This window comes from Amycolatopsis albispora, assembly GCF_003312875.1.
In the GTDB taxonomy this organism is placed as follows: Bacteria; Actinomycetota; Actinomycetes; order Mycobacteriales; family Pseudonocardiaceae; genus Amycolatopsis; species Amycolatopsis albispora.
Genome location: NZ_CP015163.1, coordinates 729,153 through 841,554, shown reverse-complemented (window position 1 = coordinate 841,554; position 112,402 = coordinate 729,153). Strand labels below are relative to the sequence as shown.

The 112,402-nt window shown below is 71.3% G+C and carries 104 protein-coding genes and 2 pseudogenes (2 of these 106 only partly in view); 52 read left to right on the top strand and 54 right to left on the bottom strand.

The window, feature by feature from the left end; all coding sequences use genetic code 11:
* The 12 genes in view from A4R43_RS04140 to A4R43_RS04085 are tightly spaced (at most 23 nt apart) and all read left to right on the top strand, a layout consistent with a single transcriptional unit that may run on beyond the window.
* A protein-coding gene (locus A4R43_RS04140; protein ID WP_113691065.1) for an ABC transporter substrate-binding protein crosses the window boundary here: on the top strand, positions 1-1,511 show its 3' portion. Its footprint begins 46 nt before the window's first position; only the last 1,511 of its 1,557 coding nucleotides appear in the window; the start codon falls outside the window, past its left edge; the stop codon is at positions 1,509-1,511.
* Between the two features lies 1 nt (position 1,512).
* Positions 1,513-2,448 carry an ABC transporter permease gene (locus tag A4R43_RS04135; RefSeq protein WP_113691064.1) on the top strand — a complete coding sequence of 312 codons (936 nt, stop codon included), beginning with the start codon at positions 1,513-1,515 and terminating at the stop codon, positions 2,446-2,448.
* Positions 2,445-3,356: an ABC transporter permease gene (locus A4R43_RS04130; protein ID WP_113691063.1), complete on the top strand. Its 912-nt coding sequence runs from the start codon at positions 2,445-2,447 to the stop codon at positions 3,354-3,356. Before A4R43_RS04135 ends, A4R43_RS04130 begins: the two co-directional genes overlap by 4 nt.
* A complete protein-coding gene (locus A4R43_RS43795; protein WP_113691062.1) occupies positions 3,353-4,156 on the top strand; it encodes an ABC transporter ATP-binding protein in 804 nt (267 codons plus the stop codon). Before A4R43_RS04130 ends, A4R43_RS43795 begins: the two co-directional genes overlap by 4 nt.
* Positions 4,153-4,977 (top strand): ABC transporter ATP-binding protein, encoded by an 825-nt coding sequence (locus tag A4R43_RS43790; RefSeq protein WP_236808762.1) that lies wholly within the window; start codon positions 4,153-4,155, stop codon positions 4,975-4,977. Before A4R43_RS43795 ends, A4R43_RS43790 begins: the two co-directional genes overlap by 4 nt.
* The gene (locus A4R43_RS04115) at positions 4,974-5,918 is read left to right on the top strand and encodes an aldo/keto reductase (protein ID WP_113691061.1); all 945 of its coding nucleotides are present in this window, start codon (positions 4,974-4,976) and stop codon (positions 5,916-5,918) included. The genes A4R43_RS43790 and A4R43_RS04115 overlap by 4 nt, the downstream gene beginning before the upstream one ends.
* Before the next feature lie 19 nt (positions 5,919-5,937).
* The gene (locus A4R43_RS04110; protein WP_113691060.1) at positions 5,938-6,705 is read left to right on the top strand and encodes an HpcH/HpaI aldolase family protein; all 768 of its coding nucleotides are present in this window, start codon (positions 5,938-5,940) and stop codon (positions 6,703-6,705) included.
* Complete coding sequence (locus tag A4R43_RS04105) at positions 6,702-7,871, top strand: sialidase family protein (protein ID WP_113691059.1); 1,170 nt, start codon at positions 6,702-6,704, stop codon at positions 7,869-7,871. Before A4R43_RS04110 ends, A4R43_RS04105 begins: the two co-directional genes overlap by 4 nt.
* Entirely contained in the window at positions 7,868-8,809 is a 942-nt protein-coding gene (locus A4R43_RS04100; RefSeq protein WP_113691058.1) for a phosphoglycerate dehydrogenase, read from the top strand. The genes A4R43_RS04105 and A4R43_RS04100 overlap by 4 nt, the downstream gene beginning before the upstream one ends.
* Positions 8,810-8,832: 23 nt before the next feature.
* A complete protein-coding gene (locus tag A4R43_RS04095; protein ID WP_113691057.1) occupies positions 8,833-9,993 on the top strand; it encodes an enolase C-terminal domain-like protein in 1,161 nt (386 codons plus the stop codon).
* The gene (locus tag A4R43_RS04090) at positions 9,990-11,384 is read left to right on the top strand and encodes an Nramp family divalent metal transporter (RefSeq protein ID WP_236808760.1); all 1,395 of its coding nucleotides are present in this window, start codon (positions 9,990-9,992) and stop codon (positions 11,382-11,384) included. Before A4R43_RS04095 ends, A4R43_RS04090 begins: the two co-directional genes overlap by 4 nt.
* A gap of 12 nt (positions 11,385-11,396) precedes the next feature.
* The gene (locus tag A4R43_RS04085) at positions 11,397-12,140 is read left to right on the top strand and encodes a class I SAM-dependent methyltransferase (protein ID WP_113691056.1); all 744 of its coding nucleotides are present in this window, start codon (positions 11,397-11,399) and stop codon (positions 12,138-12,140) included.
* On the opposite strand, the gene A4R43_RS04080 is transcribed toward A4R43_RS04085, so the two are convergent.
* Positions 12,129-13,022, bottom strand: a complete 894-nt coding sequence (locus A4R43_RS04080) for an alpha/beta hydrolase (protein WP_162788308.1) — start codon at positions 13,020-13,022, stop codon at positions 12,129-12,131. The genes A4R43_RS04085 and A4R43_RS04080 overlap by 12 nt on opposite strands.
* 168 nt (positions 13,023-13,190) lie before the next feature.
* Here A4R43_RS04080 and A4R43_RS04075 point away from each other — a divergent pair, with 168 nt between their 5' ends.
* Positions 13,191-13,580: a RidA family protein gene (locus tag A4R43_RS04075; RefSeq protein WP_113691054.1), complete on the top strand. Its 390-nt coding sequence runs from the start codon at positions 13,191-13,193 to the stop codon at positions 13,578-13,580.
* Here the strand turns inward: A4R43_RS04075 and A4R43_RS04070 are convergent.
* Entirely contained in the window at positions 13,577-13,942 is a 366-nt protein-coding gene (locus A4R43_RS04070) for a DUF4345 domain-containing protein (protein WP_113691053.1), read from the bottom strand. The genes A4R43_RS04075 and A4R43_RS04070 overlap by 4 nt on opposite strands.
* A gap of 45 nt (positions 13,943-13,987) precedes the next feature.
* Here A4R43_RS04070 and A4R43_RS04065 point away from each other — a divergent pair, with 45 nt between their 5' ends.
* The 3 genes from A4R43_RS04065 to A4R43_RS04055 are packed head-to-tail and all read left to right on the top strand — an operon-like array spanning position 13,988 to position 19,796.
* A complete protein-coding gene (locus A4R43_RS04065) occupies positions 13,988-14,746 on the top strand; it encodes a helix-turn-helix transcriptional regulator (RefSeq protein ID WP_236808758.1) in 759 nt (252 codons plus the stop codon).
* A 49-nt stretch (positions 14,747-14,795) separates the two neighbouring features.
* Positions 14,796-19,238: an RHS repeat-associated core domain-containing protein gene (locus A4R43_RS04060; RefSeq protein WP_113691052.1), complete on the top strand. Its 4,443-nt coding sequence runs from the start codon at positions 14,796-14,798 to the stop codon at positions 19,236-19,238.
* A gap of 27 nt (positions 19,239-19,265) precedes the next feature.
* Positions 19,266-19,796 carry an Imm15 family immunity protein gene (locus tag A4R43_RS04055; protein ID WP_113691051.1) on the top strand — a complete coding sequence of 177 codons (531 nt, stop codon included), beginning with the start codon at positions 19,266-19,268 and terminating at the stop codon, positions 19,794-19,796.
* A gap of 4 nt (positions 19,797-19,800) precedes the next feature.
* On the opposite strand, the gene A4R43_RS43155 is transcribed toward A4R43_RS04055, so the two are convergent.
* Positions 19,801-21,294 (bottom strand): serine/threonine-protein kinase, encoded by a 1,494-nt coding sequence (locus A4R43_RS43155; protein WP_205215238.1) that lies wholly within the window; start codon positions 21,292-21,294, stop codon positions 19,801-19,803.
* 626 nt (positions 21,295-21,920) lie between these two features.
* Between A4R43_RS43155 and A4R43_RS04045 the strand changes: the two genes are divergently transcribed.
* The gene (locus A4R43_RS04045; RefSeq protein WP_113691050.1) at positions 21,921-22,646 is read left to right on the top strand and encodes a S1 family peptidase; all 726 of its coding nucleotides are present in this window, start codon (positions 21,921-21,923) and stop codon (positions 22,644-22,646) included.
* On the opposite strand, the gene A4R43_RS04040 is transcribed toward A4R43_RS04045, so the two are convergent.
* Entirely contained in the window at positions 22,647-24,242 is a 1,596-nt protein-coding gene (locus A4R43_RS04040; RefSeq protein WP_113691049.1) for an SDR family oxidoreductase, read from the bottom strand.
* A gap of 5 nt (positions 24,243-24,247) precedes the next feature.
* Positions 24,248-24,814: a TetR/AcrR family transcriptional regulator gene (locus tag A4R43_RS04035; RefSeq protein WP_113691048.1), complete on the bottom strand. Its 567-nt coding sequence runs from the start codon at positions 24,812-24,814 to the stop codon at positions 24,248-24,250.
* 331 nt (positions 24,815-25,145) lie between these two features.
* On the opposite strand from A4R43_RS04035, the gene A4R43_RS04030 reads away from it, so the two are divergent.
* The 3 genes from A4R43_RS04030 (at position 25,146) to A4R43_RS04020 (ending at position 27,863) form a co-directional block, all read left to right on the top strand.
* Positions 25,146-25,997: a geranyl diphosphate 2-C-methyltransferase gene (locus A4R43_RS04030; protein ID WP_113691047.1), complete on the top strand. Its 852-nt coding sequence runs from the start codon at positions 25,146-25,148 to the stop codon at positions 25,995-25,997.
* 9 nt (positions 25,998-26,006) lie between these two features.
* On the top strand, positions 26,007-27,107 hold the full coding sequence (locus A4R43_RS04025; RefSeq protein ID WP_113691046.1) for a family 2 encapsulin nanocompartment cargo protein terpene cyclase: 1,101 nt from the start codon (positions 26,007-26,009) through the stop codon (positions 27,105-27,107).
* Between the two features lie 81 nt (positions 27,108-27,188).
* Entirely contained in the window at positions 27,189-27,863 is a 675-nt protein-coding gene (locus tag A4R43_RS04020) for an NAD(P)-binding protein (protein WP_113691045.1), read from the top strand.
* On the opposite strand, the gene aztD is transcribed toward A4R43_RS04020, so the two are convergent.
* From aztD to aztB, 3 genes and pseudogenes are all read right to left on the bottom strand, one after another.
* A complete protein-coding gene (gene aztD, locus A4R43_RS04015; protein WP_113697332.1) occupies positions 27,844-29,022 on the bottom strand; it encodes a zinc metallochaperone AztD in 1,179 nt (392 codons plus the stop codon). The genes A4R43_RS04020 and aztD overlap by 20 nt on opposite strands.
* Positions 29,023-29,042: 20 nt before the next feature.
* Positions 29,043-29,942 carry a zinc ABC transporter substrate-binding protein AztC gene (aztC, locus tag A4R43_RS04010; RefSeq protein ID WP_113691044.1) on the bottom strand — a complete coding sequence of 300 codons (900 nt, stop codon included), beginning with the start codon at positions 29,940-29,942 and terminating at the stop codon, positions 29,043-29,045.
* Positions 29,943-31,105: 1,163 nt separating this feature from the next.
* Positions 31,106-31,924 (bottom strand): annotated as a pseudogene (aztB, locus tag A4R43_RS43780) (zinc ABC transporter permease AztB); the annotation flags it as partial.
* Positions 31,925-31,972: 48 nt separating this feature from the next.
* Between aztB and aztA the strand changes: the two are divergent.
* Positions 31,973-32,683: a zinc ABC transporter ATP-binding protein AztA gene (gene aztA, locus A4R43_RS04000; RefSeq protein ID WP_113691042.1), complete on the top strand. Its 711-nt coding sequence runs from the start codon at positions 31,973-31,975 to the stop codon at positions 32,681-32,683.
* 1 nt (position 32,684) lies between these two features.
* Here the strand turns inward: aztA and A4R43_RS03995 are convergent, their stop codons facing one another.
* On the bottom strand, positions 32,685-33,290 hold the full coding sequence (locus A4R43_RS03995) for a maleylpyruvate isomerase family mycothiol-dependent enzyme (protein WP_113691041.1): 606 nt from the start codon (positions 33,288-33,290) through the stop codon (positions 32,685-32,687).
* Between the two features lie 94 nt (positions 33,291-33,384).
* Positions 33,385-33,972: a GTP cyclohydrolase I FolE gene (gene folE / locus A4R43_RS03990; RefSeq protein ID WP_113691040.1), complete on the bottom strand. Its 588-nt coding sequence runs from the start codon at positions 33,970-33,972 to the stop codon at positions 33,385-33,387.
* A gap of 79 nt (positions 33,973-34,051) precedes the next feature.
* On the opposite strand from folE, the gene A4R43_RS03985 reads away from it, so the two are divergent.
* Together A4R43_RS03985 and A4R43_RS03980 are read left to right on the top strand one after the other, a co-directional pair.
* On the top strand, positions 34,052-34,729 hold the full coding sequence (locus A4R43_RS03985; RefSeq protein ID WP_113691039.1) for a helix-turn-helix transcriptional regulator: 678 nt from the start codon (positions 34,052-34,054) through the stop codon (positions 34,727-34,729).
* A gap of 59 nt (positions 34,730-34,788) precedes the next feature.
* Entirely contained in the window at positions 34,789-35,415 is a 627-nt protein-coding gene (locus A4R43_RS03980) for a dihydrofolate reductase family protein (RefSeq protein ID WP_205215237.1), read from the top strand.
* 1,347 nt (positions 35,416-36,762) lie between these two features.
* Here A4R43_RS03980 and A4R43_RS03975 read toward each other — a convergent pair.
* Positions 36,763-39,216 (bottom strand): ABC transporter permease, encoded by a 2,454-nt coding sequence (locus A4R43_RS03975; RefSeq protein WP_113691038.1) that lies wholly within the window; start codon positions 39,214-39,216, stop codon positions 36,763-36,765.
* Positions 39,213-39,908 carry an ABC transporter ATP-binding protein gene (locus A4R43_RS03970; RefSeq protein ID WP_113691037.1) on the bottom strand — a complete coding sequence of 232 codons (696 nt, stop codon included), beginning with the start codon at positions 39,906-39,908 and terminating at the stop codon, positions 39,213-39,215. The genes A4R43_RS03975 and A4R43_RS03970 overlap by 4 nt, the downstream gene beginning before the upstream one ends.
* A 130-nt stretch (positions 39,909-40,038) precedes the next feature.
* Here A4R43_RS03970 and A4R43_RS03965 point away from each other — a divergent pair, with 130 nt between their 5' ends.
* The 3 genes from A4R43_RS03965 (at position 40,039) to A4R43_RS03955 (ending at position 42,382) form a co-directional block, all read left to right on the top strand.
* Entirely contained in the window at positions 40,039-41,238 is a 1,200-nt protein-coding gene (locus A4R43_RS03965) for a sensor histidine kinase (RefSeq protein WP_162788307.1), read from the top strand.
* Complete coding sequence (locus A4R43_RS03960) at positions 41,235-41,882, top strand: response regulator (RefSeq protein ID WP_113691035.1); 648 nt, start codon at positions 41,235-41,237, stop codon at positions 41,880-41,882. The genes A4R43_RS03965 and A4R43_RS03960 overlap by 4 nt, the downstream gene beginning before the upstream one ends.
* A 119-nt stretch (positions 41,883-42,001) precedes the next feature.
* A complete protein-coding gene (locus tag A4R43_RS03955) occupies positions 42,002-42,382 on the top strand; it encodes a hypothetical protein (RefSeq protein WP_113691034.1) in 381 nt (126 codons plus the stop codon).
* 24 nt (positions 42,383-42,406) lie between these two features.
* Here the strand turns inward: A4R43_RS03955 and A4R43_RS03950 are convergent, their stop codons facing one another.
* From A4R43_RS03950 to A4R43_RS03925, 6 genes are read right to left on the bottom strand one after another with little or no spacing between them, the layout of a single operon-like run.
* The gene (locus A4R43_RS03950) at positions 42,407-43,561 is read right to left on the bottom strand and encodes an SGNH/GDSL hydrolase family protein (protein ID WP_113697330.1); all 1,155 of its coding nucleotides are present in this window, start codon (positions 43,559-43,561) and stop codon (positions 42,407-42,409) included.
* 31 nt (positions 43,562-43,592) lie between these two features.
* Positions 43,593-44,096, bottom strand: coding sequence for a hypothetical protein (locus A4R43_RS42555; protein WP_162788306.1), 504 nt, complete (start codon positions 44,094-44,096; stop codon positions 43,593-43,595).
* Positions 44,097-44,146: 50 nt separating this feature from the next.
* Positions 44,147-44,743: a TetR/AcrR family transcriptional regulator gene (locus A4R43_RS03940; protein ID WP_113691033.1), complete on the bottom strand. Its 597-nt coding sequence runs from the start codon at positions 44,741-44,743 to the stop codon at positions 44,147-44,149.
* Positions 44,740-45,279, bottom strand: a complete 540-nt coding sequence (locus A4R43_RS03935; RefSeq protein WP_113691032.1) for a carboxymuconolactone decarboxylase family protein — start codon at positions 45,277-45,279, stop codon at positions 44,740-44,742. Before A4R43_RS03935 ends, A4R43_RS03940 begins: the two co-directional genes overlap by 4 nt.
* A complete protein-coding gene (locus A4R43_RS03930) occupies positions 45,276-46,145 on the bottom strand; it encodes an SDR family oxidoreductase (protein ID WP_113691031.1) in 870 nt (289 codons plus the stop codon). The genes A4R43_RS03935 and A4R43_RS03930 overlap by 4 nt, the downstream gene beginning before the upstream one ends.
* A gap of 9 nt (positions 46,146-46,154) precedes the next feature.
* Positions 46,155-47,084, bottom strand: coding sequence for a zinc-binding dehydrogenase (locus tag A4R43_RS03925; protein WP_113691030.1), 930 nt, complete (start codon positions 47,082-47,084; stop codon positions 46,155-46,157).
* Between the two features lie 77 nt (positions 47,085-47,161).
* Between A4R43_RS03925 and A4R43_RS03920 the strand changes: the two genes are divergently transcribed.
* Positions 47,162-47,782, top strand: a complete 621-nt coding sequence (locus A4R43_RS03920) for a TetR/AcrR family transcriptional regulator (RefSeq protein ID WP_113697329.1) — start codon at positions 47,162-47,164, stop codon at positions 47,780-47,782.
* On the opposite strand, the gene A4R43_RS03915 is transcribed toward A4R43_RS03920, so the two are convergent.
* The 6 genes from A4R43_RS03915 to A4R43_RS03890 form a co-directional block, all read right to left on the bottom strand.
* On the bottom strand, positions 47,757-48,101 hold the full coding sequence (locus A4R43_RS03915; protein WP_113691029.1) for a hypothetical protein: 345 nt from the start codon (positions 48,099-48,101) through the stop codon (positions 47,757-47,759). The genes A4R43_RS03920 and A4R43_RS03915 overlap by 26 nt on opposite strands.
* A 78-nt stretch (positions 48,102-48,179) precedes the next feature.
* Positions 48,180-49,760, bottom strand: a complete 1,581-nt coding sequence (locus tag A4R43_RS03910) for an alkaline phosphatase D family protein (protein ID WP_113691028.1) — start codon at positions 49,758-49,760, stop codon at positions 48,180-48,182.
* A 125-nt stretch (positions 49,761-49,885) separates the two neighbouring features.
* Complete coding sequence (locus tag A4R43_RS03905) at positions 49,886-52,624, bottom strand: glycoside hydrolase family 78 protein (RefSeq protein ID WP_113691027.1); 2,739 nt, start codon at positions 52,622-52,624, stop codon at positions 49,886-49,888.
* Complete coding sequence (locus A4R43_RS03900) at positions 52,621-54,027, bottom strand: L-fucose/L-arabinose isomerase family protein (protein WP_113691026.1); 1,407 nt, start codon at positions 54,025-54,027, stop codon at positions 52,621-52,623. The genes A4R43_RS03905 and A4R43_RS03900 overlap by 4 nt, the downstream gene beginning before the upstream one ends.
* Positions 54,024-57,584 (bottom strand): hypothetical protein, encoded by a 3,561-nt coding sequence (locus tag A4R43_RS03895; protein ID WP_113691025.1) that lies wholly within the window; start codon positions 57,582-57,584, stop codon positions 54,024-54,026. Before A4R43_RS03895 ends, A4R43_RS03900 begins: the two co-directional genes overlap by 4 nt.
* Positions 57,581-58,870: an MFS transporter gene (locus A4R43_RS03890; RefSeq protein ID WP_236808756.1), complete on the bottom strand. Its 1,290-nt coding sequence runs from the start codon at positions 58,868-58,870 to the stop codon at positions 57,581-57,583. The genes A4R43_RS03895 and A4R43_RS03890 overlap by 4 nt, the downstream gene beginning before the upstream one ends.
* Before the next feature lie 112 nt (positions 58,871-58,982).
* Here A4R43_RS03890 and A4R43_RS44715 point away from each other — a divergent pair.
* Positions 58,983-59,114 (top strand): annotated as a pseudogene (locus A4R43_RS44715) (hypothetical protein); the annotation flags it as partial.
* Between the two features lie 294 nt (positions 59,115-59,408).
* Here the strand turns inward: A4R43_RS44715 and A4R43_RS03880 are convergent.
* From A4R43_RS03880 to A4R43_RS03870, 3 genes are all read right to left on the bottom strand, one after another.
* Positions 59,409-59,615 (bottom strand): hypothetical protein, encoded by a 207-nt coding sequence (locus tag A4R43_RS03880; RefSeq protein ID WP_113691024.1) that lies wholly within the window; start codon positions 59,613-59,615, stop codon positions 59,409-59,411.
* Between the two features lie 60 nt (positions 59,616-59,675).
* A complete protein-coding gene (locus A4R43_RS03875) occupies positions 59,676-60,755 on the bottom strand; it encodes a C45 family autoproteolytic acyltransferase/hydolase (RefSeq protein WP_113691023.1) in 1,080 nt (359 codons plus the stop codon).
* Positions 60,756-60,953: 198 nt separating this feature from the next.
* A complete protein-coding gene (locus tag A4R43_RS03870) occupies positions 60,954-61,541 on the bottom strand; it encodes a TetR/AcrR family transcriptional regulator (protein WP_113691022.1) in 588 nt (195 codons plus the stop codon).
* 186 nt (positions 61,542-61,727) lie between these two features.
* On the opposite strand from A4R43_RS03870, the gene A4R43_RS03865 reads away from it, so the two are divergent.
* From A4R43_RS03865 to A4R43_RS03855, 3 genes are read left to right on the top strand one after another with little or no spacing between them, the layout of a single operon-like run.
* Positions 61,728-62,189, top strand: coding sequence for a (2Fe-2S)-binding protein (locus tag A4R43_RS03865; RefSeq protein ID WP_113691021.1), 462 nt, complete (start codon positions 61,728-61,730; stop codon positions 62,187-62,189).
* The gene (locus tag A4R43_RS03860) at positions 62,176-63,141 is read left to right on the top strand and encodes an FAD binding domain-containing protein (RefSeq protein ID WP_113691020.1); all 966 of its coding nucleotides are present in this window, start codon (positions 62,176-62,178) and stop codon (positions 63,139-63,141) included. The genes A4R43_RS03865 and A4R43_RS03860 overlap by 14 nt, the downstream gene beginning before the upstream one ends.
* On the top strand, positions 63,141-65,309 hold the full coding sequence (locus A4R43_RS03855) for a xanthine dehydrogenase family protein molybdopterin-binding subunit (RefSeq protein ID WP_113691019.1): 2,169 nt from the start codon (positions 63,141-63,143) through the stop codon (positions 65,307-65,309). The genes A4R43_RS03860 and A4R43_RS03855 overlap by 1 nt, the downstream gene beginning before the upstream one ends.
* On the opposite strand, the gene A4R43_RS03850 is transcribed toward A4R43_RS03855, so the two are convergent.
* From A4R43_RS03850 to A4R43_RS03835, 4 genes are read right to left on the bottom strand one after another with little or no spacing between them, the layout of a single operon-like run.
* Positions 65,292-65,948, bottom strand: coding sequence for a phosphonatase-like hydrolase (locus tag A4R43_RS03850; RefSeq protein WP_113691018.1), 657 nt, complete (start codon positions 65,946-65,948; stop codon positions 65,292-65,294). The two genes, A4R43_RS03855 and A4R43_RS03850, sit on opposite strands and share 18 nt — an antisense overlap.
* Positions 65,945-66,772 (bottom strand): phosphonate ABC transporter, permease protein PhnE, encoded by an 828-nt coding sequence (gene phnE, locus A4R43_RS03845; RefSeq protein ID WP_113691017.1) that lies wholly within the window; start codon positions 66,770-66,772, stop codon positions 65,945-65,947. Before phnE ends, A4R43_RS03850 begins: the two co-directional genes overlap by 4 nt.
* Complete coding sequence (locus A4R43_RS03840; protein WP_113691016.1) at positions 66,769-67,479, bottom strand: phosphonate ABC transporter ATP-binding protein; 711 nt, start codon at positions 67,477-67,479, stop codon at positions 66,769-66,771. The genes phnE and A4R43_RS03840 overlap by 4 nt, the downstream gene beginning before the upstream one ends.
* A complete protein-coding gene (locus A4R43_RS03835) occupies positions 67,479-68,381 on the bottom strand; it encodes a phosphate/phosphite/phosphonate ABC transporter substrate-binding protein (RefSeq protein WP_236808755.1) in 903 nt (300 codons plus the stop codon). The genes A4R43_RS03840 and A4R43_RS03835 overlap by 1 nt, the downstream gene beginning before the upstream one ends.
* Positions 68,382-68,553: 172 nt before the next feature.
* On the opposite strand from A4R43_RS03835, the gene A4R43_RS03830 reads away from it, so the two are divergent.
* Positions 68,554-69,285 carry a GntR family transcriptional regulator gene (locus A4R43_RS03830; RefSeq protein WP_205215236.1) on the top strand — a complete coding sequence of 244 codons (732 nt, stop codon included), beginning with the start codon at positions 68,554-68,556 and terminating at the stop codon, positions 69,283-69,285.
* Here A4R43_RS03830 and A4R43_RS03825 read toward each other — a convergent pair.
* The 7 genes from A4R43_RS03825 to A4R43_RS03795 all read right to left on the bottom strand — a co-directional run bounded on the left by A4R43_RS03825 (position 69,259) and on the right by A4R43_RS03795 (position 77,575).
* A complete protein-coding gene (locus A4R43_RS03825; RefSeq protein WP_113691015.1) occupies positions 69,259-70,359 on the bottom strand; it encodes an alcohol dehydrogenase catalytic domain-containing protein in 1,101 nt (366 codons plus the stop codon). The genes A4R43_RS03830 and A4R43_RS03825 overlap by 27 nt on opposite strands.
* A gap of 257 nt (positions 70,360-70,616) precedes the next feature.
* Positions 70,617-71,666 carry an LLM class flavin-dependent oxidoreductase gene (locus tag A4R43_RS03820; protein ID WP_113691014.1) on the bottom strand — a complete coding sequence of 350 codons (1,050 nt, stop codon included), beginning with the start codon at positions 71,664-71,666 and terminating at the stop codon, positions 70,617-70,619.
* Positions 71,667-71,681: 15 nt separating this feature from the next.
* Positions 71,682-73,106 (bottom strand): gamma-aminobutyraldehyde dehydrogenase, encoded by a 1,425-nt coding sequence (locus A4R43_RS03815; protein ID WP_113691013.1) that lies wholly within the window; start codon positions 73,104-73,106, stop codon positions 71,682-71,684.
* A complete protein-coding gene (locus tag A4R43_RS03810; RefSeq protein ID WP_113691012.1) occupies positions 73,103-74,572 on the bottom strand; it encodes an APC family permease in 1,470 nt (489 codons plus the stop codon). The genes A4R43_RS03815 and A4R43_RS03810 overlap by 4 nt, the downstream gene beginning before the upstream one ends.
* A complete protein-coding gene (locus A4R43_RS03805; protein ID WP_113691011.1) occupies positions 74,569-74,832 on the bottom strand; it encodes a hypothetical protein in 264 nt (87 codons plus the stop codon). Before A4R43_RS03805 ends, A4R43_RS03810 begins: the two co-directional genes overlap by 4 nt.
* On the bottom strand, positions 74,829-76,346 hold the full coding sequence (locus A4R43_RS03800) for an FAD-binding oxidoreductase (RefSeq protein WP_113691010.1): 1,518 nt from the start codon (positions 76,344-76,346) through the stop codon (positions 74,829-74,831). The genes A4R43_RS03805 and A4R43_RS03800 overlap by 4 nt, the downstream gene beginning before the upstream one ends.
* Positions 76,343-77,575 (bottom strand): (Fe-S)-binding protein, encoded by a 1,233-nt coding sequence (locus A4R43_RS03795; protein WP_113691009.1) that lies wholly within the window; start codon positions 77,573-77,575, stop codon positions 76,343-76,345. Before A4R43_RS03795 ends, A4R43_RS03800 begins: the two co-directional genes overlap by 4 nt.
* Positions 77,576-77,894: 319 nt before the next feature.
* Between A4R43_RS03795 and A4R43_RS03790 the strand changes: the two genes are divergently transcribed.
* The 3 genes from A4R43_RS03790 (at position 77,895) to A4R43_RS03780 (ending at position 81,217) form a co-directional block, all read left to right on the top strand.
* The gene (locus A4R43_RS03790; protein ID WP_113691008.1) at positions 77,895-78,644 is read left to right on the top strand and encodes a FadR/GntR family transcriptional regulator; all 750 of its coding nucleotides are present in this window, start codon (positions 77,895-77,897) and stop codon (positions 78,642-78,644) included.
* A 49-nt stretch (positions 78,645-78,693) separates the two neighbouring features.
* Complete coding sequence (locus tag A4R43_RS03785) at positions 78,694-79,422, top strand: cache domain-containing protein (RefSeq protein ID WP_113691007.1); 729 nt, start codon at positions 78,694-78,696, stop codon at positions 79,420-79,422.
* Between the two features lie 187 nt (positions 79,423-79,609).
* Positions 79,610-81,217, top strand: coding sequence for an ABC-F family ATP-binding cassette domain-containing protein (locus A4R43_RS03780; RefSeq protein WP_113691006.1), 1,608 nt, complete (start codon positions 79,610-79,612; stop codon positions 81,215-81,217).
* A gap of 4 nt (positions 81,218-81,221) precedes the next feature.
* On the opposite strand, the gene A4R43_RS03775 is transcribed toward A4R43_RS03780, so the two are convergent.
* Positions 81,222-82,220 carry a BTAD domain-containing putative transcriptional regulator gene (locus A4R43_RS03775; RefSeq protein WP_236808754.1) on the bottom strand — a complete coding sequence of 333 codons (999 nt, stop codon included), beginning with the start codon at positions 82,218-82,220 and terminating at the stop codon, positions 81,222-81,224.
* Between the two features lie 34 nt (positions 82,221-82,254).
* Complete coding sequence (locus A4R43_RS03770; RefSeq protein WP_162788305.1) at positions 82,255-82,947, bottom strand: chymotrypsin family serine protease; 693 nt, start codon at positions 82,945-82,947, stop codon at positions 82,255-82,257.
* Between the two features lie 143 nt (positions 82,948-83,090).
* Between A4R43_RS03770 and A4R43_RS03760 the strand changes: the two genes are divergently transcribed.
* From A4R43_RS03760 to A4R43_RS03745, 4 genes are all read left to right on the top strand, one after another.
* On the top strand, positions 83,091-83,597 hold the full coding sequence (locus A4R43_RS03760; protein ID WP_113691004.1) for an SRPBCC family protein: 507 nt from the start codon (positions 83,091-83,093) through the stop codon (positions 83,595-83,597).
* Between the two features lie 85 nt (positions 83,598-83,682).
* Complete coding sequence (locus A4R43_RS03755) at positions 83,683-84,792, top strand: sensor histidine kinase (protein ID WP_113691003.1); 1,110 nt, start codon at positions 83,683-83,685, stop codon at positions 84,790-84,792.
* Positions 84,785-85,879, top strand: coding sequence for a hypothetical protein (locus A4R43_RS03750; RefSeq protein ID WP_113691002.1), 1,095 nt, complete (start codon positions 84,785-84,787; stop codon positions 85,877-85,879). Before A4R43_RS03755 ends, A4R43_RS03750 begins: the two co-directional genes overlap by 8 nt.
* Positions 85,864-86,532 carry a response regulator gene (locus tag A4R43_RS03745; RefSeq protein WP_113691001.1) on the top strand — a complete coding sequence of 223 codons (669 nt, stop codon included), beginning with the start codon at positions 85,864-85,866 and terminating at the stop codon, positions 86,530-86,532. Before A4R43_RS03750 ends, A4R43_RS03745 begins: the two co-directional genes overlap by 16 nt.
* Here A4R43_RS03745 and A4R43_RS03740 read toward each other — a convergent pair.
* The 3 genes from A4R43_RS03740 to A4R43_RS03730 form a co-directional block, all read right to left on the bottom strand.
* Complete coding sequence (locus tag A4R43_RS03740; RefSeq protein WP_162788304.1) at positions 86,498-87,958, bottom strand: AfsR/SARP family transcriptional regulator; 1,461 nt, start codon at positions 87,956-87,958, stop codon at positions 86,498-86,500. The genes A4R43_RS03745 and A4R43_RS03740 overlap by 35 nt on opposite strands.
* Positions 87,959-88,056: 98 nt before the next feature.
* On the bottom strand, positions 88,057-88,941 hold the full coding sequence (locus A4R43_RS03735) for a crotonase/enoyl-CoA hydratase family protein (RefSeq protein WP_113690999.1): 885 nt from the start codon (positions 88,939-88,941) through the stop codon (positions 88,057-88,059).
* Positions 88,942-89,091: 150 nt separating this feature from the next.
* Positions 89,092-90,489 (bottom strand): APC family permease, encoded by a 1,398-nt coding sequence (locus A4R43_RS03730; RefSeq protein ID WP_113690998.1) that lies wholly within the window; start codon positions 90,487-90,489, stop codon positions 89,092-89,094.
* A 124-nt stretch (positions 90,490-90,613) separates the two neighbouring features.
* Between A4R43_RS03730 and A4R43_RS03725 the strand changes: the two genes are divergently transcribed.
* The 5 genes from A4R43_RS03725 (at position 90,614) to A4R43_RS03705 (ending at position 95,630) form a co-directional block, all read left to right on the top strand.
* Positions 90,614-91,219, top strand: coding sequence for a TetR/AcrR family transcriptional regulator (locus A4R43_RS03725; RefSeq protein WP_113697324.1), 606 nt, complete (start codon positions 90,614-90,616; stop codon positions 91,217-91,219).
* On the top strand, positions 91,216-92,283 hold the full coding sequence (locus A4R43_RS03720) for a DmpA family aminopeptidase (RefSeq protein ID WP_113690997.1): 1,068 nt from the start codon (positions 91,216-91,218) through the stop codon (positions 92,281-92,283). Before A4R43_RS03725 ends, A4R43_RS03720 begins: the two co-directional genes overlap by 4 nt.
* Positions 92,284-92,465: 182 nt before the next feature.
* Positions 92,466-93,263, top strand: a complete 798-nt coding sequence (locus tag A4R43_RS03715) for an IclR family transcriptional regulator (protein ID WP_113690996.1) — start codon at positions 92,466-92,468, stop codon at positions 93,261-93,263.
* A 92-nt stretch (positions 93,264-93,355) separates the two neighbouring features.
* Positions 93,356-94,633, top strand: a complete 1,278-nt coding sequence (locus tag A4R43_RS03710; protein ID WP_113690995.1) for a glucarate dehydratase family protein — start codon at positions 93,356-93,358, stop codon at positions 94,631-94,633.
* Between the two features lie 4 nt (positions 94,634-94,637).
* Positions 94,638-95,630 carry a 2-hydroxyacid dehydrogenase gene (locus A4R43_RS03705; RefSeq protein WP_113690994.1) on the top strand — a complete coding sequence of 331 codons (993 nt, stop codon included), beginning with the start codon at positions 94,638-94,640 and terminating at the stop codon, positions 95,628-95,630.
* On the opposite strand, the gene A4R43_RS03700 is transcribed toward A4R43_RS03705, so the two are convergent.
* Genes A4R43_RS03700 through A4R43_RS03675 form a run of 6 tightly spaced genes read right to left on the bottom strand, consistent with a single transcriptional unit; the run spans position 95,608 to position 101,738 of the window.
* Positions 95,608-96,324 (bottom strand): sulfite exporter TauE/SafE family protein, encoded by a 717-nt coding sequence (locus A4R43_RS03700; RefSeq protein WP_113690993.1) that lies wholly within the window; start codon positions 96,322-96,324, stop codon positions 95,608-95,610. The two genes, A4R43_RS03705 and A4R43_RS03700, sit on opposite strands and share 23 nt — an antisense overlap.
* Positions 96,321-97,295, bottom strand: coding sequence for an ABC transporter ATP-binding protein (locus A4R43_RS03695; protein ID WP_113690992.1), 975 nt, complete (start codon positions 97,293-97,295; stop codon positions 96,321-96,323). Before A4R43_RS03695 ends, A4R43_RS03700 begins: the two co-directional genes overlap by 4 nt.
* The gene (locus A4R43_RS03690; RefSeq protein ID WP_113690991.1) at positions 97,288-98,283 is read right to left on the bottom strand and encodes an ABC transporter ATP-binding protein; all 996 of its coding nucleotides are present in this window, start codon (positions 98,281-98,283) and stop codon (positions 97,288-97,290) included. Before A4R43_RS03690 ends, A4R43_RS03695 begins: the two co-directional genes overlap by 8 nt.
* On the bottom strand, positions 98,280-99,227 hold the full coding sequence (locus A4R43_RS03685; protein WP_113690990.1) for an ABC transporter permease: 948 nt from the start codon (positions 99,225-99,227) through the stop codon (positions 98,280-98,282). Before A4R43_RS03685 ends, A4R43_RS03690 begins: the two co-directional genes overlap by 4 nt.
* A 25-nt stretch (positions 99,228-99,252) precedes the next feature.
* Positions 99,253-100,182 carry an ABC transporter permease gene (locus A4R43_RS03680; RefSeq protein ID WP_113690989.1) on the bottom strand — a complete coding sequence of 310 codons (930 nt, stop codon included), beginning with the start codon at positions 100,180-100,182 and terminating at the stop codon, positions 99,253-99,255.
* A complete protein-coding gene (locus tag A4R43_RS03675; RefSeq protein WP_113690988.1) occupies positions 100,182-101,738 on the bottom strand; it encodes an ABC transporter substrate-binding protein in 1,557 nt (518 codons plus the stop codon). Before A4R43_RS03675 ends, A4R43_RS03680 begins: the two co-directional genes overlap by 1 nt.
* 203 nt (positions 101,739-101,941) lie before the next feature.
* Between A4R43_RS03675 and A4R43_RS03670 the strand changes: the two genes are divergently transcribed.
* A complete protein-coding gene (locus A4R43_RS03670; protein WP_113690987.1) occupies positions 101,942-102,868 on the top strand; it encodes a 2-hydroxyacid dehydrogenase in 927 nt (308 codons plus the stop codon).
* Here A4R43_RS03670 and A4R43_RS03665 read toward each other — a convergent pair.
* Together A4R43_RS03665 and A4R43_RS03660 are read right to left on the bottom strand one after the other, a co-directional pair.
* Positions 102,865-103,728 (bottom strand): SDR family oxidoreductase, encoded by an 864-nt coding sequence (locus A4R43_RS03665; RefSeq protein ID WP_113690986.1) that lies wholly within the window; start codon positions 103,726-103,728, stop codon positions 102,865-102,867. The genes A4R43_RS03670 and A4R43_RS03665 overlap by 4 nt on opposite strands.
* Before the next feature lie 2 nt (positions 103,729-103,730).
* On the bottom strand, positions 103,731-104,648 hold the full coding sequence (locus tag A4R43_RS03660; RefSeq protein ID WP_113690985.1) for an EamA family transporter: 918 nt from the start codon (positions 104,646-104,648) through the stop codon (positions 103,731-103,733).
* A gap of 109 nt (positions 104,649-104,757) precedes the next feature.
* Between A4R43_RS03660 and A4R43_RS03655 the strand changes: the two genes are divergently transcribed.
* Positions 104,758-105,252 carry a MarR family winged helix-turn-helix transcriptional regulator gene (locus A4R43_RS03655; RefSeq protein WP_113697323.1) on the top strand — a complete coding sequence of 165 codons (495 nt, stop codon included), beginning with the start codon at positions 104,758-104,760 and terminating at the stop codon, positions 105,250-105,252.
* 81 nt (positions 105,253-105,333) lie between these two features.
* Positions 105,334-107,997 (top strand): AfsR/SARP family transcriptional regulator, encoded by a 2,664-nt coding sequence (locus tag A4R43_RS03650; RefSeq protein ID WP_113690984.1) that lies wholly within the window; start codon positions 105,334-105,336, stop codon positions 107,995-107,997.
* A gap of 45 nt (positions 107,998-108,042) precedes the next feature.
* On the opposite strand, the gene A4R43_RS03645 is transcribed toward A4R43_RS03650, so the two are convergent.
* Positions 108,043-108,351: a hypothetical protein gene (locus A4R43_RS03645; RefSeq protein WP_162788303.1), complete on the bottom strand. Its 309-nt coding sequence runs from the start codon at positions 108,349-108,351 to the stop codon at positions 108,043-108,045.
* Between the two features lie 78 nt (positions 108,352-108,429).
* Between A4R43_RS03645 and A4R43_RS03640 the strand changes: the two genes are divergently transcribed.
* Complete coding sequence (locus A4R43_RS03640) at positions 108,430-108,768, top strand: nitroreductase/quinone reductase family protein (RefSeq protein WP_162788302.1); 339 nt, start codon at positions 108,430-108,432, stop codon at positions 108,766-108,768.
* A gap of 116 nt (positions 108,769-108,884) precedes the next feature.
* Positions 108,885-109,088, top strand: coding sequence for a hypothetical protein (locus tag A4R43_RS03635; RefSeq protein ID WP_113690981.1), 204 nt, complete (start codon positions 108,885-108,887; stop codon positions 109,086-109,088).
* 9 nt (positions 109,089-109,097) lie between these two features.
* On the opposite strand, the gene A4R43_RS03630 is transcribed toward A4R43_RS03635, so the two are convergent.
* The gene (locus A4R43_RS03630; protein ID WP_113690980.1) at positions 109,098-109,622 is read right to left on the bottom strand and encodes a GNAT family N-acetyltransferase; all 525 of its coding nucleotides are present in this window, start codon (positions 109,620-109,622) and stop codon (positions 109,098-109,100) included.
* Between the two features lie 116 nt (positions 109,623-109,738).
* On the opposite strand from A4R43_RS03630, the gene A4R43_RS03625 reads away from it, so the two are divergent.
* Together A4R43_RS03625 and rox are read left to right on the top strand one after the other, a co-directional pair.
* Positions 109,739-110,197: a VOC family protein gene (locus A4R43_RS03625; RefSeq protein ID WP_113690979.1), complete on the top strand. Its 459-nt coding sequence runs from the start codon at positions 109,739-109,741 to the stop codon at positions 110,195-110,197.
* Positions 110,198-110,335: 138 nt separating this feature from the next.
* On the top strand, positions 110,336-111,799 hold the full coding sequence (gene rox / locus A4R43_RS03620) for a rifampin monooxygenase (RefSeq protein WP_113690978.1): 1,464 nt from the start codon (positions 110,336-110,338) through the stop codon (positions 111,797-111,799).
* Here the strand turns inward: rox and msrA are convergent.
* On the bottom strand, positions 111,757-112,266 hold the full coding sequence (gene msrA / locus A4R43_RS03615) for a peptide-methionine (S)-S-oxide reductase MsrA (protein ID WP_113690977.1): 510 nt from the start codon (positions 112,264-112,266) through the stop codon (positions 111,757-111,759). The two genes, rox and msrA, sit on opposite strands and share 43 nt — an antisense overlap.
* Before the next feature lie 97 nt (positions 112,267-112,363).
* Here msrA and A4R43_RS03610 point away from each other — a divergent pair, with 97 nt between their 5' ends.
* On the top strand, positions 112,364-112,402 hold the 5' portion of the coding sequence (locus A4R43_RS03610) for an aminotransferase class IV family protein (RefSeq protein WP_113697322.1). It continues 759 nt past the right edge of the window; only the first 39 of its 798 coding nucleotides appear in the window; its start codon is at positions 112,364-112,366; the stop codon falls past the right edge of the window.

Sequence of the window (112,402 nt, the reverse complement as noted above, 5' to 3'; positions counted from 1 at the left end):
GCGCCGTCGCGGCGGGTGCGCTCGGCGGGTGCGCCGGCCCCACCGGCGGGCCGCCGCCGGGCGCGGTCACCCTCGGGCTGAACCGCTCGCTCGTCTCGCTCGACAACAAGCTCAACCAGTTCGACGCCGCCATCACCGTGCAGCGCGCGGTGCGCCAGGCGCTGACCAGGATCGGCCCCGACCTCACACCGGTCCCGGTGCTGGCCGACCGCTTCGAGCTGACCGCCCCGACGCAGTGGACGGTCCGGCTGCGCGAGGGCATCCGCTACTCCGACGGCTCCGCTGTGCAAGTGGCCGATGTGGACACCGCGCTGAAGATGTACCGCCAGGTCAACGGTTCCTACCTGGCCGCGTTCTTTCCCGAGTGGCCCGAAGTGGTCCAGCTCGACGAGCGCACCTTCACCCTGGAGACCAGCCGCCCGCTGCCGGTGCTCGACTACCTGATGGCGAACATCCTCCTCACCCCCGCCGCGGCGAACGTGCCCGAGGAACTGCAGAGCGGCGTCGGCAGCGGACCGTACGTGGTCACCGCGTCGAACCGCGGCACCGGCGAGTACACCTTGCACCGCAACGAGAACTACTGGGGCCCACGACCACGCGTCGAACAGGTGCGGGTCCGGTTCGTGCCCGAGGAATCCAGCCGCGTGGTGTCGCTGCGCTCCGGTGAACTCGACCTGATCGACACCATCACCCCCGATTCGGCCGAGCAGCTGCGCGGGCTCAACGGCATCCGCATCGACCAGGTCCGCGGCACGCGGATCAACCAGCTCTTCTACAACTTCCGCAAACCACCGGACCACCCGCTGGCCAAACCCGCCGTGCGCCAGGCGCTTTCCCTCGCGGTCAACGGCGAACGGCTGGCCGATGACATCCTGGCCGGTTCCGTCCAGGCGGCCACCGGACCGGTCGCGAGCACGCTCAACGGCGCCGTGCCGTGCGGCACCTACGCCTACGATCCCCAGCGCGCCAAGCAGATGCTCGAAGCCGAAGGCGTGCACCACGGCGACCTCCGGCTCACGCTGATCTGGGAGACCGGGGAGTTCGCCGGCGACACCAGCGTGATGGAGGCGGTGGTGCAGATGCTCGGCGAGATCGGCGTGCCGGTCGCGCTGCGGCAGTTCGAACCGGGCGGCGACATCTCCAGCTGGCGGCAGGGACGCGCTGGCGACTGGGACATCCTCGGCAACGGGTACGCCTCCCCGGTCGGCGCGGCCCTGCCGATCCTGCAAGGCATGTACGGCGGCACGCCGGAACGCGAGCAGACCCGCGACACCTACCAGGGTTACGTCAATCCCGAGGTGCTCACCCTGCTGGACCAGGCCTACGCCGAGGTCGACGCGCCCAAGCGGCAGGAGGTCACCGCGCGCCTGCAGCAGGTGATCTGGGATTCGTGGCCGAGCATGTGGGCGTTCGTGCCGAACTCGCTGCTGGCCTACCGCACGCGGGTGGCCGGCGTGGCGTTGGAGGCCACCAACTCCTACGACCTCTCGCGCATCGGGCTGGAGGCGTGAGGTGACCACCTACCTGATCAAACGCCTCGGCCAGAGCGCACTGGTCATCCTGCTCACCGTGTCCACGGTTTTTGTGCTGATCCGGATGGCGCCCGGTGATCCGGCCGCCGCCTTCGCCCCGCCGAACGCCACCACCGAGGACCTCGCGCTGATCCGGACCCAGCTCGGGCTCGACGGCTCGATCACTTCGCAGTACTTCACCTTCCTCGGGCAGTTGTTCACCGGCGACCTCGGCACCTCGTACTCGTTCCGGGCGCCCGCGTTCGACGTGGTGCTCGACCGCGTGCCGTACACCATCACGCTGGCGCTGGCGGCGATCGCGCTGACCGCCGTGGTCGCGCTGCCGCTGGGCATCTGGATGGCGCGGCGCGCGGACACCGCCCGCGAGACCGGCGCGAACATCGCCGGGGTCGCCGCGCAGTCCATGCCGGAGTTCTGGAGCGGCGTCATGCTGCTCACCGTTTTCTCCGTGCTGCTGCCGGTCCTGCCGTCGTCCGGGTTCACCACCTGGGGCGGGCTGGTGCTGCCCGCGGTCACCGTGGCGCTGCTCCAGGTCGCGCTGATCTCCCGGCTGGTCCGCCGCGAGATGGTGGCCAACCTGACCGCGCCCTACCTGACCGTGGCCCGCGCGCACGGCATCCCCGAACGACGGCTGGTGTGGGGGTACGCGCTGGGCAACTCCGCGATCCCGGTGCTCACCGCGCTGGGCACCCGCTTCGCCGCGATGCTCAACGGCGTCGTGGTGGTGGAGGTGGTCTTCTCCTGGCCGGGCGTCGGCTCGCTGGTGGTGCGCGCGCTGGAAACCAGGGACTACCCGCTGATCCAGGCGACGGTGCTGGTCACCGCCGCGCTGGCGATCCTCGCCCAGCTCCTGATCGACCTGCTGTACCCGCTGCTGGATCCGCGGGTCCGCCTCGGAAAGGCCACGGCGCGATGACCGCATTGGACACCGTAGAAGAACGCCCCAGCCGGGTGACCCCGAAGCAGCTGCGCGACGCCGGGGTCACCCGCCGCGCCCGCACGGCCCGCGCGAAGATCCGGATCGGCGCCGCGCTCACCGCGCTGGTGGTGTTGCCGGTGGCACTGGCCGACCTGCTGCCCATTCCCGACGCCAACGAGCAGAACCTCGGTGAACGGCGGCTGCCGCCGCTGACCGGCGGGCACCTGTTCGGCACCGACCAGCTCGGCCGCGACATGCTCGCCAGGGTGCTCGACGGCGGCCAGGTCTCGGTGCTGATCGGGGTGCTGGCGGTGGTGGTGTCCGGGCTGATCGGGCTGGCCGCCGGTGCCGCCGCCGGCTACTTCGGCGGCTGGGTGGACGCGCTGGTCTCGCGGCTGCTCGAAGCCCAGATGTCCTTGCCGCTGCTGATGATGCTGTTGCTGGTGGTGGCGTTGTTCGGCCCGTCGGTGCCGGTGATCACCGCGGTGATCGCGATCGCGCAGTGGCCGGAGGTGGCGCGGCTGACCCGGTCGATGGTGCTGGTGGAACGCGAGAAGCCCTATGTGGACGCGGCCCGCACGCTCGGCCTGACCCATCCCGGTGTGCTGTTCCGCCACGTGGTGCCGAACGTGGTGCGCCAGACCAGCCTGGTGGTGCTCCTGCTGCTGGCGCAGGCGGTGCTGCTGGAAAGCGCGCTGAGCTACCTGGGTGCCGGGCCGGAACGCCCGTTCGCCACCTGGGGGCGGCTGATCTCCGACGGCCAGGACTACGTGACCACGTCGTGGTGGCTGGTCACCCTGCCCGGCCTGGTGATCGTGCTGCTGGTGGTCGGCGTGAACCTGCTCGGCGACGGGCTGCGTGACCGGCAGAGCCGCCCCCGCGGGCGGAAGGGAGCGAGCGCATGAGCCGCCTGGTGGAACTCGACGACTTCCAGATCGAGCTGGTCACCGAACGCGGTGTGGTCCGCGCGGTGGACGGGATCTCGCTGCACGTCGATCCCGGGGAGACGGTGACGCTGATCGGCGAGTCCGGCTCGGGCAAGTCGACCACGGCTATGGGCCTGCTGCGGCTGCTGCCGCCGGACCTGGCCGTGCTGTCCGGGCGGGCGCTGCTGGCGGGGCACGACGTGGTGGCCGATCCGGGCGCGGTGACCGGCCTGCGCGGCCGGGTCGCCGCGTTGATCCCGCAGGATCCGATGACCGCGCTGAGCCCGGTGCACACCATCGGGCGCAGGCTGTCCGAGCTGGTCCGGTTGTGGAACGGGGTCAGCCGCCGCGAGGCGCGTACGCGGGCGCGGGAACTGCTGGAACGGGTGCACGTGCCCGACCCGGAACGGCTGCTCGACCGCTACCCGCACCAGCTCTCCGGCGGGCTGCAGCAACGCGTGCTGATCGCCTGCGCACTGGCCGGTGAGCCGTCGCTGCTGGTCGCCGACGAACCGACCAGCGCGCTCGACGTGACCGTGCAGGCCGGGGTGCTCGACCTGCTGATGGAACTGCAGGAGCGCACCGGCGTGGCGATCCTGATGATCACGCACGACCTGGGCGTCGCGCGCCTGGTGTCCGACCGGGTGCACGTGATGCGTGCCGGGCGGTTCGTGGAGAGCGGGGAGGTCGAGCAGGTGGTGCACGCGCCGGTCCACCCGTACCCGAAGCAGTTGCTGGACGCCGTGCCGCGGCTGTCCGCGAAGGAGGTGCGGGCGTGATCCTGTCCGTCGAAGACCTCGTGGTCGAATTCCCCGGCCGGGGCGGCCGGAAGTTCCGCGCGGTGTCCGGCGTCGGCTTCGGGCTGGAGCGTGGCCGGACGGTCGGCATCGTCGGTGAATCCGGCTGCGGGAAGAGCACCATCGCCCGCAGCATCGTCCGGCTGCAACGGCCCACCTCCGGGCGCATCGTGCTGGACGGCACCGACATCACGCACCTGTCCGAACGGCGGCTGCGACCGCTGCGGGCCCGCGTGCAGATGATCTTCCAGGACCCGTACGCCTCGCTCGACCCGCACCTGACCGCGGGTGAGATCGTCGCGGAACCGCTGAAGCTGCGCGGAATGCGTGCTCCGGCCGAGCGCCGGCGGGCCGCGCTCGAACTGCTGGAGCGGGTCGAACTGCCGCAGAGCGCGCTGGACCGGCGGCCGGCCGAGTTCTCCGGCGGCCAGCGGCAGCGGATCGGCATCGCGCGTGCCCTGGCCTGCCGCCCGGACGTGCTGGTCTGCGACGAGGCGACCAGCGCGCTCGACGTTTCGGTGCAGGCGCAGGTGCTCGCGCTGCTCAAGGACATCCAGGCCGAGACCGGCGTGGCGTACCTGGTGATCTCGCACAACCTCGGGGTGGTGCGGGAACTGGCTGACGAGGTGCTGGTGATGCGCCGCGGTGAGGTCGTCGAGCACGGCCCCGCCGACCGCGTGCTCACCGCACCGGAGGCCGCCTACACCCGGGCGCTGCGGGACGCGGCACTGGATCCGGCCGCCATCACCGGCCGCAAGCCCCGGCACCTGCTGGCCACCATCAGTACGGAAAGGAACCCATGACCCCCAGGCTGGTCCTCGGCACGATGACCTTCGGCGACACCGTCTCCGCGGCCGACGCCGAGAAGATGCTGGACGCCGCGCTCGACGCCGGTGTCTCCGATGTGGACACCGCGAACGGCTACGCGAAGGGCACCACGGAAGAACTGCTGGCCCCGCTGATCGCGCCCCGGCGGGACCGGATCCGGCTGGCCACCAAGGCGGGCATGCCGCACCCGGACGCCGGCTCGCACTCACCGCTCTCACCGGCCGGGCTGCGGTCCAGTGTGGACGGCAGCCTGCGACGGCTCGGCGTGGACCACATCGACCTGTTCTACCTGCACCAGCCGGACCGCGAAGCCAGCTTCACCGACACCATGGCCACCGTCGCCGAACTGGTCCAGGCCGGCAAGATCCGGGAACTCGGCGTGTCGAACTTCGCGGCGTGGCAGATCGCCGAGCTGAACCGGGTCGCCGAAGAGGTCGGCGCACCTCGCCCGGTGGTCGCGCAGCAGCTGTACAACCTGCTGGCCCGCCGGATAGACGAGGAGTACGCGGCGATGGCCGCCGCGACCGGGCTCGAGACCATGGTCTACAACCCGCTCGGCGGTGGCCTGCTCACCGGCAGGCACCGGTTCGACGCCGACCCGCCGGCCGGGCGGTTCGGCGACTCCGTGCTGGCCGAGATGTACCGCAAGCGCTACTGGGACGCGCAGCTGTTCGAGGCGGTCGAAGCGCTGACCGGGATCGCCGAGGGCGCCGGGGTACCGCTCACCGAGCTGGCGCTGCGCTGGCTGCTGTCCCGTCCGGTGGTGGACGCCGTGCTGTTCGGTGCCTCCAAAGTGGACCACCTCACCTCGAACCTCGAGTCACTGGGCCGCGGACCGCTGCCCGAAGACGTCGTCGCCGCCTGCGACGAGGTCGGTACCCGGCTGCGTGGCCCGATGCCCGCCTACAACCGCTGAGAACAGGAGCCGTTTTTCCATGAGCGCACTGGAATTCGCCCGCCGCGTCCGGAGCAGGCAGCAAGCCGTCGGGTACTGGGTGGTGCTCGACGACCCGATCGCCACCGAACGCCTCGCCCGGCTCGGCTACGACTACGTGGCCGTGGACGCCCAGCACGGGCTGCTCGGTTACGAGGGCATCCGCAACGCGATGCTGGCGATCGACGCCGGCGCCACGTCGGCGGCCATGGTGCGGGTCGAGCAGAACGACCCGTTCGCCATCGGCCGGGTGCTCGACGCCGGAGCGACCGGGGTGATCGTGCCGTTGATCGACAACGCGGCCGACGCCGAGGCGGCGGTGCGTGCCGCGCGGTACCCACCCGAGGGCCGCCGGTCGTACGGGCCGATGCGCTCGCAGTTGCGGGTCGGGCCGAAACCCGCCGAGGCGAACGAATCCGTGCTGGTGCTGGCGATGATCGAGACGCCGGAAGGGCTGGACAACGTCGCGGAGATCTGCGCGACGCCGGGCCTGGACGGGGTGTACGTCGGCCCGTCCGACCTGCGCCTGGCCGTGGGCGGGGCGACCTCGACCGATCCGGCGGTGGACGGCGTGTTCGAGGAGGCCGTGGCGAAGATCGCCGAGGCCGCCGCGGCGGCGGGCATCGCCGCGGGCATCCACACCCCGGCCGGTGAGGTGGCCAGGAAGCGGCTCGCGCAGGGGTACACCTTCGCCACCGTGGCCTGCGACCTGGTGCACCTGGAGCAGGCCGCCCGGTCCCACCTGGACGCCGCGCGAGGTGACCGGTGAAGCTGACCCCGGCCGGACCCGGCCGCGTCGAAGCGAAGCTGTCCGCCGGAACCGCGCAGTCCCACGCGGCGAACCTCGCCGTGTTGCCGGGCGGGGATCTCGGCTGCGTGTGGTTCGGCGGCACGCAGGAGGGCGTGCACGACATCCGGATCTGGTTCTCGCGCCTGGCCCCGGACGTGGACGCCTGGACCGATCCCGTGCCGCTGACCGGCGATCCCGGACGGTCCGAGCAGAATCCCGTGTTGTTCACCGCTCCGGACGGGCAGTTGTGGCTGTTCTGGACCGCGCAGCACGCGGGCCGCCAGGACACCGCCGAGGTGCGGGCACGTATCTCCGCCGACGGCGGCCGGACCTGGGGTGAACCCCGGACCTTGCTGCCCGCGAGCCCCACCGGCGGTGTCTTCGTGCGTCAGCCGCCGCGGGTGACCGCGTCCGGCACCTGGCTGCTGCCCGCGTTCTCCTGCAACACGCCCGCCACCGGCGCCTGGTCCGGCGGTGACGACACCAGCGCGGTGTTCGCCAGCGAGGACGACGGCGCCACCTGGACGCGGTACGACGTGCCGGGCAGCCGCGGTTCGGTGCACATGAACGTGCTGCCCGCCGAGCACGGTTACCTGGCCTTCTACCGCAGCCGCTTCGCCGACGTGATCAGGATGAGCAGCTCGCCGGACGGTCTCAAGTGGACGGAACCGGAGCCGACCCCGTTGCCGAACAACAACTCCTCGGTGCAGGCGACGCGCTTGGCCGACGGCAGGCTGGCGCTGGTGTACAACGCGAGCAGCGCCGCCGACGCCACGCACCGGCGTGCCGGGCTGTACGACGAGGTGGACGACACCGGCTCGCTCGGCGGCGAAGAACGCCCGGCGGTGCCGGTGGACGGCGGGATCGACGACCGCGAAGCCTTCTGGGGCGCCCCACGGGCGCCGCTCGCACTGGCCACCTCCGCCGACGACGGCCGCACCTGGCACCGGCATCCGGACCTCGCGCAGGGCGACGGCTACTGCCTGACCAACAACTCCCGCGACGGCGTCAACCGGGAGCTTTCCTACCCGTCGATCGTGCAGGACAACCACGGCCGGGTGCACGTGGCCTTCACCTACCACCGCTCGGCGATCCAGTACGTCCGACTGGACTCGGACTGGGCCGGCTGGCAGGAGAAGGCATGAGCCGGACCCTGATCACCACGCCGACCTTCGGGCGGTATTCGGCCGAGCCGTGGGAGATGCTGCGCCGGGCCGGGGTGCAAGCGGAACGGCCGCGCGAGGACGGCCCTCTGCCACGCGACGAGCTGTTCGCCCGGTTGTCCGAAGTGGACGCGCTGATCGTCGGGCTGGACCCAATCGACCGCGAGGTGTTCGAAGCGGCACCGCGGTTGAAGGTGGTGGCGAAGCACGGCGTCGGTTACGACAACATCGATCTCGACGCCGCCCGCGACCACGGCGTCCGCGTGGTCTACGCGCCCGGCAGCAACTCGCGGGCGGTCGCCGAGCTGACCTTCGGTCTGCTGCTCGACGTGGCGCGTGGCATCTCCGAGAACGACCGGGCAGTGCGCGAAGGCCGGTGGCCGAAGACCTTCGGCGGGGAACTCGCCGGGCGCAGCATCGGCATCGTCGGGTTCGGCCGGATCGGGCGGCTGCTCGCCGGATACGCGGCCGCGTTCGGCATGACCGTGGTGGCACACGACCCGTTCCTGGGCGAAGAAGCCTTCGGTGACGTGGCTTCCGCCGATCTGGAGACCACTTTGGACAGTTATGTGGTCAGCCTGCACCTGCCCGCGGTGCCCGGCGCGCCACCGCTGCTGGACCGCGCGCGGCTGTCGGCCATGCGGCCAGGAGCGATCCTGCTCAACGCCGCCCGCGGTGGGCTGGTGGACGAGGTGGCCGCCGCCGAACTGCTGCACAGCGGGCACCTCGCCGGAGCGGGCTTCGACGCGTTCGCCGTCGAGCCGCTGGCTGAGAGCCCGCTGCGCACCGCGCCGAACGTGGTGCTGACCGCGCACATCGGCGCGTGCACCCGGGAAGCCAACGCCGCGATGGGCACCGCCGTCGCCGAAGGCGTGCTGAGCGTGCTCGGCGGCACCGAGCCGCGGCACGCCGCCGTCTGATCTCCCCTACCCCAGAGGAAAGCATGAAGATCGAACGCGTCCGCATCGACAAGGCCAAGTTCGACATGGTCGACTTCGCCAAGCACCCCACCGGGTTCTCGCTGGTGTACACGCCGGGCAGCCGCAAGCCGACCAGTGCCTACGCGATCCGGATCTACACCGACGACGGGGTGGTGGGCCAGTACGTCGGCGGCAACTCGATCGCCGCCGCGCAGGTCGGCATGTTCGGCGACTACCTGGTCGGCAAGGACCCGCTGCAGCGCGAGCTGATCTACAACGACGTCAAGCGGCAGCTGCGCAAGTTCGACAAGATGGGCATGGGCCTGGTCGACATCGCGTTGTGGGACCTGGCGGGCCGCGCGCACGGCGCGTCCGTCCGGACCCTGCTCGGCGGCTGGAAGACCCGGCTGCCCGCGTACGCCTCCACCGCCGCCGGTGACCGCAACGGCGGCCTGGACAGTCCCGAGGCGTACGCCGACTTCGCCGTGGCGTGCAAGGAACTCGGCTACCGCGCGTACAAGCTGCACGTCTGGGACGAGTACGACGTGCCGGAGGTGGTCCGGACCATCACCAAGGTACGCGAGGCGGTCGGCCCGGACATGGACCTGATGCTCGACCCCGGCTGCAAGCTGGAAACCTTCGCGCACGCGGTGCGGATCGGCCGTGCCTGCGACGAGGCGGGCTTCCTGTGGCTGGAGGATCCCTACAAGGACACCGGCATCTCGATCTTCGGGCACAAGCGGCTGCGCGAGCTGATCCGCACTCCCCTGCTGCAGACCGAGCACGTGCGCGGCCTGGAACAGCACGTGGACTTCGCGATCGGCGGTGGCACCGACTTCGTGCGCGCGGACGCCGAGTACGACGGCGGCATCACCGGCGCGGTGAAGATCGCGCACGCCACCGAGGGCCTCGGCCTGGACGTCGAACTGCACACGCCCGGTCCGGCGCAACGGCAGCTGATGGCCTCGCTGCGCAACACGAACTACTACGAAATGTCCTTTGTGCACCCGAAATCCAGCGAGATCGGCCGCAGCCAGCTGATCTACGCCGACGACTACCGCGACGGCCTCACCGCGATCGCCGCCGACGGCTGCGTGCCGGTGCCCGAGGGCCACGGGCTGGGCGTCACCTACGACTGGGAAGTCATCGAAGCGCACACCGTCGACACGGTGGAGTTCTCGTGACCACGGCACGGGAAGCGGACCCGTACGCGCTCAGCGCCGACGACGTGCGGGAGCCGCCCGCCACGCTGCGCGGGCGGCTGCGGTACCTCGGTCCCGGCATGATCCTGTCCGCCGCCGTGGTCGGTTCCGGGGAGCTGATCCTGACCACCTCGCTCGGCGCCCGCGCCGGGTTCGCCCTGCTGTGGCTGATCATCGTGGCCACCACGGTCAAGGTGTGGGTGCAGATGGAGCTGGGCAGGCTCACCGTGCTGTCCGGGCGGCCCGCGCTGGAGGCGTTCAGCGACGTGCCACCCCGCACCCGGCGCGGCAGCTGGATCAACTACCTGTGGATCGGCATGGACTTCGCCAAGATGTTCCAGCGCGGCGGCATCATCGGCGGCACCGCGGCGGCCTGCTCGGTGCTGTGGCCGATCGCCGGCGAGCCGCTGAGCTGGACCTCCACCGCGGTGTGGACGGTGGTCATCGTGGTGGTGACCATCGCGCTGCTGCAGAGCAGCCGGTATTCGGTGGTGGAGACCGCTTCGGTGGTCGCGGTGGCGTTGTTCACCATGGTCACCGTCGCGCTAGCGCTGGCGCTGCCGTTCACCCAGTTCGGCTGGGACCTCGGCGACCTCGCGGGCGGGCTGGAGCTGGCCGTGCCCGCCGGCGCGCTCGGGCTGGCGGTCGCCATGTTCGGCTCGACCGGCGTCGGCGCGGACGAGATGACCACCTACACCTACTGGTGCCTGGAAAAGGGGTACGCGCGCTGGACCGGTCCCGCCGACGGGTCCGCCGACCGCGACCGCCGCGCCGAGGGCTGGCTGAAGGTGATGCGGCTGGACGTGGCGGTGTCGTGGCTGGTGTGCACCGTGTGCACGCTGTCGTTCTACGTCATCGGCGCGGCCGTGCTGAACCCGCAGCAGCTGGTGCCGCAGGGCAACGCGATGATCACCACGCTGTCCAGGATGTACACCGACACGCTCGGCCCGTGGGCGGAGGTGGTGTTCCTGGTGGGCGCGATCGCGGTGCTGTTCTCCACCAACGTCGGCTCGACGGCGAGCGTGCCGCGCCTGTGGACGAACACGCTGGGCGTGCTGGGCGTGCTGAACTGGCGCGACCCGGCGGTCCGGCGGCGGACCATCCGGTTGCTCACCTTCTTCCTGCCGCCGCTGTGGGCGTCGTTCTTCCTGTTCATCCAGTCGCCGGTGCTGATGGTGCAGATCGGCGGCATCGGCTCGGGCGTGTTCCTGATCGCCGTGGTGATCGGGGTCTGGTACCTGCGCTCACGTGAACCGGACAAGCGGTTCCGGCCGAATCCGCTGATCACCGCCGCGCTGGTGGTGAGCAGCCTGGCGATCATGGCGCTCGGGGCGTATTCGGCGCTGGAGGTCTTCGGGGTGGAAATCGGCTGACATGCTGGCGGAATGGCACTCTACGACCGGATCGGCGAGGGTTACGCGCTCGGGCGGCGCACCGACCCGAGGTGGCTGACGCCGATCCTCGACGCACTCGGGCCCGCGCGCACGGTGGCGGACATCGGCGCCGGGACCGGGTCCTACGAACCGGCCGACCGGCCGGTGTTCGCGGTGGAGCCGTCGCCGTCGATGATCCGGCAACGGCCACCACACGCGAGCCCGGCCGTGCGCGCGGTCGCCGAGGCGCTGCCGTTCCGCGACCGGGCCATCGACGCGGCCATGGCGGTGCTCACCGTGCACCACTGGACCGGCTGGCGGGCCGGGCTCGCCGAACTGCGGCGGATCGCGCCACGCCAGGTGGTGCTCGCCTACGACACCCGGCGCCATGCCGGATTCTGGTTCGTCCGCGAGTACGTGCCGGAGATCGCCGCGCTCGAACTCGGCAGGCCGTCGGCGGACGACATCGCGGGCGAACTGGGCGCGGACCGCGTCCTGCCGCTGCCGGTGCCGTGGGACTTCACCGACGGTGTGTTCCCGGCGTACTGGCGCCGCCCGGCCGCCTATCTCGATCCCGGCGTCCGCCGCTCGTGTTCCGCGCTCGCGCAGACCGATCCGGCCGCCGTCGAACGCGGCATCCGGCGCCTGCGCGCGGATCTCGACAGCGGCCGGTGGCACGAGCGACACCGGGACCTGCTGGCACTGGACGAATGGGACGCCGGGTTCCGCCTCATCGTCGCCGGTTCAGCGCGGTAACCCGGCCAGCCAGGCGAAGGTCAGTGCGTAGAACCGGGACGCGCCGTGGCTGAAGTTGATCGAGTGACCGGCGTCCGGGATGACCAGTTCGCCGCCGGGCTCGGGGTAGAACTGGTCGTGACTGCCCAGCACGGACAGCGTCGGCAGGTCGGCCGGGACGGGCGGCGTGCCGAGGGCGAGCAGTTCCGGCTCCGGCACGGTGTCCTTGAGCCTGCCTTCCTCGAGCCGCGGCACGAGCGGGCCGTAGGTGCCCGGGTAGTGGAACGTCTCGACGCGGGTGCCGGGCAGCGTGGTCAGGTAACCGGGCGGCCAGCCACGACCGGCGAACTTCGGGTCCTGCTCGGCGGGGTGGAACGGCGGGAACGCCGCCCGGGCGGACGCCCGCGGGGTGGCGGGCATGCCGCTGATGATCAGGCCGTCCACCCCGCCACGGCGTGCGGTGTCGTAGGCGACCAGGCCGCCGAGCGAGTGGCCGTTCAGCACCACCCGCCCGAACCGCGGGCCGAACGCACCGGCCCGCAGGCCGTCCACCACCTGCTGGGCGACCTGCCCGGCGGCGGGCAGGTCGACCGTGGCCGGGTCGGGATGGTCGCTGCGGCCGTAGCCGAGGCGGTCGAGGTTGAGCGTGGCGAAGCCGCGCGCGGCGGCCAGCCGGGCGTAGGCGCTCCAGTAGGTGTGGTCGTAGGTGGCGCCGTGCAGCAGCAACTGCACCGGAGCACCGGCGAGCCGTGCCGGACGGCAGAACTCGGCGAACACCCGTTGTGGCCCACCGGCGGTCACCGGGAAGTGGTGCACCCGGCACTGGACCGCGGCCTCCACAGTGGACGGAACGGGCAGGAGCAGCAAAAGGACAGCGGCGACGGCCGCGGAAAAGGCGCGCAAGGCAACCCCTTCGGGGAACAGCGCGAACGGTTCCAGCCGTGTTCGACGGCTACCGCGCGGATACGCGGCTCTCAGGCGCTGCCGGGAACACTAGGCCGGGTGTGGCGCGCGCGGCAATTCCTTTTCCGCCTTGACCTCCAGTCCGGTCGAGCTAGCAGACTCGCGGGCATGTCGATCACCATCAGCAATCCCGAAGGTCTCGCCGATCCCGTTCCGTACGGCTACAGCCATCTCGCGCGCACTCCCGGCGGGCTGGTGTTCGTCGCGGGCCAGTGGGCGGCGGACCCGGACGGCCACCTGATCGACGGCGACTTCGCCGCGCAGGTCAGCCGGTCCTTCGCCAACCTGCGGATCGCGCTCGCCGCCGAAGGGCTGGACTTCGGTTCCGTGGTCCGCCTCGGCACCTACATCGTCGACCACAACGAGGAGAAGCTCACCGTGCTGGGCAAGCAAATCGCGGAGATCTGGGGCGACCGGCCGCCTGCGCAAACCCTGGTGGGCGTGGCGAAGCTGGCGCTGCCGGGCATGCTGTTCGAAGTGGACGCGATCGCCGCTTAGACCGCCGCCAGGAGCAGCCCGGCGGCAACCGCCTCGACGCCGAAGTAGAACCAGATCGGATAGAACGAGGTGCCGCGGTCGACCAGCCGGGAGAGCACGCGGCCCGCCGCCATCCCGGCCAGCGCGAGCGCGACGGTGACCACCACACCCCGCCGGAAATCACCACCGTCCACCACGGCGAGCACCAGCACCGCCGCGATGGCCAGGCCGAATCCGCCGTACACCGCCCTGACCTCGGACCGGCTCTCCGGCGCGTCGGCGGTGAGGCGGAACGGCCGCACCAGCGCGGCCGGGGCGGCGAGCGCGTAGACCCCCATGGCGAGGAAAAAGGCGGCCACCGCGATGGGCACGATCGTGGTCATGCGCACTCCTGTTCCGTGAAACCGATGTGTGCCAGCATGCTGGCGATGACCGACGTCGTGCTTCCGGAAACGTGCTGCGCCGTGGTGTGGGCGGGGCCGGGGCGGGCGGCCTACCTGGGGCCGTCGCTCCGGCTGCGTGCGCACTCGGGCTCGGTGCACTGCTTCGCGCTCGGCATCGACGAGCCGTTCACCGTGCTCGCGGGCGGTGCCGAGCACCGGGTGCGCAGCGCGCTGATCCCGGCGCGCACGCGGAGCCAGGTGGTCGCGAGCGGCCGGATGCTGTTCCTCTACCGGGATCCGAGTGCGTCGTGGCTGGCGGACATCCGCACCAGGATGACCCCGGCGGGCACGCTCCACATCGGTCACCGGGACGAAGCCGCGCTGGTCCGGGAGGTGCACGGCGGCCGGTTGCCGGTCGGGGTGCTCGGCCCGGCCCTGGTGCCCTCGGACGCCCGCGTGCGCGCGGCGCTCGAACTGGTCGGCACCGATCCCGGCGGCCGGTTGAGCGCCGCCGACGTCGCCGCCGCGGTGCACCTGTCGGTCTCGCGGTTCCAGCACCTGTTCACCGCCCAGACCGGGACGAGCTTCCGCCGTTACCGGCTGTGGGCCAGGATGCAGCACGTCGCGGCCGCGGTCAGCCGCGGGGAAAGCCTGACCAGGGCCGCCGCCGACGCCGGTTTCGCCTCACCCGGCCACTTCAGCGACAGCTTCCGCGACATGTTCGGCCTCAGCGCGAGCCGGCTGCTCGCCCCGGGCACGCGGCTGAGGGTCGATCCCGGAAATCTGGGCGGCGGCGGGAACTGAGGGGCTGCTTCGGCCGTCCAACGAGCGCGCCGGGAAAGGGGATGAAGCCGTGCCTGAAGGAAATCCGCTGGTCGCGCAAGCGCAGTCGCAGACGACCGGGGTGACCGGGATCGGGATCGCCGAGTCGGCGGTCGATCTGGCCAACGGCGTCTCCGACGGCTCCTGGGTCGAAGCCGGACTCGGTGCGGTCGGCGTCGGCCTCGAAGTGCTGTCCCTCGTCGTGGACCCCATCGGCACGCTGGCCTCCTACGGCGTGTCCTGGCTGATCGAACACGTCCAGCCGCTCAAGGAAGCACTCGACTGGCTCGCCGGGGACCCGCCGGTCATCCAGTCCTTCTCCGACACCTGGGCCAACGTCGCCGCCGAAGTCAACGCCATCGCCGGAGACCTCGGCAACGAAGTCACCAACGGCACCGCCGGCTGGCAAGGCGAAGGCGCCGACGCCTACCGAGGCGCCGCCGCCGAACAAGCCGACGCCCTCGCCGGTGCCGCCTCGCTGGCCGACGGCATCTCCGCCGGTGTGATGATCATGGGCACCGTCGTCGCCGCCGTGCGCGAACTCGTCCGGGACCTGGTCGCCGAACTCGTCGGCAAGCTCATCACCTGGGCACTGGAAGCCGCGGGCACCCTGGGCTTCGCGACGCCGGTGATCGCCGTGCAGGCCACCACCGCCATCTCCAAGACCATCACCAAGATCAGCGACTTCATCCGCAAGCTGGTCAAGACCATCGGCAACGTCTCCCCGAAGATCCGCAAGATCATCGACAAACTCGGCGAGATCATCGAGAAACTGTCCAAAATGCTGCGCAAGGGCGGCAAACCCGGCAGCAGCACCACCCCCTCGGGCGCCAAGCCGAACACCACCACAACCCCCGACACCACCCCCAACTCCCCCGACACCACCCCATCGGGCACCGACACCACACCCGACACCGGCAGCACCCCCGACGGCGGAAAACCCGGCAGCACCACCCCCGACTCCTCCTCACCGGGCAGCAACCGGCCGGACAACCCGCAGGACACCAAAACCCCGCCGGAACGCCGGTACTGCAAGGACGACCCGGTGGACGTGGTCTCCGGTGAGGTCATCCTCAGCCAGGTCGACCTGGCGCTGCCCGCCGCGCTCCCGCTCGTCTTCCGCCGCGTGCACGTCTCGTCCTACCGCGCGGGCCGCTCGCTCGGCCCGAACTGGGCGTCCACAGTGGACCAGCGGCTGGAGTTCGACAGCGCCGGGATCGTCTACGTCTCCGACGACGGCACGCTGCTGACCTATCCCGACCCGCTGTCCGACCACTCCCCCGTGCTGCCCGCCGTCGGCCCGCGCTGGCCGCTGACCAGGACCGAAGACGGTTACCTGATCAGCAAGCCGGACGCGAACCAGTCGCTGCGCTTCGCCACGGGCGGCAGGCTGGAGGCGGTCGAGGACCGCAACGGGAACCGCATCGAACTCGGCTACACACCGGACGGCGCGCTGGCCGAACTGCACCACAGCGGCGGCTACCGCGTGCTCGTCGAACAGCGCGGCGGCCTGATCAACCGGCTGCTGCTGGCCGACGAGTCGGCGGACATCGAGGTCGTCCGGTACGAGTACGACGACCGCGGCCGCCTCGCCAAGGTGTTCAACTCCTCGACCAAGGCACTGCGGTTCGACTACGACAGCGAGGGGCGCCTGGTCCGCTGGGAGGACCGCACCGGCACCTGGTACGGCTACCGCTACGACGCGCGCGGCCGGTGTGTGGCCAACGAAGGCGCGGGCGGTTTCCTCAACGGCACCTTCGACTACGGCGAGCTGACCACGGTGTTCACCGACTCGCTCGGCAACCGCACCACCTACCGCTACGACGAAGCCCGCAACGTGGTCGAGCTGACCGACCCGCTCGGCAACGTCACGCGCCAGGAGTGGAACGACCGCGACGAGCTGGTGGTCCGCACCGACCCGCTCGGGCGCGTCACCCGGTTCACCTACGACGACAACGGCAACCTGGTCACGGTGACCCGGCCCGACGGCAGCCAGGGCCTGGCCGAGTACAACGAGTTCGGCCAGCCCGTCACGCAGGTCGATCCGGGCGGCGCGGTGTGGCGCTACGACTACGACCAGCGCGGCAACCTGCTGGCCACCACCGATCCCACCGGCGCGGTCACCCGGTACCTCCGCGACGAGCGCGGCAACCTGGTCGGCAAGACCGATCCGCTCGGCAACACCACCCGCCTCGAGGTCAGCGCGGCGGGGCTGCCGGTCGCGGTGACCGACGCGCTCGGCGCGACCACCCGGTACACCCGCGACCAGTTCGGCAGGCTGTCCACCATCGTCGACGCGCTGGGCAACCGGTCCACGGTCACCTGGACCGTCGAGGGCAAGCTGCTGGCGCGGACCTACCCCGACGGCACCGGCGAGCGCTGGCGCTACGACGGTGAAGGCGCGCGGGTCGAGCACATCGACGCGCTCGGCCAGTCGACGCACACCGAGACCACGCACTTCGACCTGGTCTCGGCGGTGGTCGGCCCCACCGGCGCGCGCACCGAATTCGAGTACGACACCAATCTTCAGGTGGTCGCCGTGCGCAACGCGGCGGGACTGGTCTGGCGGTACCACTACGACGCCGCGGGCAACCGGATCGGCGAGACCGACTACAACGGCCGCGAACTCCGCTACACCTACGACGCGGCCGGTCAGCTGGTCGGCATGGTCAACGGCGAGGGCGAGACGATCAGCTTCGTGCGCGACCAGCTCGGCCGCATCGCCGCGCGGCACACCGCCTCGAACGTGTCCACCTTCGAATTCGACGAAGCGGGCGCGCTGGTGCGGGCGGTCAACTCGGACGCCGAGGTGGTCATGCAGCGCGACGCGGGCGGCCGGATCGTCGCGGAGACGGTCAACGGCCGCACCATGTCCTACCGCTACGACACCGCGGGCCGCCTGGTCCACCGGCGGACCCCGGCCGGCCAGGAGAGCACCTGGGAGTACGACCGGCTGGGCCGCGCTTCGCGCCTGGTCAGCGGCGGGCGCACGCTGTCGTTCGGCTACGACGTGGCGGGCCGCGAGGTCGAGCGCCTGCTCGACACCGGGCTGGTGATGGCCAGCGAATGGGACGCCAAGCACCGGCTGGTCGGCCAGACCATCAGCACCGTGAGCGGGTACCAGCGCCAGGCGAACCTGGTGCAGCGGCGGCACTACACCTACCGGGCGGACGACGCGGTGCTCGCGGTCCAGGACGCGCTCGGCGGCACGCGGCAGTTCGGGCTGGACCCGGTCGGCCGGATCACCTCCGTGGACGGCCCCGGCTGGCAGGAGCGCTACGCCTACGACCTCAGCGGCAACCTGGTCCGCGAGCCGTCCGTGCCGGACGTGCCGGTCGCGCCCGCGGCGGTCGGCACGGTCGTGCACGAAAGCGGTGACGTGCGGTACCGGTACGACCGGCAGGGCCGCGTGGTGCTGAAGCAGAAGAAGCGCCTGTCCCGCAAGCCGGACACCTGGCACTACCAGTGGGACGCCGAGGACCGGCTGACCGGCGTGATCACCCCGGACGGCACGCACTGGCGCTACCGCTACGACGCGCTCGGCCGCCGGATCGCCAAGCAGCGGCTCGCCCAGGACGGCTCGGTGGCCGACCAGGTGCTGTTCAGCTGGGACGGCGCGGCCGTCGCGGAGCAGATCGGCCCGCGCGGCGAAGCGGTCACCTGGGACTACGACGGCCGGAACCGCCCGGTCACGCAGATCGAGCAGGACGAGGTCGACCGGCGGTTCTACGCCATCGTGACCGACCTGGTCGGCACGCCGACCGAGCTGGTCGACGACAGCGGGCAGCTCGCCTGGCGCGCGCAGACCACGCTGTGGGGTGAGGCGCTCGGCGCGCTGCGGCAGCGGACCGCCACCCCGTTGCGGTTCCCCGGCCAGTACCACGACGACGAAACCGGGCTGCACTACAACTACTTCCGGTACTACGACCCGGAAACCGGGCGGTACCAGAGCAATGACCCGCTCGGCCTGCTCGGCACGCCGAACCCGCACGCCTACGTGGCGAACCCGTTGCGGCTGACCGACCCGCTCGGCCTGATGACCTGCGACGAAGCCGAGCGGGCGCTGCGCGACCTCGACCCGAACGACCCGGCCAACCAGCAGGCCCGCAGCGAGGCCTGGAACCAGCTCTACCGGGACGCCGAGAACCACCCCGACCGGATCGCCGAGCAGCAGGCGGCCGAACGGGAACGGCTCGTCCGCCAGGCGGCCAGCGACATCCGCCGCGACGTGGGCTCGGTGCCCAACGAGCTGCGCGGCGGCCGGGTCGACGCACCGCAGGGCAACATCCCGGGCAGCCAGTACCACGTGCAGGGCGCGGGCCGCGGCACGCCGGGCCTGAACATGGACGGCACCTTCCACGACGGCGATCCGAACTGGAACCGGGCCACCTACGAATGGGCCTACGACCACGGCTTCGCCTGGCCGACCAGCGGCCGGTGGGCCGGGCAGAGCCCGGGCACCCACCCGTGGTGATAGCGTCCGAAGTGGAGGGAGGCCCCGGTGACCGCTGAGATCGACCCCCGGTTCCGCGCGGAGTTCGACCGCCTGCTGGCCGACGGGGACCTGCTCGACTTCGACGGGCTGATGTCCTACGACGGCTACTTCGACGAACTGCCGTTGTACGCCACCTACCGGCAGATCTCGTTCCTGGACGAGCTGCCGCCGCTGGAGCGGAACCAGGTGCTGGTGCGGGCGGCCGCCGCGCACCTCGGCCGGGTCCTGGCGCACGCCGAGGAGTTCTACGCCGGGCGCGAGTTCGACTTCTTCTGCGCGGTGACCGTCACCGGCTGGGACCACCTGCCCGAAGGCGACCCGCTGACGCCGCACTTCTGGCTGGCGAACCCGAGCCGGGGCGTGTTCGAGCACCTCCGGCTGCGGCCGCCGGGCAGCGAGGGCAGCAACATGGTCGCCCACCTGCTCGGCCACGACCCCGCTTACCTGCTCAACGACGACCTCGTGGACGGGCGGCTGGAACGGGTCTGGGTGCAGCAGGCCGACCACCCGGTGCCACCCGGCACCGTCGAAGCCTGACGACTCAGCCGCGGCACAGGTCGCGCAGTTCGTCCGCGTCCGAGTCGAGGTCGGCGGCGAGGGTGGAGAACGCGCCGGGGCGATCGTCGTACAGGTAGTCCGCCGCGGTCGAATAACCGCTGGACAGCCTGCTCAGCTTCGACCGCACGGTGGAGTCCGACGCGCCGTCCCCGGCCTCGGCCAGGTCGCGGGACAGGCGGCGGTACGCGGCGGCGTTCTCCTGCCGGTCCGAGCTGATCGTGGTGTTCTCCAGCTTGTCGAACGCCCGTTCCGCGGCCGAACAGGCTTCCTGCTTGCTCTTCCGGTCGGTGGTCCTGGTTGTGGTGGTGGTCCGTTCGGTGGTCGCGCGGCGCACGGGCGTGCGCGTGGTCGTGGTGGTCTTCTTGGTGGTCGTGGCGCGTTTGGTGGTGGTGCTGGTGGATTTGGCGCTGGCGAAGAACTCGTCCGCGGCGTTCAGCACCTTGTCCGGGCCGATCGAGCCGATCACCAGGATCGCGACCAGCGTGGCGGCGCCGAGCAGGCCGCCGACCGGCACGCTCCGCTTTTCCTTTTGCTCCGGCGGTTTCGGTGGTTTCCGCGGTTTCGGTTCTTTCTGTCCTTCGTGGACGGTGTACAAGGCGGTGTCGAAGCGCTTGAAGACCTCGGTGACCGAGTCGGGCAGCCAGTCGCCGGACAGCTTGAGGTCGGCGTGCTCGCCCGCTTCCGCCATGACCTCCTCCAGCGACGGCCGGTCACCGGGTTCCTTGGCCAGGCAGCGCGCCACGATCGGCCGGATGGCTTCCGGGCAGCCGGTCAGGTCCGGGTCCTCGGAGAGCACGCGGTAGAACAACGCGTCCCGGTTGCCCTCACCGAAAGCGGGCCGTCCGGTGGCGGCGAACACCGCGAGGTGCCCGAGCGCGAACACGTCGGTGGCGGCCGTCACGGCCTGGCCGCGCACCTGTTCCGGCGACATGAACGCCGGCGTGCCGATGCTCATCCCGGTGCGGGTCAGCGAGGTGGCCGCCGCCGCGTGCGCGATGCCGAAGTCGATCACCCGCGGGCCGTCCTCGGCCAGCAGCACGTTGGCCGGGGTGAGGTCGCGGTGGACGATGTCGCACGCGTGCACCGCGGCCAGCCCTTCCGCGACCCCGGCCAGCAGCCGGGAAACCGTTTCGGGCGGCAGCGGCCCGTGGTCCGCCACGGCCTCGCGCAGCGACGGGCCGGGCACGTACGCCGTCGCCAGCCACGGCACGTCCGCCTCGGCGTCGGCGTCGATCACCTGCGCGGTGTAGATGCCCTGCACCCGCTGGGCGCTGGCGATCTCCTGACGGAACCGCCGCCGGAACTCCTCGTCCTCGGCGTGCTCGGTGCGCACCACCTTGATCGCCAGCGCCCGGCCGCCGGGGCTGAACGCCAGGTAGACCCGGCCCATGCCGCCGACGCCGAGTCGCGCGCGCAACCGGTACCCGCCGACTTCACGCGGATCTTCCGGGGTCAGCGGCTTGAATCTGCCTGCCACCGGAAAACTGTACAACAGAACAATGCCGCCGGTGGCAAAAATGGTGGCCCGGCCATTTCATCGAAATTTCATCGGCATGCGGTAAAGGCGGCGGAAAATTACACCTGACACCTTGAGTGATCGGTTCGCTACTTGTGGTCACACGCCTGTGCTGACCTCGCTGGATCCTCCCCGGCATCACCCGCCGAGGTGAGATTCGCGCTTTCGGGGCCGAACCGCCGTCACGAGGCCCGGCGGCGGAGGTCAGCGGGACATGACCGTCCCCACGGCCCCGCCGCGCACCAGCCGGCGCCGACCCACCGGAGGCTCCACCATGCGCCGTTCCACCGCGAACCCCACCGACGCCCTGAACCTGCGCGTCCTGCTGCTCGCCGCACTGTGCGGCGGCCTGCTGGTCGCCGCGTACACCCTGCTGACCCGCATCTGAGCACCTTCGGCCAAACGGCCGAACGGTACGGATAACACCGGCGGTATACCGAGGTCGTCCACCGCCGATGAATAGGTATTGCTGGTCTGGACCACCCGACTTTCGTCGGTTCCAGCGCCGCGCGTGCCGGTCACAGAATTGAGCGCATCCCCTCCCCGGAAACGCGGCACCACCCGTGCCGCAGAAACGAGTCGGAATCATGCGCTTGCGCTCTCTGGCCGTGCTCATCGGCAGTGCCCTGATGGCCTTGCTCGGCCTCGCCGCCCCGTCCACCGCGGCACCCGCCACGGAGCCCGGCACCGTGCAGCCGTTCATCATCGGCGGTCAGTACGCCACGAGCGGGCCGTGGGCGGCCCGGCTGTTCGTGAACGGACGGCAGACCTGCACCGCGACGATCATCGCGCCGCAGTACATCCTCACCGCTAAGCACTGCGTCGCCAGCAGCGGCACCTACACCTTCCGGATCGGCAGCCTGGACCAGCAAAGCGGCGGCACGATGGCCACCGGCAGCACCATCACCCGGTACCCCGGTTCGGCCGACCTGGCGATCGTCCGGCTGACCACCACGGTCAACGCCACCTACTCCCCGCTCGGCACCACCAGCGACGTGTCCACCGGCCAGACCGTGCAGGTCTACGGCTGGGGCGCGACCAGCCGCTGCGGCTCGGAGATCAACTGCCAGTCGCGGTACCTGAAGTACGCCAACGTGCGGGTCAACTCGGTCAACTGCAGTGACTACTACGGCGGCATCTCGGTGTGCGCCAACCGCATCGACGGCATCACCGCCGGCGGTGACTCGGGCGGCCCGATGTTCGCCTCCGGCCGCCAGGTCGGCGTCGCCTCCACCAGCGACCGGTCGAACAACACCGCGTACACGAACATCACCCGGTACCGCAGCTGGATCCAGCAGGTCGCCGGAGTCTGATCAGGACCCCAGGCCGTCTCGGTGCCCGACCGCACCGAGACGGCCTTCGCCCGCGGCCACGATTTCCGCGCCACTGGCGGCAAAAACGACCGGCACGGTGCCATACCGGGCCCGCACCCGTGCCGGATCGGCCGCCGCCCGCTGCCACCGCACCCGGCGGCGGGCGGCACCCGGCCGGCTCGGCACCGCGACCGGCCCGGCGGTGAAGAACCCGGGTGGCACCAGGACCACGGTCGCCAGCCGGTCCGGGTGTGCCGCGGCAAACCGAAGCACGGGCTCGGCCGCGGCCTGGTGCGCGACGATGACCGGCCGCGTCCGCACGGGAGCCAGCAACTCGGCGAGCCAGTCGTGTGGCGCGAGCGCGCTGGGTGCCGACCGGCCGAGCCCGGGAAGATCGGCGGTCAGCACGGACCCGAGTTCACCGACGATCTCCCGCCATGGTTCCGCGCTCGGCTCAAGTCCTTGCAGCAGCACGTAATCCGGCTCGACGCGAGCACCGGCGACATACGCCCGCGAGCCCGCGACCTCGTGGAACCCGCCAGGCAGCACGGCCGGTGCGGCACCGAAGCCGTCCGCGACCAGGCGGTCGGCCCAGCGGCGCAACGCGGTTTCGACCGGCGGATGCGACAACCCGGCGGTGGCCGCGATCCGCTCCGCCGAAGCCGTGTCGTACCGGTCCTCGGACAGGAAGCTCAGCGTTTCGGGATCGGCGCGGGCCACCGCGGCGGGCAGCCGCCGGAGCAGCCCCACCGGCACCTTGAGCTTCGGCGCGCGGACCCCGAGGTGCGCGGCCAGCAACCGCACCAGCGCGGGCAGTTCCGGCGTGTGCCCGTCGAGCACCCAATGGCTGCCGGCGGCATCGTGTTCGGGAACCGCGGCGGTGAACTCCGCGAAGTGGTCCACGGTCACCACGGGCACGAAGGTGCGTGCGCTGCCCGGCAACGCGGGCAGCTTCCCGGTCCACAGATCACGAACCAGCTCGGCCAGGCCGACGTACTGGCCCGCCTCGCCGGTCACCGAATGACCGATGACAGTACTGGGATTCACCACGGTCAGCGGCACGCCGAGCCGCTCCGAGAGCACGCGCACGGCGGCGTCCGCCTCGAACTTCGAACCCTCGTAGGCGCCCTTGCTCCGGTACAGCGCCGCCAGTTCCGCGTCCGGAATCGGGTACCGCGGCCGCGGTTCGCGCCCGACGCGGTACCCGGAAACGTGGACCAGCCGGCGCAGCTTCGGCCGGGTTTTCGCCCACCGCACCACCCGCACCGCACCATCGACGTTGACCGGCACGGCCTCCTCACGCCGCAGGCCGAAGCGGTAGACCCCGGCCGCGTTGAACACATCGCGCACATCCGCCAGCCGCGCGTTGTCCTCGGCGCTCAGCCCGAGGTCGTCACCGGCCGCGAGATCACCGGTCACCAGCTCCAGCCGATCGACCACCGCGCCCCGCGCCACCAGCCAGTCACGCAGGTCACCGGGGCGGCGCGCCACGGCCGCGACCGTGCGGCCCCGGCCCAGCAAGTGCAGCACGATCCACCGGCCGAGAAACCCAGTGGCGCCGAACACCACGCTGTCGCTTCTGCCTGCACTGTCCATTGTGGTCACTCCAGCTCCAGTAGGCGGCCGACGCGACGGCTGACCTGCTCGACGGGCCCCCGGCTGCGCCGCGCCCGCGCCAGCACCAGCGCGCCTTCGACAAGCGCAAGCACGGTCGCGGCCAGCTCGTCCGCCTCCGCCCGCCCCTCGGCTCGCAGGGCGTCGGCCAGCTTGTGCTGCCAGCCGTCGTAGATGCCGCCGCACAGCGACCGCAGTTCCCCCTCGGACGCCGCGACCTCCAGCGCTACGGTCGCCACCGGGCAGCCCTTCGCGTAGTCCGCCGCCGCCATCCGGTCCGCCAGCGCGGTCAGCAGGGCGAGCACGAGTTCACGGGCACCCGCCGCCGAGGCGGCCAGCTCGTCCAGCAGCGCATCGACCTCCTGACCGGCAGCGCTCAACGCCTCCCCGATCAGCTCGTCCTTCCCGCCGGGGAAGTGGTGGTACAGCGATCCCCGCGGCGCACCGGCCACCGCGAGCACCTCGTTCAGCCCGGTGCCGTGGTACCCCTTCGCCTCCACCACCTCCCTGGCCGCGGCGACCAGCTTGGCCCGCGTCCGCTCACCCTTCAGCACGCCGTCAGAGTAGACCGATCTACATAATCTCCGCAAGGGCCCCGGGCACCGACAGTGAATGGGGCGTCAGCCATTAGGGAGGAAAATGGCGCCGAAAGTCGGTTCCACACCATTTCCGGACCGACCGCCGGATGCGCGAATTAGGCCAGCCAGGCAGGTCTTGCCCATACCCCCGCCACCCCAGAGTGAACCGCGATCGGCCGTCTTGTCCCGGGCGAGAAGCGAAGTCTAGCGTTGGCCGCGTTCGGCAACGGCGTCGAACAAAGCTAGAGCATACTAGAGATATATACGCGAGATCACCGATGCCGACAGATGTCAAGGAGCCGCTGGAATGACTTCTCTTGATCGTCCCGTGCTGCGCACCGCCTACCAGCGTTCAGTCGCCGACTACTGGGACAAGGAGAAGGATCCGGTCAACCTTCGGCTGGGTGAAATCGACGGCCTTTTCCACCACCACTACGGCATCGGCGATTACGACCCGGCCGTTCTCGAAGCCCCGGAAGAAACCCGCGACGACGCGATCATCGCGGAAATGCACCGGCTGGAAACCGCGCAGGCGGACGTGCTGCTCGACCACCTCGGCCCCATTTCCCCCGGCGACCGCCTGCTCGACGCCGGGTGCGGCCGCGGCGGTACCAGCGTGATGGCGCACCAGCGGTTCGGCTGCCGGGTGGACGGCGTGTCGATTTCCCGGCAGCAGGTGGAGTTCGCGAACGCGCAGGCGGCCAAGCTCGGGGTGGACGGCCACGTGGCCTACCACGAGCGCAACATGCTGGACACCGGCTTCGAAACCGGTGCCTTCGCCGGCATCTGGAACAACGAGTCGACCATGTACGTGGACCTGGGCGACCTGTTCGCCGAGCACGCCCGGCAGCTCGCCCCCGGCGGCCGCTACGTGACGATCACCGGCTGCTACAACGACGTGACCGGCGGCCGCTCGCGCGCGGTCAGCCAGATCGACCAGCACTACATCTGCAACATCCACGCCCGCGGTGACTACTTCAAGGCGCTGGCGGACAACGGTTTTGTGCCGATCAACGTGGTCGACCTGACCGCCGCCACCATTCCGTACTGGGAGCTGCGGGCGCGCTCGTCGGTGGCCACCGGCATCGAGGAACCGTTCCTCACCGCCTACCGCGAAGGCAGCTTCCACTACCTGCTCATCGCCGCCGACCGGGTCTGAGGGGTGCGCATGCAGGAGGCCGGAGCGCTGGCCGCCGTGCTGTCCGGGCCGTCGGGCCTGGGCACCGCGGCCGCCAGGGTCGCGCCGCGGCCGGACCCGCTGCCCGAACCGGGGTACGCCGAGATGAGCTGGGGCGACGGCAGCGCGTCCCCGCTGTACTGCCCGGTGGTCCGGCGGGTCGACGAGCCGCTGGCCGAGGAGGTGGACCGCCGCCTGGTCACCTGGGCGGCGGACTGCGGGTTCACCGGCAAGGGCCTGGAGCAGATCGGCCGCGCCGGGTTCGGCAAGCTGGTCACGCTGGCCCACCCGGATTCCGACGACCCGGACCACCTGCTGATCGCGGCGCAGCTGAACGCGGTCTGGTGGGCGGCCGACGACTACTACGCCGACGACAGCGAACTCGGTGCCGCGCCGACCGAACTGCCGCCGCGGCTGGCGCTGGTGATGTCGGCGATGGACCCGGTCGCACCGGCCGGGGAGTTCACCGAGCAGCTCGACGAAGCCCTGCGCGGCGACCCCATCCTGGTCGGGCTGAACTCGGCCATCGGGCACCTGGCGCGGCACGGCAGCGCCGTGCAGGTGCAGCGGGTCTGCTATTCCACGTTCGCGATGTTCGTGGCGTGGGACGCCTACGCGGCCTGGCGCTACACCGGCGCGTACCCGCCCGCGTGGGAGTACCTGGCCGCGCGGCAGCACGACAGCTTCTACACGTCGATGACGCTGATCGACGCGGTCGGCGGGTACGAACTGCCGGCGCACCTGTACTACGAACCGCGGGTCCGCCGGGCGCTCATGCAGGCCGGAACGGCGTGCGTGCTGGTCAACGACCTGTACTCGGTGGCGAAGGACGCCGCCGACGAGCACCCGGTGTGCAACATGGTGCTGCAGATCGCGGCCGACCGGGACTGCTCCATCGAGGAAGCCACCGAGGCCACCGTCGAACTGCACAACTCGATGGTGCGGGACTTCCAGGAGGGCCACCGGAAACTGCGGGCGGTGCCGTCACCGGAGCTGCACCGCTTTCTCGACGGCGTCCGCGACTGGATGGCGGGCGGTTTCGAGTGGCACGCGACCAATCCGCGCTACCAGGACAGCGCAAAGAAGTCGTAAATATTCCGCCAAGGACCTTCTCGCCGCGGCCGGTCCCCCGGTCTACTCGCGCTCCATGCGCCGACCACACCGGGGGACCCGTTGACCGGCCCGACCCTGATCATCGGTTTTGGCGCGATCGGCGCCTCCGCCGCCAGATTGCTGCTGTCCACCGGCCTTCCCGCCGAGCGGCTCGTGGTCATCGACCAGCGGCGGACGGCCGTCACCGAGGCGGCGGACCTGGGCGCGCGCACGGTGCTCGGTGACGCCGCCGACCGCTCCGCCCTGCGGCGGACGGGGATCGCGGGCGCGCGGCACGTCATCGTGGCCGTGCAGCCGGACGCCACCGCGGTGTTCATCACCATGGTGGCGCGGGAGATGTGCGCGCCGGACGCGGTGGTGGTCACCGCGGTCACCGACCGCAAGCACGTGGCCCACCTCCGCGGCGCCGACCAGGTGGTCATCTCGTCGGACACCGCGGGCGCGGCACTGGCCGCGGGCGCGCTGGGCCAGCGGCTCGCGCCCGCGCAGCAGCCGGGTTCCGGCTGGCTGGTGCAGTCGCGGCCGGTCCAGTCCTCCGAAATCGGCTTGTTCCTGCGGGAGTGCGGGGCGAGCGCGATCGGTGTGCTGCGCGGCGGGGTGCGGCACCTCGGTGCCGCGGCCGCGTCGCTCCGGCTGGCCGCCGGCGACCGGATCATGATCATGTGCCGGGGCGGGGTGGTGCCGGGACCGCCTGGTGATCCCGGCACCCCCGCCACTAGCCCAGTACCCCGCTGACCTCGTTCGGCACGCCGGGCAGCGCGCCGGTCGCGGTTTTGCTGCCCGAAGCGAGGTCCACCGCGTGGATCTCCTTCTTGTTCGGGTCGCTGACGTAGGCCGTGCCACCGCGGACGAAGATCGCCGGGCGCGGCTGCTGCCACTCCAGCGGTTCCTGCCACGAACCGGTCACCGGGATCTTGCGCACCACCGAACCGGCCACCGGGTCGATCACGTGGAGCTGCCCGTCGGTGCCGAGCACCAGCGCCTCCCCCTGCGGGCCGCGGGCCAGCGAGCGGAAGGTGTAGCTGGTGCCGAGTTCGACGTGCCGGAGCGTGGCCTGCTCGGTGTCGATCAGCGAAACCCGGGTCGGGCGCTCCAGTTCGGCGGCTTCGTCCACTTTGTAGTCGCCGAGCGTGATCGGCGAGACGTCGGAGCCCGCCTGGTTGCCGATCCGGCCGTACGGGTCGGGGCTGGTGACCTTGGTGATGGTGCCGTTGCGGTAGATCAGCGCACCGGTTTCGCAGCCGATCACCACCGCCTCGCCCTTCGCGGCCGCTTCGCCGTGCACGCCGGGGCACTGCTCGTTGCGCGCGATCTCCTTGCGGTCCTTGTCCAGCACCATGATGCCCGGCCGCGCGTCCTCGTTGCCGATGGTGGTGACCAGCTCGCCGTTCGCGAGTTCGACGGCGACACCGTGGTGCGGTTCCGGCGTCTTGTACTGCGGCGCGGGCAGCGGGCCGTCGCCGATCGTCTTCGGGTCGAACACGGTCACCTCACCGGTGCCGTCCGCGAACAACACGGTTTTCCCGTGGTGGCGGACCACGTGCCCCGGCTTGGGCGCCTTGACCTCGTTGTCCATCAGCACCCCGCGGGCGGCGTCGAGCACGCGGAACCCGGTGGAGGTGGACACCATGACGTGCCGGTCGTCGCCCGCCGCGTTGAGGCGGTTGAAGCCCGGCAACGGGATGTCCTTGGCCACCTGGAGGGTTTTCCCGTCCAGCACGTAGATCCCGCCGTCGTAGGTGACGGTGACGGGTTCGGCGATGGTCGCCTGCGCCGGTGCCGCCGCGTTGTTGTCCCGCGGAGCGGGCTGCTCGGCACCGCAGGCCGTCAGCGCCAGCGCGGCCACCGCGGTGCCCACCACCGTTCGTCGACGGGTGAACAGCGATTTTGCCATTTCCACTACACCTTTCCTTTTCACGGACGGGTCAAGCTGGTTGCGATCGCCTCGGTGTTGGCGCGCATCATTTCCAGGTAGGTGGCCGCGCCCTGGCCCGGTTCGCTCAGCGATTCCGAGAACAGCGGCGTCACCGCCACGTGCAGCCCGGCCTGCTCGGCCAGCACCCGCGCGAGGCGGTCCGGTTGCGAGGAATCCGCGAAGATGGCCGGAACGCCCGCCGCGCGGACCGCGTCGGCCAGCGACTTCAGATCGGCGGCGCTGGGTGAGGCGAGCGTGGTGCCACCGGGGATCACCGCGCCGATCACCTCGAAGCCGAAACGCTGCGCGAGGTAACCGAAAACGTGGTGGTTGGTGACCAGTTTCCGGCGCTCGGGCGGGATCGTCGCGAACCGCTCGGTCATCGTGGTGTCGAGCGCTTCGATCTCACCGCGGTACCGGTCGGCGTTGGCCCGCACGGCCGCCGCGTCCACCCCGTCCACTTCGGCGATGATCTGCTCCGCGATCACGTTCACCGCGTCGCGCACGCGGCCGGGGTCGGTCCAGAAGTGCGGATCGGGTACCTCACCGCCGGGATGGCTGATCGGGTTCACCCGCTCCCCCACCGGCAGCACCGGCACCCCGCTCTCCTGCGCGGCCCGCACGGTGCTCAGCATGCCCTCTTCCAGCCCGAGTCCGTTGTAGACGATCAGGCCGGCGCGTTCGGTTTCGGCGGCCTGCTGGGCGGAGATGCCGAACGAATGCGGGTCGGCGTTCGCCTTCATCAGCACGGTCACCGGGGCCTGGTCACCGGCGATGTTGCGGGTGATGTCCCCGAGAATGTTCGTGGTCACCACGATCGACGAGCGGCTCTCACCCTCCGCGGTGCATCCCGCGGTCACCAGGAGCACGGCGACCAGCGCGCAGAGCACCCGCCTCATCGCCCGGTCTCCACGAAGTAGCTGGCCTTGCCTTCGACGGTGAACGTCCTGGCGCGGCGCAGGTTGTCGTTGTAGTCGATTTCGTACACCTCTCCCGAAGCGGGGTTGTTGACGTAGGCGCGGGTGGTGTCGACCTGGATCGCGGCGCCGGTCGCGTCCGGCATCAACGGGGCCTGCGCGCGTTCCTGACCGGTGGTTTCGTCGTAGGCACGCAGCACGCCGTCGCGGGTCAGCACCAGCAGCGGCGCGCCCTCCCCCACCGCGTTCACCGCGGCGACCGGCCCGGTCGCCACCCGGCTCCACGCCCGGCGGCTGACGTCCAGTGACCACACGGCGTTCTCCCCGGCGGGCGCCGCGAGCGTGGTGCTGCCCGGGCGGTGGGTGAACTTCGTCGCGCGTTCCTGCGGGGGAACCTCCTGCGGGTACGGGATTTTCTCGCCCGCGAACACGCCGTCCTTCTCGGTGACCAGCAGGGCACCGTCCGCGCAGCCGAAGACCACGCCGCGCCGGGTGACCGCCTGGCCCTGGAGTTCCGGGCACGCGGGTTCGATGTCCGACACCGCGTTCCCCTGGCGATCGTGGACGCGTACACCACGCGAGCCGTCGGAAGCCAAGACTTTCTCCCCGTACGGCACGGCGATGCCCGGATGCGGTCCGTGGGCGATCTTCCCCAGTTCCGTGATTTCCCCCTTGTCGAGCCGCGCACGGTCGAGCAGGATCGCCGTACCGTCCGGATAGGACACCGCGGTCACCGCCGGGTCGCTGTACGCGCCGAGCGCCTGCTTCCCCGGCGCCACACCGACTTCGCGGACCGCCGCGCGGTAGTAGTGCACGTGGTCGCCGTGGTCGACCATCCACGATCCGCTGTCCACCACGCGGACCGAGTCGTCCCGTCCGGTGAGGTAGGCGAACCGCCCGTCCCCGGTGATGGCACGCACCCCGTCGACCTGGCCCGCCGGGTGGACCTGCTCGGTGATCAGGTCCACCACGCGCACGGCCCCCGTTCCGGCGTCGGCCACCACCAGCCGCGACTGCGCCTCGGCGGTTTCCTCGGCGCCTTCGACGTAGCCGTGCGGCACTTCCGCGGCGGGCGCGGCCGGCTCCGGTTCGGGCGCGCAGGCCGTCGCGAACAACGACACGGCCGCGAGAGCGCCCGCGCCCCACCGCTTCCGGCGGCGCGCGGCGGACAGCAGCGCGGAGGCGAAGAACAGCAGCACGGCCGTCGCCGCGATGGTCGCCCCGGCCGCGGTCCCCCAGTGCCAGGAGACCACCAGCCCGGTGACCGTGGCCAGCACCCCGAGCAGCGCGGCCACCAGCATGATCGTGGTGATCCGCCGCGCCCAGAAGGTGGCCGCCGCCGCGGGCGCGATGAGCAGGCCGAACACCAGCAGCGTGCCGACCACGCGGAACGACGCGACGATGGTCAGCGTCACCAGCGCCAGCAGCACGGCGTTCGCCAGTCCCGGCCGCAGGCCGAGCGTGCGCGCCTTCCTGGCGTCGAAGGTCAGCGCGGTGAACGAGCGATAGCCGAGCAGCGACACCACCGCCACGACCACCAGCGCGCCCGCCAGGAGGGCCAGATCGCCGGGGCCGACCGCGAGCACGTCACCGAACAGGAACGCGGTGAGATCGACCGCGAACGACTGCGAATGCGAGACGATGATCACACCGGCCGCGAGCATGCCGACAAAGAGCAGGCCGATGGCGGTGTCCTGCGACAACCGCCGCGACCGCCCGAGCGCGGTCACGCCCAGCGCCATCGCCCCGGCGCTCAGCGCCGCGCCGAACAACGGGTTCACCCCGGCCAGCGAGGCGATCGCCACCCCGGGGAGCATGCCGTGCGCCATCGCGTCGCCGATGAAGGCCATGCCGCGCAACACCACCCAGGTGCCCACGAGCGCGCACACCACCGACACGAGCACTCCGGCGACGAGCGCACGCTGCACAAAGGACACCTCGAAGGGGATCAGCAACCAGTCCACGCCGGACACTATAGTGGTAATGATTGTCATTATCATGGGCGGTGTCAGATGAGCGAGAACACGGCGGCGATCACCCTGCGTGAAGTGCACGCGGGGTACGGCCACCGGGAAGTGCTGCACGGGATCACCGCGGAGGTGCCGGACGGGCGGCTCACCGCGGTGGTCGGCGCGAACGGAGCCGGGAAGTCGTCCCTGCTCAACGTGATCGCCGGCGTGCTGCCCACCAGCGCGGGCTCGGTGACGCGCCGCGGCCAGGACCGCCCGGCGTACGTGACCCAGCACAGCGAGGTGTCCGACGCGCTGCCGGTCACGGTGCGTGCCACCGTCGCCATGGGCCGCTGGGCCCATCGCGGTCCGTGGCGTCGTCTGACCAAAAAGGACAGAGCACTGGTCGAAGACTGCCTGGAGCGCCTGGACATCACCTCGATCGCCGACCGCAGGCTCGGCACCCTGTCCGGCGGGCAGCGGCAGCGGACGCTGGTGGCGCAAGGCCTGGCGCAGCAGTCCGGACTGCTGTTGCTCGACGAACCGGCGGCCGGACTGGACCTGCGAGCCAGGACGCTGATCGACGAAGCGCTGAATGCCGCCCGCGACGACGGCGTGACGGTCCTGCGTGTCACGCATGACCTCGCCGTCGCCGATCAGGCGGAGCACTGCCTGCTACTGCGCGACGGTCAGCTGGTCGCCGAAGGCCCGCCCGCTTCGGTGCTGACCCCGGAACAGGTGGCCGAGGCGTGGGGTGTGCCGACGGTGCGGTGACTCAGGCGGTCAGCGCGGGGCGCACGGTCCGGCCGGTGGCAAGCAGCAGCAGGTCTGAGACCGTGCCCCGGACCTCCTCGGCTCCCTCGCCGCCGGTCCAGTCGCGGTCGGTGGCGACCAGTCGCTGGCCGCGCAGCCGCTTCCGCGCGCCGTAGAACTTGGCGTTCCAGACGAACTCGAGCGCCGCCTCCGCCGCGTCGAGCGGCATCGGACGCGGCCTGCCCAGCGGCCGGGCCACGTCCTGCCCGTGGATCAGCACGTCGACCAGCGGGTCGAACGGGCTGGCGCCGAGCGTGAGGTGCCGGGAGTCCGCCGTCTCACGCAGCTGCGCCACCAGTTCGGCGGGGGTGAACCGGGCCGCGCGGTCCCTGGCCAGCACGTCGAACATGCGGTGCACGCTGCCCCGCGACCGCAGCACGCCCTTGATGGTCAGCCGCAGCGACATCCGCGTGGACAAGGTCATGTGGGCGGCGACGTCGCGCACGGTCCAGCCCTCGCAGAGGGAAGGCACGCGCCATTCGTCCTCGGTCAGGCCCTCGAGGAAGTCGGCGAGGCCGAGCCGCTCGGCCCGGACCCAGGCGTGGACCTGGTCGTTGTTGTTCCGCATGACGCGCTCCCTGCTGTCGGCTGCTCGTTCGCCATCACCACGAACGAGCCACCGGCGGAAGGACACCCGCGCAGGAAATTTTTCGAGGGCTCGCTCAGCGGATGCCGGCGAGCCCGAAGAACTCCTGCCGCGAGCGCGCGTCGTCCCGCAGCACCCCGTGCAGGGCGGAGGTCACCGTGCTGGACCCGGTGGCCCGCACCCCGCGCAGCGACATGCACATGTGCTCGGCCTCGATCACCACGCCGACGCCCTTGGGCGCGAGGTGCTGCTGCAGCCAGTCGGCCACCTGCTTGGTCAGCCGCTCCTGTACCTGCAGGTCGCGGGCGTACAGCTCGACCACGCGCGCCAGCTTCGACAGCCCGAGGATGCGCTCGCCGGGCAGGTAGCCGACGTGCGCGACGCCGTGGAACGGCAGCAGGTGGTGCTGGCACAGCGACTGCACCGGGATGCCGCGGGCGAGCACCAGCTCGTCGTAGCCCTCGTCGTTGGGGAAGGTGGTCAGGTTGAACTCGCGCGGGGTGAGCAGCTCGCCGTACGCGTCGGCGACCCGCCTCGGCGTGTCGGCCAGGTGCTCCGACGCCGGGTCGTGCCCCAGCGCGACCAGCAGATCGGCCACCGCCCGCTGCGCCGCCTCGACGTCGACGCCGGTACGCCCGTTCACCACCCGCAACGGCGCGGCCATACGCCCCTCCTTCTAACACCAAGTCGCGCTAACCTTAGAACCCCCCGTCCAATTCAGTCAACGGAGATCGTTTTTAGAAATGGACGTCACATCGCGAGCCGCACAGGTCGCCGCGGTCGCCGCACTCGGCGAGCCGACCCGCCGCCGGTTGTACGAGCTCGTCGTGCGCCGGTCCGGCCCGGTCAGCCGGGACGAGGCCGCGGCGGAGACGCGGTTGCCGCGCACCACCGTGGCGTTCCACCTCGACCGCCTCGTCGGCGACGGCCTGCTCGACGTGGTGTACGAGCGCCGCACCGGCCGCAGCGGCCCCGGCGCCGGTCGCCCGGCCAAGCTGTACCGCCGCTCGTCGCGGGAGATCGCGGTCTCGCTGCCGGACCGGCGCTACGAACTGGCGGGCCGCCTGCTCGCCGACGCCCTCCAGGAAGCCGAGGCCACGGGCGCGTCCCCGCGTGCCGTGCTGGACCGGCGTGCCCGCGAACTCGGCCAGGAACTCGGCCGGACCGCCCAGCCCGACGGCGCCTTTGCCGTGCTGGACCGCCTCGGCTTCGAGCCACACCGCACCAGCACCGCGATCGTGCTGGGCAACTGCCCGTTTCACGGCCTGGCCAAGCACCAGACTGAGCTTGTCTGCGGCATGAACCTCCGCCTGCTCCAGGGCCTGCTCGACGGCCTCGCCACCACCGGGCTGGTCGCCCGCCTCGCCCCCTCCCCCGGGCACTGCTGTGTACGTCTCGAAGGAGAATCGGCCGGCCGATGAGTTTCGCGCTTCCGCGTGGTCTGTCCTGACGAAAGCCCCGACTACAGGAGGACAGCGCGATGACCGGACGACTGGGCAAGGTGGTCAGCGACATCACGATCACGGCCGACGGGTACGTGGCCGGCCCCAACCAGAGCGAGGCACGCCCCTTCGGCGACGACGGCGGTGACGGCTGGGGCGACCAACTGCACGGCTGGATGTTCGACAACCCCGCCGAGCACCAGGCCGAGATCGATCAGCTGGGCTCCGCCGGCGCCTTCATCATGGGCCGCAACATGTTCGGCCCGGTCCGTGACGAATGGGACCGCCCGTGGAACGGCTGGTGGGGGGACAACCCGCCGTTCCACGCCCCGGTTTTTGTGCTCACGCACCACGCGCGCAACCCGCAGCCCATGGAAGGCGGCACCACCTACCACTTCGTCACCGACGGCATCGAATCCGCCCTGACCCAAGCCCGCGCCGCCGCCGGCGACAACGACGTCCTGATCCAGGGCGGCGCGGAAACGATCAACCAATACCTCACCGCCGGCCTCCTCGACGAGTTGCGGCTGCACATCGTGCCACTGACCCTCGGCTCCGGCTCCCGCCTCTTCGACGGCGTCCCGCCGCTGAAACTGGAACAAGTAAAGTCGCGGGCCACGAGTTCAGTCATCCACGTGTCCTACCGAGTGCTGCCTTCCTCTTAGACACCCACCGCCACGGTGGCCTTCAGCCCGGGACGGTCGCCACCCCGCCCACATCGACCGCGGCGAGCAGGCCCCCGGTCAACGGCCGCCGCAGATCCCTTCCCTATCGGTGACCACCTGATGCTCGGCGCACGTCCGCCCGGTTCCCGGAGAGCGGAGCCCGGAAACGTGTCCTTAGTGGACACGCTCGAGCCCGGCCGTTCGCGAAGCTGGCCGTAGCCGAATCGGCGTCGCCTGGCACTCCCATCGGGGCAACACCGTGGTCAGCGGGCACTGCAGTCCCGCCTTCTGTCGGCGATCAAAGATGCTTGTCGGTTGTACTCGACGTGTCCGGCGCCAGTCCGGACACGTCGAGCAGACGGAGAAGCGGACCCGGAAGTGTCCTTTGTGGTCGATCGTCTGGGTCCGCTCGCGAGGCCGTCGTCGTGCTGGTGGGTGGCCCCGGTTCCGTACCAGGGCGGGTGTTGGGCGCTGGTCACCGAGGGCGTGCCAATCGGCTCGGCCGCCCTGCTGGCGGCAACTGCGGCCAACAGGGCGCCCGGGATGCGTGGCGATCGCCCAGTCCCTTACGCCCGGGCCACCCTGACCGACCGATCGCCCTCGGTTTCCGCTACGCCACGCCGAGATTCTTTTGTTAGCGGACGATCGCCCGGCGACTAACGTCCGGGATTCGGCCTGACCGCACGCTCGCACTCGGTCTCTCACCCCTCCGGGTTTCGCTAAGCCACACCGGGATTCGCGTGTTAGAGACTGATCGGTCGGCCGCTTACGCCCGAGGGCCGCCCTTGCCGATCGATCGACCTCGGTCTCTCTCCACTGGCCTTCCGCTGGACCAAGCCGGGATTCTCTTGTCAGAGGGCGGTCGCCCGGCGATCTACGCCCCGGATTCGCCTGACCGCCGCTCACCCCCGGTCGCTCGTCCCGGCCTTCCACCGCGCCACGCCGGGATTTCTTGCTAGGCGGCGGTCGCCCGGCCCTCTACACCTCGAATTCGCCTGACCGCCGCTCACCCCCGGTCGCTCGCCCTGGCCTTCTGCTGTGCCAAGCCGGGATTCTCTTGTTTGAGAGTGATCGGTCGGCCGCTCGCGCCTGGCAGTCGCCCTGGCCGACCGATCGCCCTCGGTCGCTCGTCCGGTCTTTCGCTGTGTCACGCCGGGATTCTTTGTCAAGAGGGCCCGGAAGCACCGCAGGGCAGCACGAACGAGGACTGCCTGTACCTCAACGTGACCACGCCCGCCGGGGGCACGAAGCGATCGGTCGGCTGCGTACGGCCGGGAGTCGCGGCCGGTCGAGCGCCCTTGGGTGCTTGGGCCTGCCGGGTTTCTGGGCTGACGTCGGGATTTGGGGTTAGGGGGCGATTGCGGGTAGCACCTCCGTTCTTGCTGCACGTCGGGCGGGCCACAGGGCGGCCAGTACGGCGGCGAGCACCATGCCCAGGAGGCAGATCGCGATCACATCCAGCGGCACTGAGGCGTCCCCGAGTGACTGGCCGAGCATGGCGTGCTGCATCACCGTGCCCGCCCCGAGGCCGGTGACCACTCCGAGACCCGCGCCGAACAGCGAGATCGCGATGCTCTCGGCCTGGACCATGCGCCGGACCAGCGACCGGGAAGCGCCGATCGCCCGCATCATGCCGATTTCCCGGGTGCGCTCCAACACGGACAGGGCCAGCGTGTTCACCACACCGAACACGGCGATCACCACGGCCACGCCGAACATCGCGTACAGCAACACAAACGCGAGCCGCTGTGACTCGATGCCTTGTTCGGCGAGTCCTTCCCGGTCGGTGACCAGCACGTCCGGCCGGTCCGCGAAGGCTGCTTCGATCGACTTGCGCACCGCCGCCGGGTCGACTCCCGTCGCGTAACCCAGGCTGATTCGGTCACGGACTTCGGCGGGCGCCAGCGCCAGGTCGTAGTAGATGCTCGCCTGCAGTTCGGTCGCCTCGTAAACCCCGGTCACCCGCGTGGCGATCGGGCTTCCGGCCCCCGGCCGCAGGGTGATCGGATCTCCCACGCCCAGCCCGAGCATGTCTGCCTGGTTGCGGGAAACCACCACACCACGGGTCAGGTCCGCGTCGCCCGCGGTGATCTGCGGGGACAGCACGCCGGTCAGCGCCGACGGCTCGATCGCCGAGACATTGCGCTGGGTTTCCCCACCGGGATAGGAAATATCGGCGAGCCGGTCGCGGCTACCCGCCACCGCAGTCACCCCAGGCACCTCGCTGAGCCTGGCCAGATCCCCGGGCCCGAGTACGGCCTGACCACCGGCCGCGGGCCGCAGCACCGTGGTGGTCACCGGCACGTTCGCCCGGATGGTCGAGGCGATCAGCTCGGTCAGCGTCGCGCTCAGCGTGCCGAACGCGCACACCAGCCCCAACCCGACGGTGATCGCGGCCGCCGAACCCGCGGTCCGGCGTGGATCCCTGGCCGCGTTGCGCACCCCGAGCCGGGCCGCCGGGCTGCCCCGCCGGAACCGGCGGAAGCACAGCGCGGCCAGCGCCGGGGTGAGCAGCAGCAGTCCGCCCGCTCCGGCGGCGGCCGACACCAGGCCGACGATCCGCGGCAGGTTCTCCGAGGACGGATCCGCGGTCGCGAGCACGCCCGCCACCGCGGCCGCGAGCAACACCGCACCCGCCACCGTACGGCCGGTGAACGCCCGCCCACCCAGCACCGGGTCACTGCGCAGGGCGGCCATCGGAGTCACCTTCGACGCTCGTCGCGCCGGGCCGTAAGCGGCAAGCACGGTGACCCCGATCGCAACGAGGTAACCGAGGCCGATAGCCAGCGGCGAGACCCGGTACACCATCTCCTCGTCCGGCTGGAGCAGCGCGAGCACCACCGGCCCCAGACCCGTGCCGAGCAGGCAGCCGAGGGTGCCACCGGCCAGCCCGAGCACCGCCGCTTCGGCGATCACCGTGCGGCGCACCTGCCGCCGGGTCGCACCGACCGCGCGCAGCAGCGCCAGCTGCCGCGTGCGCTGGGTGATCAGCACGGTGAAGGTGTTGCCGATGACGAACATCCCGGCCAGCAGCGCGATCGCCGCCAGCGGCAGCACGGTGAGCCGCAGGTCGGTGCGCGAAGCCTCGATGTCCGCCCGTGCCGCCGCAGCCAACTCGGCACCGGTGGCCACCTGCTGCCCCGGCGCCATCGCGGGCGGACTCGCGCCAGGGGCCAGCACCAGTTCGATGCGGTGGTACCCGGCACCGAACCGGTCCCCGGCGGCGGGTTCCGGATACGCGACCGACGGCACCACGTCGGCGGCGTCGCCGGAATCCGGGCCCATCGTCAGGTAGTCGAACACCCCGGCGACCCGCACCTGCTCGGCTCGCCCTTCACCGAGCAGGACACGCACGCTCTGCCCCGGTGCGAGCCCGGCCCGCTCCGCGTCCGCCCGGTGCACCGCCACCTCAGCAGCACCCGGCGCCGTGCCCGCGGTGAGCCGGAACCGGCCGGTGTTGTCCCAGTTGGTCCCGGCACGGTCCGGCGCGGTGGCCGACCGGACCAGCTTGCCGTCCGGCCCGACCAGGCCCGCGTGTCCGACACGCACCCCGGCCGCGCCCTGGACGCCCGGCGCCGCCGCGAGGCGGCCGCGGTCGGCCTCGGTGAGCGCGGCCCCGGTGCTGGTGCTCACCCAGGCCCCGGTGCCGTCCCGGACCGGCCGTTCGGCCAGCGTCGCGGTGATCGAATCGGCCAGTGCCCAGCCCGCCACGGTGGCCGCGACGCCGAGTGCGATCGCACACAGCGTGGCGACCAGCCTTCCCTTGTGCGAGAACAAATCCCGTAGTGCCGCCCGGATCATCGCACCGCACTCCGGTCACCGGCGAGCACACCGTCGGAGAGCAGCAGCACCCGGTCCGCGTAGTCCGCGGCGGCGGTGTCGTGGGTGACCATCACGATGGTCTGGCCGAGTTCGTCCACACTGGTCCGCAGGAACCGCAGCAGTTCGGCGGAACTGCCGGAGTCCAGCGCGCCGGTCGGCTCGTCGGCGAAGACCACCGCGGGCCCGGTGATCAGCGCGCGTGCGCAGGCCACGCGCTGCTGCTGCCCGCCGGAAAGCTGGCCCGGGCGGTGGCCGAGCCGGTCGTCCAGTTTCAGCGTGCCGACGAGCCGGTCCAGCAGCCGCGGATCGGCGCGGCGGCCGGCCAGGTCGAGCGGCAGGGTGATGTTCTCCAGCGCGGTGAGTGTCGGCAGCAGGTTGAACGCCTGGAAGACGAACCCGATGCGGTCCCGCCGCAGTTCGGTCAGCGCGTCGTCGGACAAGGTGGCCAGGTCGGTGCCGTCGAGCAGGAGCCGGCCGGTGGTCGGCCGGTCCAGCCCCGCGGCACAGTGCATGAGGGTGGACTTCCCGGAGCCGGACGGGCCCATGATGGCGGTGAACTCACCGCGCCGGAAGGTCACGTCGATTCCGCGCAACGCGGCCACCTCGGTCTCGCCGGAGCCGTAGACCTTGGTGAGCCCGCGAACGACGATCGCGCTGGCTGTTTCTGTCATGGCCCCATGGTCGGGCGGCGGGGCCGGGCGCGGCCTCGGCCGGAAGTCGATCGCGCCTCCAACTAAAGAGACACCATCGTGCCTACTTCAGAACGATGGGGCGGCCCGCCCGCGCCGATACGCTCGCTGTGTGCGGATCGTCGAAGGGCTGCTGCGCCCACTACCCCGGGACATGGGCAAGACCGAATTCACGGTCCTTGCCTTCGTCCTGCTGCTGGGCATGATGCTGCCGTGGGGGCCCGGGACGCTGCTCGTGTGGATGGTGAAGGAGAACGAGGACACCGTCCGGGCACTGCAGATCCTGACGACGGTGTCCACCATGGGGACGTTGCTGGTGGGGCTCTGGCGGAAGTCGATGCTCTTCACGGTCATGCCGGTGGTGACGGTACTGACCTCGGCCGGGGCGCCCCTGCTGGTGACGTCCTATCTGGCGGGCCTCACCTACCGGCGCCCGGCGCACCTGGCCATATACACCGTGGCCGCCAGTGCGGTGGCCATGCTGCCGGAGGTGCTCGGCGCGGCACTGGGCCTGCCGCGCCGGGGGTGGTCGCAGCTGCCGGCGGCTACCGGTGGTATCGCGCTGTTCGTGCTGCTGCCGCTGGTGGTCGGCTTGCTGATCGAGACGAGGCGGCAGGTGGTGGCCGGACTGCGCAAGCAAGCCGCCCAGGAACGGTTGCAGCACACCACGCAGGTCCGTGAAGTTCGTGCGCGCGAGCGCTCGCGGATAGCACAGGAGATGCACGACGTGGTCGCACACCGGGTGTCGCTGATGGTGTTGCACGCCGGCGTGCTGGAGGTGAACACGAAGGAGAAGAAAACGGCGGAAACGGCCGCGCTGATCAGGACGACCGGGCGCGAAGCGCTGTCGCAGCTGCGTGAGGTGCTCGGTGTGCTCCGCACCAGTGAGGTGGCCGGGACGACCACGCAGCCGCCGTCCACTTTGGCGGAGATCGGCGAGCTGGTGGACGACTCACGGGCAGCCGGGATTCCGGTGCGGTGGCGCGACGACACCGTACTGCCGTCCGTGTCCCCGATGGTGGCGCAGACGGCGTACCAGGTGGTGCGGGAGGCGCTGACCAATGTGCACAAGCACGCCGGCGCGGTGGAAACCGAAGTCGAACTGAGATCGGTGGGGCACGCCCTCGAGGTGAAGGTGCACAACGCGGCACCGGCCGAGCGACCGGAACCGCTGCCCGGCAACGGACTGGGGTTGCTGGGCCTGCGGGAACGCGTGGAACTGGTCGGCGGGATCTTCCACTCGTCGAGTTGTGACCGCGGTGGCTGGCTGGTGACCGCGCGACTGCCCTACGCGGAGCAGGTGCGACGGTGATCAAGGTGGTGATCGCCGACGACGAGGCGCTCGTCCGGGCCGGGTTGCGCGGCCTGCTCGACCCGGCACCAGATCTGGAGGTGGTGGCCGAGGCCGAAGACGGGCGGGCGGCGGTGGAGGCGGCGATGCGGTACCGGCCGGACGTGCTGTTGATGGACATCCGGATGCCCGGGCTGGACGGGCTCCGGGCGCTGGAGCAGGTGGCCGGGCTGGAACGGCCACCGAAGGTGATCATGCTGACCACCTTCGACCTGGACGACTACGTGCACCGGGCGTTGCGAGCGGGGGCAGCCGGGTTCCTGCTCAAGGACACGCCGCCGACCGAGCTGACCGCGGCGATCCGCACGGTGGCGGCGGGCAACGCGATGCTGGCGCCGACGGTGACGAAGCGACTGATCACCGCGTTCACCGAACGGCACCCGGAACGGGCTCGCCGGGCGAGGGAGAAGCTGAGCGCACTGACCGACCGGGAGCGCGGGGTGATCAACGCGATCGCCCAGGGACTGTCGAACGCCGAGATCGGAAAGGAGTTGATGATGAGCGAGGCCACGGTGAAATCGCACGTGAGCCGGTCGCTGGCCAAGCTCGGGCTGAGCAACCGGGTCCAGGCGGCGATCCTGGCCCGCGACGCCAACGAGCTGTGAGCCGGGGCTGATTTCGGACGCAGTCGGGTGAATCGGGTGAACCGGCGGACGGGTGAGGGTGATGGCCGTACCCTGCTGGGTGCAAAATGCGCCGACGCCGCTCAGGAGGTCGCCTCGACGTGCACTGGCCGTTCCGTCAGCCGGCGCGCGATGCCGGCCGCCTCGTGCGGATCAGCGAGGTGCACCGCTGCAAGCCGAGCCAGCTACGCGCGCGGCTGGCCGGGCACGCGGCAGCGGCGGTGTGGACGGCGGGCAACTTCACCGACATCGGGCTGACCGGGGCACGTGATCTGGAGGTGCCGATCCAGCGGCGGTTCCGGTCGGTACCGGCACTGTGCAAAGCGGCGCTCAAGACGGCGTCCGCGCGTGACCCGCTCGTCCTGCTGATGTCCGAGCAGCTGTTCCACGCACACAGCGGGGATCAGCGGCTCCGGGCCGTGGTCGACCACGAGCACTGCCTGGTGCTGGTGGTGTGCGGCTGGCTGCAGCCGTCCACATAGGACACCCGCGGAGCGGTGCCCGGCTCAGCCCGCGAAGGGGCCGCCGGGGCCGAAGGCCAGGGTGACGAAGCGGGTGCCGATGCGCTGGTGGGCGGCGGCGTCCGGGTGCAGCCGGTCGGGCAGCGGCAGCTCGGCGGCGTCCGCCTCGCCGTAGAGTTCGCGGCCGTCGAGATAGTGCAGGTTGGGGTCGGCGCGCTGCGTCACGATGCGGGCGAGCTCTTCGCGGACGACGGTCAGCGTGAGCTTTCCGGCGGTGCTTTCGGCGGGGTCGCCGGTGGCGCGGAACCGCAGGGTGCCGTCGCTGAAATCGACCGCGCCCGGGCCCGGGGTGGTCTCGTGGATTGGGCACAGAATGGAGGAAACCACTAGCAACGGAGTGGCCGGATGGCCTTCGCGGATGGTGTCGAGGAACCCGTGCACGGCGGGGCCGAAGGCACGCAGGCGCATCAGGTCGGCGTTGACCAGGTTGATGCCGAGCTTGACGCTGATCAGGTCGGCCGGGGTGTCGCGCATGGTGCGCGCGGTGAAGGGATCGAGCAGCGCGCTGCCGCCGAAACCGAGGTTGATCAGTTCGACGTTCCCGCGGGCGGCGGCCAGTGCGGGCCAGGTGGTGGCCGGGCTGGCGGCGTTCGAGCCCTGGCTGACCGAGCTGCCGTGGTGCAGCCACACCCGGCGGCCCCGGTCCGGCGCCGGTTCGATCGGGGCGTCGGTGCGCAGCTCGGCCAGTTCGGTGATTTCCGTGTGCGGCAGCCAGATCTCGACATCCTTCGCCCGGTCGGGCAGGCCGTCGAAGCAGACCGTGCCGACCGGGCCCGGCTGGACCTCGACGGCACCGGTGGCCATGTCCAGCAACTGGACCTTGCCGCCGGTGGTGCTCGCCTGCCCGGCGGCGGCGCCGTCGACGATCAGGTCGTACCGGCCGTCAGGACGCAGCGGGAGGTCGCGGTAGCCGACCCTGGTGCGCAGCGTGTCCAGCTCGATGGTGGTGGCGGCGCTGCGGAAGACCACCCGCACACCGGACGGCTGGGCCTCGGCCATGGCCAGCTGACCGTCGGCGCACTGCTCCCGCGCCCACGCCGGGAGCCGATGGGGCAGCACACCGTGCTCGGTGCGTTCCAGTTCGATCGCGCCACGCACCAGCTCGGCGGTGATGGGCGTCGTGGTCCACGAAGCAGCCATGCGCACAGTCTGCCGTCCCGGGCACGAGTGGCTACGCCGGGGACAGCTTGATCACCGCACGGCCGTCGGCGACGTGGAGGGTGTCGAGGTTGAGCGCGTCGTTGATGGTGATGCCGCCGCTGATGGTGGTGGTCATGCCGCCGGAGAGATTGACCGTCAGGCCGCTCTCGCCGACGTCCAGAATGGTCAGCGCGGTGATCTTCGGGGTGGCCTTGACCTGGTTGCCGATGCGGATGACGTCACCGGCCTTCACCTCGACCTCGCAGGTGCCGTCCGAGCAGGCGCCCAGGTTCGTGCCGTCGGCGGGCTTGGGCGGCGGCGCCGAAGCGGTGGTCGTCGTGGTGGGCGGGGTGGTGGGCGTGGGCGGAGCCGGGGTGGACAAGGCGGTGGTGGGGACGGTGGTGCTGAGGGCGGCGGCGGTGGGGGCGGCGGCGGGTGGTGCCTCGCTTCCGCAGCCGACACAGCCGGCGAGCGGGACGACCACGGCGAGCGCGGCGGCGAGTTTCCTGGCGTGCATGACTTCCTTCCGGTTCACCTGCGCGCTCACCGTGGCACCGATCGCCGGGGCCGGTCCCGGATTGACCGTTAGCGGACAAGCAGGTCGCGGGCGAGGCCGGCGATCGGCTCGCGGAGTCCGGCGAGGCCCTCGACGTCACCCTCGACAAAGCGCGCGGTCACCAGCGAAACGATCGAGCCGACGAGCGCCTGGCAGGCGAAGCGTTCCCGCGGTGAACGCGCGCCGAAGGTCACCACGAGCAGTTCGACGAAGTGCTGCTGCAACTCCAGTCGTCGACGCATCGCTTCCGGGCCCGCGGCGTAGGTTTCGATGAGGAAAAGCCGGGCGAGCGCGGGGTTTTCCGCCAGCGCACCAAGATACGCGCCGAGGAACCGGTCGAAGCGTTCGAGCGGAGAGCCCGCCGACACCGGTTCCACCGCCGACGCCAGCAGGTCGATCGCGCCTTCGAGCGCCGCCACGAAGCACGCCTGCTTGTTGGGGAACTGCTGGTAGAACGTCTCCCGCGAAACACCGGCGCGCTTGATGACGGCGGCGACCGTGGTGCCCGGATAACCGTGCTCGGCCATCACCTCGGCGGCGGCCCGCAGCATCCGCGCCCGCTGCACGCCGACCACCTCGTCGCGGCTGAGGTGGTGGCGTCCGCTGGGCAGCCGGGTTTCCGTCATCGCGGCTCGTCCGGCTCGATGCGCAGCGTGGTGAGGAACGTGGCCAGCATGTCGTAGTGCCCCACCAGCAACAGGAATTCGACCGCGGCCGGCTCGTCGAGGTGCTCGCGCAACGCGGCCCAACTGGTGTCGTCGAGGTCGCGGTGCTCCAGCAGGACGTCCACCGCGTTCAGCAGCGCGCGCTCACGCGGCGTCCAGCCCGGTTCGCCGGGACCGGCCTGGACGCGCCGCAGGTCGTCCGCATGCACGCCGGCTCGCGCGCCGAGCCGCCGGTGGTGCTCGAACTCGTACCGGCACCGCCGCAGGTGGGCCACCCGCAGGATCACCAGTTCGGTATCGCGTCGCGGGAGCTTGCCGCCGGGCATCAGCCGTCCGGCGAAACGCAGCCAGCCGCGGAACAACGCCGGGCGCCGGGCCATGGTCAGGAACAGCTTGGGCGGCTGCGTCCCGGTGACCCGCCCGCTGACCTTCGCGAACACCCAGGCGAACAGCCCGACGTCGGCGCGCTCGCCGGGCGTGATCCGCGGCCCGCTCACGCCGCGGCCCCGCGCAACAGCCGTCGCATGGCGAAGTTCGCCAGGCGCATCAGCAGCACGTAGACCGGCGGGCAAAGCCGCTGCAGCAGGTGGATCAGCTGGATGTCGCGCGAGGTGTAGACCAGGTACCGACGGCGCCGCACCCCGCGCACGATCGCCGCGGCGACCCGTTCCGGGCTCACCGCGTGCCTCCGGAAACCGTTCCGCAGGCGCACCCAGACCGGGCTCGCGGTGTCGATCCCGGCGACCTCCACCGTCTCGGTGAGCGGGGTGCGCACGCCACCGGGGCAGACCAGGCTGACCCCGATGCCGTGCTGCCGCAGGTCGAACCGCAGCACCTCGGACACCCCGCGCAGGCCGAACTTGCTCGCGCTGTAGGCCGCGTGCCACGGCAGCCCGATCAGCCCGGCGGCCGAGGACACGTTGACCAGGTGCCCGCCCCGGCCCGCGTTGATCATCGGTGGCAGGAACGTCTCGATCACGTGGACCGGGCCCATCAGGTTGACCTCGACCAGGCTGCGCCAGTGACGGTGTTCGAGCCGGTCCACCGTGCCCCACGCCGAAATGCCCGCCACGTTCATCACCACGTCGACATGACCGCAGCGCTGGTGGATCCGCTCCCCCAGCCCGGTCACCTCGTCGAGGCTGCTGAGGTCGGCGGGCTCGGCGAAGTCGACCACACCACCGTCGGCGCGGATCTCGCGGACGGCTTCCGCCAGCCCCGGCCCGTTGAGGTCGGTGAGGTAGAGCCGCGCGCCCTCGGCGGCGGCGAGCCGGGCGGTCGCCCGGCCGATGCCACCGGCGGCACCCGTGATCAGCACGCGTTTCCCGGCCAGTTCCATCCGGCCGACGGTATTGACGAACATCCGTGTTCGTCAATAGGCGATCTCCAGCACCGCCTTGCCGGACAGGCGGCGTTCACGCAGGGCCGCCACCGCGTCCGCCGCGTCGTCCCACTTGCCGCGCCAGGAGATGTGCGGGTCCAGCTCACCCGCCGCGACCAGCCCGGCCAGCCAGCTCAGGTCGGCCGCCAGGCCGGTGTGGTTGAGCAGGAAGAACGAGGTGATCGAGCGGTCGTGCGCGCCCATGCCCGCCAGCACGCTGGGCGGGAGCACGGCGTCGGCACCGGAGGACCGGCCGACCGAGACCAGCGTGCCGTGCTCGGACAGCTTCTCGTAGGCCGCCACGAGCTGGCCGCCGCCGACCATGTCGAGCACCGCGTCGACCGTTCCGTCCACTTCGGACGGTCCGGTCACCACCTCGTGCGCGCCGAGCGCGCGCAGGCTTTCCCCGTGCCGGTCCGGGTTCCCGGTCGAAGCGAGCACGTGCGCCCCACCGCGTCGAGCGAGTTGCACGGCGTACCGCCCGACTCCCCCGGTCGCCCCGGTGACCAGCACCCGCCTGCCCAGGATCGGCCCGGCGCGGTGCAGCGCGCGCAAGGCGCTCGCCCCGGCCACCGGCACCGTGCTGATCGCGCCCAGGTCGGCACCCGCGGGCACCTCGCCCAGCAGTTCGGTGTCCACGGCGCGCAGCTCGGCCCACGCCCCGGCCATGCCCAGCGTCACCACCGGCGTGCCCTCGGCCGGGCCGGTGCCGTCGGCCGCGGCTCGTTCGACCACGCCCGCGGCGTCCCAGCCGAGCACCGCCCCCGGCTGCGCCTCCGGGAGCAGGGCGACGACCTCACCGCTGTTCAGCGAGGTGGCGGCCACGCGGACCAGCGCCTGGTTCGGCGCGGGCACGGGCTCGGGAGCCTCGCCGAGGCGGAGGCCGCCGGGCGCGGTGGGATCAGCCAGCAAAGCACGCATAACGCTCACCTTCCGGGAAGTGCCACTCAGTGGCAATAGCCTACAAGGGGCGAATGCCGCTCCGCTACGCTGGCGCCATGACCACCCTGCGCGAGCGCAAGAAGCAGCAGACCAGGGACGCGCTGATCGGCACCGCGCTGGAGCTGTTCACCTCACGCGGCTTCGCGACCGTCACGCTGGACGAGCTGTGCGACACGGTCGGCGTGTCGAAGCGGACCTTCTTCCGCACGTTCGGCAGCAAAGAAGAGGTCGCGCTGGCGCCGTCGGAAGACCTGTGGAACGCCTTCCTGGCGCGGCTGCGGGTCGCCGATCCCGGTGACGGCACGGTGATGGACCTGCTGCGTGCCACGCTGCTGGACACGCTCGGCGAGATGACCGGCGACGACTGGGCGCACCGGGTGCTGCTGGGGCGGCGGCTGGCCGCGGACACACCGTCGGTGCAGGCACGCGGGCTCTACTTCTGCGAGTGCACCAGCCGGACCGCGCTGGAGATCCTCCACACCCGGCTGGCGCTCGACGATCCGGCGGACCCGCGCCTGCGCCTGGCCATGGACATGCTCGTGTCGGCGTTCCACCTCGCGCAGGAGGCGTGGGCCGAAGAGCCGGGCACCCCGAGCAGGGCGGCGTTCGCCGGGCACCTCAACCGGGTGTTCGACCTGCTGCCCGAAAGCTTCACCCTGACCGCGAGCCGCCGCTGAACCGCCGGGCGAGGTCGTGGTGCCGCTCGGCCACCTGGGCCGCCTGCGCCGGGGTGACCACCGAGCCCGGCATCCGGCTCAGGTTCTCCACCTGCCCGGCGAAGGCCAGGTGTTCCCGGTGCGCGTGCTCCCGGCAGGCCAGGCAGGTCACGCTTTCCGGGTGCGGGGAGGTCATCGCGTACCGCACTTCGATGCCGCAGCCGGTGGTGACCACGGCCGGGGCGTCGGACACCGCGCCCAGCATCGAGGCGATCAGGTTGCGCTGGTCCGCGCCCGTGTGCAGCACCCGGCGGTCGACGTGGATGTGCGGATCGTCCATCCGCCCTCCCTCAGCCCGGGATCAGGTCCGCCTTCTCCCCACCATGATGGCCGACGGCGCACCACCGCCGCCGCCCGGTCAGGCCGGCTGGACGCCGGGGCGCTGGTCCTCGACGACGAAGCTCGCGCGCGTCGAGACGGGGGCACCGGGCTTGGTGACGTACGGCAGGACCCGGAAGTCGCTGCGCCACCGGTCCCGGTCGACGTGCACGCGCACGTAACCCCGCTGTGCGTTGAAGAACTTCATGTGCGGGTTGGCCGCGAGGAACTTCACGCCGTCCTCGTTCATGTCCGCGCCGTCGGCCCCGCTGCTGATCGAGGTACCGACGAACTCGCTCGCCACCACCGGCGAGTCCGGGTCGGTGAAGTCGCGCTTGAGGTCCCAGGCGTAGTTCTGGTGCCGGTCGCCGGTGATCACCACCAGGTTGCGGACGTCGCGGTCCTGCGCGGCGGCCAGCACCCGGTCGCGGTCGGCCACGTAGCCGTCCCACGGGTCGTACCACACGTCGACCGCCTCGCCCGGGTCCCGGTCGGTCTGCCCGATCGGCGCCTGGTTGCCCAGGATCTGCCACCGCGCCCGCGAGCTGCTGAACCCGTCGAGCAGCCATTGCCGTTGCTCCGCGCCGAGAATCGTGCGGTCGGTGTCGAACCGGTCGGCGCAGCCGACCCCGCCGCCGTCACCACACGGCTGGTCGTCGCGGTACTGCCGGGTGTCGAGCATGGTCAGGTCGGCCAGCCGCCCGTAACGCAGCCGCCGGTGCATGCGCATGTCCGGGCCGGACGGGATCTGCGCGCGCCGCAGCGGCAGGTGCTCGTACATCGCCTGGAACGCCGCGGCCCGCCGCAGCCGGAACACCGCCGGGTCCTGGTCCGGCTCGGTGTCGGCCTGCGAGATGTCGCCAGCCCAGTTGTTCTCGACCTCGTGATCGTCGAAGGTCACGATCCAGGGGAACCGCGCGTGCGCGAGCTGCAGCGGCGCCTCGCTCTTGTACAGCGAATACTGCAGCCGGTACCGCGCCAGGTCGAAGGTCTCGGTGTGGAACCGCGGGTCCACCGTCACCCCGCGCTTGTTCGTGCCGACCCCGTATTCGTACAGGTAGTCCCCGAGGTGCACGACGAAGTCCAGGTCCTCGGCGGCCATGTGGTCGTACGCGGTGAAGTACCCGTCCTGCCAGGCCTGGCACGACGCGAAGGCGAAGCGCAGTTCGTCCGGATCGGACCAGAGCGACGGCATGGTCCGGGTGCGCCCGGCCGGTGAGAGCTCCCCGCCGACGCGGAACCGGTAGTGGTACTCGTGATCCGGGGCGAGGCCGTGGATCTCCGGGTGCACCGAGTGCCCCAGCTCCGGCGTGGCGACCACGCTGCCGCGCCGCACCACCTGGCGGAACCGGTCGTCACGCGCGATTTCGTACTCCACGCGCACCGGCTTCGCGGGCATGCCACCCGAACCGTCCACGGCGAACGGATCAGGAGCCAGCCGGGTCCACAGCACCACACCGTCGGGCGCCGGGTCACCGGAGGCCACCCCGAGGGTGAACGGGTTGCCGGTGCCGGACGGCGCGGCGAAGCTGCTCGCCGCGTTCCACACCCCATTACCGAGCAGGACCGCACCGAGGCTCGCACCGCCGTACCCCAGCAGCTGCCGACGCGAAATCGTCACTTCAGGCTCTCCTGTCCTCGCCGAACTCGCGGATGTTCATAACCCGGACATTTGGCGCGCGACAAGGGTTCTGCCCGAAGTACAGGCCCTGTTCACGCCGTGGTCGCCGTCCGGAACGGCGGACGTCACCCGAGCAGCGCGGCCAGCGCGGCCTCGGCGGCGGCCCCGTCACGGGACGGGTCCTTCATGGCGAGCTTGCTCGCGAGTTCGGCGGCCGGCAGGTGCAGGAACGGCGCGGCCTCGGCCGCGAGCCGCGCGGAATCCTCGCCCAGCCCCAGTTCCGCCAGCAGCGCGACCGCCTTCGGCCACAGCTCGGGATGGTCGAGCAGGTCCCGCACGGTGACCGGCGCGGGCCGCGGGGTCACCGGGTCCGGCACCGTCCAGTGGTGCCGCCCGTGCCGCACCTCGACCGGCTCGCGGCCGGGCAGGTGCACCTCGGCGGCGGTACCGGGCGGGATCTCGGCGTCCACAGTGAACTCCCCGCCTTCCCGCAGCCACGCCACCGACGCCATGCCGTACGGCGTTTCGTGGCGGGCCGAGGCGTGCGTCAGCGCGGCGTCCGGCCTCGGGCGCACGGTGATCCGCCGGTAGCCCGGCGCGGCCGGGGCCAGGCCCGCGATGCTCCGGTGCATCCAGTCGGCGACCGCGCCCAGCGCGTAGTGGTTGAACGAGGTCATCTCACCCGGGTTGATCGAGCCGTCGGGCAGCATGCTGTCCCAGCGCTCCCAGATGGTGGTCGCGCCCATGGTCACCGGGTACAGCCACGACGGGCAGCCGCGTTCGAGCAGCAGCCGGTAGGCGAGGTCGGGACGGCCGGCCGAGGTCAGCGCGTCGGTGATCAGCGGTGTGCCGACGAATCCTGTTCCGATGCGGAAACCGTTGGCACGCACGAGATCCGCCAGCTGTTCAGCTGCGTGCGCACGCTGGGCCGCGGTCGGCAGCAGGTCCCATTCCAACGCCAGCGCGTAGACCGTCGGCGCGTCGCTGAGCACCCGGCCCGCCTCGGTGACGTAGTGCCGGACGAAGGCGTCCCTGGTGTCGGCGGCCAGCTTCTCGTAGTGCTCGGCGTCCCGGCCGAGCACCCGCGCCGTCTCGGCGACGATCTCCGCCGAGCGGACCAGGTACGCGGTGGCCACCACGTCGGAATCCGCCTGTGCGGCAAAGGGATTCTCCGGTGGCGCGGTCGGGTCCAGCCAGTCACCGAACTGGAAACCGCCCGCCCACACGCCGTCCGTGGTCAGCGAAGAGATCTTGTCCACCCAGGCACGCATGCTGTCGAACTGCCGGGCGAGCACGCCCGTGTCGCCGTTGCGGCGGTACAGCACCCACGGCACGACGGTGGCCGCGTCACCCCACGCGGTGGCGGTCGGCGACTCGCCGTAGAGCACGTCCGGCACGACAAACGGGACCGAGCCGTCGTCCTGCTGCTCGGCGGCGAGATCGGCCAGCCAGGTGCTGAGGAAGCCCGCGGTGTCGAACAGGAAACCGGCCGTCGGCGCGAAAACCTGGATGTCGCCGGTCCAGCCGAGCCGCTCGTCGCGTTGCGGGCAGTCCGTGGGCACGTCCAGGAAGTTGCCGCGCATGCCCCACACCACGTTGCGGTGGAACTGCTCCAGCTCAGGTTCGGAGCAGGTGAACCAGCCGGTGCGCCGCAGATCGGTGCCGACCACCACCGCGGCCAGGTCCTCGGCGGCCACCTCCGCGCCGGTGATCTCGGCGTACCGGAAGCCGTGGAAGGTCAGGTTCGGCTCCACCACGACCTCGGCCGCGTCGTCGAGCACGTAGGTGTCGGTGGCCTTCGCCGACCGCAGCGGCCGCACGCCGAGTTCACCGTGCTCCAGCACTTCCGCGTGCCGCACCACCACCTCCTGCCCCGACCGCGTGTTGCGCAGGTGGAGCCGGACCCAGCCGACCACGTTCTGCCCGAAGTCGACCAGCGTCCGTCCCGACGGCGACTGCCACACCTTCAACGCGGGCAGCACCTCGGTCGCACGCACCGGCGGTCCCTCGGGCGCGACCAGCCGTCCCAGGTCACCGTCCACCACTTCGACGGCGTCCACAGTGGACTCGGTACCACGCATGTCCGTGTGCTGCCCGTCGTACAGATCGTCGGCCAGCACGCCGCTGTTGTGTGCCGTCCACTGCTCGTCGGTGCCGAACACCTCGATCGAACCGTCGGCGTAGGTGACCTCCAGCTGCGCCAGGAGCGCCAGCCTGTCGCCGTAGTGCGCCCGCTTGCCCGCCCAGGCGAGCCGCCCGCGGTACCAGCCGTTGCCCAGCAGCACGTCGATGTTGTTCGGACCTTCGCGCAGCAGTGAAGTCACGTCGTGGGTCTGGTAGCGCAAACGCTTGCGGTAACTGGTCCAGCCCGGCGCGAGCACCTCGTCGCCGACGCGCTCGCCGTTCAGGCGTGCCTCGTAAACGCCGTGCGCGGTGGCGTAGAGCCGGGCCGAGACGATGTCCGGCCGCAGGGTCACCGTGTGGCTGAGGATCGGCGCGGGCGCACCGATTCCCCCGAGTTTCACCGGGCTGACGAACCGCGCGGACCAGTCCGACGGCGACAGCAAACCCGTCTCCACTGTGGACGGTTCGCTCCACGGCGACCAGTCGTCCCCCGAAGCGACCCGCACCCGTACCGTCGCCCGCGCCCGCGACGCCAGCGGTTCGAACGGCCACGGCACCAGCACCTGCTCGGCGGAATCCACGCGCACCACCACGCCGTCGAGGTCCAGTTCGTAGGCGGTCTGCGTCCATTCCGGCTCGTCCGTGCGCACCTGCCAGGACAACCGCGGGGTCGCGGTGCCCAGCCCGAGCGGGTCGTCGCGGTGCTCGAAGCGGACCGGACCGGCGGTGGTGGCTGTCAACGGATGCCCTCCTGGGTGACGGTGACGAGTTCGTGGCCGCAGAGGTCGGCGACCGCACGGAGTTCGGCCACGCGGTGCCCGACACCGAGTGCCCAGTGGTGACCGATGCCGGTCATGCTCCAGTCGTCGGTCCACTCGCCGGGGTGCCTGCCGAAGTCCACTCTGGACGTTGTGTTCCCGATGCGCAGCAACGGCCCGTCCACCACGGTGCCCTCCGACGCGACGAACCGGAAGGCGCCGTCGGGCTGCTGCCCGAGCCCGAACGCGGTGACCGGGCCGTGCCTGACGTCGAACTCCACCGACACGCCCCAGCCGCGCTTCCCGTGGTACACGCCGAGCCCGCGCAGGATCGGCTTGCCGTCGCTGATCGCCAGGTGCGCGGGACCGTCGTGACCCATCTCCACCACGTCGTCGCGGAAGTTCAGCGCCTGCAACTCGGTGAACGAGCCGCCCGCGCCCAGCTGGTCGAGGATGAGCATCGCCAGCGAGGTGCGCAGTTCGTACTCACCGGCAGCCGGAATCCCGCGCGCGGTGAGCAGGGAGGCGCCCAGGATCATGCCCGCACCGACGCGCTCGTGCGTCTCGCCGTTGAGGCCGCGGTGGTAGTAGGCCAGGCTGTCCAGGCCGAAGTCGTCCACCAGCTGGTCCAGCGCCACGGACACCTTCGCCGCCCACCGCAGGTCCTCCTCGGCCACCGTCGAGTCCACTGTGAACACTTCACGCGCGTGCGCCACCCGGTCGTCGGTGGCCGCGTCACCGACCTGCTCGACCCGCACCCGCAGGTCGTCGATCTCCAGCACTTCGACGCGCTCGGCGAAGGCCCGCGGGACCAGCGTGAGATCGGTGGACACGTCGAGCATGCCCGGGTACAGGTGCCCGAGCAGCCCGTGCCTGCCGCGGCGCAGTTTCGCGCGGCCCCCCGCCGCGCGCACCCAGCGCCCGATCTTGTCCCAGGCGGCGGGTTCCTCCAGATAGCCGCTGACACACCGGGCTTCGACCCCACACCGGCGGAAGGCGTTGACCATCTCCGGCATCGGGCAGGCACCGCAGTAGGCGAGCCAGGCACCGGTGTCGAAGGTGGCGTGGTCCATCACCTCGGTGGGCTGGAGGTTCAGCAGCAGCACCGGCGCGCCACTGCGCTGCGCCACCGGCATCAGCATGTTCGAGGTCAGGTAGGTGGTCAGGAACGCCACGATCAGGTCGCACCCGGCCGCGCGCAGCTGCTCGGCCGCCCGGTCGCCTTCCTGCGGATCGGAGATGAAGCCGGCGTCGACCACTTCGCAGCCGAACTCCCGCATCCGCTCGGAAACCCGTTCGGCGGACAGCTTCAGCTGCGGCAGCAGTTCCGGGAACTGCGGCCAGTAGGCACCCAGCCCACCGGCGACCAGGCCGACCTTGGTCATCGTGCACCTCCGTGTCGGATCAGCCGGACCGGGCCGAACAGTCCGGTGCGGACCTGCCCGGCGGCCACGGCGGTGGTCGGTGAGGCGTCGTCGAGATAGCCGGCGAGCGTGCCGCGCACGACGATCTCCAGCCGGTTCTCGCCCGGCCGCAGGGCATCGGTGATCTCCGTGCGCCACGGCGCCCACACGAGCTGGTCCACGAGCACACCGTTGACCAGCACGTCCGCCGTGCCGCGGACTTCACCGAGATCGAGCACCACGCGGCCGTCCGGTGCGGTGAACGTGGTGCGGTAGCGCATCCGGCCGCCGAGCGCACGCAGGCCGAGTTCCTCCCAGCTGCGCAGTTCGACGGGTGCTTCGGCGACCTCGACTTCGATCGCCGAATCCAGCAGGGCACCCGCCCGCCGTCCGTCGACCGCGCGGAAGTCCAGCCGCACCGGCGTTCCGGCGGCGAGCGGTTCCGGCAGCCGGACCCGGCCACCGACCGGCTTGTACTCCGTTCCGCCGACGACCGCGATCACCGCCAAATCGGACGGTATGCGCACCGACACCGTACCCAGCGGCGCCGGGAAAGCCAGCGATTCGGTGCGCTCACCGGACGGCGCCAGGTCGGGGACCACCGGCACGACCACGTCGCCGGGCGCCGCTTCGGGTTCCAGCCACCAGGCCCCGGGCAGCGGGTGCGGGCGCGGCCGGAGGCAGAGGAACCGGGGATCGCGCGGATGCTTGCGGCGAAGCCCTTCACAGGTCCATTCCGGACCGCTGGTGAGGCCCAGCTCCGGCGCGTCGACGGCCGCGACCGCGCCGGGTCCGAGCGCCAGCGTCAGCGTGTTCTCTCCCGGGCGCAGGGAAAGTTCGTAGGGGTGCACGCGGATTTCGCGGTGTCCCGGATACGGGTTGAAGTCGCCCTGCCTGCCGATCTCCGTGCCGTTCAGCACCACCCGGCAGGCACCCTCGCTCGCCACCTGCACGACCGCACTGCCCGGTTCGGTGACCTCGAAGGTGCGGCTGACCTCGGCACCCTCCATCCATTCAGGACGGCAGTACCGCTCGAAATCGGTGACCACGGCGAAGGATCCCCGCACGGGACCGTCCTCCGTCGCGGTGAACTCGATCTCCAGGCACCCGGTCCGCCCGCCGGGCACCGCGCTGACCGAGTGGTAACCCTCCCCCGCCGATGGCAGTTGGTGGCCGTCGAGCCATACCCGCCGCTCGGCTCCGGAACCGACCACCAGCCGGAGTCCGTCACGGTCCGGCAAGGCCAGATGTGTGCGCACGGCGACGCTCGCGCCCGCGGGCACGTGCCGCCAGTCCAGGAACTCCTCGGCGACATATCCCTTGGGCCCCAAGGTTTCGTTGTGCACGGGATCCTTGTGGATGCCGCGCGACAGCGACCATTCCGCGTGCCGCCAGGTGCCGTCGGGATCACGCACTTCGGCGAACGGGCCGAAGCCGGCGATCACCGGGCCGCTCTCGTGGCTCAGCCGCCAGACTTCGATCGGCAGCACCCCGTCGCGGCCGGCCCCGGCGAGATCACCCTCGCTGTTGTCCAAAGTGGATTCAGCGAGCGCCAGCCACCGCCCGGTCACCGGTTCCGCGCCCAGTTCCGGCCCGAGCGGCCGGGCATCGGCTTCGGGAAGGTCGTCGCCGAGCACCACCAGCGAAATCGGCCCGTCGTCGAACGGCACCTCGAACGCGCCGTCCCGCACCACCAGTTCCGTGCGCTCGCCGGTGCGGGGATTCCACCGCTGCGCCCGGCCGGGCAGGCCGGTGGTCCGGACCCGCGCCACGCGGCCGGTGGCGGGCACGAACCGGTAGCCGTCCTCACGCAGCCGCCGCCAGTACTCCTCCCACGGGAACCCGGCCTCGGCCCAGTTCTCCCGCTCCAGGTCCACGATCGGCGCCAGCGTGCCGGTGTGCTCGTCGTGCGCGGTCAGCAGGAGCACAAAGGAATCGCCGTCGCGGCGCAGGAGGAACGGCGCGTCCGCGCGGACGTTCCCAGCGGGGATCAAGCCGGGCACGTCTTCCGGCCGCTCGACCACGGTCACGTCGTCCAGCGGCGCGGCGCCCACGCAGATCACCTGACCACCGGCGCGCGCGAACTCGGTCAGTTTCGCCGCCGCGGCCGGGAGCAGCCGTTCGGCCTCCGGCAGGACCACCGTGCGGTAGGTCTCTTCACCGATCCGCAGCCGGTCGCCGAGCACTTCGGCCCCGGCGATCGTGTGCTCGTCGAGCGTGTCGTGGTCGATCCCGGCGGCCTCCAGCACGCCGTGTTCCTCCGCGAACCAGACGCTGGCGCCGTTCAGCCGGTGGTAACACGCCGCCGCGCGCTCGGCCGGCGGCAGCGGGCCGTCGAGCGTGAGATGGGCCTGCGTAGTGCTGGTCGGCGACAGCAGGACCACGTCGCAGACGTGCGTGCCGGTGGTCAGCACCGAGCACAACCGCGCCACCGCCGTGGAGAACTGGTGATAGGCGGGCCAGTACGGCTGGCGCCAGCAGGTCGACGGCGGCGCCCACTCCCACCAGCCGCCCGCCGTCGAGTAGTAGACGGCGTGCGGGTCGTACAGGTTCGCGCCCCGGCGCAGGAACGGCGCGAGCCAGTCGTAGGTCTCCTCCAGCGTGCCGCCCCAGCCGGACGAGTGGAACGCCTCGATCCAGGTGCGCCCGTGCCCGTTCGCGTGGGCCAGCGAGCTGTGCACCTTCGGATCGCCCCAGTGGTCGCATCCCGGCGCGCCGAAACCGGAATGCGTGCCGAGATAGTCGCCGTACAACTGGACACCGCCGACGGGATCGCCTTCGCGTGCCGGAGACGGCTGGTCGAACCCGCAGATCAGCGCGCGCTCGGCGAACCACCGGTCGAGCGGGTCGAAGAACGCCCGGCGCGCCAGGCGGGCGCGGTGCTCGTGGTAGTCGTGGCGATGGCGTGCCGACTCGGAGTCGTCCCCGCCGAACAACGCGGGCAGGGCGAGTTCGTAACCGTAGTGCGCGGCGAAGGTTTCGGCGAAGTCGTGGCCCCAGGTCGGCATGGCGGGCAGCTCGTCCTGGAAGAAGCCGGGCACCACCTTGCCGAACCAGTGCCCGAGTTGCCGGTCCAGCTCGCCGTGGACCTGGTCCAGCAGGGTGGCGCAGGCGTCCACCCCGAAGTAGTCGAAGCCGCTGACCCGCTCGCGGATCACCCCGGCTTCGTCGCGATGCAGCGCCAGACCGGCGAACTCCGGGTTCCGCGCGGTGATGCGCCCCTGGAAGTTCGCGCCGGAGAAGCCGATCTGGTCGTACAGCCACAGCCGGAACCCGATCCGCTCGGCGTCGGCGCAGGCGCCGTCGAACAGCTCGATCCACTGTGGACTGAGGAACGGCGGGTCGTCGGCCACCGAGCCGAACATCGGCCCGGTGGGCGCCAGGCACAGCACCACCGCCTGGCGCACCCCCTGCCCGGCCAGCCGTTCCATCTGCTCACGCAGCCGGGCCCCGGTCACCTTGGCCCCGCTCCACCACCAGATCGGCAGCGGGCCGGACTCCGGGCCCGGTTCGCGGAACCGGGTCAGCAACCGCGTCATGCCAGCGCCCGCTCCGCTTCGATCTGCTCCAGCGACTTGCCGGAGGTGTCGGGCATGAAGAAGTAGCCGACCACGCCGCTGATCACCAGGCAGCCCGCCAGCAGCGCGGCCACCGGCCCGATGCCCGCGGTCGCCAGCGTCGGCACGAAGAAGCTCCAGATGCCGAGGAAGGTGCGCGCCACGCCGAAGGTCAGGCCCTGCGCGGTGCCGCGGAGCATGGTCGGGAACAGCTCCTGGCTGACGATCTTGTACACCGCTTCACCGGCGAACGCGGCACCCACGCCGAACAACACGATGTTGCCGATGATCACCGGGATGTTGAACGGGAACACCAGGTACAGCACGAAGGCGATCACCTGCATCACCGCGCCGGCGGCCCACATCTTCTTGCGCAGGGCGTGCCCGCGGTCGACCAGGCGCATGAACACCAGCGTGCCCAGGATGCCGATGACGAACCCGGCGCAGGACAGCGCCACGCTGGCCGCCTGGCTGCCCGCGTTGAGCGTGGTGATGATGTACGGGGTGAAGATGCCGTTGGTACCGGCGGCCACGTTCCAGAACAGGTAGATGGTGCCGGTCCAGAGCAGCGCGCGCAGGTTCGCGCCGCGGAAGAGCGCGCCGAGCCGCACCGCGACGGAACCGCCCGCGGTGGCCGCCGCCTTCCACCTCGCCGACTCCGCCAGCCCCCGGCGCAGCGCCCAGGTGACGATCGCGACCACAAAAAGGTGCAGGAAGACGATCCGGATGCCGAGCAGTTCCAGCGGGGACAACGCCAGCGCCAGCAGCAGCACCACGACCGGCCCGGCGTTCCAGGCGATCTGCGTGAAGGCCAGCAGCTTGCCCCTGGCCTTCGACGGCGAGAACTCACCGACCAGCGCGAGCGAGGTGGGCACGTCGGCGCCGACCGCGACGCCGACCACGAAGGTGCCGATGAACAGCATCGGCGCGTTGACCGCGAGCGCGATGCAGAGGATGCCCGCCGCGTAGACCAGCAGGTCGTACTTGTAGATGCGCTTGCGGCCGAGCTTGTCGCCCAGCCGCCCGCCGATCAGCGCGCCGAGCGCGCAGCCGATGGCGTTCGGGCCGATCGCGGCCAGCGCGCCGACCGCGCCGCTGCTCAACCCCAGGTAGGCCTGGAACAGCGCGAGGCCGGAGCCCAGCGCCACGATCGAGCCGGCGTCCAGGTAGGAGGCCATCGCGGCCAGCACGGACCACTTCCACTGCTGGCGGCTGACCGTTCCGGACTCGTCCGCCTGCGTAGTGCCGACAGCTTCGGAGGAAGTCAAGTGAGTCTCCTCGTCCTCGTTGACGTAGGTCACACTTTGAAACGTATTAAGCGGGAGACTAGCGAAGGGCACCAGCGGACTCAAGGTCCGGAAACGGCCATCGGCTTACGCAATGAATCGTTTCATACGCACTGGGTGGGTGCCGGGCATCGGCTATCTTCGGCTGGAGCGCGAGGAAGAGCCGGTCACGCTGGTCGAAGTGGCGCGCGTCGCCGGCGTTTCCAAGACCACGGCCTCGGACGCGCTGCGCGGCTCCGGCCGGGTCTCGGAGCGCACCCGGCAGCTGGTGACCAGCACGGCTCGGCTACTCCCCCAACGCCTCGGCGCGCTCGCTGCGGCGGGCGAACACCGCGGCGATCACCGCGATCGACCTGCACCCGCGCGAGGCGGGCACCGTGCGCTCCCTGCCCATGGCCCTCCGGGATCGCCGCTCGACGACGCGGTAGGCAGCCAGGGTCGCGCAGGCCAGGACACAGAGGAGGCTGGGGCAACGCTATGAATGTGGCTTTCATTGCGCTAGACGCTATGAAAGCCACATTCATAGCGAACGGGAAGTTGCCGCGCCGAAGACCGCCGCCGGCCCGAGCGAGACCTGCACCCTGGCGATGCCCGGCGTGGGCGCGATCTCCATCCGCGGCCGCGGCTCGCCGTGCGCGGTTTCCGCGTCGGTCAGCTCGACCAGTTCGTCCACTGTGGACGACTCGTCGAGGGCGGCGGCGGCCGCCCTGGCCAGTGCCGCGTCCACCTCACCGGCCGCGGCGCCGGTTGCGCGGGCGGTAGCTGAGGTCGGCGGTCATGCCCGGCCCTACTCGTCGGACTCGAAAGGTGCGCTCTGCCAGCCGTCCGGTTCGATCCGGCACGGCCCGCCTTCGTGGGCGTACAGCCGCCCGGCGGCCACGTCGAGGCTGAGCGTGGCCAGGCTTTCCCAGCGCAGGTGGGCGGGCAGTGTGTGATCGGCGTGCGCGCAGATACCGGGCCCGGTCTCACGATGCGAGTGCAGGGCCCGCGCGCGCTCGGTGCGGTCGGCGGTGTCCAGCGCGGAAACCCGGTCACGCAAACCCGGAAGCCGGTCGAACGTACTGGACACCTCGTTGGTGGTCTGCTCCCCCGCCGCCAGCTTCTCATCGAGGAAGTGGTTGGTGTGCAAGAGAACCCCGTCCTCGCCGACGGGCAGTTCACCGACCCGCTCCGGCGAAAGCTCGAGGCAGACGGCGTCCCCGCGCTCACCGTCGTAGGTCACCACGGTGAGCACCGACGACGCCGAAAGCCGCGCCGACCGCGCCAGCTCGACCGCTTCGGTGACGGTCGACGCCTCGTCCAGGATCCGGCGCGCGACCACGTGCACCGGCACGCCGATGTCGCTGTGGTCCGAGGCGTGGCGCAACACGTTGAAGTGCAGCCCGAGCCCGTCGCCGTTGACGCCGATCTTGCCCACCACACCGAATTCGGTGAACGTCTGCACGCGGTCCATCGACCAGAGCAGCATGCCCTCGCGGAAGGTGTCGTGCCAGTCCCAGGTCTGCACGGTCCGCGGCGCACCCGACGGCGGCAGCACGACCGCCGCCGAGCACTCGCCTTCCCCGGTGACCGCCAGCGCGGCGAGGATCTCGGTGCGCCCGTTGAGCGCCCCGAGCTGCCACGGTTCGAGACCGGCACCTTCGGCCATGCCGGTCATCTCATCGGCCAGCGCCGGTGCCCACGCCCTCGTCTCGGCCAGCGCCCGCGCGCCCCAGCCGGCCACCTGGCCCGGTCTCGCGCCCTCCGCCCGGAACAGCTCGTCGTACCGGCCGAACGCGGCGTGCAGCTCGGCCCGCCGGGCCCGGCCCAGCTCGCGGCCGCGGGCGGCCGGTTCGGTCTCCGTGGAGACGTGCGTGGCGATCGGCATGCTCGGTCTCCTCACTCGACACTGCTCAGCACCGCGTCCCAGGCCACCTCGGAGGCGATGGCGCCCAGCCCGGTCGCGGCGGTCCCGGTCAGCTCGACCTCGTCGGTGGTGACGGTGAACAGGATGTCACCGTCGATCTCGGTGCGGAACGGCGAGCGTGCCCACCGGCTGCCCGCACTCGGGTGGCCGGGCGCCGGGTCAGTGGGGGTGGCCGCAGGTGTGTACGCACATGCCGCGCCAAAGCAGGTCGGCCAGTGCCGCCGCTTGTTCGCGCCAGTCGCTCGCCGGGTCCAGGAAGAGCAGGCCGCCGAGGCCGCGCAGCACGAGTTCCGGCTCCAGCCCGGGGCGCACCGTCCCGGCGGCCACGTTCGCTTCCAGCAGCGTGGCCACCGCACCGACCATCGCCTCGTAGGCGTTCGCGGGCAGTTCGCCGCGCGAAGGCGACGCCAGCCGCAGCGCGTTCGCCAGCCCGCGCTTGGTCATCATGTAGTGCGCCAGGTGGTCGGTGGTCCACACCCGGAACGCCTGCTCCGGCGCGTGCTCCGCGAGCAGGCTCGGCACCACGTCCACCAGGTGGCGCACCTCGCGCTGGTAGACCGCCAGGATCAGCGACTCCGGCGTCGGGAAGTGCCGGTACACCGTGCCGACGCCGACCTCCGCCCGCTTCGCGATGGCGTTGAACGAGACCTCACCCGAGGCGGCGAGCGACTCCGCCGCCGCGATGAGGATGCGCTCGTGGTTGCGCCGGGTGTCCGCACGGCGCGGGTTGACCGATCCCGTCGTCATCCGCCCCTCCCGCTCGTGGTGTCCCGGCACGCTGAATCTAACGCACGACCCGCGCGGGCTGGAGCAACTCAAGGTGAGCGGTTCGTTGCGAAGCGGATTTTGTTCCGATAGCCTCGGACGTGAACCGGATGACTATCCGCTTCCCTCCCGCTCTCCCACCACGGACGATCTGCGGAAAGAGATTCAGTGGACCTCTCCCTCGAAGTCAACGGCACCACCGAACGACTGAGCGTCGAGCCGGGGGTGACCCTGCTCGACGCACTGCGTGAACGCCTCGGCATCACCGGGCCCAAGAAGGGCTGCGACCGCGGGCAGTGCGGCGCCTGCACCGTGCACGTCGGCGGCCGTCCCGTGCTTTCCTGTCTCACCCTGGCCGCCACCGTGAAGCAGCCGGTGACCACGGTCGAAGCACTGGGCACAGAGGATCAGCTCCACCCCGTGCAGCAGGCCTTCGTCGAGCAGGACGCGCTGCAGTGCGGGTTCTGCACGTCCGGCCAGATCATGTCCGCGGTGGCCGCGGTCGAGCAGCAGGTCGAGGACGTGCGCGAGTTCATGTCCGGCAACCTGTGCCGCTGCTCGGCCTACCCGAACATCGTCGCCGCCGTCGAGGCGGTCCAGGAGACGAGGCGGGCCGATGCGACCGTTTGAGCTGACCGCGCCCACCACCATCGAAGACGCCGTCGCCGCCGGCGAGGGCACCTTCCTCGCCGGCGGCACCACCCTGGTCGACCTGATGAAGCTCGAAGTGCTGACGCCGCGGCACGTGCAAGACATCAACGAAATCCCGTTGCACGACATCGACAACGGCCCCGACGGCCTCCGGATCGGCGCCCTGGAGCGGATGAGCGACATCGCCGCGCACCCCGGCGTGTACCCGATGATCTCGCGGGCGCTGCTGCTGAGCGCGTCCCAGCAGATCCGGAACATGGCCAGCATCGGTGGCAACCTGATGCAGCGCACCCGGTGCTCGTACTTCCGTGACGTCGCGATGCCGTGCAACAAAAGGAATCCCGGCAGCGGCTGCCCGGCGATCACCGGCGCCAACCGGATGCACGCCGTGCTCGGCACCAGCGACTCCTGCGTGGCGACGCACGCCAGTGACGTGGCGGTCGCCCTGGTCGCGCTCGACGCCGAACTCCGGCTGGTCAGCGCCGAGGGCACCCGGACCGTCGCACTGGCCGACTTCTACCAGCTACCGGGTGACAGCCCGGAAACCGAGCACGACCTGCGGCCGGGCGAGCTGATCACCGAGGTGGTCGTGCCGCGGCTGGACTGGGCGGAGAACTCCACCTACGTCAAGATCCGCGACCGGCAGTCGTACGAATTCGCGTTGTGCTCGGCCGCGGTCGCACTGGACATCCGCGACGGCCGCATCAACGACGCCCGGGTGGCGGCGGGCGGCGTGGGCACGGTGCCCTGGCGGCTGCCCGCCGTCGAGGAGGCGCTGCGTGGCGCACCCGTGACCACCGAAGCCTTCGAGGCGGCCGCGTCCGTGGCCGCCGACGGTGCCCGGCCGTTGTCCGGCAACGCGTTCAAACCGGCCCTGCTGCGGCGGACCATCGTCCGCGCGCTGCGTGAGCTGACCGAGGGGAGCCGCTGATGACCAGCAGGCTGGACGGACCGCTGAAGGTCACCGGACGGGCCAAGTACGGGCTGGACCACAACCTGCCCGGCATGACCTACGGCTATCTCGTGCTCAGCACCATCGCGCACGGTGAGATCGAGGCCATGGACGTCACCGCGGCGAGGAACGCGCCGGGCGTGCTCGCGGTGTACTCGCCGTTCGACCCGCTGCCGCTGAAAACCGCCTCCAGCCCGCTCTTCGGCGAGACCGCGGTTCCGTTGCAGGACACCGAAATCGCCTACTACGGGCAGGCGATCGGCTTTGTCGTGGCGGAAACCTTCGAGCAGGCGCGGGACGCGGCGATGCTCGTCGAGGTCACCTACCGCGAACGGCACGCGCTGACCTCACTGGAAGAAGGCTTGGCCGCCGCGGAGGACGCGCCTCCGGCCAGGGACGGCGCGCCGCCCACGCTGGACATCCTGGCTCCCGGCGTCGAGTCCATTGAGGACGCTCTGGCGGCGAGCCCGGTGGTGGTCGAGGCGACCTACCACACCGCTACCCAGAACCACGCCGCGATGGAGCCGCATTCCGCGGTCGCGGTGTGGGAATCGGGCGAGCTGACCATCTACAGTGGAAACCAGGCCAGCGACCTCCAGGCGGTGGAACTGGCCAGCGCGCTGGGTCTCGAGGTCTCGTCAGTGCACGCGGTGAACCCGTTCGTCGGCGGGGCGTTCGGTGGCAAGGGGCGCACCTCCGCGCCCGCTTTCCTGGCCGCGGCGGCGGCCAGGGCGCTCGACCGGCCGGTCAAGGCGGCGCTGACCAGGGAGCAGGTGTTCACCGCGACGGCGGGCCGGGCCGCCACCGTGCAGAAGATCACGCTCGGCGCGGACACCGGCGGCACGCTGATCGCGCTGCGCCACGACTCGTGGTGCACCACCGGGATGGATCGGTCCTTTGTGGAACCGACCTCGCACGGCACCTCGCGCGAGTACTACGCCACCCAGAACCTGGCCATCAGCCAGAAGATCGTGCCGCTGAACGTGCCGCCGACCACCTTCATGCGCGCACCCGGTGAGGCGCCGGGGTCCTTCGCCCTGGAGAGCGCGATCGACGAACTGGCGATCGCCCTGCGGATGGACCCGATCGAGCTGCGCCTGCGGAACAACTCCACCGGCCCGGCGGGCAAGGACCTGGAGTGGTCCAGCAAGCACCTCGACGAGTGCTTCCGGATCGGCGCGGAACGCTTCGGCTGGGCGGACCGCTCACCGGACGGCCGCCGTGACGGCGACTGGCTGGTCGGCGTCGGCGTGGCCTCCGCGTTGTTCCCCGCGCTGCGCTTCCCCGCGACGGTGGGGATCACGCTGCGCGCGGACGACACGGCCGTGGTCGGCACCAGTGGCGCGGACCCCGGCACCGGTCTGCTGACCGTGCTTTCCCTGGTGGGCGGGGAATCCCTGGACATCCCGCCGGAGCGGATCGAACCGCGGCTCGGTGATTCGTCGCTGCCCTCGGGCGGGCTTTCGGGTGGTTCGACCGCAACGGCGAGCGCGGGCACGGCGATCATGGCCGCCACCACCAACGCGATCGACGAACTGCTCGCGCTGGCCGCCGGGCCGTTCGACGGCGCGGAGGTCGCTTACGCCGACGGCCGCGTGCACGGCGGTGGCCGCAGCATGACCTTCGGTGAGGTGCTGCGGGCCACCGGCCGCACCGAGCTGTCGGTGACCGGCTCGTCGGCACCGGGCGAGGAGCTGACCAAGCACGCGTTCAGCTCGTTCGGCGCGCAGTTCTGCGAGGTCCGCGTGCACCAGTGGACGCGGGAAGTCCGCGTTTCCCGCATGCTCGGTGTGTTCGACGCGGGCCGGATCATCAACGAGAAGGCCGCGCGCAGCCAGATCACCGGCGGCATGATCTGGGGCGTTTCGGCGGCCCTGCACGAAGGCCTGGACATCGAGGCCAGCGGGCGGCTGGCCAACGCCGACTTCGCCAGCTACCTGCTGCCGGTGAACGCCGACATCCCCGAGATCGACGTGCACTTCGTCGAATACCCGGACACGCTGCACAACGCGGTGGGTGCCCGTGGGCTCGGGGAAATCGGCATCGTCGGCATGGCGGCGGCGGTGGCCAACGCCATTCACAACGCCACCGGCATCCGGGCGCGCCGCCTGCCGATCACCATCGAGGACCTACTCGACGAGCGGTAGGACCGGCAACCGCGTCACGTCGGCCACGATGTGGGTAGGGTGCTCGGCAGCCAGTTCCGTCCTGGTCTGCGCGCCGCTGAGCACCCCCACCACCATCGCGGCGCCGGCGGCCCGGCCCGCCTGGATGTCCAGCGCGGTGTCCCCGGCGGTGAGCACCTCACCGGGATCGGTGACGCCGGTCAGCTCCATCGCGCGGTGGATCATCAGCGGCAGCGGGCGCCCACCACCGGCTTCCACCGCGCACACCACGGCGTCCACGTGCTCCCCGGCCCGCCAGCCGACCGCGGCCAGCAGCGGATCGGTGATCTGCCGGTCGAACCCGGTGGTCAGCACCACCCGGACACCCGCCTCGCGCATGGCCTGAAGTGCTTGCGGCACACCGGGAATCGGCTTCGGCGGCTGGGCTTCGTAGGCGGCGCGGAGGCTGGTCACGAACCGGTCGTGCAACCGCTCCACCGAAGCCTTGTCGCCGGTCAGCGCGGCGAGCGCCTCCCGTTTGTCCGCGCCCATCCACCGGCGGATCTCGGCTTCCGGTGCGGGAGCGCCGTGCTCGGCGACCACGTCGGCGAGCACGCGGTAGACCTGGTTGTCCTCGGCGACGGTGGTCCCGGCGATGTCGAGGGCGGCGAGCTTGATCACGAGCCGCTCCCCAGGCGCCGCCGCACGAGCGCGGACAGCTGGTCGACCAGCACGATCAGCACCAGCACCACCAGGATGTGGGTGAGCATCTGGTCGAACCGGAACAGCTTGATCGACTGGTTGATCAGGAACCCGATGCCACCGGCACCGACCAGGCCCAGCACCAGTGACGACCGCACGTTCACGTCGAACCGGTAGAGCAGCAGGCCGAACAACTGCGGCGTGACCAGCGGCAGCAGCGCGTGCGTGGCCACCTGCGTGCGGCTCGCGCCGGTCGAGCGGACCGCCAGCGCGGGTCCCGGATCGGCGTCCTCGATCGCCTCGGCCCACAGCTTGCCCATCACGCCGACGTTGTGGAACACCAGCGCCAGTACCCCGGGGAACGGCCCGAGCCCGACGGCGGTGACGAAGATCAGCGCGAAAACCACCTCCGGCACCGCGCGCAGGAACGACAGCAGCGAGCGCGCGGCCTGGTAGATCCAGCCGGACGGGGTGGTGCCGCGGGCCGCGAGCAGCGCCAGCACCAGCGCGAACGGCACGGACAGCGTGGTGCCGAGCAGGCCGATCCACAGGGTGACCAGCGCGCCTTCGAGCGACGGCCCGAGCACGTCCCAGCTCAGGTCCGGCGGGATCGCCTCACTGAGGAATCCGGCCATGCCGGTCCAGCCGTCGGCGAGCGCGCCGGGCGAGAATTCCGTGGCGTCCCAAGCGATCACGTGCACCACAACCAGCGCGGCGATGAGCACGCCGGCGCCGAGCAGCACACGCGGGCGCCGGGGTTTGGGCGGCACCGGCAGCCGCCGCACCGCTTCCTGAGTGGTCATGAGGTGGTCTCCAGCACCGGGTACGAGTAGAGGGAGCCGACCGGTTGGCCGGGGTCGCCGTCGAGCACCACGTGCCCGTCGCGCAGCCCGACGATCCGGTCCGCGTGCCGGGCGGCCAGTTCCGGCTGGTGCAGCACGGCCAGCACGGCGAGGCGTTCGGCGTGCGCGAGTTCCGCGAGCAGCGCCAGCACCTGCTCGGCGGCGGCCGGGTCCAAAGCGGACACCGGCTCGTCGGCGAGCAGCACCCGGGACCGCTGGCACAGCGCCCGCGCGACGGCGACCCGCTGCTGCTGGCCGCCGGACAGGCTGCCCGCCCGGTCGTGCGCGCGATCGGCGAGGCCGACGCGGTCGAGGCAGGCCATCGCCTCCTCCCGCACCGCACGCGGGAACAACGCGGGCACCAGCGATTCACGCAGCGGCAGGCGGCCGAGCGCGCCGGCGCACACGTTGTCGAGCACGCTGCGCCGCCGCACCAGGTGGATCTGCTGGAAGATCAGCGCGACGTCGAGTCGGCCGCGTTCGCGACCGGACACGGTGACCGCGCCGGTGTGCGGCACCAGCCCGGCGGCCGCCCGGAGCAGGGTCGACTTGCCGGAACCGTTGGCCCCCAGCACGGCCAGCAGCTCGCCCTCGGCGACGGTGACGTCGGCTTCGTGCAGCACCTGGCGGTCGCCGAAGTGCACGGAAATGCCGGACAGCGCGAGCATCAGGCGTCCGCCTCGGTCAGGCCCAGCTTGTCGGCCAGCTCGAACAGCGGCTGGTAGGTGGTCTGGTCCACCGGGACCAGCGGGCCCGGCGGGGAGACGTCGAGCAGCGCGCCGATCTCGCCGATCGCGGCGGGCGGCAGGCCGAGCAGGGCGTCGCGGATGGCGGTCTTGGTGGCCGGGTCCAGATCACCGCGCACGGTGACCGGGTCGTTCGGGATCGGCGCCGACTGCCAGATCTTGCGGAAGCCCGCCGGGTTGAAGGTGCCCGCGGTGGTCGCGCTGTTCTCCTGCTGGGAGTTGATCTCCGCCGCGTCCACCTTGCCGTTGGCCAGCGCCAGCAGCGCTTCGGGATGGCCGCCCGCGTAGTCGATCCGGACGTCGGATTCGGCGAGGCCCGCGTCGCGCAGCGCCTGCCGCGGCAGCGCGTCACCGGAGGTGGATCCGACCGAACCCAGCGCGAGCGACTTGCCGCGCAACTCCGCGACGGTGGTCACCGGCGAGTTCGCGGGCACCCAGATCGCGGCGGTGTAGCTGGACAGCTTCCCGGTCGCGTCACCGAACGACGCGACCGCCTCGGCCTTGGCGCGGCGGTGGGCGAAGACGTAACCGAGCGGGCCGAAGATGCCCACGTCGAGCTTGCCGTTCTCCATCGCGAGCACCTCGGCCGAGTAGTCCTCGGTGACGGTCAGCTCGACCGGGCAGGACAGCGCGGTGGACAACGAGTTGGCGAGCACCTGGGCGGCCGGGGTGAGCCGGGCGGGGTCTTCGAACGGCTCGACGCCGAACCGGATGCGGCCGTCCGGGCAGGACGGCGAGGCGGACGAGTCTTCCGGTGCGCCACACGCGGTGGCCACGAGGGTGAGGCTGACGAGCGCGGCGAGCGCTCCGCGACGGATGAACACAGCGGGCTCCTGGGGGGGGTTCTGCTCGGGGGTGTGCCCAGACCGTCGCAGGCCACCGCCCGGGGGTCAACGACCTGTATTGACAAGTCATTCAGTGTTCATCTGCGGATTTCCCCGTGTATGTGGAGTTGCTGGGTGCACTTGTCCAGTCATGCTGGGTAAGGTGGCCGGCATGGCTCCCCTGCACCGGTCCCTCGCCGCCGAACTCCGCCGCCGCATCCGCGAGGGTGAGCTGGCGGTCGGTGATTCGCTGCCGTCGGAAGCGCAGCTGTGCCAGGAGTTCGGCGCGTCCCGCGGCCCGGTCCGCCAGGCGCTCTCGGCGTTGCGCGACGAGGGCCTGATCGGCGGCGGGCAGGGCAAGCGCGCGGTCGTGCTGGACGCCGTGCCCGCGCAGCCGTTCGAGACCTTCCTGTCGTTCACCCGCCGGGCCGAGCTGACCGGGCACGTGCCGGGGCAGCGGCTGCACGAGATCGCCCTGCGGCACCCGGAGGCGACCGTCGCCGCGGCGCTCGGGGTCGAGCCGGAAAGCCTGGTGGTGCAACTGGTCCGGCTGCGGTTGCTGGACGGCCGGCCGGCGATGCTGGAGCGGATGAACTACACCGAGTCCGTCGGCCGCCCGCTGCTGGAGGCCGATCTGAACGCGGGCTCGATCTACGCCCTGCTGACCGCGCGCGGGGTCGACCTGCACAGCGCGCGGCACACCTTCGACGCGGTGGCCGCGGACGCGCTGGACGCGAAGCTGCTCGAGGTGCCGGAGGGCACGCCGCTGCTGCGGGAGCGGCGGCGGACGGCGGATTCGGCCGGGACGGCGCTCGAATGGTCGGAAGATCGTTACCGTCCGGACGTGGCGACGGTGACCGTCACCAACACGCGGAGTTCACGCCCCACGGTCAACCGGCTCTGAGGGAAGCACGGCCTGCCGCGGCGCGGTCCCCCCGCGGGCGGCGTCGAAGGCGGCGTCGAGCTGGTCGAGCCCGTACCGGCCCTCGACCAGTTCGGCGAACGGGTGGTCGCGGTGGTGCGCGGCCAGGAAGTCGACGGCGGTCTGGAGGTCGGCGGGGCGGTAGTTGTGCACGCCGGTGATCGTGTGGAGGCCGCGGATCAGGCGTTCGGGCTCCACGGACACGGCGGGGCCGGGGAAGACGGATCCGGCCAGCACGGCGGTGCCGCCGATGGCGAGCGCGTCTAGGCAGGTGGCGACCGCTTGGGGCGCACCGGAAAGCTCCACCGCGAGATCGACTTCACCGGGCTTTTCCGTGCTGTCGCGGGTTTCCGCGGCACCGAACCGCCGGGCGAGTTCACGCTTGGCCGGTCCCGGATCGATGACGGTCACGTGCGCTCCCGCGGACGCGGCCATCGCGACGGCGGTGAGGCCGAGCATGCCCGCGCCGGTGACCAGCACCTTCGCCCCGCGCAACTCCTGCCCGGCCAGCGCCGCGGCGACGGTCGCGGTCGCGCAGGCCGCCGGGGCGGCCACCACGTCGGGCAGGCCGTCGGGCACCTCGACGATCGTGGTGCCGGGAACGAGCAGGCAGTGGGAGGCGAACCCGCCGGTCAGCGGGCGCTGTTCGACGAGTTCCTGGTGGCCGTACTTGGTGAGGCGGCGGCATTTCTGAGTGAGGTCGCGGGCGCAGCGGTCGCATTCGCCGCAGGAGGCGGTGACGGACCAGACCACGCGGGCGCCCGGGCGGACCGGGGTGGCCGGTTCGCCGAAGTAGCGGGGCGCGGGGTCGCCGACCGCGAGCACCGTGCCGACCTGCTCGTGCCCGAGCACGCCGGGCACCGGTGAGGGACGGGCACCGGAGACGGTGTGCACGTCGCTGCCGCACACCGTCGCCAGATCGACGCGGACAAGCGCCTCGCCGGGGCCGGGGATGGCGGGGACCTCGGTGGTGACGACGGAGAACGGGGTGCCTACGCCGTTCCAGCGCGCGTAGCGGGCGGTGGTGGTGGGGACGGGGGTGAGCGAGGTGGTCACCTGGGCACACTCGCACAGGTAGGCGGGGCCGGGCAAGGAGATGTATATACAAGCTCGGTAAGGCTGACATGGGGTTACGGGGATGGGAACGGGACCTGACGGGGAGTTGTAAGGAGAGGCCGGGCGGTGGGCGGTTCCGGAGCGCGGCCTCCGACGCGCACGGCGTGGCCCCCCGGTGGGGGCGCCGTCGATGTCACGAATGTGGCTTTCGAGGCATCAAACGTCTCGAAAGCCACATTCGTGACACCTCACCCCGCTCAGCTGAACTGCGGCATGATCTCGTCGTGCACCAGCCGTAGCTGGTCTCGCATGGACGCGACGCCCGGCATTTCCAAGCCCGAGAACGCCTTCACCAGTGCCGCGTCGGTGATGGCCAGGATCAGGTGGTTCACCCCCGCCGAGGTGATTTCCGACTTGATCTTCTCCACGCATTCCGCCGGCGTGCCCGCCACCGACAACCGGTCGGCCAGCTCCGGCGACGTCAGTTCGTAGGCGCGATCGACCCGCCCCTCCCCCACGGCCGCGATGATCTCCGTCAGCTCCGCCGGGTCGACGTTGTTGCGTTCCAGCTGCTCCACCGGCATCGAAGACGCGTAAAGCCCCACCATCGCCCTGGCCGCGTCCTTCGCCGCCTTCGAATCCGGGCCGGTGGCGAAGACGATCCAGGCGCCGAGGTCGAGCGTGTTCACATCCCGCCCCGCGCGCTCGGCGCCGATGCGCACGTTCTCCACCATGTACTCGTACGCCTTCTTCGTATAGCTCAGCGCGTGGTGCACCCCGTCGGAGATCTCGCCCGCCACCTGGAACGACTTCGGCCCGCGCATGGCGCCCAGCTTCACCGGCACCCGCTCCTGCACCGGCCGCGCGAAGGTGAAAAGCCCGTTGTACGAATAGAACTCGCCGTCGTAGGTGATCGCGCCCTCGTCGAGCAGCGTGCGAACCGCGTGATGGGCTTCCTTCATCCGGGTGAGCGGCTTGGTCTTCACCCAGTTGATGCCGTACTGGGCCAGCAGGCCGAAGTTCCCGGAGCCGAGCACGCATTCCGCGCGCCCGCCGGTCAGTTCGTCCAGGGTGGCGGTCGCCTGCGCGATCAGCGACGGCTCACGCAGCGTCACCGCCGACAGGCTGGGCCCGAACCGGATGTTCTTCGTCTTGTCGGCCGCCGCGGCGAACAGCAGCCACAGGTCCTTGTGCCAGGTCTCGTCCGCCGCGTAACAGGCGTGGAACCCCAGCTCGTCGGCGAGCTTGATCGACTCGATCGTGTCGTCGAGCGGGTAGTCGGGCAACATCACGTAGCTGAACCGCATGATCCTCTCTCCCTATCAGGTGTCCAAATTGGACATGACGTGCTTGACCCTGGTGTAGTCCTCCAGCCCGTACATCGACAGATCCTTGCCGTAGCCCGAATGCTTGAACCCGCCGTGCGGCATCTCGGCCACCAGCGGGATGTGCGTGTTGATCCACACGCAGCCGAAGTCCAGCCCCTTCGACATGCGCAGCGCCCGTCCATGGTCCTTCGTCCACACCGACGACGCCAGCCCGTACTCGACGTCGTTCGCCCAGCGCAGCGCCTCCGCCTCGTCGCCGAACCGCTGCACGGTGATCACCGGACCGAAGATCTCCTGCTGCACCGCCTCGTCGTCCTGGCGCAGCCCGGAAACCACGGTCGGCTGGTAGAAGAACCCGGCGGCACCGGTCCGCGCGCCGCCGTTGTCCACGCGTGCGTGATCCGGCAGGCGGTCGACGAAACCCGACACCCTGGCCAGCTGGTCCGGGTTGTTGAGCGGGCCGTAGGCCGCGTCGTCGCCGGTGCCGGTCACCGTGGCGGCGGCCTGCTCGGCCAGTGCCGCGACGAAGTCGTCGTGCACGCGCGGCCCGGCGAGCACGCGGCTGGCCGCCGTGCAGTCCTGACCGGCGTTGAAGAACCCGGCTTCGGCGATGGCCTGCGCGGCCCCGGCCACGTCGGCGTCGTCGAACACGATCACCGGCGCCTTGCCGCCGAGTTCGAGGTGCACGCGCTTGAGGTCGGCCGCCGCGGCGGAAGCCACCTCACGACCGGCGCGCACGCTGCCGGTGATCGACGCCATCGCCGGAATGCGGTGCGAAACCAGCGCGGCGCCGGTTTCCCGGTCACCGCAGACCACGTTGAACACCCCCGGCGGCAGGAACTCCGCGGCCAGTTCGGCCAGGAACGCCGTGCTCACCGGTGTGGTGTCCGAAGGCTTGAGCACCACGGTGTTGCCCGCCGCGAGCGCGGGCGCGAACTTCCACAGCGCCATCAGCGCCGGGTAGTTCCACGGCGTCACCTGCGCGCAGACCCCGATCGGCTCACGGCGGATCCACGAGGTGTGCCCCGCCAGGTACTCACCCGCCGACTTGCCTTCGAGCACCCGCGCCGCCCCGGCGAAGAACCGGAGCTGGTCGAGCAGCATCGGCAGTTCCTCCGACCGCGTCAGCTCCAGCGGCTTCCCGGTGTTCTCGCATTCCAGCGCCAGCAGTTCGTCCGCGCGGCTCTCGATCGCGTCGGCGAACCGCGACAGCGCCAGCTGCCGCTCCCCCGGTGTGCTCTCGCGCCAGGTGGTGAACGCCTCGGCCGCCACGGTGAGCGCCCGGTCCACGTCCTCCGGCCCGGACACCGGCGCCTCCGCGAACACCTCACCGGTCGCCGGATTCACCAGTTCGGCGGTCCGGCCGCTCAGCGCGCCGGTGTACTCCCCGCCGACGAAGTTGCGCACGGTACGGGTCATGCGTTCTCCCCTCCAATCGCGTCACCGGCGACAGCGCCGGAGTTCCGGTAGGGCCGCAGCAGCACGAGCACCAGCACCCCGGCGCCGACCACCACGACCCCGGACAGCAGGGTCAGGTAGTTGTCGTACCAGGGCGCGTCCGGCGTGCGCGGCCACACCATGTTCACCATCGCCGCCACGCCGTAGACCAGCGCCGCGACGGTCACCGGCAGACCCCAGCGGCCGAGCGTGAACGGCCCGGACGGCCGCCAGCCCTTCAGCCTGGCGCGCAGCGCGGCCAGCACCACCATCTGGAAACCGAGGTAGATGCCGAGCACGGCGAACGAGATGATCTTCGTGGTGGCGTCCTCGGAAATCCCGGAGCCGAGCACCACCAGCGCCGGGACCACCGCGGCCAGCACCAGCGCGGACGGCGGCACGCCGCGAGCACGGGAAAACCGGGCCAGCAAGCGACTTCCGGGCAGCATGCCGTCCCTGGCATAGGAGTAGACCAGCCTGCTCGCCGCCGCCTGCAGGCTCAGCGCGCACGACAGGAACGAGATCAGCACGATGCCGAGCACCACGCGCGAACCCCACTCGCCGAACGCCGTACCGAGCACAGTGGACACCGGATCGGTGTCGGCACCCGAGATGACCGCGCCGAAGTCCGGCACCGACAACACCAGCGCCAGGCAGACGAAGGTGGCCGCCGCGCCACCGACGTAGATGGTCATCCGCATGGCCTTCGGAATGCGCCTGCTGGCGTCCGGCACCTCCTCGGCGACGTCACCGCAGGCCTCGAAACCGTAGTACTGGAAGATGCCGATCAGGCTCGCCGCCAGGAAAGCCGCGAGGTACGAGCCTTCCGAACCGGCGCCGAAGCTGTCGAACAGCACCCCGAGGCCGTGGTGGCGTTCGGTGAGCAACAGCCAGCCGCCGACCGCGAGCGCGCCGATGATCTCCGTGCTGAACCCGATGATCGCGGCCAGCGCGAGCGCCCTGGTGCCGCCGACGTTGATCAGCGTGGCCAGCCCGATCATCACCAGCGCGCAGACGATGGTCGAGCTGGTGGAGGCTTCGAGGCCGAGCAGCGCGGCGAGATAGGGCCCGGCGCCGTAGGTCACGCTCGCGATGGTCACCAGCAACGCGATCGCGTACACCCAGCCGGTCAGCCACGCCCACTTGCGGCCCCACAGCCGCCGCGCCCACGGGTACAGCCCGCCCGCGAGCGGGTACTGCGAAACGATCTCGCCGAACACCAGCGCCACCAGCAGCTGCCCGAGCCCGACCACGAGCAGGCTCCAGATCATCGGCGGCCCGCCGGCGGCCAGCGACACCGCGAACAGCGTGTAGATGCCGACCACCGGCGACAGGTAGGTGAAGCCGAGCGAGAAGTTCGCCCACAGGCTCATGTCCCGCCGGAACTCCGAGGTGTACCCGAGCGCCGCGAGCTGTTCGTCGTCCGATCCCGTGGCGACCCTGGTCATCGTTCGCGGTCCAGTTCGTCGAGCAGTTCCTGCGCCGACAGCGTTTTCTCCGCCCAGTGCCGGTGCATCCACTCGAGGTGGTCGGCGCGCCCGGCGGCGATGCGCAGGGTGTCCCAGTTCGGGAACTTCTGCTGCCGCACGTGGTCCGACATCAGTTTCGGGTCCACTTCGAAGATGTGCTCGAAGCGCTCCACCGCGACGTCGGTGACCTGGCGGGCCGGTGGCGGGGTGTGCTCGGCGTCGTAGCGGTATCCGGTCATGCGCCCGCTCCCCTCTCGGCGGCGTAGGCTCGCTGGAGCCCGTACTTGCCGGGGTTCATGATGTTGTTGGGGTCCACGGCGCGCTTCACGTCGAGCATCACGTCGTAGCCGCCGCCGAGTTCCAGTGGCACCAGGTCGACTTCGCCTTCGCGGCAGGAACCGTGGCAGGCGCTGATCGAACCGCCCGCGCGCAGCGCCACCGCGGCGATCTCGCGCTTGGCGTCCACCCAGGCCGCCCACGCCTCGTCGCCGAGTTCCTGTTCCCAGATCCCGATGTCGATCTCGGTCAGGTAGTCCACGCCGGTGTTCGCGCTGGTGTAGCAGAACATTCCCCAGTCGTCGAACACGTCGAAGCGCGCGCGGAGGCGCTCGACGATGGCGTGCCATTCGAGCCGGACCCCGGGCAGCTCGGTGTAGTTGATCGCCGCGTCCTCGCAGTGCCAGCTCATCGGCGCGACCTGACCGGAGCGCGTGCGGCCGTGCAGCGGGGTCGCGTACCGGTCGTGCCGCGCGGCCCAGTCACCTTGGGAGATCTCGTCACCGAGGTACCGCGCGCCGCAGTCCTTCGCGATGCGCAGCAAGCGTTTGCCCCCGGCGCGGACCTCGTCCTCGTAACCGTAGGCCACCGCGCACACCAGCGCGCGGACGTCCGCCGGCTGCGGGATGTACGCCTCGTCGTCGCGCCGGAGATAGTCCACTTTCCACTCATCAAAAAGGACAGCCCCGGCGAAGGTGGCGATCCCGGCACGCGCGAGCTGGCCGACGCAGCGGTAGGCGCTGTCGTAGTCGGGAAAAGCCCAGAACGGCGAAAGCTCGGCCTCCGGTTTCGGGAACAGCTTCAAGGTCGCTTCGGTGGCGATGCCCAGCGTGCCCTGGTGCCCCATGAACAGGTGCTTGAGCTGGTATCCGCTGGAACTCTTGGAGATCTTGCGGCCACCGCCGTCACCGAGGTGGATCACCTTGCCGGTGGGCAGCACAAACTCGAAGCTGAGCACCAGATCACGCGAATGCCCGTACCGCGAACCGACCAGCGACCAGCCGCTGGTGCCGATCCGGCCGCCGACCAGCGAGCACGGATAGCTGGCCGGGTCGTCCGGATAGATCAGCCCGTGCTCGGCCAGCACCTCGTTGAGCTTGAGCGCGTTGATCCCGGTGCCCACCGTGCAGGTCCGGTTCTCCAGATCGATTTCCTTGATCTGGTTGAGCCGCTTGACATCCACCACGATGCCGCGGTGTTCGGGCACGGCGCCGTCGGTGAGCCCGGTCCCGCCGTCACGCGGCACGATCGGGATCCGGTGCGCGTTGGCGATGCGCACCACCTCGGCCACCTCCTCGGTGGATCCGGGCAGCACCACCAGATCCGGCACGCGTTCCGGCCACCGGTGCACCGGGAACGGCGCGGGCACCCTGGCGCGGTTGTAGCGTGCGGTCTTCGACGTCAGCACGTGCTCGCCGCCGATGGCGTCGGCCAGTTCGGTGAGCACGCGGTCGGAAAGTTCCGGTGCGATGGTCATGCTCCCCGGCTCCCCCCGACCTCGATGCCGAGCGATTCGGCGAGCAGTTCGTGGATGTCGACCACGTCGATGCGGTGCGCCTCGCCCGCGGCGGACAGCGGCCGCTCGGACCACGGGCACGCCGAGACCAGCGTGTCCACCTCCAGTTCGGCCGCCTTCGCCAGCCGGTTCTCGCTGATCTTCGCGGTGAGTTCCGGTTTCTCCACCGGGAGCCCGCCACCGCCGCCGGAGCAGTACGACCACTGCGTCACGCGGTCGACGTCGTTGAAGGTCAGCCCGGGAATGGACCGCAGGATCTGGCGTGGTTCCTGCCAGACGCCCTTGCGCTTGTTGAGGCGGCAGGGGTCGTGGTAGGTGATCGTGCGCTCGATCGGGATCTCGGGGGTCAGCTTGCCTTCGGTGATCAGCTTCGCCAGCAGTTCGACCACGAGCACGACCTCGATCTCGTAGTCCTCGCCGAAGTAGGCCGGGTAGTCCTCGGTGAAGGTGATGTAGTCGTGCGGGTCGAGCACCAGCACCCGCTTCACGCCGGACGCGCGCCAGTCGGCGAGGTTGTGCTCGGCGAACCGCTTCGCCTGGTCGCGGTAGCCCATTTCGGCGGCCGGGCCACCACAGCACCACTGCTCGCGCATCAGCCCGAACTCGACGCCCGCGCGCTGCAGGATCTGCGCCACCGCACGCGGCACCGAGGTGCGGTAGAAGGCGGCTTCGCAGTCGACGAACAGAATGGTCTCGCCGCCGATGGGGATGTCGAGGCCTGCCGACCAGTCGCGCACGTGTTCCTGGCTGACCGGCACCTCGCCGAGCACGGGCTCGTGGGTGCGCTCGTCGGTGAGCTGGTTCCAGCGCTGGTAACCGGGCTGGTGCACGCCGTTGTCCACGGCCAGCGCGCGCATCTGCTTGACCAGGTCCACCGTGCGGGTGCGGAAGCGGTAGAAGTCGCCGGTGAACAAGGTGTTGGGGCAGCGCAGTTCGCAGGCACCGCACTGGGTGCAGTTGACGTAGTCCTCGGCGACGTCCTCGACGGTCAGCTCGCCCTTTTCCATCGCGACGACGTTGGCGTGGAAGGCCGTCGGCGTCCACGACTCGTTGCGGGTCACCTGCATCACGGGGCAGACCTCGCGGCAGAACTTGTGGCCGGAGGAGAAGCAGTTGTAGCTGGCGTTGCGCCAGTCCGACAGGAATTCGACGGTCACCGGCGAGTGGTGGTGGTCCGGGGCTTCGGTCATGGAGCGGCCTCCCGGGTCGGTGTTCGGGATGTGCGGTTTTCGCGGTTTTGCTGTGAGCGCGGTCACGGTAGGCTTCAAAACATATGACTTCATAGTTCAAAGCGCAAGGGTGGCTGTCGGTCACCCTGACTAGGCTGTGTTGTCTGCCGCGCCTCCGGCACGGCGTGCGAGGTCGCTTCGAGCCGGTGTCTCGACGGGCCGGGCGCCGGCCGCGACCGGCCTTTGGCCTGTCCCGCCGAAACACCGGCGCGACCTCGCGGGCGACTAGGCTGCGAGGTTGACGAATTACCAAGAGTCACCGAGATGCGGAGGAGTGCCGGTGAGCGAACGCGGGGAGTCGGGCACTCCGCGGCACGTGATCTTCGCGCCGCTGGCCGACGGCGGCCGGGTGGACGTGGTCGGCAGGCGGATCAGCGAGGCGATCGGCCTCGGCCTGATCACCGACGGCGAGCAGCTGCCGAGCGAGACCGAGCTGGCCGGCGCGCTCAACGTGTCCACGGTGACCCTGCGCGAGGCGCTGTCCTCCTTGCGCCAGCAAGGATTGCTCGAAACCCGGCGCGGCCGCGGCGGCGGCAGCTTCGTCCGCGCGCCCGCCGACGCGTCCACCGCGCGCCTGCGCAAGCTGCTGCGCGAAACCGGCGTGCACGAACTGCGTGAGATCGGCGACCAGCACGTCGCGGTGGCCGGGACGGCGGCCAGGCTCGCCGCCGAGCGGGCCTCCGCCGACCACCTCGGGCGGCTGCGCGACCTGATCGACCAGCTCGCCGAGGCGACCACGGTCGGCGAAAGACGGCGCGCCGACGGCCGGTTCCACATCGAGATCGCGGCCGCGGCCCAGTCGACCCGGCTCACCCGGCAGGAGATCGACCTGCAGGGCGAGATCGGCGAGCTGCTGTGGATCCCGCTCGGCGAGGCCGTGCACCTCGACGAGGCGGTCGAGCAGCACCGCGAGATCCTCGACGCGATCGAGGCGCACGACGGCGAGCGGGCGCGCGCGGCCACCGAAGCGCACATCGAGCACGGCATCGCCAGGCTCATCGAATTCCATCTGCAGCTTGCCCAGCGCTGAGGCCTTACCCTGGGAGCACTCAGTGCCGGGAACGTGTTCTGGAGGCGCCGTGGCCAACGCGCAGGAGCTGGACGACCGCGTCGCCGCCACGCGGGTGGAGACCCTGTTGAACGAGGTTTTCGCCGGGGTCGGCGCGCTGGCCGCGCGGGTGGTCGCCCTCTACGAGCGGGCGAGCGCCGAGGGGCGCGCGCCGAGCACCGCCGACCTCGCCGCCCTGCGCCCGATCATTCTCGAGCACCTGCGCGGCCCCGGTCCCGCGCTCGCGGGTACCGGCGTGATCATGGCGCCCGGCCTGCTGGCCGACGAGCCGCGCTGGCTCGAGTGGCTGCGCCTGCCGCTCGGCTCGGACGAACCGTGCCCGCTGTCGGTCGACCTCGATCCGCACAGCGTCGCCGGGTACGAGTACACCTCGACCGAGTGGTTCGCCGCGCCCCGGCGCAGCGGGCGGCGCGTGGTCGTCGGGCCGTACGTCGACTACGCGGGCACCGACGAGTACATCCTCACCTTCGCCGAGCCGATCCGGTCGGGCGAGCGGTTCCTCGGGGTCGCCGCCGCCGACATCCGCGCCGGGGACTTCGAGCAGGCGATGCTGCCGGTGCTCGACGCCACCGCACCCCGCGCGGCACTGGTCAACGCCTTCGGCAGGGTGATCGCGTCGAACTCCCCGGAGACCCTGCTCGGCCTGCTGGCGCCGGAGGCGAGGCAGGAGCGCCCGCTCCCCCGCGGCGGGGAATGGGCCGACTGCGACGGCCTGCCCTGGTCCATCCGGACCGTCTGAAACTGCTATGGTCGAAGCACATCCCCGATCCAGGAGCGTTGACGTGGCAGGTGAAGACGACATCTCCGGGTGAGTTCCGGAGTTCGCGAGCCGCCGGCTGAGCACAGCCGCGTGGCCGCTTTTGTCGTCCACCAAACCCTTCCGGGCACTTCCGTTGTCCCGCCACACCTTCGCCGAGGTCCGCTCCATGTCCGACGCCGCCGTCGTCTGCACCAACCTGTCCTTTTCCTGGCCCGACGACACCCCCGTGTTCGACCGGCTCTCCTTCTCCGTACCCGGTGGCCGCACCGGGCTCGTCGCCCCGAACGGCGCTGGGAAGTCCACTTTGCTCAAGCTCGTCGCCGGTGAACTGCGGCCGTCGTCCGGCACCGTCACCGTCGACGGTGTGCTCGGTTACCTGCCGCAGGACCTGCCGCTGACGCGGGACCTGACCGTCGCCGAGGTGCTCGGGATCGCGCCGGTGCTGCGTGCGCTGGAGGCCATCGAATCCGGTGACACCGACGAAAAGCACTTCACCACCATCGGCACCGACTGGGACGTCGAAGAACGCACCCGCGCCCAGCTGGCCCGGCTCGGCCTCGGCGAGCTGGCGTTCGACCGCGGGCTGGCCACGCTCAGCGGCGGGCAGGTGGTCTCGCTCGGGCTGGCCGCCCAGCTGCTCAAGCGGCCCAGCGTGCTGCTGCTCGACGAGCCCACCAACAACCTCGATCTCGGGGCGCGGCACCAGCTCTACGACGTGCTCGACGACTGGCACGGCTGCCTGCTGGTGGTCAGCCACGACCGCGCGCTGCTCGACCGCATGGACCGCATCGCCGAGCTGGACCGCGGGGAAATCCGGTTCTACGGCGGCAATTTCACCGAGTACGAGCAGGCCGTCGAAGCCGCGCGCGAGGTCGCCGAGAAGAACATCCGCAACGCCGAGCAGGCCGTCAAGCGCGAGAAGCGCGAAATGCAGCAGGCACGCGAGCGGGCGGCGCGCCGGGCGAGCAACGCGTCGCGCAACCTCGGCAACGCCGGGCTGCCGAAGATCTTCGCCGGGACCATGAAGCGCAACGCGCAGGAGTCGGCGGCGAAGGCCGACGGCACGCACGGCGCCCGGCTCGACGCCGCCAAGGCCAAACTGGACCAGGCCGAACGCTCGCTGCGCGAGGACCAGAAGATCGCGCTGCAGCTGCCGCGGACCGCCGTGCCCGCCGGGCGCACGCTCTTCACCGGTGAGCGCCTGAAAGTGCGGGACCTGTTCGGTGCCAACGGCATCGACCTCACCATTCGCGGTCCCGAGCGGATCGCGCTGACCGGTGGCAACGGCACCGGCAAGTCCACACTGCTGCGGATCGTGCACGGCGAGCTGACCCCGGACAGCGGTGCCGTGCGGCGGGCCGACGGCCGGATCGCCTACCTGTCCCAGCGGCTCGACCTGCTCGACCCCGGCCGCACGGTGGCCGAGAACCTCGCCGCGGCGGCGCCGGAGATGCTGCCGGCGGACCGGATGAACCTGCTGGCCCGCTTCCTGTTCCGCGGGCCGCGGACGCAGCTGCCGGTCGGCGTGCTCTCCGGCGGGGAACGGCTGCGTGCCACGCTGGCCTGCGTCCTGTTCGCCGAACCGGCCCCGCAACTGCTGCTGCTCGACGAGCCGACCAACAACCTGGACCTGGTCAGCACCGGGCAGCTGGAAAGCGCGCTGAACGCCTACCAGGGCGCGTTCGTGGTGGTCAGCCACGACGAACCGTTCCTCGCGGCGATCGGCGTTCAACGCAGGCTGCGGCTGGAAAACGGTGACCTGGCCGAGGCGTGACCGCTCAGATCCGGTCCCCGCGCAGGATCGCCTGGTGGACGCCGCCGACCAGGTCGCTCGGCTCGACACCGAGGTCGTCCACCAGGCGGCGGCGCAGGCGCGTGAACACACCGAGCGCGTCGGCGCGGCGGCCGCTGCCGTACAGGGCACGCATCAGCAGCGCGGCCAGCGGCTCGCTGTGCGGGTGCTCCGAGGTCAGCGCGGACAGCTCGCCGATGGCCTCGGCGTACCGGCCCAGCCGCACCTGGCAGTCCAGCTTGCCTTCCAGCAGCGCGATCCGGCGTTCGGTGAGCCGCCGCCGCTCCCCTTCGGCGAACGGCCCGGGCAGCCCGGCCAGCGGCTCACCGCGGAACAACGCCAGCGCACTGGCGTACCGGCCGACCGCGGCGGCCAGGTCCCCGGACCGCCGGAGCCCGGCCGCCTCGACGGCCAGCTCGGCCAGCCGCGCCGAATCGACCCGCACCCCGGCACCGGCGAACCGGTAACCACCGCGGTCCCGGCCGATCACCGAATCCGGCCCGGCGCTGCGCAGGCACCGGCGCAGCCGGTAGACGTAGACCGGCACGACCTTCGCGGCCGGCGGTTCCATGCCCCACACCGCGTCGAGCAGCTCGTCGCGGCTGACCGTCACGTCCGGCCGGAGCGCCAGCGCGGCCAGCAGCGCCTGCTGCCGCACCGGGCCCAGGTCCACCGGCTCCGAATCGTGCCAAGCCCGTAGCGGGCCGAGCACGGAAAGCCGCAACGGCGGCGTGTGCTGGGGCTCGTCGTCGAGCCCCAGCCTCGCCACGATCCGCCCCAACTCGGTCCGCACGGCGACCTCGGCGATGGACAGTTCGACCGCGATCTCCGCGGTGGACAGGCCACGGCCGACCGCGCGCAGCACCCCCCGCTCCCTCGGGGTGAGCAGCTCACGCGGGGCCGTGCCGGATGATGCGGTGGTCAGCGCCATGCCCCAGAGCGTGCCGATCCGGGCGACGGCCTGGCCAGGCCGTGCACCGGCCATCTGTGGCCGGTGGCCACCGGCCTGGCCGGGCCGGTCAGTCGCTGACCGGCGTGAACCCGGCGCCGGGCGCGTCCGGGCCGCGGGTGGCGATGTCGTCGAGAATGTTCTTCGCGCTGGTGAAGATGAACGGCGGCATGGTCAGCGCCACCCGCGTCACGATGCCCGCCCACTCGGTGGCCGTGCCGTCGTTGCGCGCGACGACCAGCGGCCCGCCCGAGTCACCCGGCATGTTCACCGCGAACGACGCGATCAGCCCGCCGGCGTTCGAACCGACCAGCCCGCAGGTCTTGCCGGTGGTGCGCCCGTCCTTGCACACGTTCGACCCCACCGCGGGCAGGCCGCCGTCGAGCACCTTGTCGATCCGCAGCGCCGGGCCGTTGGCACTCAGCGTCACCTTCGCCGGGTCGAACACGATCACCGCGTAGTCGTGGAAGGCCTGCTCCTGCGACACGAACGCGTACTTCCCGATCGGCCCCAGCTCCCGCTTGCCCGGGAAGTAGACGTCGTCACCGCCGTAGCAGTGCGCGGCGGTGATGCCGACCAGCCTGCCCGCGTTGTCCGTGCCCACCGGCCCGAGCGTGCACAGCGTCACGCCGGCGCCGTGGTCCATCTGCAGCCCGTTGGTCACCACCACCCGGTCCTGGGCGGCCGCACCCGGCACCACCGCCAGGCCCAGCGCCGCCACCGCCGCGGCCACCCAGGCCCAGCGCGCTCCCCGTCTCACCATGGTTTTCCCTTCGTTCCGGCGACCGCCGTCGGCCGCGGCGCAAACCTAGGCGCAAGCGATGAAATCCTGACTACGTCGTGATTTTTGCGCCTTGACGCTCCCGGCGGTGCGCTGGTGAGGTAACAGGTCTACTGGGAGGTGTGATGGCGACCAATCCGAGGGACAAGCTCACCTACACCGAACCGATCGCCGTCGGCGAGATCACCGTCGGCGCCCCGCCGGACCAGGTGTACCGGCTGGTCAGCGACCCGGTGGCGATGGCGGACTTCGCCGAGGAGTTCTACCGGGCCCGCTGGATCCGCGGTGCCACCGAGGCCGCGGTCGGGAACTGGTTTTCCGGCAGCAACCGGAACGGCTGGCGCCGCTGGGTCACCCACGCCGAGATCACCGAGGCCGAGCCGGGCCGCCGCTTCGCCTACCGCGTGCGGACCCCGTTCTTCGTGCCGATCTCCCGGTGGGAATACGACCTCCAGCCCGACGGCGGCGGCTGCCGCCTGAAGGTGACGAACTGGCTGCGGGTGCCGCGCTGGTTCGTCCCGTTCGCCATCTTCATCACCGGCGAGCCGGACCGCGCCGGCACGAACAGCGCCAACATCGCCATCACCCTGTCCCGGCTCAAGGCACACGCCGAGTTGCAGGCCGCTTCCTAGCTCCACGGCAGCCTGAGACCGCTCCCAGTGCCACACCGGCTGCCCGGTATGTTCACCTTGCGCGGTTTGACAGGGTGAGGTGCGGGTGGCGGGCGAAGCGATGCGATCGCTGGGCAGCTTCGGCCGCCGTTATGCCGTCGCGGTGCGCCTCGCGCCCCTCCCGCTCATCGCCGTCATCGCGCTGCTCCGGACCTCGGACGGGCAGTTCGCCGCCACCGCGCTGGTCGACGCCGCCGCGGTCGCGTGGACCTGCGGGCAGGCCTGGTGGCTGCGGCGCCGCGGTGGAGTCCCGGTCGCGCTCGACGCCGCCGTGCTGATCGGGCTGTGCCTGAGCGTGTTCTGGACCGGGGCGGTGGCGGACGGCAACACCGGGTGGCTCCGGCTGCTGGTCATCTTCGCCTGCGTGACCTGGCAGTGGCACACCGCGACGGTGCCCGGGCTGGCCGCCGCGCTGGTGTGCGGCGGCTCGATGCTGGCCATCTTCACCACGGCCGGGCTGAAGCCGACCTTCTCGGAGATGTGGGTGCCGGCGATGGCGGTGCTGTCCAGGGCGACCTGGATCCTGGTCACCCGCGCGGCCGAGCGTGCCGACCGGCTGGCCGCCGAAGCCGAACGGGCGCGCCGCGAAGCCGCGGTGGCGGCGGCCGTGCGTGCCGAGGAACGGGAACTGGCGAACTCGCTGCACGACACCGCGGCCACCACGCTGCTGATGGTCGGCACCGGGCAGGTCCCGCCGGACGCGGACTGGGTGGCTCCGCAGGCTCGCCGCGACCTGGCCCGGCTGCGGTCCACCGACGAACGTCAGGAGCGGGCCGACCTGGTGGAGCTGCTGCACGCCGATCTCGACGCCACGCAGCTGACCGTGGACCTGGACGCGCCCCCGGAGCTGCCACTGCCGTTCGACGCGGCCAGCGCGATCGCCGGTGCCACCAGGGAAGCGCTCAACAACGTGCGCCGCCACGCCGGAACGGATCGCGCGCGGATCCGGGTGGACGGTGGTCCGCGGGGGCTGCTGGTCGAGATTTCCGACCACGGCAAGGGATTCACCACCACCGGCGAGACCCCGGTCGCCCGCCGGGGCCTGCGTGAATCCGTGCACGGCCGGATGACGCGGGCAGGCGGCCGCGCCACCATCACCTCGGCGGCGGGCGCGGGCACCGTGGTCCGCCTGGAATGGCGGCCCGGCCATGGCTGACACCACCAAGGCGCAGCTGCACCGCGGCCTCCGGATCGCCACGCTGCTGGTCGCCGTGCTGACCGTGGACGTGCTTGGCCTGGTCAACCTGCTGCGGCACCTGGGTTCCCACGACGTGCCCGCGGCGCAGTTCACCGCACTCGCCCTGCTGACCGCGGTGCTGGCCACCGAGCTGGTGCAGGTGCTGCGGCGGCGGCCGTGGGGTGCGCTCCGGTGGCCCGCCATCGCCGTGGTGCTCGCCGCTTCCGCGCTGTCGTACCTGACGCTGCCGGACGACCGGATCGCGAGCACGGTGGACTGGCTGTTCGGCGCGGCGAACTGGGCGGGCGTGGTGGTGCTGCTCGACCGTCCATTCCGGACGATGCTGGCCTTCCTGGTCACGCACGAGGCACTGGCGCTGACGAACCTCCTGCTGTTCCACGACGTGACCGAGCGGTCACTGGCGCGGTTCGCCACCGGTTCGGTGACCGTGCTCGGTTTCCCGTTGTGCATCGCGGTGGTGGCCGCCGTGCTGGGCCGGATCGCCGCGCAGGCCGACGAAGCCGCGAGAAAGCTGGAACGGGTGCGCACCGCGGAAGCCGTCGCCACGGCCGCGCACCGGCGGCGCAGCCAGCGGTTCGCGGAACTGGCCGCCACCACCGTGCCGCTGCTGGAAGGGCTCGCCGAAGGTTCGCTGAAACCGTCGGACCCCTTGGTGCGGCGGGATTCCGCGATCGAGGCGGCCCGGATGCGCCGCCTGTTCGCCGAGACGGACACAGTGGACAATCCGCTGCTGCACGAACTGCGGCACTGCGCCGATGTCGCGGACCGCAAGGGGGTCGAGGTCGAGCTGGACGCGCGCGGGCAGTGGCCGGTGCCGCCGGTCGCGGTCCGGCGCGACCTGACCGACGCCGCGCTCACCGCGCTCGCGACGGCGGATTCGTGGGCGCGGGTCACCGTGGTGGGCAGCGCCGAGCTGGTGTCGGTCAGCGTGGTGGCCGACTGCGCCGCCGCGATCGCGACGGAACCGGTCAGCGACGGCGTGCGGGTGGAAACCTTCAGCGGCAACGGCACGGTCTGGATGGAGGCCCGATGGGAGCCGAGCTGATCACGGCGGTGATCGTGGACGATCACGCGGCGATCGCCGCCGGGGTGCGGTACTGGTGCGAGCAGGCCGATCCGCCGATCCGGCTGGTCGACGCCGGTGACCGCCTCGCCGCGGTGTGGACCGGCGAGGGCGCCGAGGCCGACGTGGTCATCTTCGACCTGGAGCTGGTGCCGGGCAAGCCGGAGTTCGGCGAACTCCGCCGGTTGGTCGACAGTGGACGGCGCGTGGTGGTGTATTCCCAGCATTCCGACGACCTCACCGCGATCAAGTGCATCGATCTCGGCGCGCTGGCGTACCTGACCAAGCGCGAGGGGCCGGAGCACCTGGTGCCCGCGATCCGGGCCGCCGCCGACGGCCTCGGATACACCGCGCCCTCGCTGTCCGGCGCCCTCGCGGCCGACGAAACCCCGGACCGGCCACGCCTTTCGCCGCGCGAAACCGAGGTGCTGCGCGCGTGGTTCGCCTCGTCCTCCAAGGAACTCGTCGCCGCGAAACTGCACATCACGGTCAAGACCGTGGACACCCACATCGCGCGCGTGCGGGTGAAGTACGCCAACGCCGGACGGGCCGCGCGCACCAAGAGCGAGCTGGTCACGCGCGCCCTCGACGACGGGGTGATCACGCTGGCCGAACTGAACGAGGCGGGGTGGTGACCGCGGCGAGCGTCCGCCGGATCGCGTCGCCCCGGTCCGGCGGGCTGTCCGGCCGGACCAGTTCGGCCATCACCCGCAGCGCCAGCGGCAGGCCCGCGCAGAGTTCGGCGAGATCGGTGGTGCCGACCGCTTCGGCGTGCTCGCCGAGCAGTTCCCGCAGCAACCCGGCCGCGTCCGGCCCGGACAGCGCGCCCAGCCTGATCCGGTGCGCGCCGTACCGCACCACCAGCCCGGCCAGCGCGTCCCGGCTGGTCACCAGCGTGCGGCAGGCGGGCCCGCCCGGCAGCAGCGGGCGGACCTGCTCGGCGGTGCCCGCGTTGTCCAGCAGCACCAGCATCCGGCGGCGGTCCACCAGCGTGCGGAAGGCCGCCGCCCGCTCGTCGAGGTCGTCGGGAATGGCCGACCGGTCCACGCCGAGTGCACGCAGGAACCCGGCCAGCGCGTCGGTGGGCGCGACCGGCTTGTCCTCGTAACCACGCAGATCCACGTAGAGCTGCCCGTCGGGGAACCGGTCACGCACCCGCTGCGCCCAGCACACGGCGAGCGCGGTCTTGCCCACGCCCGGCGTGCCGGTCACCACGGAAAGCGCGCTCGGCGCGTCCTCGGCCAGGAGGCCGTCCAACTCGCCGAGTTCGGCGTGCCTGCCGGTGACCGCGCCGATGCCGGCCGGGAGTTGCGCGGGCACCGCCCTGGCCACCGGAGCCGGTTCGATGAGCACGCGGCGTTGCAGGTCACGCAGCACCGGTCCGGGTTCCAGGCCCAGCTCGGCCTGGAACACCTGCCGCGCGTGGCGGTACGCCTCCAGCGCCTCCGCGCGGCGCCCGGCCCGGTGCAACGCGGTGACCAGCAGTTCGTGCAGCCGCTCCCGCAGCGGGTGCGCCCGCGCCAAGCCGGTCAGCTCCCCGATGACCGCCTCGTGCAGGCCGCAGTCCAGCTCGGCCTGGTACAGCGCTTCGATCGCGGTGAGCCGGAGGTCGGTGAGCCGCCGCGCCCAGTCCGCGAGCACCGGCACGTCCGCGTCGCCGAACGCGGTGCCGTACCACAGCACCAGGGCCGCGCGCAGGGATTCGACCGCGCGCTGGGGTTCCCGGCGCGCGACCGCGATCCCGGCGCGGGCCAGTGCCTCGAACCGGTCCGCGTCGACCTCCCCCGGCCGCACGCGCAACCGGTACCCGGCCGGCCCGAACGACAACCGCTCCGGCTCGTCGAGCACCGCGCGCAGCCGGTGGATGTGCAGTTGCAGCTTCTTCGGCGCCCGTGGATCCGGGCGCTCCCCCCACAGCGCGTCGATCAGCACATCCACCGGCACCGGACGGCCGCGGCGTGCCAGCAGGATGCCGAGCAGCGTGCGCCGCAACCTGCCGGACAGCACCTCGGTCCGCCCGCCGAGCCGGACCTCCACCGGCCCCAGCACCCGGAACTCCATCCGGCCCCCACCCCTCGGCCCGCCTGCCCCCTCGGTCACGGGGACCATTCCAGCGGTCCGGCCGGTGGTGTGGTGTCAGGCGTTCACCGGACAGCCGGTCAGTCGCGGGTGGCGTCCAGCCAGTCCTGGTAGAACGGCGGCATGTCCGAGGCGCGGGAGGTGAACTCGGCGGCGCGCTTCTCGCGGAACGCGGCCACGCCTTCCTCGCCGTCGCCGATGCTGGTGTAGAACATCGCCAGCGAATCCACCCGGTGCGCGTCCGCCGGATGCGGGCGGGCCGCGTTGCGCCGCATCATCTGCCGGGTGAGCGCGGTCGCGACCGGTGACCGCCCGCGCGTCCACCGGTCGGCCAGCGCCCTGGCCGCGTCGAGCAGCTCGCCGGGCTCGACCACCTGCCGCACCAACCCGGCTTCGCGGCTCTCGGCCGCGTCGAGGATGTCGGCGCTGTAGGCGAGGTCGAGCGCGGTGGGCAGGCCGACGATCCGCGGCAGGAACCAGGTCGACGCCGCCTCCGGCACCACCCCGAGCCGCCCGAACACCAGCCCGATGCGCGCGGTGGTGGCGGCGATCCTGGCGTCCATGGCCAGCGTCATGGTGGCGCCGATGCCGACCGCCGCGCCGTTGATCGCGGCGATCACCGGCTTGCGGCAGTCGTGGATGGCGAGCGTGACCCGCCCGCCGGTGTCGCGGATCCGGGCCAGGTCCGGATTGTCGAGATCGTCCATGTCGGTCAGCGTCGGGGTGCGCTCGGCGTCCAGGCCGAACACGTTCCCCTCGCCACCCAGGTCCATCCCCGCGCAGAACGCCCGCCCGGCGCCGGTCACGATCACCGCGCGCACCTCGTCGTCCGCGTTGACCTCGGTGAACGCGGCCTCCAGCTCGTCGGCCATGGTGACGGTGAACGCGTTCAGCCGGTCGGGCCGGTCGAGCGTGATGGTGAGGATGCCGTCGCTGACCTCACGGGTGATCGTGGTCGTGCTCATCGCTTTCCTTTCGCCGCGGTCACCCCCACCATCGCAGTGCCGCCGCGGCGCTGTCCTCCGGGGCAGTGTCGTGTCACGAATGTGGCTTTCGAGACGTTTGGCGTCTCGAAAGCCACATTCGTGACACTGCTGCCCACCGCGGTGACCTGGTCAGCTCCGATCCCCATCCGGCCGGGCCGGTGCTGTGGGTTCCTCGGTGACGGGCTCGGCGAGTACCCAGCCGCCCCGGCGGCGGCGCACGAGCAGGTAGTAGACCACCGCCAGCAGCGCGATGCCCGCGGTGACCAGCAAGCTGGGTCGTCCGATCTCCGGGTCGCGGGCGTTCTGGTACAGCACAAAACCGAGCGCGGCCAGCGCCAGCACGGGCGCGACCGGGAACCACGGCATCCGGTACCGGGCGTGCGCGGTGGCCCCCGACCGCCGTCCGGCGATGGCGCCGAGGCACAGCGCCGCGTACACCACCACGATCGCGGTGCTGGTGACCACCAGCAGCACCTGTTCGTCCACAAAGCACAGCACGGCGGCCACCACGCCGGTGCCGATGGTGGCCACCCACGGCGTGCCGAACCGGGGGTGCACCTTCGCCAGCGCGCGGTTGACCGGCGCCGGCCACGCGCGGTCGCGGCCACTGCTGAACACCAGCCGTGAGCTGATCAGCACGATCGCCAGCACCGCGTTGATGATCGCCAGCGCGACCGCCAGGCTGACGACGGTGTCGAGCGTGCCGCCACCCCGTTCGGTGACGAAGTGCGAAAGCATGTTCGGCGCGGAGAACAACGCACCGAGGTCCGCCGAGCCGAGCAGCACGGCGGTCACCGGGACCAGCTCGGCGAGCACCGTGATGCCCAGTGCGAGCAAGATCGCGCGCGCCACCCCGCGCCCGGCGTCCTGCGTCTCCTCACCGAAGTAGACCGCCGAGCCGTAACCGTTGTAGGCGAAGATCGCCACCGACGTCGCCACCACGATGGCGCCGACGGTGGCCGGGCCACCGTCGGCGGCGACCGGCTGGGTGAGCAACTCGGTGAACGGGCGCACCGGGTCGAGCAGGCCCAGCGCGGCGACCACGGCCAGCGCCAGCAGCTCGATGGCCAGGAAGACGCCGGTGATCCAGGCGTTGAGCTTGATGTCGAACACCGCGACCAGCCCGGCGACCACGCAGGTCACCGCGGCCGCCACGGGAGCGGACAGCCCGGGGATCAGCACGCCGAGATAGGTCCCGACGCCGAGCGCGATCACCGCGAGGATGAGCACCTGCGTGACGATCATGATGCCGAGCACGACAAATCCCGGCAGCCGCCCGAGCGTGCGCGCGGTGATCGCGTATTCCCCACCGGCCAGCGGGAAGGCCGAAGCCAGCTCGGCGTAGACGAAGGCCATGAACACGCCGACCACGGCGGCGGCCACGAAGCTGTAGAACGCGCCGGAACCGGCCCCGGTGAGCACGCCGGGGGCGATGACAAAAACCGAGGACGCCGGGCTGATCGCGGACAGGGTGATGAGCAGCGTGCCGAGGGTGCGGAGCCCACGGCGGAGAGCGGGGACGGCCACGGTCGACCTCCAGTGTTCTTTGAAGCTCCTTCAGAGAACCGATGACCCAGCATCAAAGGTCGTCGCCGCTGTCAAGTCAAGACCGTGGTTGCGTTTTCTGAACTCTCTTTGAAGAATGACCGGCATGGCAAGACCGAGCAGGGCGACCGAGCGGCGGACGGAACTGGTGGCGGTGGCGCGGCGGGCGGTGGTCGAGCGCGGGGTGCTGGACCTGCGGCTGCGGGACATCGCCGACGGCGCCGGCATGTCGTCGGGTTCGGTGCTGTACTACTTCCCCAGCCTGGCCGAGCTGCTGCGGGAAGTGCAGCGCGACGCGGTCGAGCGGTTCTGCGAAGCCCGCGAACGCGCCGCGGCCGGGCAGAGCCCGCCCGCCCGGCTGCGGGCCATGATCGCCAGCGGCCTGCCCACCGGCCCGGACGACGAACTTTGCGTGCTGCTCTACGAACTCGGCACCATCTCGCGCCGCGATCCCGCCTATGCGGCCAGGCACATCGCGCTCTACGAACGCCAGGTCCGTTGTTACACCTCGATTCTCGAAGCGGGCGCGGCCACCGGGGTGTTCGACCTGGCGGACGCGCCGGTGACGATCGCGCGGAACCTGGTCGCCATGGAGGACGGGTACGGGCTGCACCTGACGCAGGCGGTGTCCCCTTTGGACCGTGCCACCGCCGAGGAACTGCTGCTGTCCTACGCCCGGACCGCGACGCGCTGCGCACTGGAGGAATCGTGACCCGAGCCCGTGACCTGGCCATCGACCTGCCCGGCGAGCCCGGCCCGCACAACGCGATCACCGACGTGCCCGGGGTCGAGGTCGGTTTCACCACGCTGACCGAGGGCGATTCGGTGCGCACCGGTGTCACCGCGGTGCTGCCGCGTGGGCGCGCCGGCTTCGACCTGCCGTGCGCGGCGGGTACTTTTTCGCTCAACGGCAACGGGGAAATGACCGGCACCGCGTGGCTCGCCGAGACCGGTTCGCTGTCCCTGCCCGTGTTGCTGACGAACACGCACGCGGTCGGGCCGTGCCACCGCGGCGTGATCGACTGGGTGGTGCGCGAGCGGCCGGGCGCGGCGGCGGAGTGGCTGCTGCCCGTGGTCGCCGAAACCTGGGACGGTTACCTCAACGACGTCAACGCGGCGACCGTCCACACCGGACACGCGCTGGCCGCGATCGACGCGGCGCGCGGTGGCCCGGTGGCGGAGGGCTCGGTCGGCGGCGGCACCGGCATGACCTGCTACGGCTTCAAGGGCGGGACGGGCACGGCGTCGCGGGCGGTTGCGCACGGGGAAGACCGGTACACCGTCGGCGCACTGGTGCAGGCGAACTTCGGCAGCCGCCGGGAACTGACGGTCGCGGGCGTGCCGGTCGGCCGGGACCTGACCGACGACGACCCGATGTCCGACACCGGCTGGCTCGCCCCGCCCGGCGCCGGTTCGGTCATCGTGCTGATGGGGACCGACGCGCCGCTGCTGCCTGGCCAGTGCACGGCGCTGGCCAGGCGGGTTCCGCTCGGCCTCGCCCGCACCGGCACCACCGGCTCCCACTTCTCGGGCGACCTCTTCCTGGCCTTCAGCACGGCGAACGCCGGGGCGCTCACGAGCCGTTTCCCGCGACCTTCGGACGACGCGTACGAAACGCTGCGTTTTGTGCCGTGGGGCCACATCGACCCGTTCTTCGAGGCGGTCGTGCAGGCCGTGGAGGAGGCGGTGCTCAACGCACTGGTGTCGAACCAGGAGATGACGGGATACCGGGGCCGCCGGGTCCCGGCGCTCCCCCTGGCCCGCTGGTCACGCTGACCCCGCAGCGCCCAGCCGGGGTTGAACACGAATGTGGCTTTCGGGGCGGATTTCGCCCCGAAAGCCACATTCGTGTTCAGGAGGCGACCCCGCGGCAGGTCGTTCGCTCTGGAGTGTGCCGCCTCCCGGACGGGCAGCGGGGTACCGTGTCGGCCGTTGTCCGTGGAGGTTGGAGGGCGTTGATGGCCGCACCCGAGCCCGGGGAGGGTGGTGTCCGCGAGGTCAAGTCGGCGGCGCGCACCCTGGAGTTGCTGGAGTTGCTGGCCGCCCGCCGCAATCGCCCGGCCAGGCTCCGCGAGCTGAGCGAAGCGCTGGGCATGCCCCGCAGCAGCTGCTACGCCCTGCTCCGGACGCTGGCCAAGTACGGCTGGGTCCGCACCGACGCGTCGGGCACCCTGTACGGCATCGGCATCCGCGCCCTGCTCGCCGGCACCACCTATCTCGACACCGACCCGTGCGTCCGCGTCGCCAAGCCGGTGCTCGACATGCTCGGCGAGCACCTCGACGAGACCTTCCACCTCGGCAGGCTCGACGGCGAGGACGTGGTCTACCTGGTCACCCGCGCCTCCAGCCAGTACCTGCGCCCGCACAACCGCGTCGGCCGGGACCTGCCCGCGTACTCGACCGCGCTCGGCAAGGCGCTGCTGGCCGAGCTCGACCCCGCCGAACTCGACGGCCACCTGCCCGAGAAGCTGACCGCGCTCACCCCGCACACCCTGGTCAACCGTCCCGCCCTGCTCGACGACCTCGCCGGGGTCCGCGAACGCGGGTACGCGGTGGACCGCGAGGAGAACAGCGTCGGCCTCCAGTGCTTCGCGCTGCCGTTGCGCTACACCAGCCCCGCCACCGACGCGATCAGCTGTTCAGTGCCGCTGACCCGGCTGAACCCGGCACGCGAGGCGGAGATCCTGACCGCGATGCGGCGGGCCCGCGAAACCATCGAGCAGGCGGCGATGACCAGCGACCTCGGCCAGCCGTGAATATCGTCTACATATGTGACATGCGTCTTCACATGTGAACCGCCCCGGGTTAGGGTCGGGCCAACCGCCCGCTCTAGCCCGGAGGTCCACTGGTGCCCGACGAGTCCCACCGCATCCGCGAAGTGCGCGTCACCCCGGTGGCCTTCACCGACCTCCCGCTGCTCAACACCGTCGGCGTGCACGAGCCCTTCGCCCTGCGGGCGATCGTCGAGCTGGAAACCGATTCGGGCCTGACCGGCCTCGGCGAGACCTACGGCGACGCGGGCCACCTCGACCGGCTCCGGATCGCGGCGGCCGAACTCACCGGCGTCGATGTCTGGCACGTCAACGAAATCGCCCGCCGGATCCGCGTCGCGCTGGCCACCGACCGGAGCACCGGCGGGCACGGCATGAGCGGAATGGTCACCGGCAGCAGCACCGCGGACCGCGTGCTGTCCCCGTTCGAGGTCGCCTGCCTGGACATCCAGGGCAAGGCCGTCGGCCGCCCGGTCAGCGACCTGCTCGGCGGCGCCGTCCGCGACCGCGTGGACTACAGCGCCTACCTCTTCTACAAGTGGGCCGGGCACCCCGGCGCCGAGGACGACAGCTGGGGTGCCGCGCTCGACCCGGCACAGCTCGTCGCCCAGGCCGGGCGGATGATCGGCGAATACGGCTTCAGCGCGATCAAGCTCAAGGGCGGGGTGTTCGCGCCGGAAGCCGAGATCGAGGCGATTCTCGAGCTGCGCAAGGCTTTCCCCGACCATCCACTGAGGATCGATCCGAACGGCGCCTGGAGCGTGGAGACCTCGATCCGGGTCGGGCAGCGGCTCGACGGCGTGCTCGAATACCTGGAGGACCCGACCACCGGCATCGAGGGCATGGCGGCGGTCGCGCGTGAGGTGCCGATGCCGCTGGCCACCAACATGTGCGTGGTCGCCTTCGACCACGTCGAGCCCGCCGTCAAGGCGGACGCGGTGCAGGTGGTGTTGTCCGACCACCACTTCTGGGGCGGCCTGGACCGCTCGCGCACGCTCGCCGGTATCTGTGACACCTTCGGCCTGGGCCTGTCCATGCACTCGAACTCGCACCTCGGCATCAGCCTCGCGGCGATGACGCATCTCGCCGCCGCCACGCCGAACCTGACCTACGCCTGCGACACGCACTGGCCGTGGAAGGACACGGCCGACGACGTGATCGTGCCCGGCGCGCTCACTTTCGAAGACGGCGCGGTCGCGGTGCCCACCAGCCCCGGCCTCGGCGTCGAACTGGACCACGACGCGCTGGCCCGGTTGCACGAGCAGTACCTGTCGTGCGGCATCCGCGAACGCGACGACACCGGCTACTACCGGCGTTTCGAGCCGGACTTCGATCCCACCGCGCCGCGCTGGTGAGCCGATGAGGATCCTGCTGACCGACCCGATCCTGAGCCGGTTCACCGGCGAGCTGACCCGCGACGGGACCGACGGCCACGACTGGGAGTTCCTCGCGGGCCGCCCGGACGACGAGGTGGTCGCGCGCCTCGGCGGCGCCGACGTGCTGGTGGCGTCCCGGATGACCGTGCCGATGGCCGAGGCCGGTGCCGACCTGCGGCTGGTGCACGTCACCGGCGCCGGGCTGGACCGCATCCCGCTGGACGCCCTCGCGCCCGGCACCACGGTCTGCAACACCTTCCACCACGGCCGGTCCATCGCCGAGCACGTGGTGATGGTGGCGCTCATGCTCTCGCGGCGGGTGCTCCGCGCGGATCGCCTGCTGCGCCGGGGAATCTGGGAATCCGTCGCGCTCGATCCGACGCTCCAGCTCGGTGGCACGCTGGCCGGGCGGACGATCGGCGTCGTCGGATTCGGTGAGATCGGGCAGCAGGTGGCGCGGGCGGCCGGTGCGCTGGGCATGCGGGTCCGCGCGGTCCGCCGGAATCCGGACGCGCCGCTGCCGCCGGACCTGCGGCTCGACCGCGTGGACGGCGACGACCGGCTCCACGAACTGCTCGCCGCATCCGACGTGGTGGTGCTGACGGTACCGCTTTCCTCCGCCACCAAGGGCTTGATCGGCACCGCGCAGCTGGCGCGAATGCGGCCCGACGCCCTGCTGATCAACGTGGCCCGCGGCCCGATCGTCGACGAGGACGCGCTGTTCACCGCGCTGGTCGAGGAGGAGATCGCGGGCGCCGCGCTGGACGTCTGGTGGAGCCACCCGAAAGACGGCGCGGGCGCGACCGGGTACACGCGACCGTTCCACGAACTGGAGAACGTGGTGCTGACCCCGCACCATTCCGGGCACACCCGCGAGACGTTCACCGGCCGTGCCGCGGAAATCGCCGCCAACATCGGCCGGCTCGCCAACGGCGCACAACTGTCCAATGTGGTCAGAGGAACTGCTGGACGGTGAGCGTCACCGCACCGGCGACCGCGAGCACCATCGCGACCCCGCGCGTCCGGTCCGCGTCCAGCCGGCGCGACAACGGGCGCGCGAGCAGCACCCCGGCCGCCGCGGCGGGCGCGAGCAAGGCCGAATACCGCAGCGTTTCGAGGTGCACCACTCCCGCGAGGGCCAGCGCGCCCAGGCTCAGCAGCGAGCCGACCAGGAAGAACGCGCTCATCGTGCCGCGCATCTTCGGCCCGGCGTAACGCTGCCACACCATCGCCATCGGCGGCCCGCCGATCGAGGTGGCCGTGCCCATCAACCCGGACGCGGCCCCGGCCAGCACCACCGCGCGCGGCGTCGGGTGCGGCCGGAATCCGCGCAGGCTCACCACCACCCCGAGCAGGACCACGGCGGCGACGCTGAGCGCGAGTGCTTTCGCTGGCAGGAACGCGACCAGCGCCGCCCCGGCGATCGTGCCGGGCACCCGCCCGCCCAGCGCCCATCCGGTGCCGCGCAGGTCCAGGTGCTCGCGTTCGGCCAGCACGGTCACCGTGGTCACGCCGGTCGCCAGCAGGAGCAGCACCACCGGCACCAGCGTCGGGTCGAGCAGGGCGATCACCGGTGCGGCGAGCATGCCCAGCCCGAACCCGATGGACACCTGGAGCAGCGAGCCGACCAGCACCACGGCCGACAGCAGCAGGAAGGCCGGAACGCTCACACCGCGGCCGCCGTGAGCGGGAAATGACAGAGTCCTTCATGCTCGTCCGACTCCCGCGCGGCTACCGGCGGCACCTCGGCGCAGCGATCCGCCGCCTGCCAGCAGCGGGTGCGGAAGCGGCAACCCGATGGCGGGTCCAAAGGGGACGGTAGCTCACCACGCAGCAGGATCCGGTCAGGGCGGTCCGCGCCGGAGACGTCCAGCGTGGGCGCCGCCGACATCAACGCGGCCGTGTACGGGTGCACCGGGTGGTCGAACACGGCGGCCGCCGGCCCCTGTTCGATCACCTTTCCCAGGTACATCACCGAAACCCGGTCGGCGACGTGCCGGACCACGGACAGGTCGTGCGAGATGAACAAGTAGGACACCCCGAGCCGCTGCTGCAGCTCGGCGAGCAGGTTCAGCACCTGCGCCTGCACCGAAAGGTCCAAAGCGGACACCGGCTCGTCGCAGATGATCAGGTCGGGGTTCAGCGCCAGCGCGCGGGCGATGCCCAGGCGCTGCCGCTGCCCGCCGGAGAACTCGTTCGGATACCGCTCGGCGTCGCTCGCGCGCAGGCCGACCAGGTCGAGCAGCTCCCTGGTCCGCGCGGCGCGCTCGGCCGCGGTCGGCACCACGTCGCGGTGCGTGCGCCACGGCTCGCCGATCAGCTCGGCCGCGGTCATCCGCGCGTTCAGCGAGGCGAACGGGTCCTGGAAGACCATCTGCACCCGGCGTCGCCAGGCGAGCAGTTCCTTGCCCCGCAGGGAAAACGGGTCCTGCCCGGCGAACCGCACGGTGCCTTCGTCCGGGCGTTCCAGCAGCATCAGCACGCGGGCCAGGGTGGACTTGCCGCAGCCGGACTCCCCCACCAGGCCGACGGTTTCCCCGCGGCCGATCCGGAGATCGACCCCGTCGAGCGCGGTCAGCCGGTTCTTGCCCACCCGGAAGGTCTTCCGGATGCCGCTGACCTCGAGCAGGTTGTCAGGCATGGGCTGGCTCCTGTTCCGGGAAGTGGCAGGCGGCCGCGCGGGAGCCGGCCACGGTGAGCACCGGGCGCGACTCGGCGCAGCGGTCCGCGGCCTTCGGGCACCGCGCCTGGAAAACACAACCGGACGGTACCGCGCTGAGTTCGGGCGGGCTGCCCGGCACGGCGTGCAGCGGCTTGCCCCGCACCCCGTGCTCGGGCACCGAATCCAGCAGCCCGCGCGTGTACGGGTGCCGGGGTGACGCGAAGACCTCGCGCACGGGGCCGGTTTCGACCACGTTCCCGGCGTACATGATCGCCACGTCGTCGGCCTGCTCGGCGACCACCGCGAGGTCGTGCGTGATCAGCACCAGCGCCATGTCGCGCTCGGTCTGCAGGTCCCGCAGCAACTTCATCACCTGCGCCTGCACGGTCACGTCGAGCGCGGTGGTCGGCTCGTCGGCGATCAGCACCTGCGGGCTCAGCGCCACCGCCATCGCGATCAGCAGACGCTGCCGCATCCCGCCGGAGAACTGGTGCGGGTACGAACGCGCCCGCGCCCGCGGCTCCGGAATGCCGACCTTCTCCATCAGTTCGACGGCCTTCTCCCGCGCCGCGCGCCGGGACAGGCCCTGGTGGATGCGGAACGGCTCACCGAGCTGCCTGCCCACCGGCTGCACCGGGTTCATCGCGGTCAGCGCGTCCTGGAAGACGATCGACAGCACCGGACCGGCCAGCCGCCGTCGTTCGGCGCGGCCGAGCTTGAGCACGTCCGTACCGGCCACCCGGACCGCGCCGCCCGCCACCTCGGCCACCGGGTCGAGCAGGCCAGCGATGGTCTGCGCGGTGATCGACTTGCCGCAGCCGGACTCGCCGAGCAGCGCCAGCGTCCGGCCGCGGCGCACGGAGAAGCTGACCTTGTCCACCGCGCGGACCGTGCCGGCCGGGGTGCGCAGGTCCACGCTGAGGCCGTCCACCTCCAGCGCCACGGTGTCCAGAGCTGCCGCGTTCATCCGGTGACCTCCGTGGTGGTGGGACGGGCGCCGCGCGTGCGCCGCGGCAGGGTCAGCCGCCAGCGCTGCGCCGGGTCGGTGGCCAGGCGCACCCAGGCGGCGAGCACGGTGGCCGAAACCGTGGTCAGCACGATGGCGACCCCGGGCAGCACCGCGATCCACCACGCCGTCTGCAGGTACTGGCGGCCCTGCGCGACCATCAGCCCCCAGCTGACGTCCGGTGGCTGGATGCCGATGCCGAGAAAGCTCAGCGACGACTCGGTGAGCATGACGAAGCAGAAGTCGAGCGTGGCCACGGTGAGCAGGGTCGGCAGCGCGATCGGCAGGATGTGCCGGTAGATGGTCGGCCAGCCGGTGGCGCCGAAGGTCCGCGCGGCGTCGACGAAGAGCCTGCTCTTCAGCTCGGCCGCCTCCGCGCGGGCGGTGCGCAGGTAGACCGGGATGCGCGCGATCGCCAGGATCAGCACGATGTTGCCGACGCTGGGCGCGAACACGTAGAGCACCACCACGGCCAGCAGCAGCGAGGGAAAGCTCAGGATCACGTCGGCCACGCGCATCGCGACGTTCTCCCGCACGCCGCCGTGGTAACCGGCCCACATGCCCAGCGTCGCGCCGATCACCAGCGAGCACAGCACGGCGGGCACGGCCACCGACAACGTGGTCCCGGCGGCGTCGATCAGCCGGGCGAGCACGCTGCGGCCCAGCACGTCGGTGCCGAGCAGGCCGAAGAACCCGTGGTCGAACGACGGTGGCCGCAGGGACGCGCGCAGGTCCTGGCGCACCGCGCGGTCGCCGGTGAGCAGCGGGCCGAGCACCGCGGTCAGCAGCACCAGCCCGAGCACCACGGCGGCGACGGCGGCGAAGCGGTCACGGCCGAGCAGGGTCCACCAGCGCGCCCGGCGCGCGGCCGGGGCACCGGTGGGTTTGCCGAGTGTGGTGGTCATCGTCGCTCCTTGGGCGAAAGCACGGTCAGGCCGGGACTGCCTGGCGCACGCGGGCGTCGAGCAGGGCGTAGCAGAGGTCGATCACGATGTTCAGCAGGAAGATCGTGATCGCGGTGAGCAGCACGGCGGCCTGCAGCACGGCGAAGTCGCGCTGCAGGATCGAGTCGATCATCAGCTTGCCGATGCCCGGCCAGCCGAAGATGGTCTCCACCACCACCGCACCGTTGACCAGCCCGATGGTGAGGTCACCGGCGACGGTCAGCGCGGGCGTGGTGGCGTTGCGCAGCGCGTGCCCGAACACCACGCGCTTCTCACTCGCGCCCTTGCTGCGGGCGACCTTGGTGTAGGGCGCGGACAGCGCCGCCACCATCGCGCCGCGCACCACCTGGACGAGCACGCCGAACGGGCGGATCAGCAGGGTGGCGATCGGCAGCACCCACACCTCGGGGCCGCCGCTGACGCCGGAGGTCGGCAGCCATTCCAGGCTCACGCCGAACACCAGCACGCCCATGATGGCGAACCAGAAGTCCGGGATGCTGGCCGCGGTCATCGACAGGAAGCTGGACACCCGGTCGGCCAGCGAGTTCGGCCGGTAGGCGGCGAGGCAGCCGATCAGCACCGCGCCGGCCACCGCGATCAGCATGGTCACCGCGGCCAGTTGCAGGGTGGCCGGGAAGGCGGTGAGCACCATTTCCGCGGCGGGCTGGTCGGTGCGCAGCGAGGTGCCGAAGTCGAGCTGGATCACCTGGCCGAGGTAGTCCCACAGCTGCACCAGGATGGGCTGGTCAAAACCGTGCTCGGCGGAGAAGGCCGCGCGCTGCTCGGCGGTGGCGCTGAGCGGGAGGTAGAGGTTCACCGGGTTGCCGGTCAGCCGCGCCAGGCAGAACACGCCCAGCACCACAAAAACCAGCGGGATGGCGCTGGAGACAACGCGCTTGCGCAGGAAGGTCAGCATCAGCGCGCCTCCCCGGCCGACGGCCGCACCGCGGCGAGGTGCAGTTCGTCCCCGGTGGCCGAATCCGGCTGGTACCGCACGGATCGGGAGATCCCGAGCAGGCCGCGCATGTGGGCCAGGTGCACGTACTGGGCCACGCTCTGGTTCTGGTCGGCGAAGATCGCGGCGAAGGCGTCCTGGCGCGCCGGACCGGCCAGTTCGTCGGCCTGATCGATCCTGGCGTCCAGTTCCGGGGTGCCGAAGGTCGACTGTGGACCGTCGGAACGCAGGTACTGGCTGGTGGTGAAGGCCGCGTCACCGGCCTGGTTGCCGTGCATGATCAGCAGCGCCACCGGCCCGACGTCCGTGGGGAACGGCCGCAGCTGGTACTCCAGGTGCGCCGCCGTGTCCGCCATCTGGATCTGCACGTTCAGCCCGGCCTGCGCCAGCTGGTACTGCAGTGCTTCGGCGGTCTCGGCGACCCTGGGGAACTGCGTGTTCCGTGCCACCAGGGTGATCCGGCGATCGACCGGGACGCCGTCGGCGGCGGCTTCGCGGATCAGCGCGCGGGCGGCTTCGGGGTCGTAGGGCGCGGCCTTCAGCGCGGGGTTGAAGCCCACCACGCCGTCCGGCACCAGTTGCGCGGCCGGTTCGGCCAGCCCGGCCAGCAGGGTGCCGACGATGCCTTCGCGGTCCACCGCCATGCCGATCGCGCGGCGCACCCGGATGTCGTCGAGCGGCGCCTCGCGGCCGTCCAGGCGCAGCGCGGTGGTCTCGTTGTTGGGGTAGGCCACCGAATTCTCCTCGGTGGCGTCCTCGGGATTCAGCGTGGTGGCCAGATCGGCCTCGCCGCGGGTGATCATCGCCGCGCGCACGCTGGGTTCCGCGCGCCAGACGTACCGCGCCTGCGGGAAGGCGGGCCGCTCACCCCAGTAGCGCTCGTTGCGCCGCAAGGTGATCGACACCCCGGTCTCCCAGCTCTCGATGGCGTACGGGCCGGTGCCGACCGGTTCGCGGACCTTCGCCGTGGTGCTGGTGGTGCGCGGCACCATCTCGACGAAGCTCAGCCGCAGCGGCAGGATCGGGTCCGGCTTGGTGGTGTGCACGGTCAGCCCGGTGTCGCCGGTGACCTCCATGCGCAGCCGCTCGTCGTCGTCGAACACGTAACCGTCCACATTGCACTGAAGGTCGGAGTTGACCGCGCGGTCGATGGAGAAGGCGGCGTCCTGCGCGGTGAACGGCTGTCCATTGTGGAAGGTGACGCCGCCGCGGAGGTCGAAGGCCCAGGTGGTCGGCGCGGTCTGCCGCCAGGCCGTGGCCAGCAGCGGGCGCAGCTCACCGGAGGCGGCGTCGCGTTCCAGCAGCGGTTCGCTGATGTTGGAGCGGACCACCACGCCGGTCGAGGTGAGCGAGGCTTCGCAGGGTTCGAGGGTCGGTGGTTCCTGCGCGAGGACAACGCGCAACGTACTGCCCGCGGCTCCGGCGTCACCCGCGGGACTGTTCGCCACGGTGCAGGAACTGCCGCACAGGACCACCGCCGCGACCGCGAGGACGCGGGAACGTACGGAAGACAGCATCGTCTCTCCGATGATCAGAGGATGAATTGCTCGGAAAACCGGAGCCGACTGTCTATGGACGCGTATCCGGTCTGCATCTGTAGACGCAGACCGTAAGCCGGTCACGAGAGGTCGTCAAGGGAGGCCATTTGATGCGCGGAAGGTATCGATGAATGCGAACTTGGTCTTAGACAGGTATCACGCCGATCCATACGCTCAGGGCCATGACCGTGCTCCAACTCTGCCCCCTGCTGCCGTCGCTGGAAACCGCGCTCACCACGCACCACCGCACCGTGCGGTTGTTCGAGCAGCCGGAGGGTTACCTGGCGGAGCACGGCGGCGAGTTCCGCGCGGCGATCACCAGCGCCAGGGTCGGTGTGCCGGACGAGGTGATGGACGCGCTCCCCCACCTCGAAGCGATCGTCCACTTCGGAGTCGGGTACGAGACCACCGACGTGGGCCGGGCCCGCGCGCGGGGCATCGACGTGAGCAACACCCCCGACGTGCTCACCGACTGCGTCGCGGACCTCGCGGTCGGCGGCCTCATCGACGTGATGCGGCGGCTCACCGCGGCGGACCGCTTCGTCCGCCGCGGCGACTGGACCACCACCGCGTATCCGCTGGCCACCAAGGTCAGCGGCAAGAAGATCGGCATTCTCGGGCTCGGCCGGATCGGGCGCGCCATTGCCACCCGGCTGTCCGGGTTCGGTGTCGAGCTGAGCTACCACTCACGGCGTCCGGTCGACGGGGTGCCGTACCGCTACGTGGATTCCCCCGTGGCGCTCGCCGCCGAAGCCGACGCGCTGGTGGTCGCGGTGGCCGGTGGCGAGAACACCCGCGGCCTGGTCTCGGCCGACGTGCTCACCGCGCTCGGCCCGGACGGTTTCCTGGTCAACGTCTCGCGTGGGTCCGTGGTCGACGAACCCGCACTGGTGGTGGCGCTGACCGACGGCAAGCTCGCCGGTGCCGCGCTCGACGTGTTCGCCGAGGAGCCCGAGGTGCCCGCGCCGCTGCTGGACCTCGATTCCGTGCTGCTCCTGCCGCACATCGCCAGCGCCACCACGGAAACCCGGGAAGCCATGGGGGAGCTGGCTTTCCGCAACCTCCACCACTTCCTCACCGAGGGCTCCCTGCTCACGCCTGTGCCCTAGGCGAATGCTTCCGCGTGGTCGCGGGCGAATTCGGCGAACTCCCTCGGCGCGCGGCCGAGCAGCTCCGCCACCGCGCCGGTGGTGAAGTCACCCCAGCCCGCCGCGTACGCCCGCGCGTATTCCTCCAGCATGTCGATGATCCATTCCGGAACGCCGTACCCGAGCAGCGCCTTGCGCTTCACGTCGTCCGCGACCGGCGTGTACACAATGGACCGTCCAAGCACTTGTCCCAGCTCGGCGGCTACCTGGTCGAAGTTCAGCGAACGCGGACCGGTGAGGGTGTACGCCTGGCCGTGGTGGCGGTCCGGATCATCGAGCAGCACCCGCGCCGCGCAGGCGGCGATGTCGCGCGCGTCGATCATGCCGAGCCGCGCCGACGCCATGTTCAGCGAGAACGTGCCGGTGGCGGCGATGTCGCCCGCTTCGTTCAGCAGGTTCTGCATGAACCAGTGCGGGCGCAGGATCGTCCAGCGCAGCCCGGACTCGGCGGTCTCGTGATCGGACAGCGCGTGCAGCCTGCCGCTGCGGTTCGGCGCGTCGTGCGCCGCGCCGACCACGGACAGCCGCACCACCCGCTCCACCCCCGCCTCCCGCGCGGCCCACAGCGCGTTCATGTTGTGCTCCGGCGCCCGCGGCCCGTTCGGCACGAGCAACCACAGGTCGTGCACCCCTTCGAAGGCGGGTGGCAGCGACCGGGCGTCACCGAGATCCCCGGCGACGACCTCGGCACCGCGTTCCCGCAGTCTGTCTGCTTTGGACTCGTCACGGACCAGTGCGCGCACTTCGGCGCCGGACAGCGCATCGAGCAGCGCGGTGGACACGGTTCCGGTGGCTCCGGTGACCAGGATGATGCGGGACATGCTCATTCTCCTCGGGTGACGGCGGGAACGCGGAGTGTTTCCGGGGCTTTCCGGGCTTTCCGGGCTTTCGGGGTGAGCTGCGCGGCGGCGATGGCGGTCAGCGCGAGCACAAAGCCGGCACCCTGCCAGGCGGTCAGCGTCTCGCCGAGGAACAGCCAGCCCAGCACCGTCGCGGCCACCGGCGAAAGCAGGGACAGGAAGGAAACCGCGACCACCGGCAGCTTGCCGATGCCGTGGAACCAGATCGGGTAGGACAGCAGCGCGCCGACCACGCACAGCCACGCGTACCCACCGATCGCGCGCGAGTCCAGCGCCGGGGGCAGGCCTTCGAACGCGAGCGCGAACGGCACCAGCACCAGTCCGCCCGCGGTGAGCTGCCAGCCCGCGATGGTCATCGGACCGGCACCCGGTGGTCGCCCCCACCGCTTGGTCAGCACGATCCCGGCCGCCATCACCGCCGCCGCGCCGAGCCCGGCCAGGATGCCGAGCAGGTCGAAGGACAGCTTGCCGCGCAACACGATCAGGCCGACACCGAGCACCCCGGCCAGTCCCCAGCCGAGCCGCCAGCGCGTGGGCTGCTCGCCGAGCAGGAGGAAGGCCAGGCCCGCGACCAGCAGCGGCTGCACCGCGAACAACGTCGCCGCGACCCCGCCGGGCAGGCGGTAGGCGGCGGCGAACAGGAAGGCGAACAGGGCGCCGATGTTGAGCGTGCCGAGCACGAGCGACCGCCACAGCCAGTCACCACGCGGCAGCCGGCGGGTCACCGCGAGCAGCACCAGCCCGGCGGGCAGCGCCCGCAGCACCCCGGAGACCAGCGGGTGCCCCGGCGGCAGGAATTCGGTGGTGACCAGGTAGGTGGTCGCCCAGCTGACCGGCACGGCGGCGGTCAGCGCGGTCACTCCGAGGGGCTTACCGGTCATGCAGACTCCTTAACGTTGAAATGTTCAACGTTAAGGAAGGTAGCGCTCTGTTAGGGTGACGTCAAACAGTTTCACGTTGAGATGTTGCGGAGGCCGCGTGCAGGACGGCGTGCAAGACAATGTCGACTGGCGCCTCGACCAGTGGCGCACCGAGCGGCCCGACCTCGACCCCGCGCCGATGGGCGTCGTCGCCCGCGTCCAGCGCGCCTGCCGCCTGCTCGAACGCGAGCTGCGCGACAACTTCGCCCGCCACGACCTGCAGCTGTGGGAGTTCGACGTGCTGGGCACCATCCGCCGCTGCGGCCCGCCGTTCCGGCTCACCGCCGGTCAGCTGGTCGAGGCCACCATGGTCACCTCCGGCGCGATCACCAACCGGATCGACCGGCTCGCCGCCAAGGGACTGGTGACCCGCGAGGTCGACCCGGCCAACCGGCGGAGCGTGCTGATCACCCTCACCGACGAGGGCCGCGAGCTGATCGACCGCGTGGTGGTCGACCACCTCGAACTGGAAGCACGTCTCCTCGGCGACCTGGGCGGCGAAGACCAGGAGCAACTGGCGGGCCTGCTGCGCCGGCTGCTGGTCAGCCTCGGCGACCACCCGTAGTCCGTGATCAATTCACCAAGCGCGCGGGCTACTGGTTAGGGTGGTGCCGGTCAGCACGCCGCGCACGGGTGAAGGGGATCGATGCAGTTCCGCGTACTGGGCCCGCTCCAGGTCCGGGACGCCGGCCGGGAGGTGGCCGTGCCGGCCGGGCGGATCAGCACCCTGCTCACCGTGCTCGTCTGCCACGCCAACCAGGTCGTCTCGGTGGCCGAGCTGGTGCACCACCTGTGGGGCGAACCGGGGCTCGGCGCGGAAAGCACGGTCCGCTCCTACGTCCGGCGGCTGCGCACCGCGTTGAAGGAGGCCGATCCGGACCGGGTGTTCATCCGGCAGCGCGCGCCCGGGTACCTGCTGGAGGTGCACGAGGACGAGGTCGACCTGCTGCGGTTCCAGGCCCTCACCCGGCGAGCCGCGGACGCCGGTGACCCGAAGGAAGCCGCCGCGCTGTACGACGCCGCGCTCGCGTTGTGGCGCGGAACACCGTTGGCCGACGCGCACTCCGCCGAACTCGAACGCTCGATGCTGCCGGTGCTGGAAGAGGAACACACACGAGCGGTCGAGGCCCGCATCGCCTGCCGTCTCGAACTCGGCGAGCACGCCGCACTCGTCGGCGAGCTGACCGAGCTGACCACGCGGTACCCGCTCCGGGAACGCTTCTGGGCGCAGCTGATGACGGCGCTGTCCCGCTGCGGTCGTCAGGCCGAGGCACTCGACGCCTTCCAGCGGCTGCGCACCACGCTGTCGGAGGAACTCGGCATCGATCCCGGGAGCGAGGTGCGCGAGCTGCACCAGTCGATCCTCGGTGCCGAGGACCAGGCCGCCCGGCCCGTGCCACGGCAGCTCGTCGCGGATCCGCCCGGTTTCGTCGGACGCACCGAGCTGCTGCGGCAGGTGAGCGCGCAGCTCACCGGACCGGTCCGGCTCGCCGTGGTCAGCGGGCAGCCCGGCGCCGGGAAAACCGCGTTCGCCGTGCACCTGGCGCACCGGATCGCCGGTCACTACCCCGACGGCCAGCTGTACGCCGACCTGCGCGGCTTCTCCCCCGCGCCGTCGGTCCGGCCCGCCCAGGTGCTGACCCGGTTCGCCCGCGCGCTCGGCTGTCCACCCGAGCAGATCCCGGACGAGCTGGACGCGCTCACCGCGCTGTACCGCTCCCTGCTGACGGGCAAGCGGATGCTGGTGGTGCTCGACGACGCGGCCACCGCGGACGACGTGCGCGCCCTGCTGCCCGGTGAACCCGGATGCGCGGTGCTGGTCACCAGCCGCAACACGCTGCCGGGACTGGTGGCCGTCGACGGCGCGAGCGCGGTGCGGCTCGGCACGCTGCCCGAGCACGAGTCGGTCGAGCTGCTGCGCACCCTGCTGTCCACTTGGGACGGTGACCGGACGCGGCTTCCCGAGCTGGCCGCCGCCTGCGCGCACCTGCCGCTCGCGCTACGGATCGCCGCCGCGCACCTGCTGACCAGCCCCGGCTACCGGCTGAGTGACCTGCTCGGCGAGTTGCGGCAGCACCAGCGGCTCGAAACGCTGGCCATCCCCCACGACGACCACGCCTCGGTGCACACCGCCTTCGACCTGTCGTACACCGCGCTCGGTGCACCGGCCCGGCGGTTGTTCGGCCTGCTCGGCACCGTGCCCGGCCCGGACTTCGGCGCGCCGGCGGCCGCCGCCCTGGCCGGGTGCGACCTCGCCGGGGCGCGTGCCCTGCTCGGCGAGCTGACCGGCGCGAACCTGGTCGAAAGCACCGGCGGCCGGTACCACTTCCACGACCTGCTGCGGGCGTTCGCGGCCAAGCAGGAGGAAGACCCCGACGGCACGGCGTTGCGCCGGCTGGCCGACTACTACCTGCAGACCGCCCGCGTGGCGAACAGCCTGATCCGCCGCGCCCCGCTGCCGATCACGCTGCCGCCGCCCGGCGCCACCCGTCCGTCCACATTCGACAGTGCGCAGCAGGCGCTGGCCTGGTACGAAGCGGAGCGGGCCAACCTGCTCGCGCTGGTCAGGACCGCCGACGCCCGCGGCTGGCACGAGCACGCCTACCAGCTGCCGATCGTGCTCGCCGGGTTCTACTTCCTGCGCAAGCACTGGGCGGACTGGGAGGAGTCACACCGGATCGCGGTCGCCGCCGCGCGGCGGGCGGGCAACCGGCGTGCGGAATGCGTGGCCATCCACCGGCTCGGTGACGTGCTGCACGACCGGCGCCGCTTCGACGAGGCCGTCGAGCACCTCGAAACCGCGGCCGCGATGGGTGCCGAACTCGGCGACCCGGTGCTGGAAGCGGGCCCGATCAACGGACTCGGCCTGGTCCACCGCTCATTGGAGCGCTACGAAGACGCCGAGCACTACTACCTGACCTCGCTGAAGCTGCAGATCGCCGCGGGCAATCCGTACGGGCAGGCCGGGCCGCTGACCAACGTCGCGCGGGTGCACACCCTGCGCGGTGACTACGAGCAGGCGCTCACCTATGCGCGCCGGGCGATCGACACCGCGGCCCAGTACGGTGACATCAATCATTCGGCCATCACCTGGCTCAACCTCGGTGAGGCGTATGCGAAAAGCGGCAATCCCGGCGAGGCGATCAAGGCCACCGAGGAGGCGCTGCGGCTGGCACACCGCTCCGGGGACCGCTACCACGAGGCACTGACACTGCGGCACCTCGCGGCCGCCTACGAGGACTCCGGCGACCACGCCGCCGGTGCGGACTGCCGCCGCCGGGCCGCGAAACTGTTCGAAGAGTTCACCTGAGCGCGGTGCCCGCCCACCCCCCTCCGGCGAGCGGGCACCGGCCGGTCAGCACAGGTAGGCGTACTGCGCGTAGGCGCCGATGTCGTAGAAGATGACCCCGTCGCCGTCGGCGATCTGGCACTCCGGGTCGAAGCCCCACACGTCCACCGAAACGTACGGGGAGAACCCGCAGTTGTTGTTCTGGAAGACCACGTCGTCCCGCTGGCCGTTGCTGGGCGAGGCGTTGGTGTCGTAGGCGACCATGCACGCCGGCAGCGGCTGCGCCTGCGCCACCGGGTCGGCCTGCGCCAGCCCGGGGACCGACAGGCTCAGCAGGGCCCCGGCGGCCAGGGCGATCCCCACGCGGTTTTTCACTGACATACCTCGATTCGTCGTGTTTGCTCGGACACCGGCCACCCTGCCGGGGCGCGGTGGCACTCCTGTGTCACTGCCGTGCCGGTCCTGTGCTATCGGCTGCGCCTGGGTTTCCTGTTCGGGCACCGGCTGGTCCACCTGGTGCACGTCGGCCGCAGGCCGGGACGGCGGTGGGAAGTGGTGCTGGAGGTCGTGCGGTCCGCGCCGGACGAGATCGTGGTGGTCGCCGGGTGGGACGAGCGGTCCGACTGGTTCCGGAACCTGGCCGCGGCACCGGCCGTCGAGGTCCGAAGTGGAGCGACCCGCTGGACGGCACCGCGGCACCCGAGGGCGTGGAAGCGGCTGGCGCTCGGCGTGCCCGCCGCCCCCGCCACCGCGGGCTCGCGCCTGCGTGCCATCGCTTTCCGGCCCGCCTGAGAACCGCCCGCACACCGCACTCGCGATACCGTCGTGGCGAACGCCGGCGCCTTGGCGGACCGGGCCAGGCAGGAGCGGGTGCCCGTCGTCTGGTCCAGCACTCGGACGAGGAACTGGTGCACGGCAGCAAAGCCTGGCGGATCGTGCCCGAACTGACCCGAGGCCGAGGCGCTGATCCAAAGCACTACGGCGACTCGTTCGAAGCGACCGAGCTGGAGCAGGTGATCGCGCACACGAACCTGTACCGGGCGTACCAGACAGCGCCGGGCCGCAAGGCCGCTGCCGTCTCCGCCAAGGAGGTCGACTTCACCAGCCCCTGATCCCCGAGGTCAGCCGATGGCCCGCCGGAACGAATGGAGCGACGCGACAGCGAGGGTCTGCTCGGCGTCATGGGCTTCGAAGGTGTCCACCTCGTCGAAGCCCAGCCGGGCAGCCAGCTTCCGCGCGCGCTCGTTCGCGGTTTGGGTCACGACAAGTACCGGCTGCTCGGTCAGTTCCGCGGCGGCCGCGCGCAGGAGTGCCTGCGCAGCTTCGAAAGCGACGCCACTCCCCCATGCCCTGCGCCGCAACACGTACGAAAGCTCCAGTTCGCCGCCTTCCGCGGTGACGTGCCCTGGCTGACCGGCGTCGCGGGGAGCGAGCCCGAGCATGCCCGTGAACTCGTCCGTCTCGCGATCCGCGATCACGTAACCGCCCGCCACCGCCGCGGCTCCGACCTGGTCGAGAAACCGTTCGACATCCGCACGTGGTCGCGGCCCGCCCAGGGACCGCCGCACCTCGGGATCGGTGAACACCTCGACAAGCCCGTCACGATCGGCGTCGCGCGCCTTGCGCAGCACCACTCGCTGGGTCATGGAACGATCATGCCAGCCGTCTCCTGTGACTCAGGTCACAGTAGATCCGCGTCGAAGCGGCGTGCGTGGCTCCGACCCCGTTGTGCCAGCCACCCACGATCCGGACGGAGATCCCGATGAACACCACTCCCCAGCGCGGCAAGATCCGGCGCCTCGAGCACATCGGCGTGGTGGTCGAAGACCTCGCCGCCGCCAAGGCTTTCTTCACCGAACTCGGCCTCGAACTGGAGGGCGAGGCAACCGTCGAAGGCCCCGCGGTGGACCGCATCACCGGGCTCGGCGGGGTTCGTTCGGACGTCGCGATGTTCCGGACCCCGGACGGCCAAGGGTGCCTCGAGCTGTGCAAGTACCACGCCCCGTCGGCTCCGGCCGGTGACCCGCAGGCACCGGCGAACACGCCCGGCCTCCGCCATCTCCTGTTCGTGGTGGAGGAAATCGACGACATCATCTCGCGCCTGCGGCCGCACGGCGGCGAACTCGTCGGTGAGCTGGTCCGGTACGAGAACAGCTACCGGCTCTGCTATCTCCGCGGCCCCGCGGGAATCATCATCGAGCTGGCGGAGGAAATCCGCTGACCGCCCGCACACCACAAAGGCGGGGAATCACTTTCCCCGCCCCTTTCAAGATATAGCGGACCCCAGGGCTTGCGGCAAGACCCGGGCGGTGACGCAGAATCTGCGGCCGGACACCACCAACCGCCGAATGGGGATTCCTTGCTTGACGTGATCATCGCCGGAGGCGGGCCGACCGGCCTGATGCTGGCCGCCGAACTCCGCCTGCACGGCGTGCGGGTCGTTGTGCTGGAACGGGACGCGAAACCGCCCCCGTTCGTCCGTTCGCTCGGCCTCCACGTGCGCAGCATCGAGATCATGGACCAACGCGGCCTGCTGGACCGGTTTCTCGAACACGGCGGAAAGCACCCGCTCGGCGGCTTCTTCGCCGCCATTCCGCAACCGGCACCCGAACTGGACACCGCACACGGTTACGTGCTCGGCATTCCGCAGACCACCACCGACCGCCTGCTCGCCGAACGCGCCACCGAACTCGGCGCCGAAATCCGCCGCGGCAGCGAAGTGACCGGCCTGAGCCAGAACGGCGACGGCGTGACCGCCGAACTCACAGACGGCACGCGGCTACGCTCGCGTTACCTCGTCGGCTGCGACGGTGGCCGCAGCACGGTGCGCAAGCTGCTCGGCGTCGGCTTCGCCGGCGAGCCCGCCCGCACCGAGATTCTGCTCGGCGAGATGGAAGTGGGCGTGCCGCTCGAAACAGTGACCGCCGTGGTGGCCAAGGTCCGCGAGACCCACAAGATGTTCGGCGTCGGACCGCTCAACGGGGCCTACCGCGTGGTCGTGCCCGCCGAAGGGCTGACCGAGGACCGGTCGATCCCGCCGGCCCTCGACGAGGTCAAGCGGCAGCTGCGGACCTACGCCGGAACCGACTTCGGCGTGCACTCGCCACGCTGGCTGTCCCGCTTCGGCGACGCGACGCGGCTGGCCGACCAGTACCGCGTTGGCCGCGTGCTGCTGGCTGGCGACGCGGCCCACGCCCACCCGCCGCTCGGCGGGCAGGGGCTCAACCTCGGTATCCAGGACGCGGTCAACCTGGGATGGAAGCTCGCCGCCGCGATCGGCGGCTGGGCACCGGACGGGCTGCTCGACACCTACCAGGCCGAGCGGCGCCCGGTCGCCGCCGACGTGCTGGACAACACCCGCGCGCAGGGCATGGTGATGAAGGACGAGCCAGGCACACGGGCAATGCGGCGGCTGCTGTCCGAGCTGATGCGGTTCGACGAGGTGAACCGGCACCTGCTCGAGAAGATCGTCGGCCTCGGCATCCGCTACGACTTCGGCGACGGGCACGACCTGCTCGGCAGGCGCCTGCGTGACCTCACGCTCCAGCAGGGCCGCCTCTACGAGCTGATGCACGCCGGTCGTGGCCTGCTGCTCGACCAGACCGGCGTGCTCTCGACCTCGGGCTGGGCCGACCGGGTCGACCACGTCGTCACCGCGGTCACCGACAAGCTGGACGTGCCCGCCCTCCTGCTGCGACCTGACGGTTACGTGGCCTGGACCGGCGACGACCAGCGGGAACTGGACAGCGCGCTGTCACGCTGGTTCGGCCCGCCGGTGGTTCAGGCCCGCGACGGCGACAGCGTCCATTCGGGTCGCACGTAGTGGCACGTGTAACCACCGGGGTGCTTCACGAGGTAGTCCTGGTGCTCGGCTTCGGCCTCCCAGAAGGTCCAGTCACCGGAAAGCGTGGTCACCACCTTCGCCGGCCACTTGCCGGAGGCGTCCACGTCCGCGATCGTCTGCTCGGCGATCCGCTTCTGCGTCTCGTCCTCGTAGAAGATGGCGGACCGGTAGCTGGTGCCGATGTCGTTGCCCTGCCGGTCCTTCGTGGTCGGGTCGTGGACCTGGAAGAAGAACTCCAGCAACGCGCGGTAGCTGGTCACCGCCGGGTCGAAGATGATCTCCAGCGCCTCAGCGTGGCCCCGGTGGTTGCGATAGGTCGGGTTCTGCACGTCACCGCCGGTGTAGCCGACCCGCGTCGACAGCACCCCCGGCTGCGCGCGGAACAGGTCCTGCATTCCCCAGAAGCAACCGCCCGCCAGCACGGCACGCTCGGTGGACTTCGTCATTGTGCGCCTCAACTCCTTCCACCCCGGACAACACGGTGGCCCGTGTGCGGTATTCCACGTTGCCCCTGACACCGGTGTGAAGCTTTACGGTGCGATCATGACGACGTTTGTTGCTCAGCTCGATGGCCGGGACGCG

What these genes read in the sequence shown, in the direction of transcription:
- A4R43_RS04130 (WP_113691063.1), top strand. Translation starts at nt 2,445, where the DNA reads ATGACCGCATTGGACACCGTAGAAGAACGCCCCAGCCGGGTGACCCCG.
- A4R43_RS43795 (WP_113691062.1), top strand. Translation starts at nt 3,353, where the DNA reads ATGAGCCGCCTGGTGGAACTCGACGACTTCCAGATCGAGCTGGTCACC.
- A4R43_RS04115 (WP_113691061.1), top strand. Translation starts at nt 4,974, where the DNA reads ATGACCCCCAGGCTGGTCCTCGGCACGATGACCTTCGGCGACACCGTC.
- A4R43_RS04110 (WP_113691060.1), top strand. Translation starts at nt 5,938, where the DNA reads ATGAGCGCACTGGAATTCGCCCGCCGCGTCCGGAGCAGGCAGCAAGCC.
- A4R43_RS04100 (WP_113691058.1), top strand. Translation starts at nt 7,868, where the DNA reads ATGAGCCGGACCCTGATCACCACGCCGACCTTCGGGCGGTATTCGGCC.
- A4R43_RS04095 (WP_113691057.1), top strand. Translation starts at nt 8,833, where the DNA reads ATGAAGATCGAACGCGTCCGCATCGACAAGGCCAAGTTCGACATGGTC.
- A4R43_RS04085 (WP_113691056.1), top strand. Translation starts at nt 11,397, where the DNA reads ATGGCACTCTACGACCGGATCGGCGAGGGTTACGCGCTCGGGCGGCGC.
- A4R43_RS04075 (WP_113691054.1), top strand. Translation starts at nt 13,191, where the DNA reads ATGTCGATCACCATCAGCAATCCCGAAGGTCTCGCCGATCCCGTTCCG.
- A4R43_RS04070 (WP_113691053.1), bottom strand. Translation starts at nt 13,942, where the DNA reads ATGACCACGATCGTGCCCATCGCGGTGGCCGCCTTTTTCCTCGCCATG.
- A4R43_RS04065 (WP_236808758.1), top strand. Translation starts at nt 13,988, where the DNA reads ATGACCGACGTCGTGCTTCCGGAAACGTGCTGCGCCGTGGTGTGGGCG.
- A4R43_RS04045 (WP_113691050.1), top strand. Translation starts at nt 21,921, where the DNA reads ATGCGCTTGCGCTCTCTGGCCGTGCTCATCGGCAGTGCCCTGATGGCC.
- A4R43_RS04040 (WP_113691049.1), bottom strand. Translation starts at nt 24,242, where the DNA reads ATGGACAGTGCAGGCAGAAGCGACAGCGTGGTGTTCGGCGCCACTGGG.
- A4R43_RS04030 (WP_113691047.1), top strand. Translation starts at nt 25,146, where the DNA reads ATGACTTCTCTTGATCGTCCCGTGCTGCGCACCGCCTACCAGCGTTCA.
- A4R43_RS04025 (WP_113691046.1), top strand. Translation starts at nt 26,007, where the DNA reads ATGCAGGAGGCCGGAGCGCTGGCCGCCGTGCTGTCCGGGCCGTCGGGC.
- aztD (WP_113697332.1), bottom strand. Translation starts at nt 29,022, where the DNA reads ATGGCAAAATCGCTGTTCACCCGTCGACGAACGGTGGTGGGCACCGCG.
- aztC (WP_113691044.1), bottom strand. Translation starts at nt 29,942, where the DNA reads ATGAGGCGGGTGCTCTGCGCGCTGGTCGCCGTGCTCCTGGTGACCGCG.
- aztA (WP_113691042.1), top strand. Translation starts at nt 31,973, where the DNA reads ATGAGCGAGAACACGGCGGCGATCACCCTGCGTGAAGTGCACGCGGGG.
- A4R43_RS03995 (WP_113691041.1), bottom strand. Translation starts at nt 33,290, where the DNA reads ATGCGGAACAACAACGACCAGGTCCACGCCTGGGTCCGGGCCGAGCGG.
- folE (WP_113691040.1), bottom strand. Translation starts at nt 33,972, where the DNA reads ATGGCCGCGCCGTTGCGGGTGGTGAACGGGCGTACCGGCGTCGACGTC.
- A4R43_RS03985 (WP_113691039.1), top strand. Translation starts at nt 34,052, where the DNA reads ATGGACGTCACATCGCGAGCCGCACAGGTCGCCGCGGTCGCCGCACTC.
- A4R43_RS03980 (WP_205215237.1), top strand. Translation starts at nt 34,789, where the DNA reads ATGACCGGACGACTGGGCAAGGTGGTCAGCGACATCACGATCACGGCC.
- A4R43_RS03975 (WP_113691038.1), bottom strand. Translation starts at nt 39,216, where the DNA reads ATGATCCGGGCGGCACTACGGGATTTGTTCTCGCACAAGGGAAGGCTG.
- A4R43_RS03970 (WP_113691037.1), bottom strand. Translation starts at nt 39,908, where the DNA reads ATGACAGAAACAGCCAGCGCGATCGTCGTTCGCGGGCTCACCAAGGTC.
- A4R43_RS03950 (WP_113697330.1), bottom strand. Translation starts at nt 43,561, where the DNA reads ATGGCTGCTTCGTGGACCACGACGCCCATCACCGCCGAGCTGGTGCGT.
- A4R43_RS03940 (WP_113691033.1), bottom strand. Translation starts at nt 44,743, where the DNA reads ATGACGGAAACCCGGCTGCCCAGCGGACGCCACCACCTCAGCCGCGAC.
- A4R43_RS03930 (WP_113691031.1), bottom strand. Translation starts at nt 46,145, where the DNA reads ATGTTCGTCAATACCGTCGGCCGGATGGAACTGGCCGGGAAACGCGTG.
- A4R43_RS03925 (WP_113691030.1), bottom strand. Translation starts at nt 47,084, where the DNA reads ATGCGTGCTTTGCTGGCTGATCCCACCGCGCCCGGCGGCCTCCGCCTC.
- A4R43_RS03920 (WP_113697329.1), top strand. Translation starts at nt 47,162, where the DNA reads ATGACCACCCTGCGCGAGCGCAAGAAGCAGCAGACCAGGGACGCGCTG.
- A4R43_RS03915 (WP_113691029.1), bottom strand. Translation starts at nt 48,101, where the DNA reads ATGGACGATCCGCACATCCACGTCGACCGCCGGGTGCTGCACACGGGC.
- A4R43_RS03900 (WP_113691026.1), bottom strand. Translation starts at nt 54,027, where the DNA reads ATGACCAAGGTCGGCCTGGTCGCCGGTGGGCTGGGTGCCTACTGGCCG.
- A4R43_RS03895 (WP_113691025.1), bottom strand. Translation starts at nt 57,584, where the DNA reads ATGACGCGGTTGCTGACCCGGTTCCGCGAACCGGGCCCGGAGTCCGGC.
- A4R43_RS03875 (WP_113691023.1), bottom strand. Translation starts at nt 60,755, where the DNA reads ATGCCGATCGCCACGCACGTCTCCACGGAGACCGAACCGGCCGCCCGC.
- A4R43_RS03870 (WP_113691022.1), bottom strand. Translation starts at nt 61,541, where the DNA reads ATGACGACGGGATCGGTCAACCCGCGCCGTGCGGACACCCGGCGCAAC.
- A4R43_RS03860 (WP_113691020.1), top strand. Translation starts at nt 62,176, where the DNA reads ATGCGACCGTTTGAGCTGACCGCGCCCACCACCATCGAAGACGCCGTC.
- A4R43_RS03855 (WP_113691019.1), top strand. Translation starts at nt 63,141, where the DNA reads ATGACCAGCAGGCTGGACGGACCGCTGAAGGTCACCGGACGGGCCAAG.
- phnE (WP_113691017.1), bottom strand. Translation starts at nt 66,772, where the DNA reads ATGACCACTCAGGAAGCGGTGCGGCGGCTGCCGGTGCCGCCCAAACCC.
- A4R43_RS03840 (WP_113691016.1), bottom strand. Translation starts at nt 67,479, where the DNA reads ATGCTCGCGCTGTCCGGCATTTCCGTGCACTTCGGCGACCGCCAGGTG.
- A4R43_RS03830 (WP_205215236.1), top strand. Translation starts at nt 68,554, where the DNA reads ATGGCTCCCCTGCACCGGTCCCTCGCCGCCGAACTCCGCCGCCGCATC.
- A4R43_RS03820 (WP_113691014.1), bottom strand. Translation starts at nt 71,666, where the DNA reads ATGCGGTTCAGCTACGTGATGTTGCCCGACTACCCGCTCGACGACACG.
- A4R43_RS03815 (WP_113691013.1), bottom strand. Translation starts at nt 73,106, where the DNA reads ATGACCCGTACCGTGCGCAACTTCGTCGGCGGGGAGTACACCGGCGCG.
- A4R43_RS03810 (WP_113691012.1), bottom strand. Translation starts at nt 74,572, where the DNA reads ATGACCAGGGTCGCCACGGGATCGGACGACGAACAGCTCGCGGCGCTC.
- A4R43_RS03805 (WP_113691011.1), bottom strand. Translation starts at nt 74,832, where the DNA reads ATGACCGGATACCGCTACGACGCCGAGCACACCCCGCCACCGGCCCGC.
- A4R43_RS03800 (WP_113691010.1), bottom strand. Translation starts at nt 76,346, where the DNA reads ATGACCATCGCACCGGAACTTTCCGACCGCGTGCTCACCGAACTGGCC.
- A4R43_RS03795 (WP_113691009.1), bottom strand. Translation starts at nt 77,575, where the DNA reads ATGACCGAAGCCCCGGACCACCACCACTCGCCGGTGACCGTCGAATTC.
- A4R43_RS03780 (WP_113691006.1), top strand. Translation starts at nt 79,610, where the DNA reads ATGTCCGACGCCGCCGTCGTCTGCACCAACCTGTCCTTTTCCTGGCCC.
- A4R43_RS03775 (WP_236808754.1), bottom strand. Translation starts at nt 82,220, where the DNA reads ATGGCCGGTGCACGGCCTGGCCAGGCCGTCGCCCGGATCGGCACGCTC.
- A4R43_RS03770 (WP_162788305.1), bottom strand. Translation starts at nt 82,947, where the DNA reads ATGGTGAGACGGGGAGCGCGCTGGGCCTGGGTGGCCGCGGCGGTGGCG.
- A4R43_RS03760 (WP_113691004.1), top strand. Translation starts at nt 83,091, where the DNA reads ATGGCGACCAATCCGAGGGACAAGCTCACCTACACCGAACCGATCGCC.
- A4R43_RS03750 (WP_113691002.1), top strand. Translation starts at nt 84,785, where the DNA reads ATGGCTGACACCACCAAGGCGCAGCTGCACCGCGGCCTCCGGATCGCC.
- A4R43_RS03745 (WP_113691001.1), top strand. Translation starts at nt 85,864, where the DNA reads ATGGGAGCCGAGCTGATCACGGCGGTGATCGTGGACGATCACGCGGCG.
- A4R43_RS03740 (WP_162788304.1), bottom strand. Translation starts at nt 87,958, where the DNA reads ATGGAGTTCCGGGTGCTGGGGCCGGTGGAGGTCCGGCTCGGCGGGCGG.
- A4R43_RS03735 (WP_113690999.1), bottom strand. Translation starts at nt 88,941, where the DNA reads ATGAGCACGACCACGATCACCCGTGAGGTCAGCGACGGCATCCTCACC.
- A4R43_RS03725 (WP_113697324.1), top strand. Translation starts at nt 90,614, where the DNA reads ATGGCAAGACCGAGCAGGGCGACCGAGCGGCGGACGGAACTGGTGGCG.
- A4R43_RS03715 (WP_113690996.1), top strand. Translation starts at nt 92,466, where the DNA reads ATGGCCGCACCCGAGCCCGGGGAGGGTGGTGTCCGCGAGGTCAAGTCG.
- A4R43_RS03705 (WP_113690994.1), top strand. Translation starts at nt 94,638, where the DNA reads ATGAGGATCCTGCTGACCGACCCGATCCTGAGCCGGTTCACCGGCGAG.
- A4R43_RS03695 (WP_113690992.1), bottom strand. Translation starts at nt 97,295, where the DNA reads ATGCCTGACAACCTGCTCGAGGTCAGCGGCATCCGGAAGACCTTCCGG.
- A4R43_RS03690 (WP_113690991.1), bottom strand. Translation starts at nt 98,283, where the DNA reads ATGAACGCGGCAGCTCTGGACACCGTGGCGCTGGAGGTGGACGGCCTC.
- A4R43_RS03685 (WP_113690990.1), bottom strand. Translation starts at nt 99,227, where the DNA reads ATGACCACCACACTCGGCAAACCCACCGGTGCCCCGGCCGCGCGCCGG.
- A4R43_RS03680 (WP_113690989.1), bottom strand. Translation starts at nt 100,182, where the DNA reads ATGCTGACCTTCCTGCGCAAGCGCGTTGTCTCCAGCGCCATCCCGCTG.
- A4R43_RS03675 (WP_113690988.1), bottom strand. Translation starts at nt 101,738, where the DNA reads ATGCTGTCTTCCGTACGTTCCCGCGTCCTCGCGGTCGCGGCGGTGGTC.
- A4R43_RS03670 (WP_113690987.1), top strand. Translation starts at nt 101,942, where the DNA reads ATGACCGTGCTCCAACTCTGCCCCCTGCTGCCGTCGCTGGAAACCGCG.
- A4R43_RS03665 (WP_113690986.1), bottom strand. Translation starts at nt 103,728, where the DNA reads ATGTCCCGCATCATCCTGGTCACCGGAGCCACCGGAACCGTGTCCACC.
- A4R43_RS03660 (WP_113690985.1), bottom strand. Translation starts at nt 104,648, where the DNA reads ATGACCGGTAAGCCCCTCGGAGTGACCGCGCTGACCGCCGCCGTGCCG.
- A4R43_RS03650 (WP_113690984.1), top strand. Translation starts at nt 105,334, where the DNA reads ATGCAGTTCCGCGTACTGGGCCCGCTCCAGGTCCGGGACGCCGGCCGG.
- A4R43_RS03630 (WP_113690980.1), bottom strand. Translation starts at nt 109,622, where the DNA reads ATGACCCAGCGAGTGGTGCTGCGCAAGGCGCGCGACGCCGATCGTGAC.
- A4R43_RS03625 (WP_113690979.1), top strand. Translation starts at nt 109,739, where the DNA reads ATGAACACCACTCCCCAGCGCGGCAAGATCCGGCGCCTCGAGCACATC.
- msrA (WP_113690977.1), bottom strand. Translation starts at nt 112,266, where the DNA reads ATGACGAAGTCCACCGAGCGTGCCGTGCTGGCGGGCGGTTGCTTCTGG.